General features: G+C 72.5%; 98 protein-coding genes and 5 pseudogenes. 59 read left to right on the forward strand and 44 right to left on the reverse strand.

Annotated elements, in window-relative coordinates; translation table 11 throughout:
* The 3 genes from ABZ719_RS18280 to ABZ719_RS18290 form a co-directional block, all read left to right on the forward strand.
* A partial coding sequence (locus ABZ719_RS18280; RefSeq protein WP_366726197.1) for a YceI family protein occupies positions 1 to 307 on the forward strand: 307 nt, incomplete at its 5' end.
* 123 nt (positions 308 to 430) lie between these two features.
* Positions 431 to 607 carry a hypothetical protein gene (locus tag ABZ719_RS18285; RefSeq protein ID WP_366726198.1) on the forward strand — a complete coding sequence of 59 codons (177 nt, stop codon included), beginning with the start codon at positions 431 to 433 and terminating at the stop codon, positions 605 to 607.
* Positions 608 to 664: 57 nt separating this feature from the next.
* Entirely contained in the window at positions 665 to 1,105 is a 441-nt protein-coding gene (locus ABZ719_RS18290) for an ASCH domain-containing protein (RefSeq protein ID WP_366726199.1), read from the forward strand.
* Positions 1,106 to 1,140: 35 nt separating this feature from the next.
* Here ABZ719_RS18290 and ABZ719_RS18295 read toward each other — a convergent pair whose 3' ends face one another.
* The 3 genes from ABZ719_RS18295 to ABZ719_RS18305 form a co-directional block, all read right to left on the reverse strand.
* Complete coding sequence (locus ABZ719_RS18295) at positions 1,141 to 2,850, reverse strand: M48 family metalloprotease (protein WP_366726200.1); 1,710 nt, start codon at positions 2,848 to 2,850, stop codon at positions 1,141 to 1,143.
* A 35-nt stretch (positions 2,851 to 2,885) separates the two neighbouring features.
* The gene (locus ABZ719_RS18300) at positions 2,886 to 3,512 is read right to left on the reverse strand and encodes a hypothetical protein (protein ID WP_366726201.1); all 627 of its coding nucleotides are present in this window, start codon (positions 3,510 to 3,512) and stop codon (positions 2,886 to 2,888) included.
* A gap of 431 nt (positions 3,513 to 3,943) precedes the next feature.
* On the reverse strand, positions 3,944 to 4,342 hold the full coding sequence (locus ABZ719_RS18305; protein ID WP_366726202.1) for a VOC family protein: 399 nt from the start codon (positions 4,340 to 4,342) through the stop codon (positions 3,944 to 3,946).
* Positions 4,343 to 4,515: 173 nt separating this feature from the next.
* On the opposite strand from ABZ719_RS18305, the gene ABZ719_RS18310 reads away from it, so the two are divergent.
* The 4 genes from ABZ719_RS18310 (at position 4,516) to ABZ719_RS18325 (ending at position 8,550) form a co-directional block, all read left to right on the forward strand.
* A complete protein-coding gene (locus ABZ719_RS18310; protein ID WP_366726203.1) occupies positions 4,516 to 5,187 on the forward strand; it encodes a TetR/AcrR family transcriptional regulator in 672 nt (223 codons plus the stop codon).
* Between the two features lie 506 nt (positions 5,188 to 5,693).
* Entirely contained in the window at positions 5,694 to 7,070 is a 1,377-nt protein-coding gene (locus ABZ719_RS18315; RefSeq protein ID WP_366726204.1) for an MBL fold metallo-hydrolase, read from the forward strand.
* Positions 7,071 to 7,231: 161 nt separating this feature from the next.
* Positions 7,232 to 7,594 (forward strand): rhodanese-like domain-containing protein, encoded by a 363-nt coding sequence (locus ABZ719_RS18320; RefSeq protein WP_366726205.1) that lies wholly within the window; start codon positions 7,232 to 7,234, stop codon positions 7,592 to 7,594.
* Positions 7,591 to 8,550 carry a TSUP family transporter gene (locus ABZ719_RS18325; protein ID WP_366726206.1) on the forward strand — a complete coding sequence of 320 codons (960 nt, stop codon included), beginning with the start codon at positions 7,591 to 7,593 and terminating at the stop codon, positions 8,548 to 8,550. Before ABZ719_RS18320 ends, ABZ719_RS18325 begins: the two co-directional genes overlap by 4 nt.
* Positions 8,551 to 8,583: 33 nt before the next feature.
* Here the strand turns inward: ABZ719_RS18325 and ABZ719_RS18330 are convergent, their stop codons facing one another.
* Positions 8,584 to 8,865 (reverse strand): metal-sensitive transcriptional regulator, encoded by a 282-nt coding sequence (locus ABZ719_RS18330; protein WP_366726307.1) that lies wholly within the window; start codon positions 8,863 to 8,865, stop codon positions 8,584 to 8,586.
* Positions 8,866 to 8,945: 80 nt separating this feature from the next.
* Here ABZ719_RS18330 and ABZ719_RS18335 point away from each other — a divergent pair, with 80 nt between their 5' ends.
* Positions 8,946 to 9,521, forward strand: coding sequence for a rhodanese-like domain-containing protein (locus tag ABZ719_RS18335; protein WP_366726207.1), 576 nt, complete (start codon positions 8,946 to 8,948; stop codon positions 9,519 to 9,521).
* 226 nt (positions 9,522 to 9,747) lie between these two features.
* Positions 9,748 to 10,740 carry a polyprenyl diphosphate synthase gene (gene uppS / locus ABZ719_RS18340; protein ID WP_366726208.1) on the forward strand — a complete coding sequence of 331 codons (993 nt, stop codon included), beginning with the start codon at positions 9,748 to 9,750 and terminating at the stop codon, positions 10,738 to 10,740.
* A 439-nt stretch (positions 10,741 to 11,179) separates the two neighbouring features.
* On the opposite strand, the gene ABZ719_RS18345 is transcribed toward uppS (ABZ719_RS18340), so the two are convergent.
* On the reverse strand, positions 11,180 to 12,178 hold the full coding sequence (locus ABZ719_RS18345; protein ID WP_366726209.1) for a squalene/phytoene synthase family protein: 999 nt from the start codon (positions 12,176 to 12,178) through the stop codon (positions 11,180 to 11,182).
* Positions 12,179 to 12,307: 129 nt separating this feature from the next.
* On the opposite strand from ABZ719_RS18345, the gene uppS (ABZ719_RS18350) reads away from it, so the two are divergent.
* On the forward strand, positions 12,308 to 13,249 hold the full coding sequence (uppS, locus tag ABZ719_RS18350) for a polyprenyl diphosphate synthase (protein ID WP_366726210.1): 942 nt from the start codon (positions 12,308 to 12,310) through the stop codon (positions 13,247 to 13,249).
* 40 nt (positions 13,250 to 13,289) lie between these two features.
* Here the strand turns inward: uppS (ABZ719_RS18350) and ABZ719_RS18355 are convergent, their stop codons facing one another.
* Positions 13,290 to 14,453, reverse strand: coding sequence for a zinc-binding dehydrogenase (locus tag ABZ719_RS18355; RefSeq protein ID WP_366726211.1), 1,164 nt, complete (start codon positions 14,451 to 14,453; stop codon positions 13,290 to 13,292).
* A 188-nt stretch (positions 14,454 to 14,641) separates the two neighbouring features.
* Here ABZ719_RS18355 and ABZ719_RS18360 point away from each other — a divergent pair, with 188 nt between their 5' ends.
* Complete coding sequence (locus ABZ719_RS18360; protein WP_366726212.1) at positions 14,642 to 15,280, forward strand: helix-turn-helix domain-containing protein; 639 nt, start codon at positions 14,642 to 14,644, stop codon at positions 15,278 to 15,280.
* A gap of 176 nt (positions 15,281 to 15,456) precedes the next feature.
* Here ABZ719_RS18360 and ABZ719_RS18365 read toward each other — a convergent pair whose 3' ends face one another.
* Positions 15,457 to 16,494, reverse strand: coding sequence for a Gfo/Idh/MocA family oxidoreductase (locus tag ABZ719_RS18365; protein WP_366726213.1), 1,038 nt, complete (start codon positions 16,492 to 16,494; stop codon positions 15,457 to 15,459).
* Positions 16,495 to 16,661: 167 nt separating this feature from the next.
* Between ABZ719_RS18365 and ABZ719_RS18370 the strand changes: the two genes are divergently transcribed.
* On the forward strand, positions 16,662 to 17,405 hold the full coding sequence (locus ABZ719_RS18370) for a GntR family transcriptional regulator (protein ID WP_366726214.1): 744 nt from the start codon (positions 16,662 to 16,664) through the stop codon (positions 17,403 to 17,405).
* Between the two features lie 38 nt (positions 17,406 to 17,443).
* Here ABZ719_RS18370 and ABZ719_RS18375 read toward each other — a convergent pair whose 3' ends face one another.
* The 3 genes from ABZ719_RS18375 to ABZ719_RS18385 form a co-directional block, all read right to left on the reverse strand.
* On the reverse strand, positions 17,444 to 18,088 hold the full coding sequence (locus ABZ719_RS18375) for a DUF47 family protein (protein ID WP_366726215.1): 645 nt from the start codon (positions 18,086 to 18,088) through the stop codon (positions 17,444 to 17,446).
* Positions 18,082 to 19,053, reverse strand: a complete 972-nt coding sequence (locus ABZ719_RS18380) for an inorganic phosphate transporter (RefSeq protein WP_366726216.1) — start codon at positions 19,051 to 19,053, stop codon at positions 18,082 to 18,084. Before ABZ719_RS18380 ends, ABZ719_RS18375 begins: the two co-directional genes overlap by 7 nt.
* Before the next feature lie 258 nt (positions 19,054 to 19,311).
* Entirely contained in the window at positions 19,312 to 20,619 is a 1,308-nt protein-coding gene (locus ABZ719_RS18385) for a phytase (protein ID WP_366726217.1), read from the reverse strand.
* Positions 20,620 to 20,919: 300 nt separating this feature from the next.
* On the opposite strand from ABZ719_RS18385, the gene ABZ719_RS18390 reads away from it, so the two are divergent.
* The 17 genes from ABZ719_RS18390 to ABZ719_RS18470 all read left to right on the forward strand — a co-directional run bounded on the left by ABZ719_RS18390 (position 20,920) and on the right by ABZ719_RS18470 (position 38,869).
* Positions 20,920 to 22,131 carry an ABC transporter substrate-binding protein gene (locus tag ABZ719_RS18390; RefSeq protein ID WP_366726218.1) on the forward strand — a complete coding sequence of 404 codons (1,212 nt, stop codon included), beginning with the start codon at positions 20,920 to 20,922 and terminating at the stop codon, positions 22,129 to 22,131.
* A 70-nt stretch (positions 22,132 to 22,201) separates the two neighbouring features.
* The gene (locus ABZ719_RS18395; RefSeq protein ID WP_366726219.1) at positions 22,202 to 24,058 is read left to right on the forward strand and encodes an iron ABC transporter permease; all 1,857 of its coding nucleotides are present in this window, start codon (positions 22,202 to 22,204) and stop codon (positions 24,056 to 24,058) included.
* A gap of 7 nt (positions 24,059 to 24,065) precedes the next feature.
* Positions 24,066 to 25,220: an ABC transporter ATP-binding protein gene (locus ABZ719_RS18400; RefSeq protein ID WP_366726220.1), complete on the forward strand. Its 1,155-nt coding sequence runs from the start codon at positions 24,066 to 24,068 to the stop codon at positions 25,218 to 25,220.
* Entirely contained in the window at positions 25,208 to 25,993 is a 786-nt protein-coding gene (locus ABZ719_RS18405; RefSeq protein ID WP_366726221.1) for an HAD-IA family hydrolase, read from the forward strand. Before ABZ719_RS18400 ends, ABZ719_RS18405 begins: the two co-directional genes overlap by 13 nt.
* A gap of 255 nt (positions 25,994 to 26,248) precedes the next feature.
* Entirely contained in the window at positions 26,249 to 27,052 is an 804-nt protein-coding gene (locus ABZ719_RS18410; RefSeq protein ID WP_366726222.1) for an HAD family hydrolase, read from the forward strand.
* Positions 27,049 to 27,876 (forward strand): inositol monophosphatase family protein, encoded by an 828-nt coding sequence (locus tag ABZ719_RS18415; RefSeq protein WP_366726223.1) that lies wholly within the window; start codon positions 27,049 to 27,051, stop codon positions 27,874 to 27,876. The genes ABZ719_RS18410 and ABZ719_RS18415 overlap by 4 nt, the downstream gene beginning before the upstream one ends.
* A complete protein-coding gene (locus ABZ719_RS18420; RefSeq protein WP_366726224.1) occupies positions 27,876 to 28,691 on the forward strand; it encodes an HAD family hydrolase in 816 nt (271 codons plus the stop codon). Before ABZ719_RS18415 ends, ABZ719_RS18420 begins: the two co-directional genes overlap by 1 nt.
* Positions 28,692 to 28,974: 283 nt before the next feature.
* Complete coding sequence (locus tag ABZ719_RS18425) at positions 28,975 to 29,151, forward strand: hypothetical protein (RefSeq protein ID WP_366726226.1); 177 nt, start codon at positions 28,975 to 28,977, stop codon at positions 29,149 to 29,151.
* Complete coding sequence (locus ABZ719_RS18430) at positions 29,148 to 29,375, forward strand: hypothetical protein (RefSeq protein ID WP_366726227.1); 228 nt, start codon at positions 29,148 to 29,150, stop codon at positions 29,373 to 29,375. The genes ABZ719_RS18425 and ABZ719_RS18430 overlap by 4 nt, the downstream gene beginning before the upstream one ends.
* Positions 29,372 to 30,067 carry an MgtC/SapB family protein gene (locus tag ABZ719_RS18435; protein ID WP_366726228.1) on the forward strand — a complete coding sequence of 232 codons (696 nt, stop codon included), beginning with the start codon at positions 29,372 to 29,374 and terminating at the stop codon, positions 30,065 to 30,067. The genes ABZ719_RS18430 and ABZ719_RS18435 overlap by 4 nt, the downstream gene beginning before the upstream one ends.
* A 277-nt stretch (positions 30,068 to 30,344) precedes the next feature.
* Positions 30,345 to 31,256, forward strand: a complete 912-nt coding sequence (locus ABZ719_RS18440) for a sugar phosphate isomerase/epimerase (protein WP_366726229.1) — start codon at positions 30,345 to 30,347, stop codon at positions 31,254 to 31,256.
* 3 nt (positions 31,257 to 31,259) lie between these two features.
* Positions 31,260 to 32,234, forward strand: coding sequence for a 5-dehydro-2-deoxygluconokinase (gene iolC, locus ABZ719_RS18445; protein ID WP_366726230.1), 975 nt, complete (start codon positions 31,260 to 31,262; stop codon positions 32,232 to 32,234).
* Positions 32,234 to 33,112, forward strand: coding sequence for a deoxyribose-phosphate aldolase (locus tag ABZ719_RS18450; RefSeq protein WP_366726308.1), 879 nt, complete (start codon positions 32,234 to 32,236; stop codon positions 33,110 to 33,112). The genes iolC and ABZ719_RS18450 overlap by 1 nt, the downstream gene beginning before the upstream one ends.
* Positions 33,113 to 33,302: 190 nt before the next feature.
* Positions 33,303 to 34,802, forward strand: coding sequence for a CoA-acylating methylmalonate-semialdehyde dehydrogenase (locus ABZ719_RS18455; protein WP_366726231.1), 1,500 nt, complete (start codon positions 33,303 to 33,305; stop codon positions 34,800 to 34,802).
* A 437-nt stretch (positions 34,803 to 35,239) separates the two neighbouring features.
* Positions 35,240 to 35,854: a DUF6817 domain-containing protein gene (locus tag ABZ719_RS18460; protein ID WP_366726232.1), complete on the forward strand. Its 615-nt coding sequence runs from the start codon at positions 35,240 to 35,242 to the stop codon at positions 35,852 to 35,854.
* A 97-nt stretch (positions 35,855 to 35,951) separates the two neighbouring features.
* Positions 35,952 to 36,479 carry an SRPBCC family protein gene (locus ABZ719_RS18465; protein WP_366726233.1) on the forward strand — a complete coding sequence of 176 codons (528 nt, stop codon included), beginning with the start codon at positions 35,952 to 35,954 and terminating at the stop codon, positions 36,477 to 36,479.
* Positions 36,480 to 37,540: 1,061 nt separating this feature from the next.
* Positions 37,541 to 38,869: a hypothetical protein gene (locus ABZ719_RS18470; protein WP_366726234.1), complete on the forward strand. Its 1,329-nt coding sequence runs from the start codon at positions 37,541 to 37,543 to the stop codon at positions 38,867 to 38,869.
* Between the two features lies 1 nt (position 38,870).
* On the opposite strand, the gene ABZ719_RS18475 is transcribed toward ABZ719_RS18470, so the two are convergent.
* From ABZ719_RS18475 to ABZ719_RS18485, 3 genes are all read right to left on the reverse strand, one after another.
* Positions 38,871 to 39,860 (reverse strand): CorA family divalent cation transporter, encoded by a 990-nt coding sequence (locus ABZ719_RS18475; RefSeq protein ID WP_366726235.1) that lies wholly within the window; start codon positions 39,858 to 39,860, stop codon positions 38,871 to 38,873.
* A 183-nt stretch (positions 39,861 to 40,043) separates the two neighbouring features.
* Complete coding sequence (locus tag ABZ719_RS18480) at positions 40,044 to 40,865, reverse strand: YhjD/YihY/BrkB family envelope integrity protein (protein WP_366726236.1); 822 nt, start codon at positions 40,863 to 40,865, stop codon at positions 40,044 to 40,046.
* A gap of 282 nt (positions 40,866 to 41,147) precedes the next feature.
* Positions 41,148 to 42,101, reverse strand: a complete 954-nt coding sequence (locus tag ABZ719_RS18485; protein WP_366726237.1) for an aldo/keto reductase — start codon at positions 42,099 to 42,101, stop codon at positions 41,148 to 41,150.
* A gap of 147 nt (positions 42,102 to 42,248) precedes the next feature.
* Between ABZ719_RS18485 and ABZ719_RS18490 the strand changes: the two genes are divergently transcribed.
* A complete protein-coding gene (locus ABZ719_RS18490; protein WP_366726238.1) occupies positions 42,249 to 43,169 on the forward strand; it encodes a helix-turn-helix transcriptional regulator in 921 nt (306 codons plus the stop codon).
* A 304-nt stretch (positions 43,170 to 43,473) separates the two neighbouring features.
* Here the strand turns inward: ABZ719_RS18490 and ABZ719_RS18495 are convergent, their stop codons facing one another.
* Entirely contained in the window at positions 43,474 to 44,118 is a 645-nt protein-coding gene (locus tag ABZ719_RS18495; protein WP_366726239.1) for a DUF1963 domain-containing protein, read from the reverse strand.
* A 612-nt stretch (positions 44,119 to 44,730) separates the two neighbouring features.
* Between ABZ719_RS18495 and ABZ719_RS18500 the strand changes: the two genes are divergently transcribed.
* Entirely contained in the window at positions 44,731 to 45,873 is a 1,143-nt protein-coding gene (locus tag ABZ719_RS18500) for a hypothetical protein (protein ID WP_366726240.1), read from the forward strand.
* 398 nt (positions 45,874 to 46,271) lie between these two features.
* On the opposite strand, the pseudogene ABZ719_RS18505 reads toward ABZ719_RS18500, so the two are convergent.
* Positions 46,272 to 46,697 (reverse strand): annotated as a pseudogene (locus ABZ719_RS18505) (transcriptional regulator); the annotation flags it as partial.
* Between the two features lie 7 nt (positions 46,698 to 46,704).
* Between ABZ719_RS18505 and ABZ719_RS18510 the strand changes: the two are divergent.
* Positions 46,705 to 47,103 (forward strand): annotated as a pseudogene (locus ABZ719_RS18510) (SDR family oxidoreductase); the annotation flags it as partial.
* A 352-nt stretch (positions 47,104 to 47,455) separates the two neighbouring features.
* Here the strand turns inward: ABZ719_RS18510 and ABZ719_RS18515 are convergent.
* Both ABZ719_RS18515 and ABZ719_RS18520 read right to left on the reverse strand, forming a co-directional pair.
* Positions 47,456 to 48,076: pseudogene (locus tag ABZ719_RS18515) on the reverse strand (MFS transporter); the annotation flags it as partial.
* Between the two features lie 270 nt (positions 48,077 to 48,346).
* Positions 48,347 to 49,072: a dienelactone hydrolase family protein gene (locus ABZ719_RS18520; protein WP_366726241.1), complete on the reverse strand. Its 726-nt coding sequence runs from the start codon at positions 49,070 to 49,072 to the stop codon at positions 48,347 to 48,349.
* A 557-nt stretch (positions 49,073 to 49,629) separates the two neighbouring features.
* On the opposite strand from ABZ719_RS18520, the gene ABZ719_RS18525 reads away from it, so the two are divergent.
* From ABZ719_RS18525 to ABZ719_RS18535, 3 genes and pseudogenes are all read left to right on the forward strand, one after another.
* Positions 49,630 to 50,727 carry a serine hydrolase domain-containing protein gene (locus ABZ719_RS18525; protein WP_366726242.1) on the forward strand — a complete coding sequence of 366 codons (1,098 nt, stop codon included), beginning with the start codon at positions 49,630 to 49,632 and terminating at the stop codon, positions 50,725 to 50,727.
* The gene (locus ABZ719_RS18530; RefSeq protein ID WP_366726243.1) at positions 50,724 to 51,503 is read left to right on the forward strand and encodes a MerR family DNA-binding transcriptional regulator; all 780 of its coding nucleotides are present in this window, start codon (positions 50,724 to 50,726) and stop codon (positions 51,501 to 51,503) included. The genes ABZ719_RS18525 and ABZ719_RS18530 overlap by 4 nt, the downstream gene beginning before the upstream one ends.
* 52 nt (positions 51,504 to 51,555) lie before the next feature.
* A pseudogene (locus ABZ719_RS18535) lies at positions 51,556 to 51,798 on the forward strand (transcriptional regulator); the annotation flags it as partial.
* Between the two features lie 82 nt (positions 51,799 to 51,880).
* Here the strand turns inward: ABZ719_RS18535 and ABZ719_RS18540 are convergent.
* Positions 51,881 to 52,645, reverse strand: a complete 765-nt coding sequence (locus ABZ719_RS18540; RefSeq protein ID WP_366726244.1) for a hypothetical protein — start codon at positions 52,643 to 52,645, stop codon at positions 51,881 to 51,883.
* Between the two features lie 70 nt (positions 52,646 to 52,715).
* Here ABZ719_RS18540 and ABZ719_RS18545 point away from each other — a divergent pair, with 70 nt between their 5' ends.
* Positions 52,716 to 52,892 (forward strand): hypothetical protein, encoded by a 177-nt coding sequence (locus ABZ719_RS18545; RefSeq protein WP_366726245.1) that lies wholly within the window; start codon positions 52,716 to 52,718, stop codon positions 52,890 to 52,892.
* Positions 52,893 to 52,996: 104 nt separating this feature from the next.
* Here ABZ719_RS18545 and ABZ719_RS18550 read toward each other — a convergent pair whose 3' ends face one another.
* The 4 genes and pseudogenes from ABZ719_RS18550 to ABZ719_RS18565 all read right to left on the reverse strand — a co-directional run bounded on the left by ABZ719_RS18550 (position 52,997) and on the right by ABZ719_RS18565 (position 57,814).
* Positions 52,997 to 54,730: a ricin-type beta-trefoil lectin domain protein gene (locus ABZ719_RS18550; RefSeq protein WP_366726246.1), complete on the reverse strand. Its 1,734-nt coding sequence runs from the start codon at positions 54,728 to 54,730 to the stop codon at positions 52,997 to 52,999.
* A gap of 372 nt (positions 54,731 to 55,102) precedes the next feature.
* Positions 55,103 to 55,279: pseudogene (locus tag ABZ719_RS18555) on the reverse strand (aldehyde dehydrogenase family protein); the annotation flags it as partial.
* Positions 55,280 to 55,340: 61 nt separating this feature from the next.
* Entirely contained in the window at positions 55,341 to 56,039 is a 699-nt protein-coding gene (locus ABZ719_RS18560) for a type 1 glutamine amidotransferase domain-containing protein (protein WP_366726247.1), read from the reverse strand.
* 761 nt (positions 56,040 to 56,800) lie between these two features.
* Positions 56,801 to 57,814, reverse strand: coding sequence for an NADPH:quinone reductase (locus tag ABZ719_RS18565; RefSeq protein WP_366726248.1), 1,014 nt, complete (start codon positions 57,812 to 57,814; stop codon positions 56,801 to 56,803).
* A 299-nt stretch (positions 57,815 to 58,113) separates the two neighbouring features.
* Here ABZ719_RS18565 and ABZ719_RS18570 point away from each other — a divergent pair, with 299 nt between their 5' ends.
* Positions 58,114 to 58,440, forward strand: coding sequence for a helix-turn-helix domain-containing protein (locus tag ABZ719_RS18570; RefSeq protein WP_366726249.1), 327 nt, complete (start codon positions 58,114 to 58,116; stop codon positions 58,438 to 58,440).
* 30 nt (positions 58,441 to 58,470) lie between these two features.
* Here the strand turns inward: ABZ719_RS18570 and ABZ719_RS18575 are convergent, their stop codons facing one another.
* Positions 58,471 to 58,794 (reverse strand): hypothetical protein, encoded by a 324-nt coding sequence (locus ABZ719_RS18575; RefSeq protein ID WP_366726250.1) that lies wholly within the window; start codon positions 58,792 to 58,794, stop codon positions 58,471 to 58,473.
* 301 nt (positions 58,795 to 59,095) lie between these two features.
* Between ABZ719_RS18575 and ABZ719_RS18580 the strand changes: the two genes are divergently transcribed.
* Positions 59,096 to 59,233 (forward strand): hypothetical protein, encoded by a 138-nt coding sequence (locus ABZ719_RS18580; protein ID WP_366726251.1) that lies wholly within the window; start codon positions 59,096 to 59,098, stop codon positions 59,231 to 59,233.
* Between the two features lie 198 nt (positions 59,234 to 59,431).
* Here ABZ719_RS18580 and ABZ719_RS18585 read toward each other — a convergent pair whose 3' ends face one another.
* From ABZ719_RS18585 to ABZ719_RS18595, 3 genes are all read right to left on the reverse strand, one after another.
* Positions 59,432 to 60,019: a histidine phosphatase family protein gene (locus ABZ719_RS18585; RefSeq protein WP_366726252.1), complete on the reverse strand. Its 588-nt coding sequence runs from the start codon at positions 60,017 to 60,019 to the stop codon at positions 59,432 to 59,434.
* 297 nt (positions 60,020 to 60,316) lie between these two features.
* The gene (locus ABZ719_RS18590) at positions 60,317 to 61,486 is read right to left on the reverse strand and encodes a hypothetical protein (RefSeq protein WP_366726253.1); all 1,170 of its coding nucleotides are present in this window, start codon (positions 61,484 to 61,486) and stop codon (positions 60,317 to 60,319) included.
* A 66-nt stretch (positions 61,487 to 61,552) separates the two neighbouring features.
* Positions 61,553 to 61,747 (reverse strand): hypothetical protein, encoded by a 195-nt coding sequence (locus ABZ719_RS18595; RefSeq protein WP_366726254.1) that lies wholly within the window; start codon positions 61,745 to 61,747, stop codon positions 61,553 to 61,555.
* 1,297 nt (positions 61,748 to 63,044) lie between these two features.
* Between ABZ719_RS18595 and ABZ719_RS18600 the strand changes: the two genes are divergently transcribed.
* Entirely contained in the window at positions 63,045 to 63,464 is a 420-nt protein-coding gene (locus tag ABZ719_RS18600; RefSeq protein ID WP_366726255.1) for a hypothetical protein, read from the forward strand.
* A gap of 91 nt (positions 63,465 to 63,555) precedes the next feature.
* Here ABZ719_RS18600 and ABZ719_RS18605 read toward each other — a convergent pair whose 3' ends face one another.
* The 8 genes from ABZ719_RS18605 to ABZ719_RS18640 all read right to left on the reverse strand — a co-directional run bounded on the left by ABZ719_RS18605 (position 63,556) and on the right by ABZ719_RS18640 (position 78,030).
* The gene (locus ABZ719_RS18605; RefSeq protein ID WP_366726256.1) at positions 63,556 to 67,347 is read right to left on the reverse strand and encodes an SDR family NAD(P)-dependent oxidoreductase; all 3,792 of its coding nucleotides are present in this window, start codon (positions 67,345 to 67,347) and stop codon (positions 63,556 to 63,558) included.
* Positions 67,344 to 68,165: a thioesterase domain-containing protein gene (locus tag ABZ719_RS18610; RefSeq protein WP_366726257.1), complete on the reverse strand. Its 822-nt coding sequence runs from the start codon at positions 68,163 to 68,165 to the stop codon at positions 67,344 to 67,346. The genes ABZ719_RS18605 and ABZ719_RS18610 overlap by 4 nt, the downstream gene beginning before the upstream one ends.
* Positions 68,162 to 71,473: an amino acid adenylation domain-containing protein gene (locus ABZ719_RS18615; RefSeq protein ID WP_366726258.1), complete on the reverse strand. Its 3,312-nt coding sequence runs from the start codon at positions 71,471 to 71,473 to the stop codon at positions 68,162 to 68,164. Before ABZ719_RS18615 ends, ABZ719_RS18610 begins: the two co-directional genes overlap by 4 nt.
* Before the next feature lie 117 nt (positions 71,474 to 71,590).
* The gene (locus ABZ719_RS18620) at positions 71,591 to 72,343 is read right to left on the reverse strand and encodes a thioesterase domain-containing protein (RefSeq protein WP_366726309.1); all 753 of its coding nucleotides are present in this window, start codon (positions 72,341 to 72,343) and stop codon (positions 71,591 to 71,593) included.
* Positions 72,343 to 73,380, reverse strand: coding sequence for a methyltransferase (locus ABZ719_RS18625; RefSeq protein WP_366726259.1), 1,038 nt, complete (start codon positions 73,378 to 73,380; stop codon positions 72,343 to 72,345). The genes ABZ719_RS18620 and ABZ719_RS18625 overlap by 1 nt, the downstream gene beginning before the upstream one ends.
* A gap of 1 nt (position 73,381) precedes the next feature.
* Complete coding sequence (locus ABZ719_RS18630) at positions 73,382 to 74,587, reverse strand: cytochrome P450 (protein WP_366726260.1); 1,206 nt, start codon at positions 74,585 to 74,587, stop codon at positions 73,382 to 73,384.
* A gap of 76 nt (positions 74,588 to 74,663) precedes the next feature.
* Positions 74,664 to 76,547, reverse strand: a complete 1,884-nt coding sequence (locus tag ABZ719_RS18635; RefSeq protein WP_366726261.1) for a non-ribosomal peptide synthetase — start codon at positions 76,545 to 76,547, stop codon at positions 74,664 to 74,666.
* A gap of 79 nt (positions 76,548 to 76,626) precedes the next feature.
* A complete protein-coding gene (locus ABZ719_RS18640; protein ID WP_366726262.1) occupies positions 76,627 to 78,030 on the reverse strand; it encodes an MFS transporter in 1,404 nt (467 codons plus the stop codon).
* Positions 78,031 to 78,310: 280 nt separating this feature from the next.
* Between ABZ719_RS18640 and ABZ719_RS18645 the strand changes: the two genes are divergently transcribed.
* Positions 78,311 to 81,712: a condensation domain-containing protein gene (locus ABZ719_RS18645; protein WP_366726263.1), complete on the forward strand. Its 3,402-nt coding sequence runs from the start codon at positions 78,311 to 78,313 to the stop codon at positions 81,710 to 81,712.
* Here ABZ719_RS18645 and ABZ719_RS18650 read toward each other — a convergent pair.
* From ABZ719_RS18650 to cysC, 3 genes are read right to left on the reverse strand one after another with little or no spacing between them, the layout of a single operon-like run.
* Complete coding sequence (locus ABZ719_RS18650; RefSeq protein WP_366726264.1) at positions 81,702 to 83,009, reverse strand: GTP-binding protein; 1,308 nt, start codon at positions 83,007 to 83,009, stop codon at positions 81,702 to 81,704. The two genes, ABZ719_RS18645 and ABZ719_RS18650, sit on opposite strands and share 11 nt — an antisense overlap.
* Complete coding sequence (cysD, locus tag ABZ719_RS18655; RefSeq protein WP_366726265.1) at positions 83,009 to 83,929, reverse strand: sulfate adenylyltransferase subunit CysD; 921 nt, start codon at positions 83,927 to 83,929, stop codon at positions 83,009 to 83,011. Before cysD ends, ABZ719_RS18650 begins: the two co-directional genes overlap by 1 nt.
* Positions 83,926 to 84,486: an adenylyl-sulfate kinase gene (cysC, locus tag ABZ719_RS18660; protein WP_366726266.1), complete on the reverse strand. Its 561-nt coding sequence runs from the start codon at positions 84,484 to 84,486 to the stop codon at positions 83,926 to 83,928. The genes cysD and cysC overlap by 4 nt, the downstream gene beginning before the upstream one ends.
* A 64-nt stretch (positions 84,487 to 84,550) precedes the next feature.
* On the opposite strand from cysC, the gene ABZ719_RS18665 reads away from it, so the two are divergent.
* Complete coding sequence (locus ABZ719_RS18665; RefSeq protein WP_366726267.1) at positions 84,551 to 84,952, forward strand: PaaI family thioesterase; 402 nt, start codon at positions 84,551 to 84,553, stop codon at positions 84,950 to 84,952.
* Between the two features lie 188 nt (positions 84,953 to 85,140).
* Here ABZ719_RS18665 and ABZ719_RS18670 read toward each other — a convergent pair whose 3' ends face one another.
* From ABZ719_RS18670 to ABZ719_RS18695, 6 genes are all read right to left on the reverse strand, one after another.
* Positions 85,141 to 85,353, reverse strand: coding sequence for an acyl-CoA carboxylase epsilon subunit (locus ABZ719_RS18670; protein ID WP_366726310.1), 213 nt, complete (start codon positions 85,351 to 85,353; stop codon positions 85,141 to 85,143).
* A 3-nt stretch (positions 85,354 to 85,356) separates the two neighbouring features.
* Positions 85,357 to 86,568, reverse strand: coding sequence for an acyltransferase (locus ABZ719_RS18675; protein WP_366726268.1), 1,212 nt, complete (start codon positions 86,566 to 86,568; stop codon positions 85,357 to 85,359).
* On the reverse strand, positions 86,565 to 86,834 hold the full coding sequence (locus tag ABZ719_RS18680) for an acyl carrier protein (protein ID WP_366726269.1): 270 nt from the start codon (positions 86,832 to 86,834) through the stop codon (positions 86,565 to 86,567). The genes ABZ719_RS18675 and ABZ719_RS18680 overlap by 4 nt, the downstream gene beginning before the upstream one ends.
* Positions 86,831 to 87,853, reverse strand: coding sequence for a transketolase C-terminal domain-containing protein (locus ABZ719_RS18685; protein ID WP_366726270.1), 1,023 nt, complete (start codon positions 87,851 to 87,853; stop codon positions 86,831 to 86,833). Before ABZ719_RS18685 ends, ABZ719_RS18680 begins: the two co-directional genes overlap by 4 nt.
* Entirely contained in the window at positions 87,850 to 88,695 is an 846-nt protein-coding gene (locus ABZ719_RS18690; RefSeq protein WP_366726271.1) for a transketolase, read from the reverse strand. Before ABZ719_RS18690 ends, ABZ719_RS18685 begins: the two co-directional genes overlap by 4 nt.
* An 86-nt stretch (positions 88,696 to 88,781) precedes the next feature.
* Positions 88,782 to 90,104: a DegT/DnrJ/EryC1/StrS family aminotransferase gene (locus ABZ719_RS18695; protein WP_366726272.1), complete on the reverse strand. Its 1,323-nt coding sequence runs from the start codon at positions 90,102 to 90,104 to the stop codon at positions 88,782 to 88,784.
* A 201-nt stretch (positions 90,105 to 90,305) separates the two neighbouring features.
* Between ABZ719_RS18695 and ABZ719_RS18700 the strand changes: the two genes are divergently transcribed.
* From ABZ719_RS18700 to ABZ719_RS18785, 18 genes are all read left to right on the forward strand, one after another.
* The gene (locus tag ABZ719_RS18700) at positions 90,306 to 90,485 is read left to right on the forward strand and encodes a hypothetical protein (RefSeq protein ID WP_037853601.1); all 180 of its coding nucleotides are present in this window, start codon (positions 90,306 to 90,308) and stop codon (positions 90,483 to 90,485) included.
* Positions 90,486 to 90,487: 2 nt separating this feature from the next.
* Complete coding sequence (gene argC / locus ABZ719_RS18705; protein ID WP_366726273.1) at positions 90,488 to 91,468, forward strand: N-acetyl-gamma-glutamyl-phosphate reductase; 981 nt, start codon at positions 90,488 to 90,490, stop codon at positions 91,466 to 91,468.
* A gap of 78 nt (positions 91,469 to 91,546) precedes the next feature.
* Positions 91,547 to 92,425: an acetylglutamate kinase gene (gene argB, locus ABZ719_RS18710; RefSeq protein ID WP_366726274.1), complete on the forward strand. Its 879-nt coding sequence runs from the start codon at positions 91,547 to 91,549 to the stop codon at positions 92,423 to 92,425.
* The gene (locus ABZ719_RS18715) at positions 92,418 to 93,548 is read left to right on the forward strand and encodes a M20/M25/M40 family metallo-hydrolase (RefSeq protein ID WP_366726275.1); all 1,131 of its coding nucleotides are present in this window, start codon (positions 92,418 to 92,420) and stop codon (positions 93,546 to 93,548) included. The genes argB and ABZ719_RS18715 overlap by 8 nt, the downstream gene beginning before the upstream one ends.
* The gene (locus ABZ719_RS18720; protein ID WP_366726276.1) at positions 93,545 to 94,369 is read left to right on the forward strand and encodes an SDR family oxidoreductase; all 825 of its coding nucleotides are present in this window, start codon (positions 93,545 to 93,547) and stop codon (positions 94,367 to 94,369) included. The genes ABZ719_RS18715 and ABZ719_RS18720 overlap by 4 nt, the downstream gene beginning before the upstream one ends.
* A gap of 72 nt (positions 94,370 to 94,441) precedes the next feature.
* On the forward strand, positions 94,442 to 99,067 hold the full coding sequence (locus tag ABZ719_RS18725) for an amino acid adenylation domain-containing protein (RefSeq protein WP_366726277.1): 4,626 nt from the start codon (positions 94,442 to 94,444) through the stop codon (positions 99,065 to 99,067).
* A gap of 30 nt (positions 99,068 to 99,097) precedes the next feature.
* The gene (locus ABZ719_RS18730; RefSeq protein ID WP_366726278.1) at positions 99,098 to 99,328 is read left to right on the forward strand and encodes an MbtH family NRPS accessory protein; all 231 of its coding nucleotides are present in this window, start codon (positions 99,098 to 99,100) and stop codon (positions 99,326 to 99,328) included.
* Positions 99,321 to 104,660 carry a type I polyketide synthase gene (locus ABZ719_RS18735; RefSeq protein ID WP_366726279.1) on the forward strand — a complete coding sequence of 1,780 codons (5,340 nt, stop codon included), beginning with the start codon at positions 99,321 to 99,323 and terminating at the stop codon, positions 104,658 to 104,660. Before ABZ719_RS18730 ends, ABZ719_RS18735 begins: the two co-directional genes overlap by 8 nt.
* Before the next feature lie 202 nt (positions 104,661 to 104,862).
* Positions 104,863 to 105,636 carry a 2OG-Fe dioxygenase family protein gene (locus tag ABZ719_RS18740; protein WP_366726280.1) on the forward strand — a complete coding sequence of 258 codons (774 nt, stop codon included), beginning with the start codon at positions 104,863 to 104,865 and terminating at the stop codon, positions 105,634 to 105,636.
* A 19-nt stretch (positions 105,637 to 105,655) separates the two neighbouring features.
* Positions 105,656 to 106,312: a hypothetical protein gene (locus tag ABZ719_RS18745; protein ID WP_366726281.1), complete on the forward strand. Its 657-nt coding sequence runs from the start codon at positions 105,656 to 105,658 to the stop codon at positions 106,310 to 106,312.
* The gene (locus ABZ719_RS18750; protein ID WP_366726282.1) at positions 106,309 to 107,322 is read left to right on the forward strand and encodes a BtrH N-terminal domain-containing protein; all 1,014 of its coding nucleotides are present in this window, start codon (positions 106,309 to 106,311) and stop codon (positions 107,320 to 107,322) included. Before ABZ719_RS18745 ends, ABZ719_RS18750 begins: the two co-directional genes overlap by 4 nt.
* A gap of 79 nt (positions 107,323 to 107,401) precedes the next feature.
* Positions 107,402 to 108,265, forward strand: coding sequence for a lysine biosynthesis protein LysX (lysX, locus tag ABZ719_RS18755; RefSeq protein ID WP_366726283.1), 864 nt, complete (start codon positions 107,402 to 107,404; stop codon positions 108,263 to 108,265).
* Complete coding sequence (locus ABZ719_RS18760) at positions 108,262 to 108,993, forward strand: sulfotransferase family protein (RefSeq protein WP_366726284.1); 732 nt, start codon at positions 108,262 to 108,264, stop codon at positions 108,991 to 108,993. Before lysX ends, ABZ719_RS18760 begins: the two co-directional genes overlap by 4 nt.
* Before the next feature lie 69 nt (positions 108,994 to 109,062).
* Entirely contained in the window at positions 109,063 to 110,322 is a 1,260-nt protein-coding gene (locus ABZ719_RS18765) for a cytochrome P450 (RefSeq protein WP_366726285.1), read from the forward strand.
* Positions 110,319 to 111,083 carry an alpha/beta fold hydrolase gene (locus tag ABZ719_RS18770; RefSeq protein ID WP_366726286.1) on the forward strand — a complete coding sequence of 255 codons (765 nt, stop codon included), beginning with the start codon at positions 110,319 to 110,321 and terminating at the stop codon, positions 111,081 to 111,083. Before ABZ719_RS18765 ends, ABZ719_RS18770 begins: the two co-directional genes overlap by 4 nt.
* Before the next feature lie 21 nt (positions 111,084 to 111,104).
* Positions 111,105 to 112,265: an acyl-CoA dehydrogenase family protein gene (locus tag ABZ719_RS18775; protein WP_366726287.1), complete on the forward strand. Its 1,161-nt coding sequence runs from the start codon at positions 111,105 to 111,107 to the stop codon at positions 112,263 to 112,265.
* A gap of 5 nt (positions 112,266 to 112,270) precedes the next feature.
* Positions 112,271 to 113,272, forward strand: coding sequence for an acyl-CoA dehydrogenase family protein (locus tag ABZ719_RS18780; protein ID WP_366726288.1), 1,002 nt, complete (start codon positions 112,271 to 112,273; stop codon positions 113,270 to 113,272).
* A gap of 143 nt (positions 113,273 to 113,415) precedes the next feature.
* On the forward strand, positions 113,416 to 114,495 hold the full coding sequence (locus ABZ719_RS18785) for a winged helix DNA-binding domain-containing protein (protein WP_366726289.1): 1,080 nt from the start codon (positions 113,416 to 113,418) through the stop codon (positions 114,493 to 114,495).
* A 37-nt stretch (positions 114,496 to 114,532) separates the two neighbouring features.
* Here ABZ719_RS18785 and ABZ719_RS18790 read toward each other — a convergent pair whose 3' ends face one another.
* Positions 114,533 to 115,060, reverse strand: a complete 528-nt coding sequence (locus ABZ719_RS18790) for a DinB family protein (protein WP_366726290.1) — start codon at positions 115,058 to 115,060, stop codon at positions 114,533 to 114,535.
* Positions 115,061 to 115,343: the final 283 nt, after the last annotated feature.

Here is a 115,343-nt window from a genome sequence, read left to right on the forward strand (position 1 = left end):
CCCCGAGATCACCTACCGCTCCACCGCGGTGACCGTCGCCGGACCCGACCGCTGGACGGTCAGCGGCGAGCTGACCATGCACGGCGTCGTCCGCCCGGTCGACCTCGACCTCGCCTACCTCGGCACCGGCGCCGACCCCTGGGGCGGCACCCGCGCCGCCTTCCGCGCCACCACCGAACTGCGCCGCGAGGACTTCGCGATGAACTACAACCAGGTCCTCCAGGCGGGCATCGCCGCCATCGGCACCACCCTGAAGGTCGAACTCGACATCCAGGCCGTCCAGGGCGCCGCCCTCCCGGCCGGCTGACCTCCCCGCGCGCCCGGCTGACCTCCCCGCGCCCGGCTGGCCCTCCCGCGCCCGGCCGGCCGAGGCCGTCCGCACGCCGGCCCGCTCGGCACGGTCCAGGGGCGCGGTGCGAGGGCCAGGTCCGTGGCGGGCGCGGAAGCCGCCGCCGATGTCGTGGAGGAGGAGGCGGTGCGGCTGGTGTACCGCCCGCAGCCCGCCGACACACTGGTCGGCCTGCGGGTCCGGGCGCGGATCAAGCGCGCCCGCTCGTCAGCGGTGACCGCAGGCCGGCGCCGGGGCGTGCCCCTTTTCCTCACCTGAGCCGGTCCGAGACCCCGACGGGTTGATCGACGGGTGTGCGCTGCGTACGCTCGCCGGATGACGCATGACGACCTTCCGGCACTCGAACTCGCCTTCCCCGGGCCGGAACGTGACCGCGGTGTGGCGGCGATCGTGAGCGGTCGCAAGACCGCGCTCACGGGCCTCCTGGAGATCTACGAGCACGCCCGGGAGCCGGTGCCGGCGCCCGGTCAGCGGTTCTCGGTGCTCGATTCCGAAGGCCGTCCCGCCGTCACGATCGAACTCGTCGACGTGCGCGTCGTCCCCATGAAGGAGATCGACGACGACTTCGCGCTGGCCGAGGGCCGCGGTTACTCCGGCGTGGCCGAATGGCGGGCGGCCCACGAGGAGTTCTTCCGGAGCGAGGGCGTGAGCGAGTACCTGGGACGCACCCCGGTCGTCGACGACGACACGCTCGTCGTCGCGGAACGCTTCCGCGTGGTCGAACCCGGCGAACCGGCCGGTGACCCGCGGCCGTAGCGCCGCCGTGACCACCGTCCCGCGAGCGTTCCCCCTCAGCCGGCCCCGCCGCCTCCCCGGCCGCGAAGACGGACCACCGCGGCGCAGGCGAGACCGGCGAGCGGGAAGGCGGCCAGCAGCGCCAGCAGCGTGACCGTCACGGTGCGGCCGGGGAAGAGGGACAGCAGGGGTGCGGCGCCGTGCAGCGACCGCCGCAGGAACGCGCGCGGCGGAAGGCCCAGCGTGTCGACCTCGACCCGCAGGCTGAACGCCCACGACAGCACCAGCCCGAACACCGCCGCGCCCAGCGACGAACCGAGCAGCGACACGATCCGTGCCGACCGGGAGCCCCGCAGCGCCGGCCGCCACGCCAGGGCCGCCAGGGCCGTCCAGAGCACGCACGCACAGCTCAGCAGGGTCAGCAGCCCCCACCACGCGACGCGCGTCGGCAGCGGCAGCCGGAAGATGTACGGCCCCAGGAAGGCGTCCTGGTCGGTGAGGAGACCCGCGGCCGTCATGCCCGCGCCCACGGCGACACCGAACGACTGGGACCTGGCCAGCGGGCGCGGGCCCTGCCGCGCGAGCAGCGTCCGCCACACACCCAGGGTCACCACGGCACCGGCGGGGACGACCGCCGCGGGCAGGGCCGTCATGGCCTCCAGGGGGAACGACCGCATGGCCGGGGGCACTCCGAGGTGCGCCAGGCCAAGCGAGACCTTCTTGAGCACCGGTGCCCAGGTGAGGCCGATGGTGAGACCCACGCCGAAGCACTGCCACACGCTCGGGGCCAGCGCCACCGCGGGATCGGCGATGGCCCGGCGGCGTGCCGCGGGCACTGGATGGAAGGCGAGCAGACGGCGCAACCGCGGCCACCCCCATGGCGTGTGGCGGTCGCTCGCCCCGCGCTCGCCGCCGCCCTGGGCCGTCTCGGCGGCCGTGAGCACCGCGAGCAGCGGTTTCCCGCTGCCGTTCCAGTGCGCCGCGCGGACGTCGGCGAACAACTCCCGTTCGCGCAGGACGGCGTTGTGGTTGAGGAGCACCACGGCCGCCAGGGCGATCAACTGCCCCCAGAATCCGGCCCCGCCCAGCGGTGACCGGTCGACGCCGTCGACCTTGTCGTGGAAGAGGAGCAGGAGGGGGAGGAGCAGAACCCCCACGAACACCCGCCAGAGAATCACCGTCAGATAGCTGACGTCGAGGTCGCCGCCGCGGACGTGGGCGAGTTCGTGGAGCACGATGGCCCGGAACGCGGGCCGGTCGGTCCGGGCGAGCGCCAGCAGTCCCCGGTTGAGCACGACGCGGCGGGCGCCCACGTGTCCGAAGGCGAGGCCGCCGATCCCGGGGTTGAGCGGGTCGGCGAGAAACCGCACCCGGACGCCGGCGGTCCGCGCCAGGCGGGAGAGTTCCCGGCTCAGCTCCGGCATCCGGTCGATCCGGACGAGGCCGCGGCGCAGGATGATCACGTAGGGCGTGAGGGCGTACAGGAGCAGGCATCCGGCCCCGGTCACGACGAGGACGGCCAGTTCCGGCGGGACCGGCAGCGGGTTGGGCGGAATCACGCACTCGTCGTGGTACGCCAGGAACGTGGCCAGTTTGCTGTTCGCGTCCGGTCCCCGTACGGCGGCGAACAGCATCGCCCTGCAGCGGCTCGACGTCATGAGCGGGCTCGGCGGCACGGACTCGGCCAGCAGGGCGGCGAGGTCGGCGGCGGCCGCCACGACACAGACGGCCATCAGCACGAACCGCGGCCACAGCGCACCAGGCACCGCGAAAGGATCGGCGGCCGCGACGGGCCGCCGGTTCACTCCCGCACCTGCCGGCCCATCGCGAGCCGGCCCACGATGGCCGCCGCCATCAGCTCCGCCTGCGTGTGCTGCACGCCCAGCCTCTTCGCCTCGCGGTAGGCGACATCGCAGATCTCGCGCAACACGGCCTGGTCCAGCGCCACTTCGTCGGTCGGAAGACGGCCGGCGGCCCCGCCCCCGGCCGCATCCGCCCCGGCTGTCCCGTCACCACCACCCGCCTCGGCACCTCCCGGGGTATCTCCCGCCGCGCCGTCGCCCGTCTCGCCGTCGGCGGCCCCGGTGCCCTGACCGCGCTGACCCGGGCGCAGCTTGTCAAACAGACGCTTGATCCACTCGCCCAGCACTCCCGACGATTCCTCGCGGGCCGCCTGCACCGTCTGCGCCGCCAGGAAGGTCACGACCGCCTGGGTCGTTCCCAGGGCGGTCATGGTCAGCGCCGACACCGACTCACCCAGGCCGAAGCCCAGCATGTCGTCGGTCCTCCGGTTCCGCCGGCCCCGCCGCGGCCGCCGGAAGTACACCGCGGCCGTCGTCTCCAGCAGCCAGAGTTCCTCGGGAGCCACCGCCTCGACCGCGTACCGCGCCAGCAGGACGACGTCCTCCCGCCCCCACGTCCGTCCCATCGCACCCCCGGATCCTCGGTCACGGATTGCCGGCGGGACCGCCCCGCCCGGTGAGGTCCGACGGATACCGACGGTTCCGAGGGAGCCCGACGGTCCGACGGAACCCGACGGTCCCGACGGAACCCGACGGTTCGACGGAGCTCGACGGTTCCGAAGGCGCCCGACCGGTCCCCACGATCCCGACCGATCCCCACGGATCTCAACCGGTCACCATGGAGCCCACCGGAGCAGAACGGATCATCCGACCGCAGTCATAGTGCGGTACGCCGCCGGGACGGCGCAGCCGTTTCACCGAAGACCGGCCTGATCCAGCTCAAGACCGGCAAGGCGCGCCCGCACGCGCACGAATAGGTGACGGGCTGCCGGATTCTCGGCGGTGGTGCGGGGGCCAGGTGTGGTGCGGGGGCCAGGTGTGGTGATGCGGTGGGCGGTCAGGTGTTCTCGGCGGCGGCCGGGGCGGCCCATTCGACGAACTGGACGATCACGCCGTTGGGGTCGGCGACCTGGAAGAGGCGTTCGCCCCAGGGCTCCTCACGCAGCGGCATGACGATCTCGACGCCCTCCGCGCGCAGCCGCTTCTCCTCCTGTTCGAGACCGGTGGTGGTGAAGGCGAGGATCAGGCCGGAGGCGCGCTGGTCGCGCTGGTCGGCCGGCAGCACCTCGGTGCCTCGGGCGAGCAGGACGATGTCCACCGCGGCGTCGTCGCGCGACAGCGAGGCGAATCCCTCGGCGGCGGCCTGCTCGACGTAGCCGAGGTGGGTGGTGAAGAACCGCTGGGACGCGGCGACGTCGTCGACGGTGAGCGAAACGGTGGACGCGGTGATGTGCAAAGTGCTTCTCCTCATGGGGTCCGCGGGCGAGGGGACGGGTTTCCGGGACGGACGAACGGACGGTTCGCAGGGCCCACCCGCTCTTCACTCGGAAGAACTTACGACGGGCGTAAAATTAGCCCGGTACACCTCGGGGTGTCAATATAAAAATGCTACGAGGGTAGGATTGCGCCATGCCTACTGACGCACACCCCTCCGAAGCCGCCGTGCCTCCCCCTCCTCCCGTCGGCCTGCGGGAATCCAAGAAGCAGGAGACCCGGCAGCTCATCTCCGACGTGGCCACCGGCTTGTTCCTCGCCCAGGGGTTCGACCGGACGACTATCGCCGAGATCGCCGCCGCCGCGCGGGTGGCCAAGAAGACGGTGACCAACTACTTCCCGCGCAAGGAGGACCTCGCCCTGGACCACCAGGACGTCTTCGTCGCCTCCCTGGCCGCGACGGTGAACGGCCGTCAGCCCGGTGAGCCGGCCCTGTCGGCCCTGCGCCGTGCCTTCGCCGACGCGGTCGCGGACGCCGACCCGGTCGCCGGGTTCTCCGGCCCCGCCTTCGCCCGCATGGTCGCCGACAGCCCGACCCTCTCCGCCCGTCTGCGTGACCTGCACGACCTGCGGGAGGCGGCTCTGGCCGACGCGTTGGCGGACGCCACCGGCGCACCTCGCGGCGACGTCACCCCCCGCACCGCCGCCGCCCTGCTCGGCGCCGTGCACCGCACCCTGTTCCAGCGCATCCAGGAACTCACCCTCACCGGACAGGACAACGCCCGGATCTCGGCCACCGTCACCGCGGAGGCGGACAGCGCCTTCGGCCTGCTGGAGCCTTCGCTCGCCACCTACGCCGCAGCCTGAGCCGGGCGCCGGCGCCGTCTGCCGGCGCCGCCCGCCGGCTCCGCACCGCCCTCGCCGCCCCGGCTCCGGGGCCTGAGAACGCTCACCGTCCTCACGGCCGGCTGGGTGCGGCTCGCCCCGGTGGCTCGCGGGCCGCCTTCACGCGCTGACCTGCCTTCCGGCGTCGGTCGGCCCTCAACTCGCCCGGAAATGAAGCGACTTGAGGAACTGAACGCCCCTGCGCGCCGGTTTCTTCGCGGCGCCGGCCTTTTCCGGCGGGCTGCTCAGCCCCCTCTTCTGCGGCTGAGGCATCGCGCGCGCCCGCCTCCCCTTCCCGCTCCCTCTCCGCGGCTCGCGCCACCAGTGCGGTGCCGGCCCGCTCCTGTCCTCGGTGGACACCTGTTCCCGCGCGCCTTCCCGGCCGAGGCCGCGCCTGCCTCTCGTATACCCCCGGGGGTACCTCCGTCCCTCTGTTATGGTGGTTCGCAGATACCCCCGGGGGTAATGGAAGGAAAGGAGTCGCAGCCGTGTTCTTCGTCGACACCCTGGAGATCGAGGGCCTGGGAAACCGCAGCTACCTGGCCGGCGGTGCCGGAACCGCGCTGGTGGTGGACCCGCCGCGCGACATCGATCAGGTCATCACCGCGGCCGCCCGGCGCGGGGTGCGCATCGTCCTCGTGGCCGAGACCCACGTGCACAACGACTACGTCAGCGGCGGTCTGGAGCTGGCCCGCGTGACCGGGGCCCGCTATCTGGTGCCGGCCGGCGCGTCCGTGGCCTTCACCCGGACACCGGTCACCGACGGTGACACGTACGCGGTCGACGACGGCCTGACCGTGCGGGCGATCGCCACTCCCGGCCACACCCCGCACCACACGTCGTACGTCCTCGCCGAGGGCGGCCGAGAGGTCGCGGCGTTCACCGGCGGGTCCTTGCTGATCGGCACCGTGGGCCGCCCCGACCTGGTCGACCCCCGGCTGACCGGAGAACTCGCCCGTGCCCAGCACTCCTCCGCGCACCGCCTCGCCGACGAGCTGGACGACGAGGTCGCGGTGCTGCCCACCCACGGCTTCGGCAGCTTCTGCTCCGCCGCCCCGGCCGAGGGCGCGGCGACCACGATCGGCCAGGAGCGCACCGGCAACGCCGTGCTGACCCAGGACGTGGACACCTTCGTCGCCGGGCTCCTGAGCGGACTGGACGACGTTCCGGCCTACTACGCGCACATGAGCCCGGCCAACGCCGCCGGTCCGGCGCCGGTCGACCTCACCGCGCCGAAGCCCGCGGACGCCGAGGAGATAGCCTCCCGGCTGGCGGCGGGGGAGTGGGTGGTGGACCTGCGCAACCGCGTCGCCTTCGCGCAGGGGCACGTCGCCGGATCCGTCAACTTCGAGGGCGACGGCAAGCTCGCCACCTACCTGGCCTGGCTGATGCCCTGGGGTAAACCGGTCACCCTTCTGGCCGAGACGTCCGAGCAGGTCGCCGAGGCGCAGCGCGAGCTGGTCCGGGTCGGCATCGACCGCCCGGCGGCCGCCGCCACCGGCGAGCCGGCCCACTGGATCCGCCCGGGCGAGCGGCTCGCCTCCTTCCCGCGTGCCCGCTTCGCCGACCTCGCCGCTGCGCGCGAGCGCGGCGAGCCGGTGGTGGTGCTGGACGTGCGGCGCGATGCCGAGCGTGCGCGCGGATCCGTCGCCGGATCCGTCCACATCCCGGTCCACGCACTGCCCCAGCGCATCGGTGAGGTGCCGGACGGGGTGGTGTGGGTGCACTGCGCAGGCGGTACGCGCGCGGCGACCGCCGCGTCCCTGCTCGACGCGGCGGGCCGTGCCGTGGTCGCGATCGACGACGCCTTCGACGCCGCCGCCGAGGCGGGACTGACCGCACCCGCGCCGGAGAGCACCGGCTGAGCGACGTACGCGCACCGGACACCACGAGCACAACCGCACGACAGGCCACAGAGCGCCCACCCCAGGCACCCCAGGCACAAACGCACCACAGGCAACCCGAGGCGCAGGCGCACGTGCGCCGCGCCGCAGCACCCGCACCACCCGCACGGAGTGATCAACCGATGTTCCCGTTTCCCCGCCGCGGCCCCGGCCGCCTCACCCCGGAACAGGCCCACGAGCGAACCAGTGACGGACGGGCGGTACTGCTGGATGTCCGCGAGACGCCGGAGTGGGACGCCGGTCACGCGCCGGACGCCCTGCACCTGCCGCTGAGCCGGCTGGCCGCGGTGACCGGTCTCCCGTCAGCGGTACGCGGCAGGCCGGTCGTCGCCGTCTGCCGCTCCGGCCGCCGCTCCCGGCGGGCCGCCGAGATACTCGCGGCCAGGGGTGTGGACGCCACGGACGTCACCGGTGGCATGACCGCCTGGGCCCGAGCGGGCCTGCCGGTCGTCGACGGCGGCGGCAAGAGCGGTGTGGTGGCGTGAGCGCGCTGGTCCTGGCCCTGATCGCCGGCGCGGTGGTCGGGCTCACGCTCGGCGCGCTCGGCGGGGGCGGCAGCGTCCTGGCGGTGCCCGCGCTGATCTACCTGCTCGGCTTCACCCCGGCCGCCGCCACCACCGCGAGCCTGATCATCGTCGCCGTCACCTCGCTCAGCGCCCTGTACGCCCACGCCCGTACCGGCAGTGTGCGGTGGAGGGCCGGCGCCCTGTTCGCGGCGGCCGGGCTCCTGCCCGCCGCCGCGGCCGGCGCCGGCGCCGCACGGCTGCCCCAGCCGGTGCTGACCGCGGCGTTCGCCCTCGTCGCCGCCCTCGCCGCCGTGCGTATGCTCCGCCCCGCCCGGACGACCGCCACCGGCACGACCGCCTCCGCGGCGACCGCCGCAGGGACGGCGGTCGCCCGGCCGGCCCTCGCCCGGCCGACCGCCGGACATACGACCGCCGGCCGCACGACACCGGCACGGACGACCGCCGAGGGCACGCCGGTGGAACGGACGACCACTGCCCGCACGACAGCGGAACGGACGGCCGCCGAGCGTACGACGGCGGAACGGAGGAGCGCCGAGCGTGCGCAGGCGGTGCGGCCGGCGAGGGTCGCGGGTGCCGGGGCGGGGCTGGGCGCGCTGACCGGACTGCTCGGGGTCGGCGGCGGCTTCCTCGCCGTGCCCACCCTGGTCACGGTGCTGGCGTTCGAGATGCCGTCCGCCGTCGGCACCAGTCTGCTGGTCACCTCCGCCAACTCCGTGGCCTCGCTCGCCACCCGCGGCGCCACCACGGCCGGCGTCGACTGGGCGGTGATCGCACCGTTCACCGGGGCCGCGATCCTCGGCGCCTGGGACGGCAGACGCCTGGCCGCCAAGGTCACCGGCGCCCTGCTGCGGCGGACCTTCGCCGTCCTGCTCCTCGCCGTGGCCGCGTTCATGCTCCTCGACGCCCTCACCTGACGGCCGCTGCCGCAGCGGCGCGGCACCGCTTCGTCAGGCCAGCGACAGGAACAGCTTCTCCAGCCGGGCACGCATCTGCTCCCGGTCCTCCGGCGCGGCCATGTCCGCATCGGTCAGGCAGCGCTGCAGTCCGGTGGCGATGATGGCGAAGCCCGCCCTGTCCAGCGCACGGGAGGCGGCGGCCAGTTGCGTGACCACGTCCTCGCAGTCCCGCCCCTCCTCGATCATCCTGATCACCCCGGCGATCTGGCCCTGCGCCCGGCGCAGCCGGTTGACCACCGTCTTCAGTTCCTCGGCCGCCATCGCCAGTTCCACCACGAGCCACACCCTTTCTTCATACCCCTGCGGGTATTCTATCGAAGGGGTGGACCCCAGAAGAGCAAAGGAAAGCCCCCATGGCATCCCCCACTGCCCCCACCGCCCTCAGCGCCGCCCAGGCGCACGCCCGCCTGCGGGAGTTGACGGTCGTCGACGTCCGTACGCCCGGCGAGTACGCCGCCGGTCACCTGCCCGGCGCGCACAACGTCCCCCTCGACCGCCTGGAGCAGGCCCTGCCCGCGCTGAAGGCGGCCGCCGAGCGCCGAGACCTCCTCGTCGTCTGCGCTTCCGGCGCCCGGTCCGCGACCGCCGCCCAGCGGCTCTCCGCGCAGGGCGTGCCCGCCGCCACCCTCACCGGCGGCACCGGCGCCTGGCAGCGGCTCGGCCACGACCTCCACCGTCCCGCCGGCGCCCGCACCCCCTGGGCCATGGACCGCCAGGTCCGCCTCGCCGCCGGTTCCCTCATCCTGACCGATCTGCTGGCCGCGCGGGGCCGGCGCAGGGCCCGCCTGCTCTCCGCGGGCGTGGCCGCCGGCCTGGTCCTCTCCGCCGTGACCGACACCTGCGGCATGGCGAAGATCCTCGCCAGGCTCCCGTACAACCAGCCCCGGGCCGCCGACCTCGACGCCACGCTCGCCGCCCTCACCGGCTGACACCCGCGGTCCCCCCGGCCGCCCCGGCGCACGCCGGAGCGCACCGCTCCCCCACCACGGGACCGGCGCGCCGCCCGCCGGAGCCGGGGTGGCAGGGGGAGCGGGGGGTGTTCAGGCGGTGCGCGGCCGCGTCCGGGTGCGCCCGGTGGCAGGGATACGGCAGCCCGCGCCTGGGCATGCACTCTGCGAACTCGCTTGATCGCACTACGTGTTCAGTGGAGGGTGAATGGCACCCGGGGCTTCCGTCAGGCACCTCGCCTGCATCATGGACGGCAACGGCCGCTGGGCCCAGAACCGCGGGCTGGACCGTACCCACGGCCATATGGCCGCCCGCTCCGCCTTCGACGCGATCGTGGACGGAGCCCTGGGCGAAGGCGTGGAGTGGCTGACGCTCTTCGCCTTCTCCACCGAGAACTGGGCACGCCCGGAAGAAGAGGTCTCCTTCCTGGTGCACTTCCTCGCCGAACGCGTGATCAAGCGGAGCATGTCGCGCCTGCACCAACGCGGTGTACGCCTTCGTCTGCTGGGCTGGGAGGACCCCCGCATCCCCGTCGACGTGATGGACCGGCTGCGCGAAGCCGAGGAACTCACCCGGCGGAACACCACACTGCACCTCACCCTGGCGTTCAACTACGGGGGACGCCGGGACCTGTGCGAGACCGTGCGTTCCCTGGTCTCCCAGGGCGTCACGCCGGAGAGGATCAGCCCCGACACCTTCGCCCGGCACATGGCCCTGCCCGAACTGCCCGACGTCGATCTGCTCCTGCGCACCGGCGGCGAGCACCGGATCTCGAACTTCCTGCTGTGGCACTGCGCCTACGCCGAACTCGTCTTCCTCGACGTGCTGTGGCCCGACTTCCGCGCCCCGCACTTCCAGCACGCCCTGGAGCTGTACCGGCAGCGCCAGCGCCGCTTCGGCACCCTGGGACCCGCCACCACCCCCGGCCCGGACCGTCCGGCGGACGACGGGGCCGCCTGGTCCGGCGCCGACGGCCGCCCCGCCCTTCCCGCCGCCCCCGCCCTTCCGGCCGTCCCCGCTCTTCCCGCCGTCCCGGACCGGCCCGGCCGAACCGGCCCGGCCGGCCTGCTCGGTCTGCCCACGACGATCGCCTCGCACCTGGGCAACAGCCTGCTGAACGGCCTGAAGGAGACCGCCCGCTTCGCGCTGCTGCACATCTCCGACGACCACGGGCAGAGCCACGGACCGGAGCCATGGTGAGCAGGCCGCTGCCCGGCCTGCTCACCCAGCCCGGGACCGGTCCGCCGCGGGTCCACGCCACCCGTGCCGGCCCGGAAGCCGGGCGGACACCCCGCGGGTGCGGGCCCTGCCGGCCCACACCCGCGGCAAGGGCCGTGCGGTCCCGGCCGCCGTGCAGGAGGCCGTCGACTACGCGGATCCGGCGGTCCGTACGGTCCGCCGCCGCACGCTGACGGTCCTCTTCCGGACCAGGGGCGTTCGCGAACACCAGGGCGCCGGCCTGCTCCGCGGCCTGCTCCGCCCCGGTCTCCCGCGGCACCCGCGGCCCACCACCGCCCCCATGGGCCAGGGCGCCGTGCGGACCGGCCAGCACCGCCCCCCTGGGCCAGGGCGTCGTGCGGACCGGCCAGCACCGATTCGATCGGGCCTGACCCTGACCCCTGCTCCGCGCCCGGCTCCCTCATGCTCCCGGCCGTCCCGGCTCACCCGTGGAGACGGCCATGCGCAGCCGCCCGTGCAGGACGCGCAGCAGGCCGTCGAGGAGCGGGCCCGCACAGAGACGCAGCGGGAGGGAGACGGGGTGGCGGGTCAGCAACGCGCCGCGGTGTTCCACGGTGTTCATCACCTGGTGCTGGAAGACCAGCCCGGGCCGGTAGAGCAGTTGGTACTCCGGACCCTGCCGGGCGAAGGCCTCCTCCGCCGCGGTCAGGGCGGTGCGGGCCTCACGGCAGGCGTGGGCCAGCAGTTCCCGCACACCGGGCGTGTCACGCCCGGCTTCCAGGTCGGTCCGGGTGACACCGAAGCGGACCAGATCCGCCAGCGGCAGGGTGAGCTTCCCGCCGCGCAGGTCCTTGGCGAGGTCGGCGAGGTCGTCCGTGCGCTGGACGGCCTCGGCGTGCGCGCGGGCCGCGGGGACGGGCGGCTGGGGGGCCTCGGGCAGCACCGCCGCATGGAGCAGGCGGGTGAGCGGCATGTTGATGCGCTCGATGTACTGCCGGTAGTCCTCCTGGGTCGGGTACTCGGTGTAGGTGATCTGCTGGGCCTGGCCCGCCAGCAGGGTGTGCACGTCCGCGTGGCACAGCCCGCGCGCGGCCACGGTGTGCAGGAAGGCCCGCAGGAACGGCTGCCCGGCCCGGCCGGTGACCAGCCCCCGCCGGACCTGATCGTTCCACTCGTACAGCGGTCCGGGGTCACGCTCGGCGACCGGCGCGTCGGCCAGGTGGTCGCCGTGCAGGCCGAAGGCGACGACGGCGAGCAGGTACGGCTGCCAGGCGGCGGGCAGGAAGAGCCGGGTGGGCGCGTACCACAGGGGGAAACGGCGCATCGCCGTACCGGCCGCCGCCGTGTAGTCGTCCCGGAGCCGGGAGCCGCGCAGGCCGGCGGCGTTCAGCACGTGTCCCCAAGGGGTGAGCCCCTGGGAACGGGCGACGCGGGACAACGGCTCCCAAGGCGTCGGCATGACAGGCTCCCTCCCCGCGCCGCGTGCCGCACACGCGCAGGCGCTCTCGGAACGGGTGGCGCGAGCACCACCCGGGTAGGTCACTTCGCAGCATCAAGCACTCACGGAACGTGTTCACTTGGAGGGTGGATGCCCACGAACGCCCCTCGGCATGTGGCCTGCGTCATGGACGGCAACGGCCGCTGGGCCCGGCAGCGGGGACTGGCCGCCGCGCACGGGGACCTCGCCGCCGCCCACGCCGTCGGAGCGCTGTGGGAGACCGCCGAGGAGGAGGGCATCGAATGGCTGACTCTCCTCGTCCCCGCCGACAGGCCCGCGGCGCCCGCGGACCAGGGCGCCGGCTGCCCGCCGCACCTCCTCACGCAGCACGTCCTCGGCACAGCCCTGGAACGTCTGCACGACGAGGGCGTACGCGTACGTCTCCTGGGAGCCGCCGGCCCCGGTCCCGCCGAGGAGATCCGCCTGCGGCTGCGGGAGGCGGAAGAGCTGACCCGGCGCAACACGCGGCGCAACCTGACGATCGCCCTCGACGACGGCGGCCGGAAGGACACCCTGGACGCGGCACGCGAGCTGGTCCGCCGCCGTGTCCCGGCCGACCAGGTGACGGAGGACTCCTTCCGCCGGTACATGCGGTACCCGGAGCTGCCCGACGTCGACCTGTGCATCCGCACCGGAGGCGACCACCGGCTCCCGAGCCTCCTGCTGTGGCACTGCGCCGACGCCGAACTCGTCTTCCTCGACGTGCCCTGGCCGGACTTCCACCCCGACCATCTGCGCTACGCCCTGGCCCTCTACCGGCAACGCCGCCTCGACCGGGCCCCCGCCGGCCGGAGTGCCGCCGCGGCCGCCCGCGGTCCCGGCGAGGCCCCCACCGGCCCCGCCCCGCGCCCCGCCCCGGACCCGCTGGCCGGCCCCGGTCCCCGCCCCGGCGAAGACCTGCTGCCCAAGCTGCTCAGCCTCCCCCGCGCCCTCGCCGGCCGCCTGGGGCTCGTCCTGCTCGACGGCCTGGAGGAGACCAGGCGCCACGCCACCGCCGAGACCACCGGCCGCGCCCCGACGCGTCGCACCTGACACCGCGCGACGGCCGGGGGAGCCGGGGGGCCGCGCGGGGCTACGGCGTCAGCACGATCCTGCCGAAGACCTCACCGGCGTCCGCCTTCCGGTGCGCGAGCGCGGCTTCGTCCAGGGGCAGCAGCTCGTGCACCACCGCTTCGATCTCACCGCGGGCGGCCGAGGCGAACAGCTCGCCGCGCGCGGCCCGCAGGCCGGCCGGGGGGACCGTGGCCGCGCTGAAGGCGGCGAAGGACATCGACTTCTGGAACGCAGTCATGATCCTCGTGCCGAAGTCGGCGGGCGGCGGGCCTCCGACCGCGCCGACGGCCACCATGCGGCCGTTGGGGTTGAGCCTGTCGAAGAACGACGGCATGTCCTTGCCCGCGACCACGTCGATGATGACGTCGTACCCCTCCGAAGCCGCTGCCGCCGCTCCCCGAGCCGCTGCCGCCCCCTGAGCGACTGTCCCCTTCCGAGCCGCCCCGCCGTCCTGATCCGCCGCCCCCTCCAGAGCCACCGCTCCTTCCATAGCCCCTGCTCCCTCCAGAGCGCCCGCCCCCTCCGAGGCCACCGCTCCCTCCAGGGCCCCCGCCTCCTCCGGAGTCGCTCCCCTCTCCCGCACCTCTGTCCCGCTCTCGCCGGAACGGTCCAGCACGAGGGTCGCGCCGAGCCGCCGCAGGCGTTCGCCCCGCTCCGCCGACGAGGTCGTGACCGCCACCGCGGCGGCGCCGGCCCGGGCGGCGAGCTGGACGGTCATGATCCCGATGCTGCCGGCCGCGCCGCGCACGAGGACCCTCTCGCCGGGTGCGAAGTGAGCGTGCCGCAGCCCGAAGTGGGCCACCGCTCCCGCACTGCCGAGGGTCACCGCCGCCGCGGCGGACAGACCGGCGGGCAGGGGCAGAACCTGCTCGACCGGCGCGAGGGCCCGTTCGACGTAGCCTCCGCCGGTACCGGTGAAGCCCCAGACCCGCCTGCCGATCCATGACGCGTCCACGCCGGCACCGACCGCGGTGACGGTGCCCGCCACCTCGCCGCCGGGGATGTGCCCCTCGGTGAAGCCGTAGGAGGCCAGCGCACCGGACCGGATCAAGGTGTCGACTCCGCCCACGCCCACCGCCTCGGTGGCGATCACCACCTGCCCGGCGGCAGGCACGGGCTCGGGCAGCTCGACCACGGCCAGCCCCTCGGGGCCGCCGAACGTCCGGATCTCGATCGCCTTCAAGGTCAACTCCCTGTTCCCGGACCGCCCAGCGCGGTCCGTCTCCAGCGCCCGCCGGCACTCCTCGCCCCGGCTGCGGCGCCGGGAAGCCGCCCGGCGCCGCGGCCCGGCATCCGAGCCGCACGAGCCGCGTCCCACCGACGCCTCGGACCGTAACGGACGCCCCCGTCCGCCTGGCTAAAGTGAGAGCGGTGACCGACGATCTGCCTCACTCGCTGCGCTCGGACGCCCGGGACAACCGCGCGCGCGTTCTCGAAGCGGCCCGGGAGCTGTTCTCCGCCGACGGCCTGGACGTGCCGATGCGGGAGATCGCGCGGCGCGCGGGCGTGGGGCCCGCCACCCTGTACCGCCGCTTCCCCACCAAGCAGGCGCTGGTCGCCGAGGCCTTCGCCGACCAGCTGAACGCGTGCCGCGCCATCGTCGACGAGGCGTGCGCGGAGCCGGATCCGTGGCGGGGTCTGTGCCAGGTGATCGAGCGCGTCTGCGAGCTGCACGCCCGGGACCGCGGCTTCACGGAAGCGTTCCTTTCGAGTTACCCGGACACCGTCGATGTCGCCGCGGGCCGCGAGTACACGGTGGGCGCGGTCGCCGCGCTGGCCCGGCGGGCCAAGGAGACGGGACGTCTGAGGTCCGACTTCGTCCTGGACGACCTGATCCTCGTCCTCATGGCCAACAAGGGGCTCCGTGCCGCCTCGGCCGCCACCCAGGTCGCGGCCTCCCGCCGCTTCGCCGCACTGGCGATCCAGGCGCTGGAGACCCGCCCCCGGCAGGAGCCCCTACCGCCGGCGGCACGACTCGTCTCCGCCGAGCCGCGAGGAACCTCCCGCTGAGGGCCGTCTCCGCCGAGCCGCGAGGAACCTACCGTTGAGCGCCGTCTCCGCCCTGGCCCGGGCCCTCCGCCACCGGGGACGGCGGCACTGCTCCGACGCCTCCTGAACTCGTCGGCCGGCGACCGGCGACCGGCCGGTGGTGTTTCGCCGGCCGGCCTCCCTCCCCGCCCACCCGGTCATCCGCGGTGGCCGCCAGGAACGGGTTTCGGCGCGGGCGCCGGCGCGGACGCGGGGACCGCGACGGGACGGCCTTCGGCCCGCGAGCGGGTGGCGGCGTCGGCGATGGCGAGGGCGGCGCGGGCGTCCTGGCCGGTGCAGGGACTGGGGCGGACACCGGCCACGACCTCGGTGAACGCGGTGAGTTCGGCGCGGTAGGCGTCCAGGAAGCGTTCCATGAAGCCGGGGTGCGGAGTGCCGCCGGGCCAGGCCGCCCCCTCCGCCGAGACCAGCGGGGTCTCTTCGGTGAGACCGGCGACCATCGTGCCCGCGGAGCCGCACACCTCCAGGCGCACGTCGTAGCCGGCGCCGTTGTAGCGGGTGGCGGTGCACGTGGCGAGGGTGCCGTCGTCGAGGGTGAGGACGCTGACGGCGGTGTCGGCGTCACCGGCGTCGGAGAAGAACGTCTCGCCGCGGTTGGCGCCGGTGGCGTACACCTCGGCGACCTCGCGGCCCGTCACCCAGCGGATGATGTCGTAGTCGTGGACGGAGCAGTCGCGGAAGATGCCGCCCGATCCGGGGATGTAGCCGGGGGGAGGAGGCGTCGGGTCGGACGTGCACGCCCGCAGTGTGTGCGTCCAGCCCAGGCGGCCGTCGGTGACGGCCTCACGCACCGCCCGGTACCCGGCGTCGAAACGGCGCTGGAAGCCGATCTGCAACGGGATCTCGCCGCCCTCCAGGGCCGCCAGGACCCGGTCGGTCTCCTCCAGCGTGCCGGCGACCGGCTTCTCGCAGAAGGCGGGCAGCCCCGCGCGGTGGGCCGCCAGGATCAGCTCGGCGTGGATGCCGGTGGGCGCGGCGATGACGACGCCGTCCAGCCCGGCGCCGAGCAGGGCGTCCAGGTCACCCGCGTACTCCGCGCCGACCCGGTCCGCCACCGCGCGGGCGGACCGTTCGTCGCGATCGTGCAGCACGAGGGAGGAGACGGCCGGCAGACCGGCCAGGGTCGTCGCGTGGAACGCGCCGATACGGCCCGTGCCGATGAGTCCGATGCGCATGTGCGAAACCTTTCGTGCGGAGGGGGACGGAGAGCCGGAGCGGCCCGCCTGCTTTCTAATCCCGGAAGCGCCGGAGATCAAGCATTTGTGCTGACATAAAGACGTATGGAGCTTAGAGGCAATGAGGCATACTGGCGGCTGTCGGCAGCAGTCCGCAGGAGGATGACGTGGAGCCGCTAGCACACAGGATCACCATCGACCGGAACAGTCCGGTCCCCCTGTACTTCCAGTTCGCCCAGCAGTTGCAGGACCTCATCGAGGCCGGGGAACTGCCGCCCGGTACGCGGCTGAACAACGAGATCGCCATGGCGGACCAGTTCGGCCTGTCCCGCCCGACCATGCGTCAGGCCATGCAGCACCTCGTCAACAAGGGTCTGCTGGCGCGCAAGCGCGGAGTGGGGACCCAGGTCGTCACCAACCGCATAAGGCGACAGCTCGAGTTCACCAGCCTCCACGAGGACCTGGAGCGCGACGGACGCCGGCCGCGCACACAGGTGCTGTCCGTCGAAACCGTCCCCGCCGAAGGGGAGATCGCCGCCGGGCTCCGGCTGGCCGAGGGGACGCCGGTGCTGGCCCTGGAGCGTCTGCGGTTCGCCGACGACCAGCCGATCGCGCTCCTGCACAACTTCCTGCCGGAAGGCCTGATCGAGCTGACCCTGGAGGAGCTGGCCGAGGCGGGCCTCTACCAGCTGATGCGCCAGTCCGGCGTCGGCCTGAGCAGCGCGGAGCAGACCATCGGCGCCCGGCGGGCCACGGTCGCCGAGGCCGGACTCCTCGGCGAGGTCCGCGGTGCCACGCTGCTGACCATGACCCGTATCGCGTACGACGGTTCGGGCCGGCCGGTCGAATACGGTTCCCATGTGTACCGGGCCTCGCGCTACGCGTTCGAGATGACCGTCTCCGCGCACTGAGCGCTCTGCCGTGCGGTACTTCACCGGCACCACGCCCCTCAGTGCCCCCGCTTGAGGAGCGCGTCGGACAGGTCGGCCGCCGCGTCGTTCAGGCGCAGGCCGATCACGTCGAGGCGGCGCAGCAGTTCGCGGCGGCTCAGGGAGCGGGGGCCCAGCTCCTTGCGGAACAGGGCGGCGACGGCGGTCTGGTACTCGCGTCGCACCCGGCCCGCGGCCTTGCGCGCGGCCAGGGCTCCGTCCTGCACCCGGCGCGGGTCGGCCGGCAGCACGGCGACCGCGTCGCGCAGCGCGAGGAGTCCCTCGCGCACCGCGTCCAGGGCGGTCAGGTCGGCCGGGTCGCCGGGCATGCCGAACAGGTCGGTCTCGCGGACGAGGTCACGCAGATTGTCGAGCACGTCGTCGACGGAGCGGGAGAAGCGGTAGAGGTCCTCCCGGTCGATCGGAGTGGTCAGGGACGCGGACAACTCGGCGACCAGCGCGGCCCGGTGGCGGTCGCCCTCGTGCTCGACCGCGCCCATGGCGGTGCGCGCGTCGGCCGGGCTGAGGTGTCCGGCCGCGAGGTCGGCGGCGAGGTCGACGCCCTTGACCGTCGCGTTCAGCTGATCGGTCAGCAGGGCGACGGTGGTGCGGTGCGAATGCCCGGTGAGGTCACCGAGAATGCGGCGGACGGCGGCGGCTACCAAGAGGTGAGTCCCTTCAGGAGCAGGCCGGCCAGAAAGCCGGCGGCGAAACCGGCCGGCAGGGTCACCAGCCAGGCGGTCAGCAGGGGAACGGTGAACTGCCAGCGCACCCGTCGGCTGCCCTCGCTGGCACCCGTGCCGATCAGGCCGCCGGCCAGGGACTGGGTCATGCTGACCGGCATGCCGAGCCCCACAGTGGACAACACCGCTGCGGACGAGGCGAGTTCGGCCGACATCACCTGCCAGGGCCGGGCGGTGAGCAGCCGGCCGGCCGCGCCGCGCGCGATCCTGCGCGCCCCCACCAGGGCGCCCAGGGCGAAGACGACCGCCACCAGGGCGTCGCCGGTCTCCCAGGGCCGGGGGAGCAGCGCGTCTCCCGCGAAGGTCACGGCGACCACCGCGAACATCTTCTGCCCGTCGTTGGCGGCGTAGGCCAGGCACTGGGTACCGAAAGCGGCCAGTTGCAGAGCGCGCACCAGGCGGGGCATGCCGCGCACCGCGGGGATCCGGCGCACCGTGCGGCCGATGAGCCAGCCGGCCGCCACCCCCACCAGCGGCGCGGCGGCACCGACGGCCAGTACCAGAGCCAGGTGCCCCCAGGAGGGGCGCACCCCCAGGGCGATGCCGGCCCCCGCCAGCGCACCCAGCACCGCCAGGGTCAGTGACGTGGCCACTCCGCGCCAGGTCAGCAGCACGACGAGGGCCACGGAGGCCGCGGCGCCCGCGAGGAAGACGGACTGCGCCGTGGCGGGCGGCTCCTGGCTGAGGCAGCCGGTGAAGGTGCGGGCGACGGCCAGGCCGAAGAGGTGCGGGCCCAGACCGACGGCCAGGGTCAGCAGGGCCAGCGCCAGACCCGCCGAGCGGCTGCGGTGCCGTACGGCCAGCTCCAGCAGCGCGCCGCCGTCGTTGGCACCGCAGACGAAGACGAAGGCGACGGCGGTGACGCACAGGGCGACGGTCAGGGTCACGGAGGCCTCTTTCACGGGCGTGTCGGGCAACGGCGGCGCACGGGCGCCCCCACCGGATCGGCACCGGCCCCGGCACGGGTCCGGGCAACGGATCCGGCACGGGTTCCGGCACCGGTGCCGGTGCGGGCGCGTGGCGTACTCCGCGTACTCCGCGCACTCCGCGCGGTCCGAAGCCCGCGGAGCGGCCGGGGAGGCGTGCAGGGTGCGCCGCCTCTCCGCGGATCGCACGGAGCGCTCCGCGCCGGAGCGGAGCAGGGGTCAGCGCACCCCGGCGGCGCGCAGGACGTCGGCGAGGTCGACGAGCTTGTAGTTGGTGTCGGTGCGACCCCCGTCGTCGCCGCCCGCGGACGGCGCGTTGTAGCCGTCCTGGGCGACGAACAGCCCGTGCGGGAAGGCGGTGCCCAGGGCACGGCCGGTGGCGGCTATGCCGTCCGTCTCCTCCGAGCCGTCGACGGCCGCGCCCGCGGCGACGCGGAACGCGCCGGTCCAGCGGTCGTCGGAGGTGTCGTAGACGGAGTAGGTGTAGTCACCCTGGCTGGAGGCGATCAGGTACTGCCGGCCGGAGGGTGCGCGCAAGAGGGTGAGTCCCTCGGTGTCCGCGACGAGGTGGTGGCCGCCGTACCCCGGGTCGTCGCCGGCCACGCACTCCTCGCTCGCGGGGTCGTACTCGGCCGGTACGCCGAACTGCTCGGTCCGGTCCACCAGTTGCGGTGCGGCGGCGAGGTTGGCGGACACCTTCCAGATCCCGACGTCCTCCTGGCCGATGTAGGCGGTCCCCCGGTCGGCGTCCACGGTGATGCCTTCGGCCTGCGGCCCGCTGCCCGGCTTCTCGCACGGGCTCCAGGAGCCGCCGGGCGTGCGGAAGGTGCTCGGCAGGGTGAGGGTGCGCACCTTGTCGTAGGTGAGGGTGCCGGACGCGGTGACGCGCACCTCGAACAGTCCCACGTCGGCGGTGTGCCGGCGGCTGGCGAGCACGTAGGAGCGGCCGGTGCGCCGATCGCGCCAGGCCGCGGTGCCGTACGCCGTGTACTGGTCGTCGACCTCGGCCTCGGTGGCGGCGAAGGCGCGCGGGACCGCCGCGTCGGTGACGTCGGTCAGTGGCGCCGACGGCCGGGAGCCGTCGATCCGGTAGAAGCGGATGCGGTCGCGCCCGCGGTCGGTGACGACGGCGACGTCCGAGCGCCGGCCGTCGGGGAAGCGCAGGCCGGTGAGCACGTCCACGTTGTTGAAGCGGCCGGGTGCCGATCCGGCGGCGGGCGCCGCGGGGGCGGGGAGGGTCTGGAGCCGCGTGCCGTCGAGGCGGTGGACGTCGAGGCCGCCCTCCTTGGCCGTGCCCAGGACGAGGCTGGATCCGGGGTGGGCGGCGTCGTACCAGATCGCGGGGTCGTCGGCGTTGGAGTTGCCGCCCTCGTCGTCGTCGAAGAGAGCCGGCGTCTCCGCCTTGGCGTACACCGGCGCAACGGTGTGGTTGCCGGGCAGCGGAGCGGTGGCGGCGGTCGCCGTGGCCGCCGTCACTCCGCTGACGAGGACGGTGAGCGCGGCGGTGAGGCGGGTGCGTCTGTGCATGGTGTTCCTCCCTGACGGGGGGTCTGTCACCCCATGATGCTGCGGACCTTACATAAGAATGTGCGGACAAATGAAGGGGGTGGAACGGAGGTTGTGGCAGCCGTTTCAGGTGAACAGCAGATGACCTGCGGGTTACGGAAGAACCAACAGCGCATCAGAAACTGGTGTCATCAGAATGTCTTGACATAGGACGGGGTGCCGTTGAAGCTGTCCGGCATCAGGTCGCCGAGCCGCGCTCGAGGGCCTCGGACCACGCCATTCGAGCCCGGTTTTCCCCGGGACACCGCGGGAGGTCACGCCATGCCCAGTCGCTCTTTCCGGGCCCGTCCCCGACTCACCGGCCGCCACCGGCGCACGGCCGTCGCCCTCGCCCTCGCCGGCGCGCTCGGCGCCGCTGCCGCCTGCGCGCCCTCCGGCACCGCGGGTTCCGGCGCGGGACCGGGCGCCGGTCCCCGTGTGAAGCCGGTGATCGAGACCGGCTTCGACCTGGACCGGCTCGTCGCAGCGGCCAAGAAGGAAGGCGGCGTCACGGTCTACGACAGCACCGGTGACATCACCAAGACCGCCGCCGCCTTCACCGCCGAGTACGGCATCAAGGCCACCGGGGTGAAGAGCAAGGTCGGCGACACCCTGGAGAAGATGACCCGCGAGAACCAGGCGGGCAACGCGACCATCGACGCCACCTTCTACGAGGACGGCCCCTCGCTCGTCGGCCAGTTGCTGGCGCAGAAGGTCGTCTACACGTGGATACCCGGCAGCCTGGCCCAGGACATCCCCGTCCCCCGGCAGAACCCGCTGCAGGTCCTGTCCAAGGGCAACATGTGGGTCTACAACCCCAAGCTGTTCCCGAAGGGGTGCCCGGTACGGAACATCTGGGACCTGGCCGACCCGGCCTGGAAGGGCAAGGTCGCCCTGCAGGACCCCCTGGGCAAGCCCAACATCGTCGAATTCTTCAACCAGTTGAAGTCCGGCGGGGACACCCGGCTGCGACAGGCGTACCGGGCGAAGTACGGCAAGGACCTGCCGGCCGGCGAGTCCGCCGGTGAGGCCTGGGTCAAGGGCCTGGCCGGCAACAGTCCGATCCTCACGTCCTCGGACGACGACGCGGCCGCCGCCGTCGCCTCGCCGAACCAGACCAAGGAACGCGTCGCCCTGGTGTCCAACGCGAAGTTCCGCGACGTGAAGGACAAGAACTACTCCATGCGGGTCTGCGCCGGGATGCAGCCCTGGGCCGGCTACCAGTACCCGAAGTTCGCCGCCGTGGCGACGAAGACCAAGCACCCGAACGCGGCCAGGCTGTTCGTGTACTTCATGCTCACGCAGGCCGGCGTGGACACCCAGATGAACACCGGCGGCGTCCCCGGCAACCCTCGCCTCGAGCCCGGCTCCTTCATGCCGGACGGTCTGACCGACTGGAACGGGCAGCTGCTCGTCTTCGACCCGGACCGGCTCGGCGGCGACTTCGCGAACCTGCAGGCGATGCAGGACTACTGGCGCCTCAACCACCGCTGACCGCCCCGCCGGGCCCGGTCCCTCGCGACCGGGGCCGGCCCGCACCCGGACACGTTACGGAGACCCGCGCATGGCCGCCGTCACCCGCCCACCCGTCACCGCACCTCCCGACCCCGGTCACAGCCCGGCCGGGACCCGGCTCAGCCGACTGCGCTACCGGCTGAGCGTCCTGCGGCACGAGCCGACCCACGTGCTCGGCGTCCTGCTCGTCGCCGCCCTGCTCTACCTGGTCCTCGCACCGCTGATCGCGGTCCTGTCCGACTCCGCACAGGTGCAGCACGGCGACGAGGGCCAGGCCTTCCAGGCGCCCGGCTCCACCACCGGCTACTACTTCTGGCGGGTCTTCCGCTCGCCCGTGGCCAGGCTGCTGTTCTGGCAGCCGCTGCTGCACACCGTCGTGGTCTCGCTCGGCGTCACCCTCGTCGCCGTGCTGCTCGGGGGGTCGACGGCCTGGCTGCTGACCCGCACCGACGTGACCGGCCGCAAGTGGCTGTCCACCGCCCTGGTCGTCCCCTACATGCTGCCCTCCTGGACGTTCGCGCTGGCCTGGCTCGCGCTCTTCAAGAACGACTCCTCCGGCGGCCAGATCGGCATCCTGGAGTCATGGGGAGTGCACACCCCCGACTGGCTGGCCTACGGCCAGGTCCCGATCATCATCTGCCTGGGCCTGCACTACTACCCGTTCGTGCTGCTGCTGTTCGGCAACGCGCTGCGCCGCATCGACAGCCAGCTGGAGGACTCCGCGCGCATCCTGGGCGCCGGCCGCGGCACCATCGCGGCCCGCATCACACTGCCGCTGATGCTGCCGTCGCTGTCGTCGTCGGTGCTGCTGGTCTTCGGCCGCATCCTCGGCACCTTCGGCACCCCCTACATCCTGGGCCTGCCGGTGGGCTACGACCTGCTCTCCACCTCACTGTTCCGGTCGGTCAACAGCCACCAGCGGGGCGTCACCGCCGTGCTGACCGCGGTCATCGTGGTGATCGGCGTGCTGGTGATCCTCGTCGACACCCGGCTGGCCAGGGAACAGAAGCGGTTCATCACGGTCGGCGGCAAGGGAGCCATGGACCGCCTCGCCCGGCTCGGCCGCTGGCGGCTGCCCGCGCTCGGTCTCGCGCTCGCGGTGTTCACCGCGGGCGTCGTCGTCCCCGTCGCCACCCTGGCCCTGTCCACCGTGACCAAGACCCCGGGCGTCTTCCACGCCGACAACTTCACCCTCAAGTACTGGGTCGGCGCCCATCTGGCGGGCGCACCCGGCTTCCCGCACGGCGTGCTGCGCGGCAGCGAGCTGTACTCGGCAGCGTGGAACAGCCTGCGCATCGTCGGCCTGGCCGCCCTCGTCTGCGGGGTGGCGGGCCTGCTCATCGGCTACGTCGTCGTCCGCGCCGGCGGCAGCAGGATCGGCTCGCTCCTGCGGCAGATCAGCTTCCTGCCGTACATGGTGCCCGGCATCGCCTTCGCGGCGGCCTTCCTCTCCCTGTTCGCCGTTCGCCGCGGCCCCGTTCCCGCCCTGTACGGCTCGGTCAGCCTGCTGGTGATCGTGCTGGCCGTCACCCACCTGCCGTACTCCTCGCGTTCGGGCATCAGCGCCATGACCCAGCTCGGCCGCGAACCCGAGGAGGCCGCACAGGTCTCCGGGGCCGGCTGGTTCACCCGGCTGCGCCAGATCATCCTCCCGATCCAGCGAGGCGCCCTGACCACCGGAGTCATCCTGCCGTTCATCTCCGGACTGAAGGAGCTGAGCATCGTCATCATGCTCACCACCACCGGCACCCAGTTGCTGACCACACTGTCGATCAACCTCGTCGACTACGCCTACGACCAGATGGCCAACGCGGTGGTCCTCGTCATCGCGCTGGTCTCCTTCCTCGCCACCTACCTCACCCAGCGCCTGACCAAGACCAACCTGTCGTCCGGACTCGGAGGCTGAAGACGTCATGCCGGCCATCTCGCTCACGTCGGTGCGCAAGAGCTACGGCTCCGGACCGCCCGCCGTCGACAACCTCGACCTGGAGATCCCCGACGGCTCGTTCACGTGCCTGCTCGGCCCTTCCGGCTGCGGAAAGACCACGACCCTGCGCATGATCTCCGGACTGGAGTCGCTCAACGCGGGAACCATCACCGTCGGCGGCCGGGTCATGGACTCCACGCGCCAGGGAGTCTTCGTGCCGCCGGAGAAGCGCGGCATGGGCCTGGTCTTCCAGAACTACGCCCTCTGGCCGCATCTGACGGTGGCCAAGAACGTCGAGTTCGGTCTCAGGGTGCGCAAGGTCAAACCGGCCCAGCGCGCCGAACGCGCCGCCGCCGCCCTGAAGATGATGCAGATCGACTGGGCCGCCGACCGCTACCCGGCCCAGCTCTCCGGCGGCCAGCAGCAGCGCGTCTCGCTCGCCCGCATGCTCGCCGTCAGCCCCGACGTGCTGCTGCTGGACGAACCGCTGTCCAACCTCGACGCCCAACTGCGGCTGGACATGCGGGCCGAACTCAAACGCATCCACGACGAGACGGGCCACACCATCGTCTTCGTCACCCACGACCAGCTGGAGGCCATGACCATGGCCACCCACGTCGTGGTGATGAACAAGGGGGTCGTCCAGCAGATGGCACCCCCGATGGAGGTCTACGGCCGCCCGGCCGACACCTTCGTGGCCCGGTTCGTCGGCAGCCCGCCGATGAACCTCTTCGAGGCCGGGGACGACGCCGCGCGCGACACGTTCACCGGCGCCGCGCGCGAACGGGTCCTGGCCGCCCGGCCGGACCTGACCGAACGGCTCGCCACCGTCGGCGTCCGGCCCGAGAACCTGCGGCTGCTGCACGACGCCGAGGAGCCGCCCGCCGACGCGTTCGTCTTCGAGGGCACCGTCAAGACGGCGCTGCCCACCGGTTCCAGCTGGACCGTGCTGGTGACCGCCGGGCGCACCGAGCTGTACCTGGTGTCGTACACCGACGTGCGCGCCACCCCCGCCACCACCGTGCGCTGCGCCGTCCGCACGGCCGACCTGCACCTGTTCGACCCCTCGGGCACGAGGCTGCCCGACGAGGCGGTCGGCGCCGTACCGATGAAGGAGGACACCGCGACATGGGCCAGCTGACCCGACCCACGGCACTTCTGCTGGACTTCGGCGGAGTGGTCGTGGCGACCACCAACCGCCCCTCCTGGGCACACGACCTCGCCACCGAACTCCACGCCGCCCTGACCGCCGCGGGCTGCGCCGAGCTGACCGTCGAGCACATCGAGGCGGACCTGTCGGCCGGATCCGCCGCCGACTCGCACTGGAAGAACGCGATGAGCCGGCCGGCCGCCCCCGAGGAGATGACGCACCGGCGCTTCTGGAGCGACTTCGTCGCCGCGGACTGGCCGCAGGCCGCGCTCGCCTGGGTGACCGCCCACGCCGAACCGCTGTGCCACCGGCTCGGCGAGCTCAAACAGGACCGCGTCACCCGCGACGGCATGCCCGCACTCCTCGACACCTGTGACGAGATGGGCATCGCCGTCGGCATCGTCTCCAACGCCCTGGCCGGCTCGGTGCACCGCGACTACATGGCCGAACACGGCCTCGACAAGCGCGTCGCGGTGCAGGTGTACAGCGACGAGGTCGCCGTCCGCAAACCCAACCCGGAGATGATCCGCATCGCCGCGCGCGCCCTGGACACCGACCCGGCCGGCTGCTGGTACGTCGGCGACAACTACGACCGCGACGTGCTGTGCGGCCGGCGCGCCGGAGCCGGCGCGACCGTCCTGATGGAGGCCCGCGGCACCTATGACCGGCCCTACATCGTCCAGGCCGAGCCCGACGCGGTCGTCGCCGATCCGGACGAACTGCGTGAACTGCTGCTCGCCGCCCCGGCCCCCACCGCCCGGTGAGACCCGCCGACGGCCCGCACGCCGCCCCGCCCGTTCACCGGCCCGGCCCCGGCGGACGACGGAGCGGCCCGCGCCCCCGCGGCCGTCCGCACCCCGCTGACCACCTGCGCTCCGCGGATCCCCGGACGTCCCGAACATCCCGGACGACCTCAACATCCCGGACGACCTGAACGACTCGAGAAACCTGAAGAACCCGAACAACCCCAAGAAGCCGAACAACCCGAACAACCCGAACAACCCGATGGGAGAGTCCCCGTGACGACGCTCCGCCCCCCGCGGGCGCTGCTGCCGGACCACGGCGGCGTGCTGATGAGGTCCGTCAGACGCCCCGAGCGCATGGCCGCCTTCGCCGACCGCGTGCTCGCCCTGGTGGGCGCCCGCACGGGCCTCGACCGGGACGCCGTGCTACGCGACGTCAACGCCGGCAAGGCCGCCTACCGCGCGTGGAAGAACGGCGGCGTCCGTACCCCCGAGCCGCGCGAGATCGGGCACCGGGAACTGTGGGAGGACTTCATCGCCGCCGACTGGCCGCCCGCCGCGCGCGCCCTGGCCGGCGCCGAGGCCGTCCCCCTGTGCCGGGAGATGACGCTCGCCGAGAGCGACAAGACCCTCGCTCCCGGCATGCTGGAGACACTCAGGCTGGCACGCGATCACGGGGTGCGCACGGGCATCGTGTCCAACACCCTGCTCGGCTCGCTCAACCGCGACCTCGCCCGGCACGTCGGCACCGACCCCTACCTGGACGTGCAGGTCTACTCCGACGAGATCGGGCTGCGCAAGCCCGCACCCGGGACGATCCGCCTGGCCGCGCGCGCCCTTTCGGTCGACGTCGCCGACTGCTGGTACGTCGGCGACCACTACGACCGGGACGTGGTGTGCGGCCGGCGCGCCGGTGTGGGCGCGACGATCCTGATGAGGCCGGCCGGCCGCCGGGACGCGAGCGCGCGCCCGCAGCCGGACGCCGAGGTCACCGACGGCCTCGAACTGCTCGGCCTGCTGCGCAGTGCGCTGACCGGGAACGGCACCCGGCCGCGCCCCGGGCAGGGGGCGGCCGCATGAGCGAACTGGACGCACTGACGGTCCGGCTGCGCGAGGTTGCCACCGAGGCGGCGCTGGCCGTCGCCCCGGACCTGCTGGCGGCGTTCCGCGGTGCCATGGACGTCGGCTTCAAGCGCGACGAGCACGACCCGGTCACCGTGCACGACCGACGCGCCGAGGAGCGCATCCGCGAGCTGCTGCTCAAGCGGGTGCCGGACAGTACCGTCGTCGGTGAGGAGGGCGGACGCCGGGACGGCACCGGCCGCATAGCGTGGTACGTCGACCCCATCGACGGAACCGCCAACTTCGCCCGCGGACTGGCCTTCTTCTGCACCTCCGTCGGTGCCGCGCTCGACGGCGAACCCGTGGCCGGCGCCATCGTCGACCCCGTCGCCGGGCACGTCTTCACCGCCGACGCCACGGGGGCCTGCCTCGGCGACGAGCCGCTGCGCCCGAGCGGGGTGCGCGAGGAGGCCCGCGCCCTGCTCATCACCGGCTTCCCCACCTCACGCGAACTGGCGCGCGACGACCCGCAGACCCTGCCCCGGTTCGGCGAACTCCTCGCCCGCTACGGCACCGTGCGGCGCACCGGAAGCGCCGCGCTGACCCTCGCCCACGTGGCCGCCGGCTGGTGCGACGCCGCGCTGGGCACCTCCGTCAACGCCTGGGACATCTGCGCCGCCCGGGTGCTGGTGCGGCGCGCGGGCGCCCACTGCACCGCCTTCGCCGGGGACGGCGGCTGGGACCAGCCCGGCTACCTGGCCCACGGCCCGGGCCTGGAGCCGTACGCCGCCCGGGAGTTCGTGGACTGGTATGTGTCCCGCCTGCCAGGAAGGAACACGTGATGGCGCCGCCCGGCCCCGGCCTGCGCTACCTGTGGATCGTCACCGACCTCGACGGCACCCTGGTCGACCGGGGCCTGGAGATCGTGCGGCGCAGCGCGCTGGCCCTGCGGCGCTACCGGGACCTCGGCGGGACGGTGGTGATCGCCACCGGCCGCAACGAGGTGTCGGCGGGCCGCTTCCACCGCGAACTCGGCCTGGACACGCCGGTGATCGTCTACAACGGCGCTCGCGTCGTCGATCCGCTGACCGGGACCCGGCTGCTCGACCTGGACCTGGGCGCCTCCTGGCGGACCCTGTGCGAGGACCTGCTGCCCAGGCTGCCCGAGGGCGTGGGAGCGGTGGCCTTCGCCGGTGAGGACGCCCACGTGCTGCGAGAGGCCCCCTCGCTGGCGGCGTACGCCGCACGCGACCGGATCGAATTGCGCACGGGCCCTGTGCGGCAGGTCCCGGCGAAGGTGATGCTGATCGCCGGCCGGCCGGGCCTCGGCCCGCTGGCGGACCTCGCCGCCCGCTGCTGTCCGGGGGTCCGGCTGCTGCAGTCGGAGGACACGTATCTGGAGATCCTGCCCGCCGACGCCGGCAAGGAAGTGGCGCTGCGCCATCTCGCGGAGCGGGCGGGTGTGCCGATGGAGCGGATAGCGGCCATCGGGGACAACCCGAACGACACCGCCATGGTGCGGGCCGCGGGCCTGGGCGCGGCGGTCGGCGACGGGCACAAGGAGGTCCGTGCCGCTGCCGACGTGGTGGTCGGGCCGTGCGCCCTGGGCGCGGTGGCCGACCTCGTCGAGCGCGTCACCGCGGGCCCGGCCCGGTGATCCTCACCGTCCTCGGCTCCTCCGGTTCGGTGCCGGGCCCCGGCGACCCGTGCCCGGGCTACCTGCTCGAACACGGCGGGCACCGGCTGCTGCTGGACCTGGGGACCGGGGCGTTCGGCGCGCTGCTGACGTACGGGGCCGGGGCCGCAGGCGCAGGGGCGGCCGGCCCCGGCCCCGGCCGCACCTGGCGGGGGCCGCGACCACACGGCCCCCGCCCCGCACCACCTGACCGCGGGGGCAGGCAGGGGAACTGGCCGCTTCGGCCGGTGCCGGCCTGCTGGCGGTGACCCACCTGCGTCCGTGGGACGACCCCGGACGGGCGCTGGCCGCCGCGGCGCTCCGGTTCCCCGGCCCGGTCGTCCTGGCCCGGTCGGGGCTGCGGCTGGTCCCCGGTGGCGCCACCGGCGCGCCGCACCCGGAAGAGAACGGACACCGCACCCGCAGGAGGAGGGACGAGTGAGACGCACGCAGCGGCTGCCGGCCGCGATCCGCGTCGTCCGCGAGGCCGCGACGGTCGCCGGGACGCCCGCCCCGCCGCGACGGGTCCGCCTGAAGACCCCGGTGGCGGACCTCGGGAACAGGACCGGCCGGCAGGGGGAACGGCCGGTCCGCCGCAGGCGGGCCACCGGGTTCCCCGGCGAGGCGAGCGTCGGTGAGGTCCGGGCCGCGGCGGTGGCGCGGTGAACCACGACGGGACCTCGCTGGCCCATCTGGCGGCGGCGTTCGGCCTGTGCGCCCTCATCGGCCTGGAGCGCGAGTACCGGCAGAAGTCGGCCGGCCTGCGCACCCATGTCCTGGTGGGGCTCGGCTCGGCGCTGTTCATGCTGGTGTCCAAGTACGGCTTCGCGGACATGCTGGGGCTGGACGGTGTGGCGCTGGACCCCTCGCGGGTCGCCGCGCAGATCGTGTCCGGCATCGGCTTCATCGGCGGCGGGCTGATCTTCGTACGCAGGGACGCGGTGCGCGGCCTGACGACGGCGGCCAGCGTGTGGCTGGCGGCGTCGATCGGCGCCGCGGCGGGCGCGGGACTGCTGGTGCTGGCCTGTGCCGTGACGGTGGCCTACCTCGTCGTGGCGTTCGCCTTCCCGCCGCTCGCCCGGCGGCTGCCCCGTTCTCCGGCGGAGGCGGTACTGCTGCGCATCAGCTATCTGGACGGTCGCGGCCTGTTGCGCGACATCGTCCGCGAGTGCACCGGCGCGGGTTTCCACGTGGCCGGGCTGCGCAGGGCCGGCCCGCTGCCGACGGATGCCGCGCCCGCCCAGGTGGGCGTCCTGCTGGAGCTGTCCGGCAACGGCGTGCGGGACGAACTGGTGCCCCGGCTCTCGGACCGGGAGGGGATCACGGAAGTGACCCTCCTGGAGGACGAGGCGGACTGAAGGGGCGGTTGACCGGCGGGGGCCTGAGCGTGCCCGCCACCGGCTGCCGGCCGGGCCCCTGGGGAGGCCTCTGCGAGGATCCTCGGCCGCGGGGTGGAACGAGAGTGTCCCATGAGTCAGAATGTAAGGACAATAGGTTGACAGGGTGTGCGGGAGGGGGGCAGGCTCGGTCCACGCGGACGGGCCGCCGGCCCGGCGCTCCAGGACAAGCAGAGAGAGGGCTTGGCATGCCGATCAGGTTGGCCCACGCCGTACACGTCACCGAGGGAGGCAGGCCGTGAGCGCACCCATCGCCGAGCGGATCGCAGGAGCACCGATCTCCTGGGGGGTCTGTGAGGTCCCGGGCTGGGGGCACCAGCTCGCGCCCGACCTGGTCCTGCGTCAGATGCGCGAGGTCGGCCTCACCGCCACCGAGTTCGGGCCCGACGGCTTCCTGCCCGACGCCCCCGCCGACAAGGCCGCGACGCTGGCCTCCCACGGCCTGCGGGCCGTCGGGCAGTTCGTGCCGGTCGTGCTGCACGACCCGGACCACGACCCGCTGCCCGCGGTCCGGGCGGCGATCACCGGCCTGCTGGCCGCCGACGCCCGTACGGTCGTCGTCGCCGCGGCCACCGGGGCCGACGGCTACGACGACCGCCCGGTCCTCGACGCGGCGGGCTGGTCCGCGCTGCTGGCCAACCTCGACCGGATCGCCTCCGCCGCGCACGAGGCAGGCCTGGTCGCCACCCTGCACCCCCACGTCGGGACGATGATCGAGACGGGCGAGGAGACCGAGCGCGTGCTCCACGGTTCGGGCATCGGTCTGTGCCTGGACACCGGTCACCTGATCATCGGCGGCGGGGACCCGGTCGCCCTGGCGGCCCGGCACACCGGCCGCATCGCCCACACGCATCTGAAGGACGTGCGCCTGGACCTCGCCGGCCGCGTGCGGACCGGCCGGATGACGTACACGGAGGCCGTCGCCGCGGGGATGTACGTCCCCCTCGGTACCGGCGACGTGGACGTCGCGGCCATCGTCGGACTGCTGGAGGCCGACGGGTACGCCGGATGGTACGTACTCGAACAGGACACGGTCCTGCGGGCCGCACCCGGTGCGGAGGGCGGCGCCGGCCCCGCCGAGGACGTGCGCGCCTCGGTCGCCCACCTCCTCTCCCTCGCCGGCGCCACCGGACGCGCCCAGGGGAACTGACCGATGGCACACGATCTCGTCGTCCTCGGGCGGACCGGAGTGGACATCTACCCGCTCGACCACGGCGTGGGTCTGGAACAGGTGAGGACCTTCGAGAAGTTCCTCGGCGGCAGCGCGGCGAACGTGGCGGTCGCCGCCGCCCGCCACGGCCGCGGCACCGCCCTGATCAGCCGGGTCGGCCGTGATCCCTTCGGCAGGTACGTCCGGCGCGAGGTGGCGCGGCTCGGTGTGGACACGGCCCACCTCACGGCGCTCACGACGACGGACGGACCCCCCACCCCGGTCACCTTCTGCGAGGTCTTCCCGCCCGACGACTTCCCGCTGTACTTCTACCGGTATGCTGGCGCGCCCGACCTGCTGGTCGAACCCGGCGAACTGCCGCTGGAGGACATCCGGCGGGCCGCCGTCTTCTGGGCCACGGTCACCGGCCTGTCGGCCGAACCGAGCCGGGCCGCCCACTTCGCCGCCTGGCAGGCCCGCGGCCGGCACGGCCCCACCGTCCTCGACCTCGACTACCGGCCGGTGTTCTGGGCCGGGCCCGAAGTGGCCAGGGAGCAGGTGACCCGCGCGCTGGAACACGTCACCGTCGCCGTCGGCAACCTCCAGGAGTGCGAGGTCGCCGTCGGCGAGACGCAGCCGCACCGGGCCGCCGACGCCCTCCTCGACCGCGGCCTCGAACTCGCCGTCGTCAAACAGGGACCCAAGGGCGTGCTGGCGGCCACCCGGCACGAGCGGGTGGAGGTCGCGCCCTTCCCCGTCGAGGTGGTCAACGGCCTCGGTGCGGGCGACGCGTTCGGGGGCGCCCTCGTCCACGGCCTGCTCAGCGGCTGGGACCTGACCCGGGTCATCGAGTTCGCCAACGTCGCGGGAGCCGTCGTCGCCTCCCGCCTCGCCTGCTCCACCGCCATGCCGACCACGTCCGAGGTGGAGGCCTTCCTCGCCTCACGGTCGCTGGTCCGCGCCGAAGGGACCGCATGATGGACGCCGCACAGCTGACCGAGATACGCGTCCGGGAGCCCGAACGCATCGAACAGTCGTGGCGGAAACGGGCCCGCCGTCCGCGGTGCGGGCCGGACGGCCGCCTGCTCCTCGTCGCCGCCGACCACCCGGCCCGCGGCGCCCTCGGGGTCCGGGGCGACGAGGGAGCCATGGCGAGCCGCACCGCCCTCCTCGACCGGCTGGCGACCGCCCTGTCACGGCCGGGCGTCGACGGCGTGCTCGGCGCCCCCGACCTCCTCGACGACCTCCTGCTCATGGGGGCGCTGGAGGACCGGATCGCCATCGGATCGATGAACCGGGGCGGACTCCAGGGATCGGTCTTCGAACTCGACGACCGGTTCACCGCGTACACCCCCGAGGCCATCGCCGCTCAGGGACTCGACGGGGGCAAGACGCTCACCCGGATCTGCCTCCAGGACGCCGGCACCGTGGCCACCCTGGAGGCGGCGGGGAAGGCGGTCACCGGGCTGGCCGAGCACGACCTGATGGCCATGGTCGAGCCGTTCCTCGCGGTGCGGGAGGACGGCCGCGTACGCAATCTGCTCGACCCCGACAGCGTCATCAGGGCGATCCAGATCGCGAGCGGGCTCGGCGCGAGCAGCGCGCACACCTGGCTCAAGCTGCCCGTGGTCGGCGAACTCGAACGTGTCCTGGACGCGACCACGCTGCCGACCCTCCTGCTCGGCGGCGACCCGCAGGGCGACCCCCACGACACCTACGCCGCCTGGGGCGCGGCCCTGGCGCTCCCGGCCGTACGGGGGCTGGTCGTCGGACGCGCCCTGCTCTACCCGCCCGACGGGGACGTGGCCGCCGCCGTCGACATCGCGGCCGAACTGGTTCACGGGAGCCGCGGATGAGCCGCAGCACCCGACGGGCGCGGCCGCCGGGCACCGCGAGCGGCGACGGCCCGGAGGCCGCCGTCACCGCCGCCGGCCCGCACCGGCACCGCACGAGTCCGCGGGTGGAGCCGGCCCGGCCGCCGCACGAGGACACCCGAGCCCGGCACGTGAGGAAGCAGCCTTGACCGCATCACCGAAGGAGCCCGCCGTGAGCGCGCCGACGCGCATCACCCACTTCGTCGACGGCCGCCCGTGGGACGGACCGGCCGGACGCACCGCTCCGGTGTACAACCCGGCCACCGGAGAGCGGACCGCGGCCGTGGACCTCGCCCCGGCCGAACTGGTCGGCGCCGCCGTCGCGTCGGCGAAGGCCGCGTGGGCAGAGTGGCGCGACCTCTCGCTCGCGAAACGCGTGCGGGTGCTCTTCGCCTTCCGCGAACTGCTCGACGCGAGGAAGGAGGAGATCGCGGCCCTGATCACCGCCGAACACGGCAAGGTCGCGTCGGACGCCCTCGGCGAGGTGACCCGCGGACTGGAGGTCGCCGAGTTCGCGTGCGGCATACCGCACCTGCTGAAGGGCGGCTACTCCGAGAACGCCTCGACCCGGCTGGACGTCCACTCGGTCCGGCAGAGCCTCGGTGTCGTCGCCGTCATCTCGCCGTTCAACTTCCCGGCGATGGTGCCGATGTGGTTCGTCCCCCTCGCCCTGGCCTGCGGCAACGCCGTGGTGCTCAAGCCGAGCGAGAAGGACCCGAGCGCCCCGCTGGCCCTGGCGGCTCTGTGGAAGGAGGCCGGCCTGCCCGACGGCGTACTCCAGGTCGTCAACGGCGACAAGGAGGCCGTCGACGTGCTCCTGCGCCACGAGGACGTCAAGGCCGTCTCCTTCGTGGGTTCCACACCGATCGCGCGGTACGTCTACGAGACGGGCGCCGCGCACGGCAAACGCGTCCAGGCCCTGGGCGGCGCCAAGAACCACATGCTGGTGCTCCCCGACGCCGACCTGGACCTGGCCGCCGACGCCGCCGTCAACGCCGGTTTCGGATCGGCCGGAGAGCGCTGCATGGCGATCTCCGTGCTCGTCGTGGTGGAACCGGTCGCCGACGAACTCGTCGCCCGGATCACCGAGCGGATGCGCGCACTGCGCACCGGCGACGGCACCCGCGGCTGCGACATGGGCCCCCTCGTCACCCGCGCGCACCGCGACAAGGTGGCCTCCTACCTCGACGCCGGCGTCAAGGCCGGTGCGGTGCTCCTGGCCGACGGCCGTGAGGGCGGCTTCGACGCCGACGGCGACGGCTTCTTCCTGGCCCCGACACTCTTCGACCACGTCGATCCGGGGATGCCGGTCTACACCGACGAGATCTTCGGCCCGGTGCTGTCCGTCGTCCGTGTGGCGTCCTACGAGGAAGGGCTGGCGCTCATCAACGCCAACCCCTACGGCAACGGCACGGCGATCTTCACCCACGACGGAGGCGCGGCCCGCCGCTTCGAGAACGAGGTCGAGGCCGGCATGGTCGGCATCAACGTGCCCGTCCCCGTGCCCGTCTCGTACTTCTCCTTCGGCGGCTGGAAGAACAGCCTCTTCGGAGACAGCCACGCCCACGGCGTCGAGGGCGTCCACTTCTTCACCCGCGGCAAGGTCGTCACCTCCCGCTGGCCGGACCCCGGCCACGGCGGCCTCGACCTCGGCTTCCCCAGGAACGACTGAGCCCGGCCCCCCGGCCCGGCACCGGGCCCCGCCGCCCGCGGCACCGCGTTGCTGGACCTCGCCGGGCCGCGCGGCCCGGCCTCCGGTTCTTGGGAGAACCGCACCTGCTGTGTGACGGCGCAGGGGCGGGGACGGTCTCGTTCCAGGGTCTGCTCGGCCGCGAACGGGCGCGACCGTCCGGCACCCGTGGCCGGCCCGTCGCAGCACGCGGTACCGGAGCGGGATGAGGCGCGCGGGGGAGGCCTTCGCCGCGGCCGGACCCCAGCTGTACCTGGGATGAGTGGAGTGATCCCCAGGATTGACCGGGGGACTGAGGTGCCGGAGGATCATGGCAGGGCGCCCAGGCGGCAACCCGGCCCGTGCCTCGGCACGGGCCTCGACCGGCGAAGGCGCTCGGCGGGTGCCGGCCGACTCATCACCGAAGGGACACGGACACCGTGCCTGCTCTCCCTGCCACAACCGACCGGGCTGTCGCCCTGCTGCGTGACTTCGGTGCCGAGAGCATCGCCCACCCCGGCGGCACTCTCCTCACCCATCTCCAGCGTGTACAGGCGCGGCTGGCCACGTGGAAGGCCCGTCCGGCCCTCCGACTCGCCGGTCTGTGCCACGCGTTCTACGGCACGGACGGCTTTCCCGCCGCACTGCTGCCACTGGACCGCCGCGACGACCTCGCGGCGGTGATCGGCGCCGAGGCGGAGGCCATCGTGTACCTGTACGCCTCCTGCGACAGGAAGGCGACGTACCCGGGCCTCCACCAGGCCGACGCCGCCTTCCACGACAGGTTCACCGGCCGCTCCCACGTGCCGGGTCCGCAGGCGCGCCGGGACTTCACCGAACTGTCGGCGGCCAATGAACTCGATCTCGCCGTCATCGATCCCGCCTTCCGCGCCGAATGGGGCCCCGCGCTGCTCACCCTGTTCACCAGGGTGCGGGACCTGCTCAGTGCCGACGCCTGGCTGGAGTGCCGCACGGCTCTTGCCGCACCTGCCTCCGAGCCGCCGGACCGAAACGCCGCTTCCGCCTTGCCGGCGGGGAAGACCGGCCGGCGCTGAGACGGCCGGCCACCGGCCGCTGGCCCGGCCCTGGAGAGCTGTTGCGTACGTGGATCAAGACCGTGGACCGAGTCCGGAAGCTGACATGGGGGACGACATGCGATTTGCCGATGGCCCGAGCGTGCACTGCGATGTTCATGTCCAGGCGGACGTGGCGCGGGTCTGGGAGCTGGTGACCGACATCCGTCTGCCCGCCCGGCTCAGCCCGGAGCTGCAGCGCGTCGCCTGGCTCGACGGCGCGGAACGGCCTGTGGTGGGTGCCTGCTTCGAGGGCTACAACCGGCACGGGCACCTCGGCGAGTGGCGAACCGTCTCCCACGTGGTCGAGCTGGACGCACCGCGGAGGTTCGCCTGGGCCGTCACGGACGCGGACGGCCGATACGGAGAACCGACGTCGGATCCGGCCACGTCCATGGCGTCCTGGTGCTACGAACTCGAGGCCGAGGGCGGGGGGACCCGGCTGCGGCAGTCGGTTCTCATCGGGCCGGGCCGCAGCGGAGTCACGCTGGCCCTCGATCGCCGGCCGGACCGGGAGGAGGAGATCATCGCCTTCCGGATGAAGGAACTGCGCGCCGGGATGGAGGCCACCCTGCGCGGGATCAAGGCACTGGCCGAGGGGGACTGAGAGCTGCGGACAATAGGGGAGTCCGGTCAGCTCGCTGCGTCCGGTGCGTGCGACCGCAAGGCGCCGGAAGGTCCTTGTGGGGGAGCTGTCAGGGCCTTTCGGCAACGCCGCGAGCGTGCGTGCCGGGCGTCGCGAGCCGGGCGCCGCTCTTGTTCGCAGCTCTGAGACGTCATGCCCCGGCCTCGCCCGCAGCGCAGCCGGCTCCTCCGCCGCCCGCGACGGCTCGCGCGCAGGATCTCCCGGAGGCGGTGCGTCCGACCGGACCGCGCGGCACCGGCCTGCCCGATCACCGGCGCACCCGGGTAGCCCCGCCGGCCGGTCCCCAGCCGGCGGCTTTCTGACGCGCCTGCACTTCCCCCGTGCACACGGCTCAGGGACCAGGGCGTATGCGGACCGGCCGGCTGTCCGGCACTTCCGGCCGCGTCACCGCCGAGACCGTGCCGGATCCCTCTGGGGCATTCCCGGCGGTGCGCGCGCCCGTCGTGCCCCACTCCTCCGACCGGGCGAACCTGCGCAGTCGGGCGGCGCAACCGGGCGTGCTGCCGCATGTCGGCGTCCTTCCCCGGTGGTTCTGTGTGACACGTGAGCGCGAGTCGCGGCCGGGCGATCCGGGTGGCGCGGCGGGAGGAGCGAGTCATGGCACATCACCCCCGATCCAGGGCGCACTCCGCCGCTCACCGGCGGATCCGCCGGTGAGCGGGTCGCGGCCAGAGGTGCCGGGCGATCCCGCACCGCAGGGGCGGTCACCGCGGCCGCCCGGCGGCCGTGCCCCCGGCCGGGAGAACCGCCGGACCGGGGGCCGGCCCTCGACGGCACGCGCGCGCAGGCGATCGCCCCCCATGCCGCCGGCCCCTTGAACGAAGCGCTGCCCGACGTGCTCCCGCTCCCCACGCCATGAACCGCGTCACCTGACACCCCTTGGGGCCGGTCCGGCGATCTCGGCGGCGTCGCCCACCCGCCCGTCGAAGTCGCCCCCGGCCGCAGCCGGGCCGAGGCCGTCCGGTCCGGGCGGCCGGTGTCATGACCGCGACACGCCGATCACATGCCCGGAGGAGCACGCGATGGCCCCCGCTGCAGACCGACCGCCGGGCCCTCCGCCGCCCGACAGGGATGCCGAACTGGAACAACTGCGCTCCCGGGTGGCCGCGTTGGAGTCCGTCAGGAGCACCCGGACCGCGCGCCACCGCTGGAAGTCCTTCCTGGCGGCACTGCTCGTGGTCGTCGGCTGCGTCCTGGTCCCCCTCGCCGCCGTGGCCGCCTGGGCCGCGTCCGAGGTCGACGACACCGAACGGTACGTCGCCACGGTGGCTCCCCTCGCGTCCGATCCGGCGGTGCGGGCGGCCGCGGCGAACCGGGTCACCGACGCCGTGATGCGGCACATCCACCTGCCGGACCTGCTCGAAGGCGCCGCGCCGGCCGACCGGCCGCGACTGGAGAAGGCACTCGGCGCGCTGGCGAACCCCCTGGAGAAGGCTGTCCGCGGCTTCGTCCACAGCAAGGCGGAGGAGGTCGTCTCCTCCGCCTTCTTCCAACGCGTCTGGACCGACGCCAACCGCCGGATCCACGGTGCGATCGACAAGGCGCTGACAGGGGGCGGCGGCGCCGTGCGGATCAACAACCAGTCCGTGACCGTCGACCTGGCTCCGGTCGTGGACCAGGTCAAGCAGCGCCTCGTCGGCGAAGGCATGACGGTCGCCGCGAGGATCCCGCAGGTCCACACCGACATCACCGTCCTGCGCTCCGACAAACTCGGTGAACTCAAGAGCGGTCTCGGACTGCTGCGGATCGCCGGCCTCTGGCTGCCGGTGCTGGCGGCGCTGCTCATCGTCGGGGGTGTCCTTCTCTGCGCCCACCCCCGACGCGTCCTCGTCGCGGCGGTGCTCGGCGCCGCGCTCGCCATGCTCGTCCTCGGCCTCGCCCTCACGGTCTTGCGCGAGGTGTACCTGAACGCCCTGCCCGACTCCGTCTCCGCGCCGGCGGCCGGAGCCGTCTACGACGCGCTCGTCCGGTTCCTGCGCACGTCGGTGCGCAGGATCGTGGCGCTCGCCGTGGTCATCGCGCTGGCCGCCTGGCTGACCGGCCCGGGGCGGCGCGCGGCGTTCGTACGGGAGGCGTGGCGCTCGGGTATCCGCGCGGTCCGTGCCACGGCGGCCCGGACGGGCTTCAGCACCGGCCCCGTCGGCCCCTTCGTCCACCGCCACCGGATCTGGATCACCTGGGTGCTCGTGGCGGCAGCCGTGGTGACGTACGTGCTGTGGAGCTACCCCACCGGATGGGTGGTCCTCGTCATCGCGCTGGTGCTGGTGGCCGCCATGGCGGTGGTGGAATTCCTGGACGACCCGGCGGCCCCGCGCCGACAGGGGCGGTACCCGGCCGTGCCACCAGGATGACTCACCCGCCGTCCAGATCGTCGCCGCCGCGCAGCCTGCGCCAGATACGGGTGCGGTGCAGCACGTAGAGCGCCATGAACAGGACGCCGGCCTGCAGACCCACGGCGAGCAGCCAGAAGACGGCCCGGCTTTCCATCTCGTCCGTGAGGTAACTGAAGTTCATGCCGAAGTAGCCGGTCAGGAAGGTCAGCGGCAGGAAGATCGTCGACACGATCGTCAACCTGTTGATCACGCCGTTCTGCTCGCCCGACGCGAGGGAGGAGTAGCTGGCGAAGGCCCGTCGGGCCGCTTCCTGGAGAGCCTCGACGTCCGTGAGCACCAGTCTGCCGGTGTGCTGGAACTCCCGGGCCAGACGCTGCCGCTCTTCGGGGAAGCCGCGGTTCAGCATCCTCCTCGTGAAGGTCTCGTCCGTCACCTGCAGAAAGGGGAGCAGGGCGTGATGCAGCAGCGCGGCGTGCCGTCGCAACCGGGCCAGCCGGTAGACCTGCTCCGGACGTCGCTTCTCGAACATCTCGTCCTCGAGGTCCTCCACGGCCAGGAGGGCCGCCACGGCGGTTCTGCGGAAGGTCTCCAGAGCCTCCTGAAGCAGCAGGAAGAGCACGGCGACGGGGTCGGGAGGCGCCTCGTGCCGCAGCCGTCCGGCGAGGCTGCGCAGGGGAGCGGCCGCCTCTCGGTGGAGTGTGACCAGGTGCCGCTCGGTCACCAGGACGTGAAGGTGCACGATCCGGTCGTCCTCGTACACGGGGACGGCGAACGCCGCTCTGTCCCCGAGGAAATCGGCCCGCACGTCCGCACCGGGCATGCCGAACCAGCGCGGTGTCCCGGCTTCGAGACCGAGCTGCTCCACGACGGACGGTTCGCCGGACGTCGGTTCGCCGGACAGGAGGACGTCGACGAGCAGGAAGCCGGACACGGCGAGCCGTCGGCGGGCCTCCGGCAGGCCGAGGCGAGCAACGGTGCCTTCCGGCATCGACACCACCGATACGATCATCTTCCCTCATCGCCGTGACGGTCCGTGCTTCCCACCGTGCGCGCGATCCGGCGCCCCCGCACACGCACGCGCGCACACGCCTCACCCGCCGCCCCCTTCGGGTGACGGTGTCCGCGCGTCCGTCCCCGCGGCTCGGCGGCGCCCGGACGGGCCGGTACGCGGCCCGGTCCCCTCACCGCCCCCTCACCGAGGGTGGCGGCGCGGCGCCGGCCGCTCGGCCAGCAGCGCGCCCACGGTCACCGCGAAGGTGATCGCGACGCACACCGTGATCAGCCAGGACAGCATGGCGAGGACCATGCCGAGCGAGCCGTACTCGGCCACGGCACGGTTGAGGGCCGCGGGTACGTAGAGCCGGGCGGTGAGACTGAGCGCGGTCGTGGCCGCCGCGGTGAGGAGCGCGCCGGGCAGCAGCCGGGTCCAGGGCACGCGGGCGGCGAGAAGCAGGTGCTGCGTCCACAGCCACAGCCCCGTGGACACCAGGAAGAACAGCGGTGTGCCGAGCCACAGGCCGACGCCGAAGCCGTCCCGGATCGGCCCCTGCAGGAGGACGGCCCCGACCAGAGCGAGCAGCCAGACCACCCAGCGCCAGGCCGCGACACGGGTGCGGGATCTGGGCAGGCGCCAGGCGCGCTCACACACGCGTGCCATGGCGCGGCTGAAGCTGGTCGCGGACAGCAGAGCGATCAGCAGGCCCACGACCCCGGTGGTCTGGCGCAGGCTCTTGCCGTCCGGATCCGCCAGGACCTTCTGGAGTTCCTCGTCGGACTGCCCGGTGAGCCCGAACATGGCCCGCAGCGACCTCAGAAGCTCGTCGCGCACACTCTGCGGGGCGAACGCGGCGAAGGCGAAGAGGAGAGGCACCGAGGCCAGGAACGCCTGGGCGGCCAGCCTGGTGCCGGCGTCCAGCGCGTTCACGGACAGCAACCGGGCCGCCAGTTCGTCCACGAAGGGGGAGCGGCGTTCGACGAGGGCCCGCAGACGCGTCCACCGCCCCATCCATGTCATGGCCGCCCCTCCTCGGTCGTGTGCCATGTCGCCGAGGGCCAGTCAACGGTCCCGCCCCAGCAGGAGCGAGTACAGCTGGCCCGATCGGACGCACGGCCGGCAGAGAGGGGCTCCTGCCATGCCGCACGCGAGCCGGCTGCCGGCCTGGGCCGCGACGGAACGCACGCTGGTGCCGCACAGCCCCGCCCGCCGCTGCGACCCCGCCGCCCGACCGGACGACCGGAGCCGGCATCGCGGGCCGGCCCAGAAGGGAAGCGGCCCCCACTCCGGTTCCGGCCACCGCTACATCTCGTGTTCCCACCAGCCGCGCGTGTCGACGTCCGCGGCATCCGCCAGCGCCTCCAGCTCCGCGATCTCCTCGCCGGTGAGCTCGATGCCGCGAGCCCGGACCACCCCGTCGACGTGACCCGCCTTCGTGACCCCGACGATCGGGGTGGTCCCCTTGGCGACGGCCCAGGCGGTGGCGACCTCGGCGGCGGACGCTCCTCGCTCCTCGCCGATCGCACCCATCCGGTCCGTCAGCGTCCGCAGCCGGGGCAGGATGCCGTTGTACACGGCCGCCCGGCCGCTCCCCTCCGGCAGCGGATTCGCCGGGCCGTACCTGCCGGTCAGCGCTCCTTGCTCGAGGACCATGTAGGAGAAGAACCGCACGTCGTGCTCGCGGCAGTGGTCGAGGATGCCCGCGCGCTGAGAGCTCCGGTGCAGGAGGCTGTAGTGGTTCTGGACCGCCTCCACGCGGAAGCCGGCCTCGCCGAGGATCTGATCGGCGAGAGCGATCTCCTCCAGGTTGTGGTTCGAGACGCCGACATGCCTGATCCTGCCGCTCTCGAGCAGCGGGATCAGCGGCGGCGTCCAGCGCGCCACGTCGGCAGGATTGTGGATCCAGAACAGGTCCACGTAGTCCGTACCCAGTCGGTCCAGGCTCTGCTCCAGCATGTCCGCGACCGGATCGTCGCCGTCGCCCGCGAGCTGCGGGGTGAACTTCGTCGACAGCTGGTACTCGCTGCGGTGACAGCCCGCCAGCGCCTTGGCGAGGGCTGTCTCCGAGCGGCCCATGCCGTACGCCACGGCGGTGTCCCACAAGGTGAGCCCGTTCGACTGCGCCTTCTCGACGACCTCGCGCAGGCCGGACTCGCTCAGCGGGCTGCCGAAGTAGCCGTCGCCCGCCTCGCCGCTGTCTCCCCAGGCCCATGTGCCCAACGCCACCGCCGGCACAGCCGGCGCCTTGCTCGTCACGTCTTGCCTCCGTTGTCCGTTCTCGGGATCGTGTCGGAACGTTCGGACCCCAGGAGACCGTGATCGCCGCCACCGGAGAAGGCCGCGTCCATGGGGGGTACAAGCTGAACCTCCCTCGCGCCGTGACCCGCGGCTACGATGAACGACATGGACCAACAGCCCGGAATCCGCGGCGAGATCCGGGACTTCCTCGCCGGCCGGCGGGCCAGGATCACCCCGGCGCAGGCCGGACTGCCGACCAGCACCCGTCGCCGGGTCGCCGGGCTGCGGCGCGAGGAGGTCGCCGTCCTCGCCGGCGTGAGCACGGAGTGGTACACGCGGCTGGAGAAGGGACACATCGGCGGCGTCTCCGAAGAGGTCCTCGACGCGGTCGCTCGGGCCCTGCGGCTGGACGACGACGAACGCACCTACCTGTTCGACCTGGCCCGGTCATCGCGGCACGCGCGTCGCACGCCCTCGCGTCGCAGGGACGTCGAGGTCCCGCCCCGGGTCCAGTGGCTGCTCGACTCCATGACGATGTCCTCGGCGTTCGTACGCAACGGCCGCACCGACATCGTCGCCGCCAACCCCCTGGCCCGAGCCCTGTTCGCGCCGATGTTCGACAGCGCCACCACCGACGAGCGCGGCCGCCCCAACATCGCCCGCTACGTCTTCCTCGACCCCGGTGCACACGACTTCTTCGTCGACCGGGACGCCGCAGGCGTCGCCACCGCGGCCCTGCTGCGCGCCGAGGCCGGGCGCGAGCCCCGCGACCGGGCACTGCGCGAACTCGTCGGCGAGCTGTCCACCCTCAGCCCGCAGTTCCGCAGTCAGTGGGCCGCGCACGACGTCCTCATGCGGCACGACGGCGTCAAACGGCTCCGGCACCCCGACGTCGGTCACCTGGAGCTGGCCTTCCAGTCCCTCGACCTGCCCTTGCCGGGCCGAGCCGTGCACGACCTGATCATCTACACCGCCGAACCCGGCACCGCATCCGAGGACCGGCTCGGACTCCTCGCCGTCCGCGCAGCAACGCGCCCTCGCGAGGCCCGGCCCACCCGCCGTTCTCCGCAGCCCGGGCCGCTCTGATCCGTCGCCGTTCGCCCGGGCCGCAGGCCGGGGGGCGGACTCGACCGGCCACGCGGACCGCGTCGCCCATGCTCGCCGGGGTGCCGTCAGAACGAGATGAGGGGCGCTCCCCACGGAGCCGCCCCTCATCGCTCGCCGAGGATCAGCAGGCGTCGACGTGGCGGATGCCCGCCCAGTTGCCGTGGGGGGCGCCGTAGAGCTAGAACGCGACAGCCGACGCTGCCCTCACGGCATGCACTGCCGACGGCCCTGCCTCACCCCGTACAGGGCCTGGTCCACCAGCGCCCAGAGCGCCGAGTCGCACTCAGCACTGCCACAGGAACAACGCTCGGTCACAGGGCCGGCAGGCGAACGCGTAGGCACTGCCCGCCCCGCCGAAATTCATGGCGGTGCTGTGATCCGGGCCTTCCTCAAGCTGGACGATGAACGCCATCGTGCGGGCGCACGAGGGACAACGGGGAGTCTCGTCCGCCTGAATCCAGGCGGGACGGCCTCCAAGCTGACCAAGCACGGACGCCTCGGAACGTTCACCTCTCGCCGCCCAGGCTTTCCGGGCAAGATCGTAGTCATTCACGGACTCGCGTTCCAGGGCGATGGTCCGCACCGCGCCGAGCACGAGCGATGCCTCCTCGGCACCCTCGGGCTGGGCCAGCGGTGCAAGGCCATCCAGTGGGAAGAGCAAGGCCCGGTTTCCTCCGGAGTTCGGATCCCAGTCGTCGCACATGCCCGGGTCGTTCTGGCAGGCGAACAAGGCAATGATTCCTCGTCTGCCGTCACCGTCCCCTCCTCCGACGCCGTCCAGGACGACTTGGGCAAGGAACTGCAGGGGACCTTCGCATGATGTGCAACATGGCCATTCGGCGCCCACCGGAGCCAGAGGCACTCCGCCGGTCCGGGTCACCAGCGCATCTGGCGCAGAAGGACCAGCTTCGATCATGAGAGTCGTCATGGCCGGGACTCTAGGTCACGCCGATGACATCCATTTCGAGCGAGCACGTGACCGACGTGGCCTGCCGCCCGTCTGTTCCGAGTGCGCACACGCCGATGCCTGGCACCTCGTTCTCCAGGGCATCCGGAATCCGCCGCTGCCCGTTCCTGTCGCAGGGCGACTCGGCGTGCGGAAGCCGTTAGCGGGCCTGCTCCAGCAGGTGTTCCAGGGCGAAGGCAACGGCTCCGCGCAAGAGCGCCATGGGGTGCGTCACTGCGGATCTTCTGCCAACTCCGTGGCCCAGCACGCGGATCGGGGACTGCGGCGGACCTTCCTGATCGGCATGGAATGGCTGGAAATCGCGGGACCGCGGTCCGGCGCCGTGCCGGCTGCGGGAACGTCGGGGATACTCCTGCTCCCGTAGGGCATGTCACGGCGCGTGTCGAACGGGGAACCTCCATGCAACGGCTCAGGTACGTCCTCGCGGGAATCGTCACAGCGGGTCTGCTCAGCTCCTGCGCCGGCGGCTCGGGGCACGGTGACGGAACGGGAGACACCCACCAGCCCTCACCCGGCGCAGGGAAGACCGGATCCGCGTCGCACGGCGGGTCCGCGCCCCATGACCGTCTCTCCGTGCCCAGCGTGTACGACACCTCCCACGGCTGGGAATCGGACATGATGGGGACCCACCTCTTCCTCCCGCACTCCGCTGCCGTCGCCGTCTTCCAGCCGGCCGCGAACAACGGCGAGTTCACCGTCATGGACGCGGCCACCGGCACGACGACGTGGACGAAAAAGGTCGAAGGCGTCGGCATGATGTCGGCCCTGGTGACGACCGAGCAGGGCCAGGACTATCTCGTGGCCACGTCGTCCGGCACGAAGGGCGAGGACGCGGTCAGAAAAGGCCGGGACGTCACGACCCTCGACATCTTCAATGCCAAGGACGCGGCCTCCGGAGCTGTCACGCCGGCGCACCATCTCGAACTGCCGGGAGAAGGCACCGTCACCGACGGGGGCGGCGGCCTGCTGGTGCGGTTCGGCGAGGACACCGTCGCGACGGTGGATCCGGCCACCGGGGCGACGAAGTCCTTCGACCTGAAGAAGATGAAGCCCCCCGCCGACGAGTGCCATCTGTGCTTCGCCTCGACCAAGGCCGTCGCGGTGACCTCGCGGGGACCGCTGCTCGCCACGGACGAGCAGCCCAAGGCCCACTACTGGGTTCCCGGCAGCTGGTCGGGCGGCGCCCTGACCACCGATTCCGAGAACAAGCTCTTCATGACCCCGGTCCGCACCGCCCTGTTCGCCCTGTGGCACGACGACGGGGCCAGGCAGGACACCCTCGCCGTCCTGGACCCCGCGACCGGCAAGGTGCGGGCGAAGGTGAACTGCACGGCGCAGGGGTTCCAACGGAACGAGGACGCCGCCAAGAGCGCGTCGCTGTCCGCGAACGGGCGCTACCTCGTCCAGGACGACGCCGCCTTCGACCTGGAGAAGGGCACCGGCCGCTGCTTCGGGGACACCGCGCGGACCAAGGCCGTCGATCTCGACGCCGTGACCGACGACGGCACCGCCTTCGGCAGCACCCTCCCGGCGGACGACTCGCAGGAACGGTCCCCGGTCGTCGTGGACATCGCCACCGGAACCGTCAGGGCCGACCGGTACGAGGTGACGCCGTTCGGTGACTTCGCCGGCCACGGCCTCTTCCTCTACAACGCCGACCGATCGGACACGGACCTGGAGCACTCCAGGGTGGTCGCCTACCGGCACGCCCGGTGAGCCGACCGAAGCGAGCCAGGTGCAGCCGGTCTCCCCGCACCCCCCGGTGGCGGTCCGGTCGCTGCACCTCGGCAACGCCTTCGCCCGCTCGAGGTGGCGCTCATCAGGGAGCTGGGGGGCCTCTCGTCGTACGCGGCGGGGAACTGACGGGTGAAGCGTGAGGGCGCAATCAGGGCGGCCCGCCCCGTCGCGCTCAGGGGCCTCATCCGCTCCGATTTCAGCCGTGGGGAAGGCGCGTCGTCCCGAGGGCGGACATCGGCCGACGCCTCACTCGCGGCGTGGTCGTGGGGCGGTCGTAGGGTGGGGAACATCTGAACCGGGACCGGTGCCGAGGATCCGCCTGCCCTGGTGGGTGGCCGTCGGGGGTCGGTGCCCGGAGGGCTTCGGTCAGCCGGGCAGTCCATGCGCTGCGTGCCGATCACCGACAACAGCTGCAGTGCTTCTTCCGCCGGAGAGCGGGGCTCGGCCGTGTAGATCACCACCCGCTGGTCCCGGTCGGTGATGTCGAGGACGTCACAGTTGACGGTGACGGGGCCGACCAGCCGGTGGTTGACGGTCTTGCGCAGGGCGGGCTCGGCGCGTACGTCGTGGGCGGCCCACAGCCGGGCGAACTCCTCACTGCCGGCGAGCAGGTCGTCCACCAGCGTTCTCACCTCGGGATCGTCGGGGTAGCGGGCGGCGGTGGTCCGCAGGTGCCGGGCAGCGGCGCGGCCGAACGCCTCCTCGTCGGACAGGCTGTAGGGCAGCCGCTGCCGTGCCTGTGGGGCGAGGAACGCGCGGCGCACCAAGTTGCGCTCGGCCGGGGGCAGAGCGGAGAAGTCTTCCCGGGCGGCCATGGCCGCCGAGGTCACCGCCATCCGGGCCACCGCCGGCACGGGCGCCATCGTCAACACCTCCTCCGTCGGCAGCCTGCGGGGCAACCCCGCCCTGCCCGTGTACGGCGCGATGAACCGGGCGGTCAACAGCCTCACCGAGTCGGCCGCGGTCACCTACGGCCCCGAAGGCATCCGCGTCAACGCCATCACCCCCGGCACCACGCTGACCGACATGATGCACGCCTGGAACGAACGCTCACCCGGCATCATCGACCACCTCAACGCGCACACCCCGCTGCGCCGCGCGGCCGACCCCGAGGAGATCGCCCAGGCCGCCGCCTGGCTCCTCAGCGACCGCGCCTCCTACGTCACCGGGACGGTCCTCCCGGTCGACGGCGGCATGCAGGCGGCATGAGCCAGGGCTTGCGCACAGGCCTTCGCGTCGATGTTCCTCGGTCCCCGGGGCCGCCTCCCGTTCTCGTGGACCTCGGCCACGCCGCTTCGCGGACCCTCCGGCAGCCGCGAACGACCGCTGCCGTCACTCGTGAACGAAGCCAGGACGGCCAGGCCACAGGGCGCCCGGGGCAGTTACGGACTTCGGCTCACCTCCGCCCGAGCGGAGGTGAGCCGAACGTGAGGGACGGCGTCCGGCTGGTGCCGGTGTCCTCTCCGGGACAGGCTGACTCGGCCTCATGCCCAGGAGGCCACCACGAGTGCGAGGCCGAACATTTCGTCGCCTTCACTGACATTGCCGCAGCCGTCGTCCGCTATCGCTTCCTCGCCGGCTGATCAGCGGCTGCCCACTCCTTCCCTTCGTCAGGCAGGGCGGGCAAGGGGGCGGGGCCGGCAGCGAGGGCGGTGCGGCGGGCGAGATCGGGCAGGACGGTGGCGAGGCCGGCCAGTGCGAAGACGGCCCCGAGCCAGAGCGGAGCGCGCAGTCCCCAGGTGTCGATCACGACGGCGCCGACGGAGGAGCCGAGGATGATGAAGGAGGAGTGCACGGTGTTGACCAGGGGACCGGCGTTGCCGGCGCGCTGGACGCGGGTGACCATGGCCGGGTTCATGGTGACGCCGACCAGGCCGATGCCCATCATGCAGATGACGGCCGGGGCGGGTACGTCGGCGAGGAGGGCGAAGCCGGTCAGGAACAGCGTGTTGAGGACGAGGCCGACGGCAAGGACCGGGACGGTGTGGCCGTCGGCGAAACGGCCGACGACGTTGTTGCCCATGACGGTGGCGGCGCCGTAGGCGACGAGAAGCAGGGGGACGGTGCCGGAGGAGAAGCCGGTGACGTCGGTGAGGATGGGATTGAAGTAGCTGAAGGCGGAGAAGGTGGCGCCGATGATCAGTGTGCTGCTGGACAGCACCAGCCACACCCGCTCCCTCCTGCGACCTTCAAGCCCATCCACCAGCGCATCCCGAGAGCAGTCCACTCGTGCACGGCGCTTCAGCGGGGGGACCTGACGGGCGCCGTCCGGCGGGGGACTCTGGGCGTACGGCAAGACGGGCGGTGCGCCCGTGTGCCCCGTGCGGTGCTGAGCGAGCCTGGGAACAGACCTCCATCGGCGCGGCGGCGTCCGGCACGCCCGCTCGCGGGGTGCCGAGAAGCCCGGTCGGCCGGCCCGGTTCGCGGTCCGGGAGCGTGGTTGCCGACCAGATCACTCCGTTACGGGCAGGCACTCGGCGAGCAGGCCGACGACGTCCCGCCAAGCTCGCTGCGCGTGCTGCGGGTGGTGGCCGACGCCGGGGAGCACGATGTGGTCGACCGGTGGGTGATGGAAGGCGTGCAAGGCGCCGCCGTAGACCACGAGGCGCCAGTCGACGCCCGCGGCCTGCATCTCGGCGGTGAACGCCTCCCTTTGTTCGGGCGGCATGATCGGGTCTTCCGACCCGACCCCGGCCCACACCGGGCAGTGAATGCGCGCCGCCTCGCCCGGCCGGCCCGTGGTCAGTGCGTTGACTGTCGCGATCGCGCGCAGGTCGACGCCGTCGCGCCCGAGTTCCAGCGCGATGGCGCCTCCGGTGCCGTAGCCGACGGCGGCGATCCGGTCCGGGTCGGTCCGCGGCTCGGCGCGCAGCACGTCGAGCGCCGCACGGCCGATGCCCCGCATCCGGCCGGGATCAGCGAGCAGCGGCATGCAACGGGCCAGCATCTCCTCGGGATCACCCAAATAACGGCCGCCATGAAGGTCGAAGGCCAGTGCCACATATCCCAGTTCGGCGAGAGCATCGGCCCGGCGGCGCTCGACGTCGCTGAGCCCCATCCCCTCGGGCCCGACCAGGACCGCGGGCCGGCGGTCGGTACCGGCCGGGAGCGCGAGGTGCCCGATCATCGTCGAACCGTCGGCGGCGTACTCGACCGTACGCGTCGTAATCGTCGTCATGAGCCTGGACTGTAGTGATGGTCGAGCCCGGTCGGGCCGCTGTTCTGCCGCTGGCAGAAGGCAGGTCTCCGGCGTATTCCGGAACCACCCCACCGGCGGTCCAGCCCGGCTTGTCTCTCAACCGCGGTGCGGGACGAGACGGGTGCAAGCGACTCTGTGGGCCGGCGGAGCCATTCGAGAAGAGCAGGGGTGACCACGACCCACTGGATGCTGGTCCGGCCCTGCTTCCTGTCCACGCGGCCGCGCGCCGCGATGCCCGCGCCCTGTCCCGGGTGCGGCACTGGTGGCACTCCAACGCCTGGCTGTGGTGACGATGCCGGACATCGTCCACCGAACGGAGCGAGGAGGTCGTAAAGGCCGGCGCGGCCAGGTGTGCTGCTTCGGCAGCCACCGGCACCCTCGTACGTGCCTGTGGTCACCGACTGAACAGGGAAGCCGGTCCAGAGTGCGCCAATTGACTTGACCCACACCACAGTTGAGGTTGCCCCGAGGCCAGGGTGCAGGCTCTCCGCAGCGGCCCGGCACCGAGCGGGGCGCACACGACGCGGAGGCGCATCATGTCCAGCAATCCCACCCCCCGGGGCCCGGTCCGGCCGGAACTGCAGGAGGCGATCGAGGAGATCGCGGCGTCCGGGATCCTCGGGGTGCAACTGCGGGTCGACGACGAGCGCGGCACCTGGGCGGGCAGCGCCGGATGCCGTGAACTGGGCGGCACACAGCGCCCGTTGACGGACGCGCACTTCCGGATCGGCAGCACCACCAAGAACTTCGTCGCGACGGCAGTGCTGATGCTGGTGGCCGAGGGCCGGACCGCCCTGGCCACCCCGGTCGCCGACCAGCTGCCGCGGCTCGGCCTCGACCGCCGCATCACCGTACGGATGCTGCTCCAGCACACCAGCGGGATCTTCAACCACACCGGGGAGTACTACGAGGACGGGAGGGTCGCCGCCGGCATCCCCTGGCAGGGCAAGGAGTGGGTGGACCTGCGCTTCCACACCTACGAGCCCGCGGAACTGGTCCGGTTCTCGCTCGCCAGGCCGGCCCGGTTCGAGCCGGGGGCGGGCTGGAGCTACGCCAACACCAACTACGTGATCGCCCGGCTGCTCGTCGAGGAGCTCACCGGCCGCCCGTTCGCCGAGGAACTGCGGCGACGGATCCTCGAACCGCTGCACCTGACCGGCACGCTGGCGCCGGGCGCCTCTCCCGAGATCCCAGACCCCCACAACCACAGCTACTACCGCTACGACGACGCAGGGGCGGAGCGCACGATCGACATCACCCGGCAGACCCCGTCCTGGGTCGGCGCCGGCGGCGACATGATCTCCACCACCGCTGACCTGCACACGTACTTCCGCGCACTCATGGGCGGCAGGCTGCTGCCCAAGGCACTGCTGGCCGAGATGCGCACCCCGGAGCAGACCATCGGCTACGGCCTGGGGATCTTCGCCCAGGACCTGGGCGAGGGCCGCACCGTCTACCACCACAACGGCGGCCAGGGCGGCTCGGCGGCCCTCATGTACGCCTCGGCCGACGGCTCCACGACACTGACCGCCGGGCTCAACTACGTCGACGACCCCGGCCTGTCGCTCGCCGCGCCCTTCCAGAAGGCCCAACAGCGTCTCGTCGAGGAGGTGTTCGGCGCACTGGGCGCATGAGCGACGGAGTCACGATCGGGCAGGCCGCGGCCTTCGTCGGCGTCACCGTGAAGACGGTGCGGCACTACCACAAGCTGGGGCTCGTGGCAGAGCCGGAGCGCGACAGCTCCGGCTACCGGCGCTACGGCTCGGCCGACCTGCTGCGCCTGGTGCAGGTACGCACCCTCGCCACCGCCGGAGTGCCGCTCGCCGACATCGCGCCCCTGCTGGCCGCGGACGGCGCGCGGTTCACCGCCGCGCTCGCCGACGTGGAGCGCCGACTCGTCGATCACATAGCGGAGTTGACCCATCGACGCGAGACACTGCGCCGTCTCGCTGACGGCGACCGGGCCCTGCTGCCCGACCGGGCCTGTGCCCTCCTGGACTGCCTGCGCGCCCTCGGCTTCGCCGCCGAGTACGTCGCCACGCAGCGCGAGGCGCTGGTCCTCGCCAAGGCGCTGATCCCGGCCGGCTTCGACGGCTTCCTGGCCGTCCTGGAGAGCCGCCTGACCGACCCCGCCTACGTCGAGCTGACCCAGCGCGGCTGGGAGGCCGAGAGCTGGGACCCCGACGACCCGCGCATCGAGGAACTCGCGGCAGCCCTGGCCGACCACTACCTCGCCCACCCCGAACTCCTCGATGCCAGCGGCCCGATGCAGGCCTGGGCCACCGCCGCCGCCCGTTACCGGCTGATCAACAACCACGGTGAGGAACAGGCTCCCATCTCGGCCCGCCTGACCGCACTGACCGAGCAGAAGCTCCGCGCGGCCGGCTTCCGGGTGCCCCGAGTACCGTGACCCGCCGGCACGTTCACCCCGCAGCCTCGCCGGTCAGCGCGGGCAGCTTGCACATCTCTACGTCGTCCCCGTGGAGGAGTCCGTCCCGCACCACCGCACAGCCGGCCCCGAGGCGATGCGCGGGCAGCCGCGCCACCCCCTGACCGTGATGCCGCTCGCCTCCCTCTCGCCGGGGAACGTCCCGTGCATCGCGCAGCGCACCGTGTGGCCGCCGGAGGCGTTCTACGTCCACGACGACACCACGGCCGTGGCGGAGACGCTGACGGCGGATGTCAAGGTGACGCAGCCGCGCGAGCGACCAGGCGCTCACCGAGGCCCGGGCGGTCTCGTGCCCGGCACTGCTGCCGACCGGCGGCATGCCGACCCCGAGCCGAGGGTCAGCGGCGGGGGACGTGAGAGCGGACGGTGTAGCTTCCCGGGGCGCGGCTGGTGACGGTGTAGTCGGAGACGTTCACGCAGGTGTAGATGTCCTTGCCGGGGACGCCGGTGGCCTTGTGCCGGTAGGACCGGAACGTCAGGGGCTTTCTGTCGGCTTTGACGTCCGTGTAGGAGACTGTCACCGCGGGAATGTCGGCGCAGGTGCGGATGCCGGCGAACTTCTCGATGAAGGCGTTGGCGGTGTTCCGGAAGCCGGGGAAACGAGAGGGGAGCCGCCAGGCTCCGATCGTGCGCTCCTTCCCCGTCGAGACGTCCTTGACCGTGCCGGTGTACACCGCCCCGGAGGCGCTGAGCGCCTTCTTGGCGGTGATCGTGTACTTCCGGCCCGGAACGTACTTGAGGTCGTCGAGGCCGCAGGTGACGCCGTCCTCGTCGTCGGCTCCCCTGTGGCAGCTGGAGCGCAGTGGGGTGGCACCGGCACCGAAGAAGGGCCCCGGCCGCCGATGTCGGGATCCCTCACAGGAACATCCGGGACACCATCCAGTCACCCGAAGAGGTGCATTCCCGCCGGCGTATGACAGCGACCTGCCGACCTTGGGCACAGGATGCTCCGACATCCCAAGCGGTCCCCCAGGAACAGGAGGAAGAGCCATGCCGAAGCTCCGGCCCTTACGTTCCCTCACTTCCGCCGTCGCCCTCACAGCCCTCGGGACGGCGTCCGGGCCGGCGGCGGCAGCCGCACCGGTCCGCTGCAACACCGGCACGATCACCCTCCCCGGCGGCAGGCAAGGAGCATGGGCCGGTCGCTGCATCGGCACCGGGAACGACGACTCCGTGCGCGCCGTGGTGAACTGCAAGCCGGACGAAGGCAGCGCCTACACGGAATACGGCCCGTGGGAGCCCAGCCGGAGCGACCGCAAGTCGTACGCGTACTGCCGCGACAAGTACGACAGGCTGACCAGCAACGGCTACGAGATCGGCCGCCCCTCGGACAGCGCTCCCGGACGCTGACACGGACTGGCCGACATCCGGCCCTCCCGCTGACGCCCCGCCGTGATCCGACCACACGGGCCCCGCCCTTCGAGGCGGGGCCCTTCCACGGACCCTCTTTCCCTTCAGGCAAGGGCGAACTTCTGGGCGCCGGAGCCGTTGCAGTCCCAGATCTGCAGGCGGGTGCCGTTCGCGGTGGCACCCGAGGGGGAGTCGATGCACCGGCCGGTGGTCGGGTTGGACATCGAGCCATCGGCGTCGGTGACCCAGTTCTGGTACCCGCCGCCGTTGCAGGTGGCCAACTGGAGTTTCGTGCCCGCCGCGTCGACACCGCCCGCGATGTCCAGGCACTTGCCCAGCGTGCGCAGGGTCTGGCCGTTCCAGGTCCACTTCTGGTCGAGCGAGGTCCCCTGCTGGCAGTCCCACAGCTGCACCGCGGTGCCGTCACCGCCGGTGTCGTCGCCGGCCACGTCCACGCACTTGCCCCCCGGACCGTAGATCGGGGTGCCGATGGCGAACTTCTGGGCGCCGGAGCCGTTGCAGTCCCAGATCTGCAGGCGGGTGCCGTTCGCGGTGGCACCCGACGGCGAGTCGATGCACCGGCCGCTGGTCGGGTTCCGCAGCGAGCCGTCGCTCTGCCGCACCCATGACTGGTAGCCGCCGCTGTTGCAGGTGGCGAGCTGCAGCTTCGTACCGGCGGCGCTGTTGCCGCCGGCGATGTCCAGGCACTTGCCGAGGGTCTGCAGGGTCTGGCCGCTCCAGGTCCAGTGCTGGTCCCTGGCCGCCGGCTGGCAGTCCCACAACTGCACCGCGGTGCCGTCGCCGCCGGTGTCGTCACCCGCCACATCCACGCACTTGCCGCCCGGTCCGGTGATCGTCTGGCCGCTCACCGAACCGCTGCCACCACCGCCGCCGGATCCGGGCGCCTTGTTGTAGACGGACACCGAGTCGATGACCAGCTTGCCGCCGGAGACCGTGGACCCGTTCGGGCCCCCGCCGAAGGCGTCCGGGAAGCCGCCGCCGATCGCCAGGTCGTAGATGATGAAGAAGGGGTGGTCGACCGCGTCGGACCAGGTCGTGGCGTCCACCTGGTTGGCGTTGACGGTGAAGAAGTTGTTGCCGTCCAGGTAGAACCTGATCTGTTCCGGCGACACCGAGCGGTCGATCTCGGCCGCGTAGTCGTGGAAGCCGCTCTGGCAGCCCGGACAGGCGCGTTCGCCCGAACCGATGCCGGTCGACTCGTTGCACGGCCCGCCCGGGTTCACGCCGCAGTGCAGGGTGCTGAAGACGGAGCTGCGGCCGTTGATGTCCTCCATGATGTCGATCTCGCCGGACTTCGGCCAGGTCACACCGGAGCGCAGGGGCGCGCCGAGCATCCAGAACGCCGGCCAGTAACCCGCCCCGTCGGCGGTGGTGACGTCGGGCTGCCGGAGGACGGACTCGATGCGCACGACACCGCCGGCCGGGGCGCCGAAGGACGCCGACTGGGTCTCCACGCGCCCGGAGGTCCATCCGCCCCGCGGGTCGGAACCGGAGTGCAGGGCCTGGAGCACGAGATGACCCTGGCCGTCGTAGTAGACGTTCGAGGTGCTGTTGGTCATCGTCTCGATCTCACCGGTGCCGAAGTTGCTGCCCGGCCCGGTGTCGTACTTCCACAGGCTCTGGTCGATGCCGGTGCCGGACGCGCCGTTGAAGTCGTCGCTCCAGGTGAGTGTGAAGCCCGCGGGTGCCGGGGGCACGGCGGCCGCGGCGTCCAGCGTCGTGGTGAGGGTGACCGCCACCGTCACCGCGACGACGGGAACCAGGGCGAGCGCTCTCTTCCACCCGCTGCGCCGTGGCCCTGCGAAACTCAAGCGCATATGCGTGACCTCCGGAAAAGAGCGTGAACGTGGGTGCCCGCCAGGCCGCCCCTGGCGGAATGCAGAGTGGGTGGTCGCTGGAGTACGTCAGTCCGCGGCGCTGAACAGTCGTCGCGAAAATGACATGTCCATAGCATGTCGGCGAGGTCGACGTTCGACAAGAAAGCGGAAGGTAAACCCTTTCCCAGGGCGCACGCAAACGCGCCTTTTCAGGTCAATATCAGGAAACAGTGGAAACGCATACTGTGCTGTCGTCGGAAACTGCCGGTCACGGCGATGGCGGTGCATGTCGAGCCCGTCTCTCCACACTGGCCGAAGTCGCTGATGCCCGCCAACGCCCCGCCCGGCAGCCGAGCGGGTGGGCGCCTCCCTGCGTGCGGGCAGTCTGCGGGAGAACTCCTCGGTGACACCGGCGTGGACGTGGAAACGGTTGCCGGCGATGCACGCCTGTCCGACGGTGCGCAGCGTGGCGGTCATCGCGCCGTCGACCGCGGCATCGAGGTCGGCGTCCTCGCACACGAGGAACGGTGCTGGTCCACCGGTGGCGGACGAAGGACGGACCCGCGTACGGGAGGACGGGCGGGTCCGCCCTTCGCGCGCCGTTCGTGGGTCAGCGCAGCGCGGCGATCATGTCTTCGGCCAGCCTGGCGCTGGAGGCGGGGTTCTGGCCGGTGAAGAGGTTGCCGTCGATGACGTTGTGCTGCTGGTACGCCGCCCCTCCGATGTGCACGCCACCCCGTTCCCGCAGGCGGGAGGCGAGCAGCCACGGAGCGCCCTCGGCCGTGCCGAACAACTGCTCCTCCTCGTCGGTGAACGCCGTCATCCTGCGGCCGGCGAAGAGCCAGTTGCCGTCCTCGTCCTCGGCGCTCAGCAGTGCGGCCGGACCGTGGCAGACCGCGCCGATCGGCTTTCCGTCCTTGTCCGCCGCTGCCAGCAGACGGCCCAGGTCGGCGTCCTGGAAGAGGTCGACGACCGGGCCGTGACCGCCGGGCAGCACCACCGCGACGTAGTCGTCGATGTCGATCCCGTCGAGCTTCAGCAGTGGACCGAACTCCGCCAGCGCCTTCTGGGCGTGTGCCACGTGGTGACCGCAGTCCTCACCCGCGACCGCCGGGTCGGCGCTGTGCTCGTCCAGCGGCTGCAACACCCCGCCCGGAGAAGCGAAGTCGACCGTGTAACCGGCCTCCGTGAACTTCTCGTGCGGTGCGGCCACCTCCTCCGCCCAGTAACCCGTCGGGTACGTCGATCCGTCGGTGCGCTCCCAGACGTCGGCAGCCGACATGACGATGAGAACCTTGCCCTTACTCATGAACGAGTTCCTTTTCCGTGCGGGGACATGGGAGCAAGTGAGGACTTGCCCCGGAAAACCATCGGCCGGGCGTTGCGCGATTGCGGCAGGCGAGGGAAGTGCGTCCGTCGCCACTCGCCCGAGACGCGTATTCAGCATGGCCCGCCGCGGTCCCCGCGCGGGCGTCCATGGCAGGCCCTGCGCGACAGCGGACCCGGCAGACTAGGACCGAGAGAGCCACCCTGGAATCGGCCACGTCCGCGCTACTGCTTGGCATGGGTCGACTGAGAGGTCCAAGCATGGGCGGCGGTGGAAAGCCTGCGTGTGGAAGTGGGACGGCACCCGGACGACCAGGTGACGAACGACCTAGTCGCGGAACTGCGCGGAAAGAGCGCCGCTACGACGCCACCCCCGGCCTCACCGCACTCGTCTCCCACCTCAACCAGTACGAAGGCAGCGCCGCCCCCGGGCCCCACGCCGCCTGACACCCCCGCAACTTCTGGCCTCACTGAGGTGTCACTCGGTGCGCGGCTCGGGTGTCTGTCCCGGGGCTGAGGGCAGAGCGGCTCGGTCCGGTCGCGTTCGGTGCACAAGTCGCGGGCAGCGGCCGGCCCGTGGTCCGCTGCGAAGGCGGCGGCGGAGCAGTCACCCGCGTGCGTCACAAGCCGCCTTCTGCAGTCCCGTCACGGTCTCGCGCGGGATTCGCCGGACCAGTGTTCCGCCAGTGGCAGCCCGATGTGGCCCGATGGGCGTCACTGCGGTGCCGGAAGGCAGTGCCACGGTCACGGGATGTCGAGCAGGACCTTTCCGACCACGCCCTGTTCCAGTGCGGCGTGGGCGTCTGCGATCTGCTCCAGTGCGAAGCGGTGCAGCGGCATCCCGGCCTCCTCGCCCACGCGCAGCGCGCCCGCGTCGACGGCCGCGGCGACGTCGGTGAGTGCGTGCCGTTTCGCGGCAGGCGGCACGGTGTAGACGAAGACGCTCTGCCACCGCAGGTTCGCCGCCAGCGAGGAGAGCACCGGGACGGACAGGTGCTCGTCCTCGCTGCCGGAGTAGTAGGCCACCACGGCGCCCGGGGCGGCTACCGCGATGTCGAGGGCGGCGTTGGCTTCCGGCGCGACCTCCGCGACGATGTCGACACCCTCGGGTGCGAAGGCCCGGATGTCTGTCGTCGCGTCCTGCGTGCGGTAGTTCACCACGTGGTGGGCGCCGGCCGCACGCGCCAGCACGGCCTTCGCGGGACTGCTGACCGTGGCGACCACACGCGCTCCGGCCCAACGGGCGAGCTGGATGGCCGCGTTGCCGACCGCACCGGCGCCGCCTGCCACCATGACGGTCGAACCCCGCAGAGTGCCGGGCGCGATGCGCGCCGGCCCGCCTTCGTGAACGGTCAGCGCGCGGTGGGCGGTCAGGGCCGGTACGCCCAGGGCGGCGCCGAGTTCGAACGGGGCGTGGTCGGGCAGGCCGACAGCATGCCGGTCGGGCACGAGCGTGTACTGCTGCGCCGTTCCCCAGGGCCGTTTCCACGCGGCCTCCCAGATCCACACCCGCTGCCCGACCCGCACCGGGTCGACCCGCGAGCCGACAGCATCGATCACGCCGCCACCGTCCTGGTGGGGCACCTGTTCGGTCATGCCCGGTGGCAGAGGGCGCCTGCGGCTGCGCCAGTCGGTGGGATTGACCCCCGAGACGTGCACACGTACCCGTACCTCGTCCGGCCCCGGTTCGGGCACCGGGCGTTCGACGAGTCGCAGGACCTCGGGCCCGCCGGCTGCTGTCCGGACAACGGCCTTCATCTCTCACTCCTCTTTCGCTCGTCTTTCACCCGCTCTCACCCGGCATGGCAGCCCCGCGCCGTTCGGCGGGGACGTGCGCGGTCAGGTCACGCAGGGAGCTGCCGAAGGCAGCAGGACGGCGCCGAGGAGCACCGGCCGGCGGCCGTACCGGACGGACAGGGCGCCGGACAGGAGGGGACGGGGGCGGCGGCTCCGGGAGAGTTCCCGCACGAGGACTCCAGGAAAGAGAAGTATGGTGTACGTCGTACTTCTGGAATGCTAGAGGGAAGTATGATGCTCGTCAAACTTGGAGGTGCGTGATGCCGCCTTGGGAGGTCCCGTCCGACCAGTTGCCGCCCGTCGCCGCGGTCCAGAAACTGCTGCGTGCCCTCGCCGATCCCGTACGCCTGGAAATGGTCCGCCGCCTGGCGGCAGACCCCGCCGGCGAAGCGTCCTGTTCGAGCCTGTACGAGGGCCTGAACAAGTCCACCGCGACCCACCACTTCAAGATCCTCGTGGAGGCGGGCATTCTCCATCCGGTCATGGTCGGCTCCTTGCGGGGGCACCGCCTGCGACGTGACGCCCTGCAGCAGACAGCACCCGGCCTGCTGGACGCACTGATGGGGGCGCTGGCCCGCCAGCCCTGACGCGGAGCCACCGGCACGCCGGCGGCACCCTCACGCCGGCGGCACCGTAACGCCGGCGACGCCGGCAGGAGGCGGTGAAGAGCGCACCGGACGCGTCCAGGTCTCGACGTCCAGGTCTCGGCTCGGGACCACTGGTGCCAGCGGGCACGGGCTCACGTTGGGCAGCGTGGTGGAGCGGGGCTTGCTGACCGCACCGAGGACGGTCTTCACGACGACGACCACGACCACGACCACGACGACAGCGACGGCCACGACCACGACCACGACGACAGCGACGGCCGCGACCACGACCACGACGACAGCGACGGCCGTGACCACGACCACGATCACGACGACAGCGACGGCCGTGTCCACGACCACGGCACGCTTGCCCGGACGGGGTGCGGCACGGCGACGCGGGACATCAGAGCTATGAGGACGCAGGACATCAGGGCGATGAGGCTGTCATCGTCCGCCGGATGCGGAGCGGGCCCGGATTCCGTCCAGAAGGTACTTGGTGCGGCGGTCGTAGTACCCTCACCGCGCGTCGACCGCCGTCACCTTCGACGGCTTCGCCGAGATCGCCTCTGACCTCACCGGCCGCACTGCCGAGCGCATCGTCCTGGACGACGAACAGTGGATCGCCGACCAGATCAGCATCGGTGTGCCGGAGCAGATGGCCCGACTCATGCTCACCTGGTACCAGGCAGCCCGCGGGGGCTACTTCGCCCAAGTCGGCCCTCAGTTGGCCGAACTCCTCGACAGCGAGCCCCGCACCGCCGCTGACCGGCTCGCGGCCCACATCGCGGCCTGAAGCCGGGCTTCTCACCGTTCGCCCGCTTGTTGATCGGGGCAGATCGCTGACGGATGACCAGTGGCGCGGATGAGCCACCGCTCCCGGTCCGGACATCGCGGCGTGGCGGCCGGCGGCGACATCGGCAGCAGGTGATGGATGCGGCGCTGATCCGCTTCCGGCGCCTCGCGCGCCTGACATGACGCGGCGGGGTTCCGGCTACGGGACGTTCCAGGCGGAGATGACGGGTTGCCCGTCCTCGGTGGCGAGGAAGCTGAGCGTGCCGGGGTGCGGGTGGCCGAGCAGCCGGCTCGCGGACGCATCGAGGCCGAGCCAGCGGACGGTGAGGACGCGCGCCAGGTGGCCGTGCGCGACGACGGCGACGTCGCCGTCGCCCAGCAGCGGACGGATGCGGTCCAGCACCGCGTCCGTGCGCGCGGCGACCTGCGCGAGCTGCTCGCCCGGGTGGTCGGCGTCGCCCGGAACGACGCCGTCGCGCCACAGGTCCCAGCCGGGCCTCGACGCGCGGATCTGCTCGGCGGTCAGACCTTCGTAGCCGCCGTAGTCCCACTCCGACAGGTCGGGATCGGGCTCGGCACTGGTCAGGCCCGCGAGCTCGGCCGTCCGCACGGCGCGGCTCAGCGGGCTGCTGAAGACGGCGATCAGAGGGCGGCGGGCCAGTCTCGGAGCGAGAGCACGGGCCGCGGCCTCGCCCGCCGCGGTCAGCGCGACGTCGGTCCGTCCAGCGTGCCGGCCCGACAGGCTCCACTCGGTCTCGCCGTGCCTGATCACTATCAGCTCACCCATGGCCGCGCACGCTATCCGTTCTGTGGTGCTCCGAGGCGGCTTCACCGGCGTCGGCCCCCTCACCGACCCCTCGTCACCCTGGACCGGCCCACCGCATGAGCTGTCCTCCAGGCGGAACCCGAAGGGCAATGCGATCGAGCAGTCCGGCCGCCCGGCCCGCACGCGGTCGAGGACTTCCACGCGCACGGCGACGGAGCCGACAGTGAGAGCACCACCAGCGCGCACGGGACTTCGCGTACAAGGAGAAGACCGGCACCTGGGTGAACGCAGGCGCCGGTGCCTCCCCGAGGACTCGCGTCACAGCAACGCAGCGATGCCCTCCCGGTTCTCCGGCAGCCCGACCGCGCGGAACCACAACCAGTTGCAGCGGATGCTGCCCGTCGCCTCGTCGGTGTCCACGAACGCCTGCACCAGGGCGCGTTGGGCGGAGGTCAACGAGTGGGCCGGGTCGTAGCGACCACAGAAGGCTCTGAACAGGATCGGCCCGCGTTCGTTGTCGACGATGGACGTGTGACCGGAGGCCACCATGGCGATGGCCACCGGTGCCACCTCCTCGAACGATGCGGTCAGGTCGAGCGCGGAACGCAGCACGGTGAACCGGAACCACCCGTCGACTCCGCACAGCGGGTCGGGGAACCATCCGTCTGTCGTGCGGGGGTCGCGCAGCGCGTCGAGGAGCACGGCGAGTGCGCGGGGCCGATCGACTCGGACGGGACCGAGTGCGGCACAGACCCGCACGGCCGGGTCGGAATCGGCGAGCAGGTCAGAAGTGTCCAACCCCCAAAGACTCAACGCCCGCGCCACGGCGGCTCGCTCCCGCCGCCCCGTCATGGTGCCCAGCCGGGCGCGCAGCAGCGCAGCGGCGCGCGGTACGCGGTCGGCGAGGGCCGAGGTGGAAAGGAGCGGCACGGCGGCGCCGAGTGCGGCCTCACAGATGCAGGGGTCGGAGGAGGAGAGGAACGGCTCGACGGCGTCGTACAGGGCGGGCCGTATGTCCCGGCACGCTTGCAGCGCGGCGAGCTCGTCAGGGGCGCGCTCGCTTCGCATGTCCTCGTACCAGGGCTGCCATTCCCAGTTGGCTCGGTCCCGTGCCGGATCCTCCCCGTAGGCAGCTGACTCAGCCACCTGACCCAGCCAGCCGAGCAGGGCGGCCCGCAAGCTGCGCGGCGGCCCGTCGTCCCACGGGAAGTGTCCCTCCTGCTCGGCGAGGCTCATGGGATGGTCGAGGATCGCGGCGACGAACAGCGCCACGGGCGCGGTGACCGTGTACAGCGAGCCCTGATGCAGCACGCTCATGTCCAATACGGCCACCGCCTCGGACCGCACCCGGGCATCCTGGTCCACGAGGGAGCACAGGGAGACGGGTATGTCCTCGCCGGAGCCGTAGGCATGCCGGTGAGAGGCCCAGTCCGTCTCCAGCAGCAGTTTTCGAGCCTCTGCCGGCAACCCGCTCAGGATCTGCGTCATGCGGGCACTCCCGTTGTCCGTCATGCACGCATCCTGCCAGCACCCACCGACAAGGCCCCCTTCTGCTCACTGATCCTCGTCGATGCCGGCAGCGTCGCCCAGCGGATCAGCCTCGACCACGCCCGCGAAGTCCACCTGGTCGCCGAGTAGGTCATGGACCGCATCCGCGACAAGTCCGGCCCCGGCATTGGCGGCCCCCGTGCGGCCGGTGACGACGGGCGGCCCGTGAGCAGACCGGCGTATCCGGCGCGCCACCGGCACGGATCACCCTCCGGGTGCCTGGCGTTGACAGGACGTCACGGCACGGCGGGCGGCCTCGCGCTCCTATGCGGCCTGGCCGAGGGCTGCCCCGTGACTCCCGTACGGATCCCGGCGGATCGACGCGCTCGGCGTGATCCGGGACGAGCACGAGGCCGCCTGGCAGGGACACATGGCCATCGTCGAGGCCTGCTTGGCCCGACACGGCCACCTCGCCGTCCCCGCCGACCAGCGAACCGCGCCGCAAGGGCTGGCTCGGCCCGCGGGCGTAGCCGGGCTCCGGTACCGCGGCCGCCTGCGGCTGCGGGGTGGCCACCTGGCTCCGCCTGCCAGACCGGACCGAGGGTGGACGCCGATGTCGGCGGCGATCTCTCCCAGCGTGACGCCGGACTAGCGCTCGCGCGCCTCCCGCACGGCGTCCTCGCGGAGCTCCTTCGGAGACGGCCTGGGAATGCAGCATCCTCCCAGGCCGTTTCCCGGCAGGCCGGGGCAGGTGTCATCCGGTGTCACCCGGTCGTGCAGCAGTCCCGGACCACAAGCTCAGCGGTGGTTCGGTGGCCCAGCGGCATCCTGCCGTACTTCGAGAGGGCGATGCGACAATGGTTCCGTGTACGGGGCAGGCAGTTCAGGTCAAGTCTTCGGCGTGTTGCCTGGCCCGTGTCGACTGTGCACCGAACGATGTCGGCCAGAGACAAGTCCTCACCGGAAACACGAGTGGAACCGAGGAGCGCCAAGAGCCCAGGCGACAGCCGGGATCGCGGCTCTGCCTCGGGGTCCGCTCGAGCATGTCGCGCGGCGAAACGGGAATCCGTGGCTCGATCGCGGGGGTGTCCGGTCGAAGACCCGCGATGGTGTCCGCAGAGTGCGGGGCAGGGAAGGTGACAGTGTGTGCAGTCTGTCGAGGTGTCAGCAAACTTCGAGAATGTCGGCCACCGCAGGTCACGGCTCTGTTGTCCTGAGACGGTTGCGGACCGGCAACTCGTCGCGTCGGGCACGGACCCGCGTGTCTCTGAGGGGAGGGCGTATGCTAGTGGACCCATGGACCCTTTGTGAGTCGTTTACTAAATCAACGTAGCTTTCGAGCGAAAAGATGACTACATTTGGATCATGCGACTCACTCTCGCATGACGGGGGGGATGAGTACTCGTGTGTGATCCCGTCAAGGGCGCTCGCGTCCTCGGCTGCTACGTCTCACACGGGTAACAGCCGCATAGCAGACGATAGCAGGTATGTCATGAAATGGACTATTACGGTCGAAACGCACGGAGGCGCTGACGAGGGACCGGCGACGATCACTGCAGTGATGCAGAGCGTTCCCGGCGGACCACCACGCATAGTCGAACTGGTGGTCAAGGCCTCGGAACAGGGCGCGATCCCCCCCAGAGGAGCACTCGACATCGACTTCGAGATGCTGGCTCAGGCGGTGAGCGGTGCTGCTCTGCCCTCTTCCCTCTCCGAGAGCGGATCGGAGCGTCACCGGCCTGCGAGCGTGTCCCCCCCTCCGGCCGAAGCGCAGAATCAGCGCCCTTACCGCAAGATGCCCGACCCGGACGAGGTCAGAGAAGTCTTCCTCCGGCTCAGGAGCGTGGGGAAGGTGGCGCAGCACTACGACGTGCCTCGTTACACCGCACAGGCATGGGTGGACAGGCTGCGCCGTATGGGACATCTCGAAGAAGTGAAGTCGAGCAGCCCCAGACTGCGCGGCAAAGGGCGCCGGTAGGGAGCGTCATCGGTGCGCGGGACGTCGCCCGGACGTGTGCGCTGAACGTGCCTTCCGGGCCGTGCCACGGCCCGGAAGGCACGCCGTTCTCTCAGCCGGCGATCCTGGCCGCCAGGGAGCGGACCGTCGGGGACTCGTAGAGCGAGCCCACGGAGACCGGACTGTCCAACTGCCCGCTCAGTGCCTCCGCGAGCTGCACGGCCCTGATCGAATCGCACCCCAGGCTGAAGAACGAGTCGTCCCTGCCCACTCGTCCGACCCCGAGCACCTCGGCCGCGGCCTCGGCCAACAGTGCTTCGAGCTGTCCGTCGGGGGGCAGATAGGAGGCGCCGCCCGCGCCGACGGCCGCGAGTACAGCGGCCGGGTCGGGGGTGCCACTGCGGTCCCGCTCGATCCGTGAGGTCACCACCACCCGGGCGAAGACCCCCCGGTCGGCCAGTCGGGCCGACACCGCGGCCCGCACCTGCTGAGGGTCCGTGTCCGACGCGGGGACGACCGCCACGGCGACGGTGCCGCCGCCCAGTTGGTCCGCCGCCAGGAGCGGCTTGATCTGCTCGTTCGCCGGGTCCGCGCCGATGAGCAGGTGTACCGGCCCGGCGTGCAGTGCTCCCAGCAGGGCCAGCGTGCCCCGGGTCGGGTCGATCAGGGTCAGCCCCCGGTGCCTGCCCGCCGCGACCAGCGGACTGCCCTGGTTCATCCCCGGGCCGTCCCACATGCTCCAGGCCAGGCTCTGGGCCCGTCGCCCCGCCGCGGCCCAGCGCTGGGCCCAGCCGTCCAGTACCGCGTTGGCCGCCGCGTACGCACCGAAACCGGTCCCGCCGAACAGACCGTTCACGGACGAGTACAGCACCACGGCCGTGTCCGGCCGGGTGGCCAGCAGCCCGTCGAGGGCCTCACACCCACCGGCCTTCGGGCGCAGCATCCTCGCCAGCCACTGCGCGGACTCGGCCCGCAGTTCGTGGTCGGTCAGGGACTCCCACTGCGGGGCGACCGCGGCACCGGCGAGATGCAGAACCAGGTCGAGACCGCACCCCCAGGACGCCTCCGCCTCAGCCACCGCCCCGGCCAGGGCGTCCGGGTCCGCGGCATCGACCGCGCGGTAGCGGACCTCGCCCATGGCGTGCAGGACCTCCAGCGCCTCCCGGGCCCCGGTGTCCAGGCGCGCCTGCGGGGTCCGTCCGACGATCAGCAGCCGTGCCCCGTGCGTGACCACCAGATGCTCCGCCACGGCGCGTCCCAGGCCGCCGAGACCACCGGTGATCAGGCAGGTCCCGCCCCGGGGCAGCACATCGGCGGGTATGTCGAAGACCTCCGGCAACGGCACGGTGCGCAGCCGCTGTTGCAGCGGCCTGCCGTCACGCACGGCGATCACGTCGCCGCTGTGCCGCACGGTGGCCAGGGCCGCGAGTCCGGTCGCGTCGGCGTCCGCCGGGGCGTCGATGAGCGCGGTGCGGGCGAGAAGCCGTTCCGAGCGCGCGGTACGCACCAGCGCGGTCAGCCCGGTGCGGCCCGGAACCACCGGATCGCCCGGGGCGGCCGGTACGGCACCCCGGGTCAGCACGGTGAGCTCGGCATCGGGCCGGATCCGCGACACGGCCGACGCCACGGCGAGGAACTCCGACAGCACCCCGGCGTCGCCGTCGGCCGGTGCCGTCGCGGGGTCCGAGGCGGCGACGAACAGCACCTGCGGTACGGCCCCGTCGTCCGCGGACCCCTCGCCGGCCGTCGCGAAGGCTCGCTCCAGGGCCGAGGCCAGCTCCACGGCATCCGAGCCGACCACGATCTGCGCCGTGGTCAGCGGGGGCAGCCAGTCGGGGACGACACCGCTGACACAGGCCACGAGCGGACCGTCCGGCCGCTGGCTCAGCCGTGCGTCGGCCGGTTCCCACACGACCGCCAGCGCGGGGACGCCGGTCTCCGGGTCCGGCGCCTCGTCCGGTGCGCCGCCGTCCGCCTCACCGCCGTAACAGCGGTCGTCGAACCGGCCTTCGCGCCAGCCTTCGAGCAGCCGCTCGCGCTGCACCTTCCCGCCGTTGTGCCGCGGGAACTCCCGGGACGTCACCGGCACCACGTAGGTCGGACGCAGGGCCAGGTCGCGGGCGAGAGCCGAGCGGATGGCGTCCACCAGGGCGGGCACGTCGTCGGTGCCGGGCACGAAGAAGACCACCAGAGCGTCGGTTCCGGTTTCCTCGTCGGGCACCCCGGCCACCGCGGAGCAGGCGGGCACGACCCCGGGTACCTGCTCCACCACCGCCTCGATCTCGTGCGCGGGGAAGTTCGCCCCGTTGACGATCACCATGTTCTTCCGGCGGCCGGTGAGGAAGAGCCGGCCGTCACGCAGGAACCCGAGGTCACCCGTGTCGAACCAGCCGTCCGCGGTGAAGCTCTCCCGGTTGGCCCGCTCGTTGTGCGCGTACCCGTTCAGGACTGTGTCGCCGGACACGTGCAGCCGCCCGACCCGGCCCTCCGGCAGCACCTCTCCTTCCTGGTCCACGATGCGCAGTGCGACGCCGGGCACCGGGGCACCGACCTCCGTCACCACGACCGCGCCGGGAGTGCCCGCCGGCAGCTCGCGCAGTTCGCCGTCCAGTGAGGCGGGCACCAGGGAGACGGTGCCGACCGCCGCGTCGTCACGGTGCATGCGGGTGTACGTGACCCCCGAGGAGGTCTCCGACATCCCCCAGCAGGGCACCATGGCGTCGGCGGGCAGCGCGTGCGGGGCGAGCAGTTCCACGAAGCGGAGCGCGGTACGGGCGACGACGGCCTCACCGGCGTTGCAGATGTTGGTCAGGCGGCTGAGGTCCCAGGAACCGGCGGCGATCTCCTCCGCGTGCCGGCACACGAGCGAGAACGCGAAGTTGGGCGCCCAGGTGTTGGTGGCACCGAACCGGTCCAGACAGTCCAGCCACAGCAAGGGCCTGCGGATCACCGATTCCGTGCGTACGTTGACGTGCTCACACGTCAGGAAGACGTCCCGGAGGTTGTACATGATCATGCCGCCCACGTGGTCCAGCGGCATCCAGTTGAGCGAGACGTCGTGCTCCGTGAAGCCGTTCGCGGCGATCGCCGCGTAGCTCCTGGCGACGATCGTGCGATGGCGGTGCTGCACGCACTTGGGCGTGCCGGTGCTGCCGGAGGTGAGCAGGTTGACGATCAGCGCGTCCGGATCCGGTACGGTCCAGTCGGCCGGCTGCGGATCGGGCAGGGCGTCGGCCGCCAGTACCCGCAGCGCCTCACCGCCCGGCAGCCGGCCGGCCAGCGAACGCACCCCTTCGCACAGTCCGGGATCGGCGATCACCGCGGGCCGGCCGAGCAGTTCCCAGGCGGCGGCGAGTTTGCGTACCGCGGCGTTGTCCGTGGCGTACTCCGGCGCCGGAGCCAGCGGAGTGGGCAGGAAGCCGCCCAGCACACAGGCCCACCAGGCGGTGACGAACGTACGGCTGTCGGCGCACTGCAGCAGCACGGGGTCGCCCGGAGCCAGACCGTGGCGGCGCAGTCCGCCCAGCATGCGGCGGGCGTCCTCGTACAGCTCGGCGTACGTCTGCCGGTCGGTGCTGCCGTCCGGCAGCAGGTAGGTGGTGCCGCGGTCCGGAGCCACCCGCGCCGCCCGGGCCAGCGCTTGCGGCAGCGTCGGTACGGCGTCCGGCGGCAGCACCGGCTCGGGGCCGCGCACCAGGGCCGGACGGTCGGCGGGGACGGCGGTGCCGCGCCCCGTTCCGCCTTCGCCGGACGCGGGACCGGATGCCGCGCGGCGCGTGGCGGTGACGCGCAGCCGGCGGTCGCGGACGGCGGCGGCGTCACGGACCCCCGCGGTGGCGGCCGCGATCTCGGCGACGGTCTCCAGGGAGAGCTGTGGGGCCGCGGCGCTGGTGACGGTGTTCACGAAGAGGTCCTTCCGGCCGGAGCGGGCGGTTCGACGGACAGCTGTCCACCGATCTCTCGGGCTGCCTCGGGGCTCAGTCCGACGACGAAGTAGTGCCCGCCCTCCACGCTCAGACCGGTCCGGCCCACGGCCGTCTGCGCAGCCCAGCCGGCCAGGTCCGACTCGTCCACCGAGCCGCTCAGCCCCCGGACCGTGGTGATCGGAACCGGCAGCGGGGGACGAGGCCGGTACCGGTAGTTCTCCCAGAGCGCGAAGTCACTGCGCAGCAGCGGGAGGAGCATCTCCAGCAACGGCGCGTTGCGCGCCACCGCGTCGGGCAGCCCGCCGCGCTCGCGCACCGTCGCCAGCAGCTCCTCGTCCGGGAGCAGGTGCAACGGCTCCGCGGGCGGCGGCGCCTGCGGAGCGGGCTGCTCGCCGACGATCAGCCGCCGCGGCCAGGTGCCGAACCGGCGGCCCATCTCGTGCGCGATCTCGTACGCCAGCAACCCGCCCGCACAGTGCCCGTACAGCACGTACGGCATGGTGGTGTACGGACGCAGGGCGATCGAGCAGGCGGTGACCAGCGCGTCGATCCGGGCCGGCGGCACCTCCCGGGAGCGGTCCTCGCGGCCGGGCAGCTGCACCGTCAACGTCTCCACCCAGGAGGGCATGAGTGCCGCCGTCCGCTGGTACACGGACGCGCCGCCACCGGCGAACGGCAGGCAGATCAGCCGTACCCGGGCCTGTGCGCGCGGGACGCGGCGCACCCAAGGGGAGTCCATGGTGAAGCTCACCGGTGCGCTGCGCGGGGGCACCTCGGCGTGAGTGTCCGTGCTCAACGCGTCCCCTCCCCGTCCAGCGAGGCGGCCAGCTCGGCGAGCTCGTCGTCGCTGCTGCCCTCCACCAGGTCCAGGGCCTCCGCCAGCGCGTCCCGCTGCGCCTCCTGGCCCGAACGGGCGGCGTCGACGAGTCCCGCCAGACCGGCCACGGTGGGGGTGGCGAAGAAGTCCGCGATCGGCAGCGCCACCCCGAACACGGCGTTCACCCGGGAGGACAGCTGGATCGCCTGCAGACTGGTGCCGCCCGCCGCGAAGAAGTTCACGTGATTGCCGATCCGGGCGCCCAGCAGCGGGGTGAACACCTCCTTGCGCATCGTGCGCTCGGTGGGCGTGCTGTTCTCCTCGTCGGCCTCGGAGAGTTCGTCCACCACGGCGAACTCCACGGCGGGCAGCCGCCGTCGGTCGATCTTGCCGCTCGGGGTCAGCGGGACCGCGTCGAGCGGCACCAGAACGGAGGGGACCATCGCGGCCGGCAGCCGGCGCGCCACCGCGGAGCGGATCGTGTCCAGCTGCAGCTCGCCGGGACGCTCCGGCACCACGTACGCCACCAGCAGCGCGCCGGTGCGCGGGTCGGCCGCCACCTCCGCCACCGCCTGGGCGACCCCGTCCACGGCCTGCAGCGCGGCCTCCACCTCGCCCAGCTCGATCCGCACGCCGCGGACCTTCACCTGCCGGTCGGCCCTGCCGACGAAGCACAGGTCCCCCGCCTCGTCCCAGACGGCCAGGTCACCGGTGAGGTAGCGGCGGGAACCGGGAGGCCCGTCGGGGTCGGGCCGGAACCGGTCGGCGGTGAGGGCGGGCTGGCCCAGGTAGCCGCGCGCCACGCCCAGCCCGGCAATGGCGAGTTCACCGACCGCGCCGGCCGGCAGCAACGACGCTCCGGCGCCGTCCACCACGTAGGCACGGTGGTTGGCCATCGCCCGGCCGATCGGCGGTGAGGCCGTCCACTCGCCCTCGCACCGCTTGGCCACCACGGTCACCGTGGTCTCCGTCGGGCCGTACCCGTTCCAGAAGCTCCGGCCACGGGCCCACCGGGTGGTCAGCTCGCCGGTGAACGCCTCACCCCCGACGAACGCCACCCGCAGGTCGGGATAGTTCTCGGGAGAGAGCAGGTCCATGATCGCCGGGGGCAGGTCGATGACGGTGATCCGCTGCTTCTGCAGGACCGCGTCCAGGGCGTCCACGGAGCGTCGCTGGTCCTCGTCCAGTACGTAGAGGACGGCGCCGCTGAGCAGGGTTCCGAAGATCTCGAACACCGAGACGTCGAAGCCGGGGGAGGCGAAATGCAGGACCCGGTCCTCGGGCGTGAGGTCGAACATCTCCCGCACGGTGCGGGTGAAGTTGGCCGCGTTGCGGTGCTCGACCACCACCCCCTTGGGACGGCCGGTGGACCCCGAGGTGTAGATGACGTACGCCGCGGAGGCCGCCGGCACGACGACCGGGAGCGGCTCCTCACCCGCCCGCGGTCCGTCCAGCGGATCGGGACCGACGACCAGCCGCAGCGGACCGGGGACCCGGTCCGCCGTGCCGGGGGAGACCACCACGGTCCTCGCCCCGGTGTCCTCCAGGATCATCGCCAGCCGCTCGTCGGGCTGGCCGGCGTCCACCGGTACGTAGGCGCCCCCGGCCCGCAGGACACCGAGGACGGCGGCGAGCAGGGCCGGGCCCCGCTGCATCACCACCGGCACGAGGTCGCCGAGCCCCACCCCGGCGGCCGTCAGCCGCCGCGCGATCCGCCGGGACCAGGCGTCCAGTTCGCCGTAGGTCAGGGAGCCGCCCTGCCACAGCAGCGCGGTGTTGTCCGGAGCCGCCGCGACGACCTCGGCGAACAGTTCGTGCAGCGGGGTGTCGAGAGGCGCGCCGATCGGCTCGTTCCAGCGCTCCCGTACGTCCGCGTGCTCCTGCGGCGTGCCCAGCGGGGCGTCCCCCAGGGGGCGCTGCGGCTGTCGGCAGAGCGCCTCCAGGGTCTGCAGGAAACGGTCCAGGACGCGGGTGGCCGTGGCCCGCCGGTACAGAGAGGTGGCGAACCGCACCGCCACGGTGGGCTGTTCCCCGTCCGTGACCTCCAGCGCGAGTTCGAACGCGCCGGCCCCGGCGTCGATCTGCTCGCAGCCGAAGCGCACCCCGTCGGCCTCGGCCGGCCCGCTGCGGGCGGCCGGGGTCGTGAAGCCGATCTGCACCAGGGGCAGCCGGCCGGCGTCGGGCTCCACCCCGAGCGCGTCCAGGATCAGCTTGAACGGCAGACTCGCGTGGCGCAGCCCGTCCCGCCGGGCGTCGCGCACCCGGGCCACCACGGCGGCGAAGCTGTCCGCCTCGTCCAGTTCGACCCGCAGCGGCAGCAGGTTGCCGATGTCGCCGACGAGCCGGCTCTCGTCGTACGGGCCCGCGATGTCCTGGGGAAGCCCGACGGTGAGGTCGCCCCGGGAGGTGTGGCGGGCGATCACGACCAGGAAGGCGGCCAGCAGGACGTCCCGCCGTTCGGCGCCGCCCCCGCTCGCCAAGTCGTCGGCGGCGGCCGCCAGTCCGGCCGGCAGCGGCAGCCGGACCACGTCGCTGCTGAGGTCGATCAGCCGCGGACGGGGGTGGTCGGTGGGCAGCTCGGTGCTCTCCCAGCCCGCGAGGGCGTCGCGCCAGAACGCGGCCGCCTCGCGGGCGGCGTCCTGCTCGCACCAGGCCCGCTGCCAGGCCGCGTAGGTACCGAAGTCCACCGGGTCCTGCGCCCACGCGGGCGCCGCGCCCGCCGCCCGGGCGCGGTAGGCGTGCGCCAGATCGCCCTGGAGCACCCGTGCGGAGCGCGGGTCGAGGACGATGGAGTGGCTGGTCAGTACCAGCAGGTGGAGGTCGGGGGCGGACCGCAGCAGCCGGAAGCGGACCATCGGACCGGAGTTGAGGTCGAATCCCCGGCGCAGCTCGCCCTGCACCACCTCCTCGGCGCGCGGGCGCAGCCGCTCCGCGGGAACGTCCTCGGTCTCCAGACGGATACGGGGCACCGGCTTCAGCCGCTGGGTGCCCCGGGTGTCCTCGTCGGAGAACGTCGAGCGCAGCACGGTGTGGCGCTGCAGCAGATCGGCCAGCGCCGCGCCCAGCGCCTCCGCGTCGAGCCGGCCCTCGATCGGGAGGGCGAAGCCGAGCCCGTAGGCCAGGCTGCTGGGGGCGAACCGGTCGAACAGCCACAGCTGTTCCTGCCGGTAGGACAGGGGGGCGGACCGGGCTCCGGCGGACACATCGTCCAGCTGAGCCAGCAGCGCGTCCCGGCGCTCCCCCGGGAGCCGGCGCAGTCGGCGAAGCAGCTCGCTCTGTTGACTCATGCCACTGTCCTCCAAGTCGGCATGTACACCACGACACACACTTCAAAGACTCATCCAACAGGCAACATCGGAGTCAACGCAATACTTCAAATGCCATGTGCTGGTCCCGGCGGCGGGTCACGACGCGAGGGGACCGGAGCCGGGGGTGAGGCGGTCCGCCAGTACCCGGACCAGCGCGGACGGCGCGTCCAGGAAGGTGTAGTGGGTCCCCGGCAGGACCACCTTGTCCGTGGGCGCCCAGGCCTGCCAGCCGCCCATCAGACGGTGCGGCACCTCGACATCGTCGTCCCAGCCCAGCGCGGTGATGGGGCAGGGCACCGTACCGGCCGGCCGGAAGTACTTCCGGTTGGCCTCCAGATCGGCGTGCATCACGTCGATGAACAGGTCGACGAGTTCGCCGGCGGAGGCCGCGGCGCCCATCGCGGTCAGCAGCCCGGCGATCTCGTCCCGCAGCCCCTGGTCGTCCAACGCGAGGAAACGCCCCCAGGGACCGTCCTGCGGAGCCACCTGACTCGACGCGAAATACCGCACCGGCGCGGGCAGCCCACGCTCCGCGATCGCGATCACCGTCTCGAACGCCGGCAGGGCGCCCCCGCAGTGCCCGAACAGCGCGTAGGGACGGGAGGTCAGCAGCTCCCCGACATCGTCCAGCAGCGCGGCGGCCAGCTCCTCGTAGGTGCCGAAGTGCGGCTCGCGCATCCGGTTCTCCCGCCACGGCAGTTGCAGCGGGACCACCTCCGCCGCACCGATGGTGGCGGGCCAGGCCCGGTACATGGAGGCGCCGCACCCGGAGTACGGCATGCACAGCAGCAGCATCCGGGCGTCCGGCGACGGCTCGCGCAGGAACCAGCGCCGCTGACGGGGCTCCATCACGCCTTCACCCCCGCCACCACACCGTTCGCCCCCGGTGAGGCGAACCGGACCGTGCGCACCTCGCAGCAGCCCGCGTCACGCAGCCAGTCGGTGTACTCGGCACCGGTGTAGTTCCGTCCCCAGGTGCCCACCAGCATGTTCATGCTCATCAGCGCCGCGTCCACCGGACCGGATTTGTCGTCGTCCACCAGCAGTTCACTGATCAGGACGGTGCCGCCGGAGGGCAGCGCGTCCAGGCAGGAGGCGAGGATCTTCCGGTTCTGGCTCTCGTCCCAGTCGTGCAGGATCATCGACAGCAGGACGGCGTCGTGCCCGGAGGGCAGCGGATCGGCGAAGAAGTCGGCCGCGGCCGTGCCGATGCGTCCGGTCATGCCGGCCGCGGCGATGCGTTCGCCGGCGAGTGCGCACACGTGCGGCAGGTCGACGACGGTGCCGCTCAGGTGCGGGTGCTGCCGGCACAGTTCGATCAGGGTGGCGCCCGCGCCGCCGCCCACGTCCATGATCCGGCGGACACCGGAGAGGTCGACCGCCCCCGCCAGCTGACGGGCGGTCAGGGTGGAGAAGGTGAAGAGCCCCTCCCAGAAGGACTCCGGCCGGTTGCCCTCCTCGAACATGTTCCGGTCCGGGTCGGGCACCGGCTTGGTGGGGGCGTCGGTGCGTACCGCCTCGGTCGCGCGAAGCCACCCCGGCGCGGTGTAGCGGGCCACCATCTGCACGTAACCGCCGAAGTAGTCGGGCAGACCGGGCACCAGGTAGTGCGCCGCGACGGCGGTGTTCCGGTAGCGCCCGTCCCGCTGTTCCAGCAGCCCGAGCGCGGTGCACGCGGTCAGCAGGATCTCGGCCGGCCGCTTGCCGATGCCGAGCCGGCGGGCCGTCTCGGGAGCGTCGGCTTCGCCGGCGGCCAGGGCCTCGAAGACGCCCGTCTCGATCGCCGCGGTCAGGGTCTGGGTCTTCCACAGCCCCGTCGCCAGGTCGGTCAGCAGGGTCGGGGGCGGGGTGCCGGGACCTGTCCCGGAGCCGGAAGGGGTGGCCATGTCAGTGCTCCTCTCCGGTGCGGAACCGCACCGACACCCGGTCGAACATGATGTGCCGGCCGTTCTCGAAATGCAGCTCGCTCGGCTCCGCCAGATCGAACAGCGGCAGCCGGGCCAGCTCGTCGAGCACGGCGGCGAACTCGGCACGGGCCAGGTGCACCCCCATGCAGTGATGGATGCCGTGCCCGAAGCCGAGGTGCTGATGGGAGTTGCCGCGGTCGGGATCGAAGGTGTCGGGATCCGGGAACTTCTCCGGGTCCCGGTTGGCCGCGTCGAACAGGAGCACCACCCGGGCACCCGCCGGAATGACGGTGCCCGCGACGGTGACCTCACGGGTGGTGACCCGCGTGAACCGGTCGGTGGGACACCAGCGGCGCAGGGCTTCCTCCGCGACGGCCGGGCGCAGCCCCGGCTCGCGGCGCAGCCGCAGCTGCAGCGCGGGATCCTGGGCCAGCGTGTGCACCAGGCGGGTGATCGAGTTCATCGTGTTGTCGTGCCCGGCGACGCAGAAGCTGACGATGATCGAGTACAGCTCCTCGTCCGGCAACGGCGCACCGCCCCGCCGCATGGCCGCGAGCCGGGCGAGATAGCTGCCGTCCGGCTCGTCGCGCACCCGGTCGACCTCCTCGGCCAGCAGGGCGTGGAAGGCGGGCCAGAACTTGCTGGCGTCCCGGTCGGCCGAGATGTAGGTCCACATCGTCCGCGTCGCCTCGCGGATCCGGGCGCGGCAGCTCTCGGAGAGCCCGAAGGCCACTCCGAGCACCTCGATGGCGAACGGCTCCGCGAACTCGGCCATCAGATCCCCGTGTCCGCGCGCGGCCGGCGTGGCGAGCAGCCGCGCGACCATGCGGCGCAGCTCCGGCACCATCGCGCAGACGGCGTCGCCCGTCACCGGAGCGGCCATCCGCTCACGTATCGCGCGCTGCACCGGGGGGTCGTAGTCGATCGGTGAGAACATCGGCATCCCCTCGGCGCGCGGGAAGTGCACGCCGCGGGCCGAGCTGTAGGTGCGCCAGTCCGTCAGGGCGGCGCGCACGTCCGCGTACCGGGACAGGATCCAGATCCCGCCGTACGCCGGTGACCACGTCACCCCCCGCTCACGGATCTCACTGTTGATCCGCTCAGCGGTCTGCGGGGTGTATCCGGGGTCGTGGTGGTCGAAAGCGGTCACCAGCCGGTCGGTGGCGTCCGCGGCTTCGGTGGTCATACAGGCCTCCCTGCCGATGTCGTCGGTCGGACGAGGTGTGTCGTGCAAAGTGCCGGGCGCCGCCGACGGACGGTGCTCAGCGGCGCCGGGGCACGATGGGCGGCAGCGCGGTCGTGCCGGTGCGTCCGGCGGCGGCCCCCGGGACGCGCCCGGCCAGTTCGACGACGGTCGGGTCGGCCATCAGGTCCGGCAGTTCGATCCGGACGCCGAAGCGCTGCTCGATCCGGCTCTGCAACCGGGCCAGCAGCAGGGAGTCGCCGCCGAGTTCCATGAAGTGGTCGTCGGCTCCGACCCGGTCCACCTGCAGCAGCTCCGCGAACAGGCGGGCCATCTCGGTCTGCGCTCCGGGCGCGGGTGCCCGCCAGGCGCGCGACGGACGTCCCCGGGACCAGTCGGCCGGGGGCAGCCTGCGGCGGTCGATCTTGTGGGACGTGTTCAGCGGGAACTCGTCCAGTTGCACGTACGCCACCGGGACCATCCAGTCCGGCAGCCGTTCCACCGCGTGGTCGCGCAGCTCCAGCGGCGCGATCTCACGGGCCGCGACGAAGCAGGCGACGAGGCGGCGCTGGTCGCCGTCCCAGGTCGCCACCACGGCGACCTGGTCGACGTCCGGGTGCTGTCCCAGCGCCCACTCGACATCCCCGAGCTCCACCCGGTGGCCGCGTATCTTCACGATGTTGTCGATCCGGCCGTGGTGCTCCAGGATCCCGTCGGGCCGGAACCTGCCCGCGTCGCCCGAGCGGTAGATGCGGCTGCCCGCGGCGCCGAACGGGTTGGGCCGGAACCGGTCCGCGGTCTGTGCGGGATCGCCCAGGTACCCGAGGCTGAGGCAGTCCGAGTCGATCCACACCTCACCGATCCCGTCGGCGACCGGGGTCAGACCGTCGTCCTCCAGCAGGTGGACGGTGACCCCGGCGATCGGCCGGCCGACGGGCGGGGCACTGGCGCGGTCGGCGTCGGTGGCCGTGGCGGGAGTGCACCTGTGGGACCAGGGATGGCACGAGTTGGCTATCTGGAAGGCTTCCAGGCTGCCGTAGGAGACGGCGACCTCGAACGGCAGGTCCGCGGGCCCCCACCGGTTCAGCCGGTCACCGCCCAGGGTGAGCAGCCGCAGCGCGCACTCGCGCGGCCAGGGCAGATTCTGCAGGACCTCGCCGACCGGGGTGATCACGAAACTCTGGGTGATCCGCTCGGCGAGCAGCCAGTCCCGCAGGGCGGGCGGCGACGCGATCACCTCGTGGTCGCCGATCACGAGCTGGGCACCCTGCCAGAGCAGACCGCCGACCTCGTGCAGCGCGATCCCGGCGCCGGCCGCGCCGAGCCAGGAACCCCGGTCGGCGGCGGTGGTGGCGTTCACCGCGGCGCTGCGGGCGGCGCTGAGCGCCAGCCAGGAGTGCTGGGCCAGCACGATCTTGGCCTCACCGGAGGAACCGGAGGTGAACATCGCGTACGCGAGGTCCTCGCGCCGCGGTTGTGCACGTGGGGGGAGCCCGCCGGCGGGTGGCTCCTCGGGGAGCGGAGCGCTCGCGTCGAGGGTGACCACGGGAAGCCCGGCGGGAAGCGGGGGCAGGGGGTTGCCCGTACCACGGCCGGGAACCGCGGTCACGACGGCCGCGGGGCGCGCGGCGGCGACCGCCCGGTCGAACCGTTCGGCGGGTACGGCCGGGTCCAGCGGCATGCACACACCGCCCGTCTTCAGACAGCCGAGCATCCCGACCACCCACTCGACGGAGCGGCCCAGGTACATGGCGACCATGTCGCCGTGTCCGACTCCCAGCCCGGCCAGCTCGAAGGCCAGTCGGTCGGCACGCCGGTTCAGGTCCCGGTAGGTCAGTTCTCGTTCGCCGTGCCGGACCGCGGGGGCGTCGGGGGTGTCGCGGGCGAACCGCTCGATACGGGAGACCACGGTGGTGGCCGGCCCGGTCCCGGGTACGGCCGGAGCGTCCTGCTGGCTGATCATGGGGTCCTCTCCGAAGGGGGATGAGCCGTGCAGGGCGGTCCGGCCGTACGGGGCGGTCGTCCGGTCGCCGGACCGTCGGTCAGCCGACGACCAGTCGCATGTCCTCCGGTACGTCGTCGGTCAGCCGGGTCACCGAACCGGCCAGGATCCAGAGCACGGCACACAGTGCGAGCGCGGAGGCCAGGTAGAAGGCCGCGCTGTTGCCGGCCGTCACGGCGACGGCACTGCCCAGCAGCGGGCCGACGGCGTTGGCGCCCCAGACGAGCGGCAGGGAGACGCCGCCGACCCGGCCCATCGCCTGCGGCGGCGTGGCCTTCTGGATGAGGGTCATGACCCCGACGTTCCCCACGGGTGTGGTGAACGACGAGATGCCCTGGGAGACGATCAGCACGGCCACCGCGAAGCCGGTCCCGCCGGCCTGGGACACGGGCAGCAGCGCGAACGCCACCACCAGCATCGAGTGGGTCATCAGCAGGGTGCGGCCGATGCCCAGCCGTTCGTTGATCCGACGGGACAGGATCGCGCCGACCACGACCGGGGCGCCACCGACACCGAGGGTCAGCCCGACCTGCGCGGCACTCAGTCCCAGGTCGTCGTACCCGAACACGATGATCATGGCGAGGACCATGGAGACGGCGGTGTTGCCGAAGGTGGCCATCAGCGTCAGATACCGCAGCAGTCTGTTGCCGAAGGTCATGGTGATTCCACCCCGCAGGTCGGCCAGCGTGGCGCTCAGACCGCGCGCGGCGGTCTGCTGCTTCTCGGGCTCACGGAACCGTACGAAGCCCAGCGCGACGGCCGCCAGCAGGTAGGAGACGGCGTCGACGGTGATCGCCCGCGCGGCGCCGAGTGCGCTGACCAGCGCGCCGCCACCGCTGCGTCCGAAGATCAGGGCGACCGAACGGCTCAGCTGCGTCTTGGCGTTGCCGTCCACCAGGTCCTCGCGCGCCAGGAGTTGCGGAAGGTAGGCCTGGTAGGCGAGTTGGAAGACGACGTCGAAGACGCCCTTGACGAGCGCGGCCACGTACAGGTGGGCCAGTGTCAGGTGGCCCAGCGCCCAGGCCAGCGGCAGTGAACCGAGGACGACGAAGCGGACCGCGTTGGACAGCTGCATCAGCATCCGCCGGTTCAGGCGGTCGGTGAACACCCCCATCAGCGGGGCGAGTACGACGAACGGGACCCATTGCGCGGCGATCAGCATGCCGACCCCGAACGCGCCCTCGCCGAAGGTGATGACGGCGAGCAGCGGCAGCGCGACCACGCTGATCTCGCTGCCGAGCAGGCTGATCGACTCACCGCCCCAGACCAGAGCGAAGTCGCGGTTGCGGAACAGGACGGAGCGCGGCTTCGTGCTCGTGCCACCCGCGGGGGGAGACGTGTCGCCGGACGGTTCCGGCGGCGATGTGGGCGAGACCTCTCCCCCGGCACTTTCTGACGCTGCCGGAGTGGTCCCCGTCCCGGATGACGAGTTGGTCGAGGTCATGCCCTGTGGCTCCTCATTGCAGGAATTCGGTGCGAGACGCCGTGTCCGGTCGGGTGCTGGCAGATGAACTCCCTCAACGCACACCACAATCGACGACGGCGTCACATGCGGCCAGGCTGAACCGTACATTCAGTCTGCATCGGGCATCCAGTCCTTCCGCAGAGTCGGCACGTACGAGGAGATCACCCGGCCGGATCGGATGGGGAAGTGGCTTGAAGGCAACCCTCCGCCCCGCGCGGGCCACTGGGCAAGTGTCTGTGCGTCACGATATCGTATGTCCATGAGAGACTACGAAGACTACATGCCCCTAGCGGTCATCCAGGAGCACTTCTGGTCCTCGGACGGATCGGCGGCGGAACAGGCCCCGCTGACCGAGTGCGTGGCGCTGGCGGTGCGGGGCCCACTGGACGCGGCCGCCCTCAGCACGGCGGTCGGCGCCCTGCTGTCCCGGCACGAGATCCTGCGCAGCGCGGTACGGCTGCACGACGGGCAGCCGAGCCAAGTGGTCCTCCCCGTGCCCGAGCGGCTGCCGTTGACGATCCTCACCCTCCCCTCCCCGGACCGGGACACCGACGCCCGTCAGGTCCGGGACCGGGAACTGTCCCGGTTCGCCGCGACAGGCATCGACCCCGCCGCCGGGTGCGGGATCGCGTTCCTGCTGCTGCGCGACAGCGACCCGACGGGCGAGGACACCCTGGCCCTGGCCGTGCACCACATCTTCGCGGACGCCACCGCGGTCCGGCTCCTGCTGTCGGAGCTGGCCGCCGACTACGACGCCGCCCTCGCCGGGGCGCCCTCACCCGTACCCGAACCCGAACTCCAGTACGGCGACTTCACCCAGTGGGAACACACCTCGCTGCTCCCGGCCGTCCAGGAACCCGACACCGCGTGGTGGCGGGAGAACCTGCGTGACGCGCCCACCGCCCTGGACGTCCGACCGGACCGGCCGCGCCGCCGTGTCCGCCGAGGGACCGGGCGGCGCGTCGGCCTCGTCCTGCGAGGAGTCGAGGGACCCACCGTGCGGAACACCGCACGGACCCTGCACGCCTCGCCCTACGCCCTGTGCCTGGCGGGCTGGGCGGCCCTGATCACCCGCTCCACCGGGGACACGGACCTGATCCTCGGCGTACTCGCGGCCAACCGGACCGTTCCCCAGCTGGAGCCGCTGGTCGGGCAGTTCGCCAACACCGTCCCGCTGCGCCTGGACCTCGGCGGCGCACCGGACCTCGCCGGCACGGTGGCCCGCTGCTCGGCCGCGGTGGCCGCGGCCGTCGAGCACGGCAGGCTGCCGTTCAACCGGATCGTGCGGGCCGCGGCCGCCCCGCGCCCGACCGACCGGCCCCCGCTGATCCAGCACATGTTCATGCCGCGCGTGGACGCCGTCGGCGAACTGAGCCTGGCAGGACAGCCGGTACGGACCCTGGAGGTCGAACGCGACCGCGGCCGGTTCGACACCGTCGCCGAGATCGACGTCACCGACGACCAGGTCCGGCTGTGGCTCGAGTACGACAGCGACCTCTACACCCCGGACGGGATACAGGCTCTGGTGGACGACTACGCGGGGGTGCTGCGGCAGTGGCTGGCCCGGCCCGCGCTGCGCCTTCCGGAACTGGAACTGAGCGCACCGGAGCCGGCCGGCCTCGCCTGCGACGACCAGGAGCCGGCGCAGGGGAACCCGACGGAGGAACTCCGGGTGGACGTGCCCGGCGGCAGATCCGTCACGTTCCTGCTCGACCGCTCACGCGGCCCCGGGCACCGGCCCGTCCTGACCGGGCTGCGCGGGGCCCGGGAGGAGGACCTGGAGCTGCGGCCCGGGGGATCCGTGCACCACCCCACGGACCTGCTGCTCGCCGGGGTCCCCACCGGCCTCACGGCCCGGCGCGATCCACGGGGCCGGCTGGAGATCGTGGTGGAGACACCCGCCCCGCAGACGGACGCCCGTCCCGGCACGGGAACGGGCACGGGCCCGGACCGGCTCCTCGCCCTCGTCACGGAGATCTGGGCGCAGGCACTCGAGGTGCCCGGACTCGGCCCGGACGACGACTTCTTCACCTGCGGCGGGCACTCACTGCTGGCCACCGCGCTGGTGAGCGATATGCAGGAGACACTCGGCGTCAAGGTACGGGTCCGCGCGCTGTTCGAGAATCCGACCCCGGCAGAGCTGACCGCCCACCTGCGGGAGAGCGAACCCGAACTGGACGGCATGCTCGAACTCCTCGCCGCGCTGCCGGAGACCACGCCGGCGAAGAGCACCGACGCGCCCGAGCAGCACGACACCCACCTCGCCGGCGCGCGGACGGCGGGAGAGACCGCGCGGACGGCGGGAGAAACCGCGCAGAGCGTGGACATACCGCTGCTGTCCGGCCAGCGACAGCTGTGGCTCGCCCAGCAGGCCGACCCGGACGCCCTCACCCACACCATCCCGCTGATCCTGGACCTGACCGGGCCGCTGCACCCCGAGGCGTTCGCCGCGGCGCTGAACGACGTGGTCGCGCACCAGCCGGGCCTGCGCGCCACGTTCGTCGAGGTCGACGGCCTGCCGGTGCAGCGGATCAGGCCCCACACCCCGATCGACGTCCCCGTGATCGACCTGACCGGCCACGACGACGCCGCCCGGGAAACCGAACTGCGGCGCCTGGAACAGGAGATCGCCTACACCGGATTCGACCTCACCCGCGGCCCGCTGCTGCGGGCCCGGATCATCCGGCTGGGGCCGGACCGCGGCCAGGTCCAGCTCCTGTTCCACCACCTCGTCACCGACGAGGTGTCCCAGACCCTGCTGATGCAGGAGCTGAGCACCGCCTACCGGGCCCGGACCGCCGGACGCGCTCCGGTCCTGCCGCCGCACGAGACCGACCTCGCCACCCTGGCCAAGGACGAGCGGGACTCCCTCGCCGGCGCGGAGGGCGAACGCCTGCGCCGGTTCTGGGTCCGTGAGCTGACCGGAGCGGCCCCGCTGCGCCTGCCCACCGACCGCCCGCGCGGTGACCGGACCGGCTTCCGCGGCGAGTTCCTCGAACGGCCGGCCTCCGCCGACGCGGCCACGACGGTGCGCGAGCTGGCCGGCGTCTGCCGCACGACCCCGTTCACCGTGTTCTGCGCCGCCGTCGCGATCGTCCTGAGACGGCTGAGCGGCCAGAGCGACATCGTCATCGGAATCCCCACCGCGAACCGCACCCAGCGAGGAGCCGACCGGCTGATCGGCTGCTTCCTCAACGTCGTCCCGGTCCGGCTCGACCTGTCGGGCAACCCCCGGTTCGACGAACTGGTCCAGCGGGTGAGCGAGGCCGTCCTGCGCTCCTACGAACACCAGCAGCTGCCCTTCGCCGAGATCGTCCAGGCGGTCCAGCCCCGGCGAGAGCCCGGTACCCACCCCGTCTACCAGGTCACCTGCGAACTGCAGCTGGAGTCCTGGATGCCCGCCCGGTTGGCGGACCTGGACTGCGACTACCGCTTCGTCTCCCACGGCACGGCCCGCTACGACATGGCCTTCCACGGGCTGCTGCGCCCCTGCGGACTGTCGGCGATGGTGGAGCTCAACACCGATCTGTGGGACCGGGCGACCGGATACCGGCGGATCGACCAGGTGCTGGAGCTGCTCGCCGTGGCGGCGCGCGGCCCGCGGACCCCGATCGACGACCTGGCCGTGACGGAGCGGGAGCCGCGGGCTCTCAGCCGGTGACGGCCGCGCCGAACGCGGGACCCGCCATGCCCGCGGCGAGCGTGGTCCCGTCGGCCGGGTCGATCAGCAGGAAGGAACCGGTGCGCCGCGAGTCGGCGTAGGCGTCCACGGCGAGCGGCTCGGCGGTACGGATCCGGACCCGGCCGATGTCGTTGGCGACCAGCCGCCCGGGCTCCGGGTGCGCGGTGATCCCGTCCAGGACCAGCCGGGACGGGATCTCCGCGACGACGGCCCTGACGGTACGGGTGGTGTGTTTGAGCAGCACCCGTTGCCCGACCGCGAGCGGCGCGTCCGCGACGTGGCAGACCGTCGCCTCGACGTCCCGGCGGGCGGCCGGGCCGTACCCCGACGGCACCAGGAGGTCACCGCGCGCGACGTCGATGTCGTCCTCCAGCAGGAGCGTCACCGACTGCGGCGCCCGCGCCTCGCCGACCGGTTCGCCCAGCACGTCGATACCGCTGATGCGCGAGGTGGCGCCGGACGGCAGGACCGTGACCTCCTCGCCGACGCGGAACGAACCCGCGGCGATCTGGCCGGCGTAGCCGCGGTAGTCCGGGTGCTCGGCGGTCTGCGGCCTGATCACGTACTGGACGGGGAGGCGGGCGTGGCAGCCGGCGAGGTCGTGGCTGACCGGGACCGTCTCCAGGTGCTCCAGGACGGTGGGACCGCCGTACCAGTCCATGTTCGCCGACGGCTCCACGACGTTGTCGCCGACGAGCGCGGAGACGGGGATCGCGGTGACCTCCGGGACGCCCAGCCGCGTCGCGTACGCGGTGAACTCCTCGGCGATCCGGGCGAACACCCGCGCCTCGTAGCCCGCCAGGTCCATCTTGTTGACGGCGAGGACGAGGTGCGGCACGCGCAGCAGGGCGGCGATGGCGGCGTGCCTGCGGGTCTGCTCGACGACGCCGTTGCGGGCGTCGACCAGGATCACCGTCAGCTCGGCGGTGGAGGCGCCGGTGACCATGTTCCGCGTGTACTGCACATGGCCGGGCGTGTCGGCCAGGATGAACCGGCGGCGCGCGGTGGCGAAGTAGCGGTAGGCGACGTCGATGGTGATGCCCTGCTCGCGCTCGGCGCGCAGGCCGTCGGTGAGCAGCGCCAGGTCGGGGCCGTCCTGGCCGCGGCGGTGGGAGGCGCGCTCGACGGCCTCCCACTGGTCGGCGAGGACCGACTTCGAGTCGTACAGAAGACGGCCGACGAGGGTGGACTTGCCGTCGTCGACCGACCCGGCCGTCGCGAGACGCAGCAGGGCGGTGGCCGACGGACCGGCCGGCCGGCCGGTGGATCCACTCATCAGAAGTACCCCTCACGCTTGCGGTCCTCCATCGCGGCCTCGGACAGCCGGTCGTCGGCCCGGGTGGCGCCCCGCTCGGTGAGCCGGGACGTGGCGATCTCGGCGACCACCTGGTCCAGCGTCACCGCGTCGGAGTCGACGGCGCCGGTGCAGGACATGTCGCCGACCGTGCGGTAGCGGATCAGCCGCGTCTCGACGCGCTCGCCGTCCTTGGGGCCGCCCCACTCGCCGGCGGTCAGCCACATGCCGTTGCGGTGGAACACCGGGCGCTCGTGGGCGTAGTAGATCTCGGGGAGTTCGATGTTCTCGCGGGCGATGTACTGCCACACGTCCAGCTCGGTCCAGTTGGACAGCGGGAAGACGCGGACGTGCTCGCCGGGCGCGTGCCGGCCGTTGTACAGGTTCCACAGTTCCGGGCGCTGGCGGCGCGGGTCCCACTGGGAGAACTCGTCGCGGAGGCTGAACACCCGCTCCTTGGCGCGGGCCTTCTCCTCGTCGCGGCGCCCGCCGCCGAGGACCGCGTCGAACCGCTCGCTCTGGATCTTCTCGGTGAGCGGCAGCGTCTGCAGCGGGTTGCGGGTGCCGTCCGGGCGCTCCCTGAGCACCCCGCGGTCGATGTAGTCCTGCACGGACACGACGTGCAGCCGCAGCCCGTGGCGGGCCACCGCGCGGTCGCGGTAGGCGAGGACCTCGGGGAAGTTGTGCCCGGTGTCGACGTGCAGCAGCGCGAAGGGGATGGGCGCGGGCGCGAACGCCTTCAGCGCCAGGTGCAGCATGACGATCGAGTCCTTGCCCCCGGAGAAGAGGATCACCGGCTTCTCGAACTCGCCCGCCACCTCCCGGAAGATGTGCACCGCCTCGGACTCCAGCGCGTCCAGATGGCTGATCCCGTGGCGCGAGAGCGGTGTCGTCGCCGTCATGCCACGAACCGCTTCCGCACGAGCAGATCCATGAGCAGGGAGGCCGACGCGTCGGGCGACTGCCGGTCCGCCGGGATGACGAGATCGGGCTTCTCGGGCGCCTGGTAGGGGTCGTCGACCCCGGTGAGGCCGGTGAGTTCGCCGGCCCGCTGCCGGGCGTACAGGCCCTTGACGTCCCGTTGCGCGCAGACCTCCACGGGCGTGGCCACATGGACTTCGAGGAAGGCGGTTCCGCTCGCGGTGTGCCGCTGCCGGACGGCGTCGCGGCTGTCGGTGTACGGCGCGACCACCGGCACGAGGACGATCACGCCGTTGCGGGCGAGGACCTCGGCCATCAGACCGATGCGCTGCAGATTCTCGTGCCGGTCCGCCCGGCCGAATCCGAGCCCTGCCGACAGGGTCTTCCGCATGACGTCACCGTCCAGGACCTCCACGCGGTGTCCCGCGTCGCGTAGTCGCCCGGCGAGCAGGGACGCGACCGTCGTCTTGCCCGCACTCGGCAGACCCGTCAGCAGGACGGTCACGCCGCAGTCACATGATTCAGGCCCGATCACCATGGTCGATCCGAACCGCCTTCCAGATGCAGTGGGAACTTACGACAAAAGCTGAAATACTCGATACATGACGACAACTGACAAGCTGCACAGCAGCCTTGGGCCCTACGTCGAGCACCTGGGCCTGCGGTTCGAGCGGATCGACCCGGACCAGGCGGTGGCGTACTGGTCGGTGCGCGCCGACCTGCTGCAGCCTCACGGGATACTGCACGGCGGGGTGCACTGCGCTGTGGTCGAGTCCGTGGCCAGCGCGGCCGCGGACCGCTGGCTGGGCGACCGGGGGACCGTGGTCGGGGTCAGCAACAGCACGGACTTCTTCGCTCCCGCGACCGTGGCCGACGGCCGTCTCACCTCGACGGCCCTGCCGGTCCACCGCGGCGCCACCCAACAGGTCTGGTCGGTGGAGACGGTGGACGCGGCGGGCCGGCTCGTCGCCCGTGGACAGGTCCGGCTGCAGAACCTGCGCTGACTGCGGCATCACGTACGGACCGGAAGGGAGACGGCCTCGACGCCGCCGGCACAAGTGGGCGGCGCACGGGGCGCCCCGCCGCGTCGCCGGACGGTCCTCACAGCTTGGCTGCGAGGACCGTCCGGCGCCCTGCGGTCGCACGCACCGGACGCCGCCCGCTGACCGGAACCCGGTTCCTTTCGCAGCTCTCAGCCCTGCCAGCTGTGCGGCGCCCGGAACCGCGGAACGCGGAGCGGGCGCCGCCGGCCGGCGGGGGAGTGGCCCCGGGAGGGGACCCCCCCGGCCTGCTGCCGGGCCGCCGCGCAGACCAGCAACAGGGCCGCGAGAGCGGCGAGTTCCTCGGGCTCCGCGTGTCCCCTCTCGACCCGGAGCAACCAGACGGGACCGCTTCGCCGGGACAGGGCTCAGCCCTGTTCCGGAGCGGCGGTGAGCACGCCTTCGCCCCGGGCCGCGCGGGGGCGGCTCCACCGCTTCATGACGGGCCGCTCCACCAGCGTGTACAGCAGCCACGCCAGCACCAGGCTGCTGACGATGGTCAGACCGGCCAGACCGAGGATCCCCGGCCATGTCGAGGGCTCCGGCCGAGCCCCCCAGGCGGGGGAGCTGCGGCCGATCCAGCCGTAGGCCACCACCAGCCAGTGCACCAGGTAGAGGGCGAAGGAGATCTCGCCCAGGAACACCAGGGGCCTGCTGCCGAGCCAGGTCCGGCCGCTGCGCGCCTCGATGTCGGCGCCGGCGACGGCCGCGACCAGGAAGGCGAGCGGCAGCGACGTGAGCGCCACGAACCCGAGCTCGTCGGGCATGCTCCCCTCGGCGACGAGCGGAATCAGGGGGAACACGAGGGCCACGGCGAACGGCAGCCGGATCCAGCGCCGGTTGACGACGATCAGCGCCGTCACGATGCCCAGCACGAACTCCAGCATCCGCACCGGCGGGAAGAACGTCATGAACCACATGGAGAGCCAGTTCTGGCCGGTGCCCGGGTGGACGCCCCCGGACGTCGGCATCCAGGAAGCCACCAGCGGCACCGCCCAGATCGCGGCGTAGACCACCGCGAACGCCACCCACAGGCGGGCGGGCGGGATCTTCCGCAGCAGCTTCAGGAGCCACGGGAACGCGAGGTAGAAGAGCACCTCGCAGGCGAGCGACCAGGTCGGAGTGTTCGACCACAGGTTGTACTGGAGCTTCATGTCCGGGATCCAGGAATGCACCAGGAGCAGCGTCGTGCTCGCGTCACGTCCCGACAGGGCGTGACCCGCGCCCGCCGCGAGCACAAGGGCGGCGATCATCGTGACCAGATGGTTCGGATAGATCTTGAAGAAGCGGCGCCTCCAGAACCGCCCCACGGAGTCCTCGTCCCGGGCGACCCAGGTCAGCACGAACCCGCTCAGGATGAAGAAGAACGACACCCCGAAGGCACCGCACTCGTACAGGACCCTGATCGCGAACGTCTGGTCCGGAGCCACCCGCGGCAGCAGGTTGGTCCCGACGTGCGAGATCACCACCAGGAACGCGGCGAAGAACCGCAGCCCGGTGAGGGAGGGAAGCCTGTGGACCCGGTGTCCGGGCGTGGCGACGGACAGCTGTGGTGCCGGCGCCGGTCTCTGGATGGTCATGGGGCCTCCCTGCGGGACGGGTCGAGTTCGAGGGCCAGCTCGCGCACCACGGTGGAGCGGTAGAAGTTCCGCACGGGGATGCGCAGGCCCCGTTCCCGCTCGATCAGGTCGATCACTTCCATGGCGGCCAGCGAGGTTCCGCCGAGCACGAAGAAGTCGTCGTCGGGGGCCGCGTCCTGTTCCAGACGAAGGACGCGCCGGAACACGCTCTGCACGTAACGGATGCGGTCCTCGTCGTGGACCAGCCCTGGGCTCGCCATCGTCATCCCCTCATGGTTGGGCCGGCGGCAGTGTGCTGCGCCGGTGATTCGGCTCGTGCTGCGCGCAGGTGACGGGCCGCGTCCGCCACCGCGCCGGTGCTCACGCCGAGCTGCTCCAGCGCGGCCCGCTGGCCGGCGACGCGCACGCCGGGACGGCCTCGTACGGCCACCCGGCGTACCGGGAGGGCCAGTTCGGCGGCGACCACCTCGGTGACCGCGTCGCCCAGTCCGCCCTGGGGCCGGTGCTCCTCCACCGTCACCACTCCGGCGCGGCCCCGGCATGCGGCCAGCAGGCCCTCGTGGTCCAGCGGGTGCAGGGTGTGCAGGTCCAGGACCTGTGCCTCGGTGCCGTCGGCGGCCAGTTCCGCGGCGGCCTCCAGCGCGAGGAGCAGGGGCAGCGGCCCCGCCGCCACCAGCGTGACGTCGCCGCCCTCGCGCAGGACCCGGGCGCGGCCCAGCCGGAAGGCGGGAGCCGGCCCCGGTGGCACGGGGGTGGCCGAGCGGCCCAGCCGCAGGTACCCGGGCCCGGGCACCTCGTGCAACTGGCGGGTGGCGGCGCCGATCTGGCGTGCGTCACCGGGTACGACGACGGTCAGGTCGGACAGGGCGCGGGTCACCGCGAGGTCCTCCAGCGCGAAGTGGCTGGTGCCGAAGTGGGCGGCGGAGAGACCGCCGTGGGTGGCCACCACCCGTACCGGCAGCCGGTTTCCCACGACGTCCAGCTTGAGGAACTCGCCCGCGCGCATCGTGGCGAAGGCGGCCATCGTGTGCACGTAGGGAAGGAATCCGCGGCGGGCCAGTCCGGCGGCCACCGTCATCAGGTTCGCCTCCGCGATCCCGACATTGACGTACCGGTCCGGGAAGCGCTCGCCGAAGGTGTTCTCCAGGCCGCCGGTGTCGGAGTCGAGGCAGACCACGCGGCTGTCGGCAGCGGCCAGTTCCAGCAACGCCTCGCGGTAGGCGGCCCGGGGGTCCGGGCCGAGGACCGGCTGCGGGGCCTGCTCGGCGGGGTGCGCCGTCGTCACGCCGTACCTCCCTGCGCGGGGTGGCCGAGCGCGGCCAGGGCCCGGCGGACCAGGGCCGGTTTGAGCTTGGCGTAGTGACCGGCCACGCGGGCCTCGAGGAACGGCACCCCGCGGCCCTTCACGGTGCGCGCGAGCACCGCGACCGGACCGCCCGGGGACGGCTGCAGGGCCTCGTGCAGCGCGGCCAGGTCGTGTCCGTCGACGGTGCGGGTCTCCCAGCCGAATGCCGCGAACTTGGCGTCCAGCGGTTCGAGTCCGACGCAGTCCTCGGTACCGCCCGTGATCTGCAGCCCGTTGCGGTCCACCACCGCGACCAGCCCGGGCGGCCTGCGGTGACCGGCGAGCAGGGCGGCCTCCCAGACGCTGCCCTCCTGCAGTTCCCCGTCGCCGAGCAGGGTGTACACGCGTCCGTCGCCGCCGTGCAGCTGCTCGGCGATGGCCAGTCCCACCGACAGGCCGAGTCCGTGTCCCAGGGAACCGGTGGCGAACTCGACCCCGGGCAGGTCGTGCGAGGGGTGACCGAACAGCCGGCTGCCCGGCGCGGTGTAGCTGTCGAGCTCGTCCGCCGGGAGCCTGCCGAGCTGGACCAGCGTGCTGTACAGCGCGGGGGCGGCGTGCCCCTTGCTGAGCACGAACGAGTCGCCCGGGCGAAGGAGTTGGGTGTGCAGGACGGCCAGTACGTCCGCGCACGAGAGGCTGCCGCCGACGTGCGCGCCCTCGGGCCCGCCCGCCATGCGGATCACGTCCTGGCGGATCCGCCGGGCCATGTCCGCCGGGGCGATCGGCTGCGGTGGCGGCGCGGGGGCGGGTGGCTGCGGTGGGCCGGTGAGGGGTACGGCCATCGTGCGGATTCCCTTCGGACGGGCGTGGGTCCGGGGCGTGGACCAGGACGTGGGGCGGAGGAACCGGCGGGGGAGCGGCGGGTGGCTCACCCCTGGCGCAGCGCCTCACGCCAGCCGGGAGCGGCGCGGGAGGCGGCCATCCGGCGGACGAGGTCGAGGTGCTCCCAGACCTTCTCGAACGCGTCGGCGTACGACTGCAGCAGGGGTCCGGCGGCCGGGTCGAGGTGCCGGCGCTGCAGGCACAGCGATCCGTCGACGACGGCGACGGTCACCGGAAGGAGGGCGTCCACCCGGTCGGCGGCGTCCGCCGCGGAGACCCCGGGGGGACGGAAGGCGGGCTGCGCCGCGAGCGGAGCGACCTGGTACCGGGACACGGGCACACCCTCCGCCCGCAGGATCCGGTGCAGGGCGGCGCGCAGGGCGCAGCGGTGCGCGGGCCCGAGGCCGAACGCCTCCGGGTCCGGCATCAGCCGCAGGATGTGCCAGGCGTGGGTGCGTCCGGCCGGGACCTGTGGCACCCGCAGTCCGGGCAGCTGGGCCAGCCGGTCCAGGAATCGGCGGATCCCCGGCTCGCGGCGGCGGGCGTAGTCGTCGAAACGGGCCAGCTGGGAGCGGGTGAACGCGGCTGCCATCGGTGTGATCCGGGCGTTGAGCGCGGCCCGGTGGGCGATGTAGCTGCGGGCCCCGGTGGGCTCCAGTTCGCCGAAGTTGCGCAGCCGTACCAGCTGTTCGTGCAGGCTGTCGTCGTCGGTGGTGATCAGGCCTCCCTCACCGCAGCTCGGCAGGTTCTTGTGGGGATGCAGGCTGAAGCAGCCGGCCTTGCCGAGGGCGCCGGCCCGGCGCCCGTCGAGCTGTGCGCCGTGTGCCTGGGCCGCGTCCTCCACGACGGGGATGCCCCGCCGTCCCGCCAGTTCGTCCAGCGCCCGCATGTCGGCGGGCAGTCCGTGCAGATGCACCGGCAGGAGCGCGGCGGTCCGCGGTCCGCAGACCGCCGCGGCGGACCGCGGGTCGAGTGTGTACGTGTCGGGTTCCACATCGGCGAACACGGGTGTGGCGCCTGCCGCGCACACGGCGTGGGCCGTCGCGTTCATGGTCAGTGCCGGGACGATCACCTCGTCGCCCGGCCCGATCCCGCAGCCGCGCAGGGCCAGATGCAGTGCGGCGGTGCCGGAGGCGACGGCGACGCAGTGCCGGGTCCCGGTGGCCTGCGCCCAGGCCCGTTCCAGGCCGCCGACCTCGCGTTCTCCGGGGGAGGCGGCGTTCAGCGGGCCCTCGCGCAGCACCCGCAGCACGGCCCGTTCGTCGGCAGCGGTGACGAGGGGCCAGGTGCCGCCCGCGCTGTCCCTCGGTACGGCCCGGTCTCCGCCGAGCAGGGCCAGGCGGGACGTGGCGTGGGCGAGCTCGGGCATGGACGGGCACCTCCGGTCGTACGGCTGCGAGTTCCCCACCGTGCAGAGTCTGCGTACTCGGCGCCCCATTCTTGCCGCATCCTGGAGAGACTGTCGACAGTCTGAATCAACTGATCTTTGGGGGTGTGCCCTTGTGGAGTCTGTGTTAGCTTCTGCAGTGTTCTTGGAGACGCTCATCACACAATCTACAGGAGGCAACACATGACTACGGCGCTGAGCGTGCCGTGTCCCGAGTGCGCCGGGACGCTGGAGGTACGCCCTGATGTGCTCGCCGCCGAGATCGTGGTCTGCGGACAGTGTTCGAGCGAGCTCGAGGTCGTGGCGACCGGGCCCGTGGTGCTGGCCCTCGCTCCCGAGGTCGAAGAGGACTGGGGCGAGTAGCCGTGAAGGTGAGCGTCGTCGGCGCGGCCGGATACACCGGAGGTGAACTGCTGCGGCTGGTGCATGCCCACCCCAAGCTGGAACTGGGACAGGCCCTCTCGCGGCGGCATGCGGGCCGGCCGGTGGCGGAGGTGCACCCCAACCTGCATCATCTCGCCCTGACCTTCCGCTCCCCCGAGGAGCTGGAGCCGGTGGACGCGGCGTTCCTGGCCCTGCCCTCCGGCGCCTCCGCCGAGGTGGAGACGGCGGTGGCGGGCCGGGCCGCCACCATCGTGGACCTGAGCCCCGATTTCCGGGGCGGCCGGCCCTCGGCGGACGGCACCCCCTACCGGACCGGCCTGCCCGAGCTGTTCGCCGAGGAACTCGTCGGCGCCACCCGGATCAGCGTGCCCGGCTGCATGGCCACCGCGGCCGTCCTGGCCCTGGCTCCGGTCCAGCGCGGCGGTCTGGTGGCCGGTGACGTGGTGGTGGACGCCCGGGCCGGGTCATCGGGCTCCGGGGCGGAGCCGAGCCCCGCCTCGCACCACGCGGAGCGCGGCAACGCCTTCCGGGTCTACAGGCCCGCGGGCCACCGGCACGAGAAGGAGATCGCCGCACTGGCCGGGGTGCGGGCCCGTATGACGGTGACCGCCGTCCCCACGGTGCGCGGCGCGCAGGTGCTCTGCCATGTCACACCCCCGCGGCCGGTCACCCGCCGCGAGGTGCTGCAAGTGCTGCAACGCGCCTACCGCGACCACCCGTTCGTCCGGATCGTGGCCCGCGGGCGCGGGGTGCACCGGATGCCCGATCCGCAGTTCCTCGGCGGCACCAATTTCGTCGACATCGGTTGTGCCGTGGACGAGGACGGCGGCCGCATCGTCCTGGTCGCCGCGCTGGACAACCTCGTGAAGGGGGCCGCGGGGGGCGGGGTGCAGAGCCTGAACGTGGCGGCCGGGATGCCCCAGGACGCCGGACTGGAATTCCCCGGACTGCACCCCGCCTGACGCCGGCCCGTGAACACGGGCCGTCCGAACGGCGCGAGGGGAACAGCGGCACGAGACGAGGGGAGGTGAGCGGGGAACGTGACGCAGGATCTGAGGGAGCACGAACCGAACCCGCTGATCGGCGAGTTCGCCGGCGCCGGGCCGATCGTGGTCAAGATCGGCGGCGGGAGCGACCCGGAGCCCGTACTGGACGAGGTGGCCGAGCTGGCGCTCGCCGGCCGGCCGACGGTGCTCGTCCACGGCGGCGGAGCGGTCGCCGACCGGCTGTCGGAACAACTCGGCGTGGAGCGCGGGATGATCAGGTCCCCGGACGGCACGCACAGCCGCCGCACGGACGAGGCCATGCTCGACGTCATCACCCTCGCCCTGCTCGGCCGGGTGAAACCGCGTCTGATCAGCGGCTTACGGGCACGCGGCGCACGGTCGGTGGGCCTGAGCGGCGCGGACGGCGCCCTGCTGACCGCCACCCGCAGACCGGCCCTGCGCTCCGTGCAGGACGGCCGGACCGTACTGATCCGGGACGACCGGTCCGGCCGCATCGAGCACGTCGACCCCGTGCCGGTCCGCGCGGTGCTGGACCGGGGGCACGTCCCCGTGGTCTCCCCGCCGGCCAGCGACGCCGCCGGCAACCTGCTCAACGTGGACGCCGACGAGGCCGCGGCCCGGCTGGCGACCGCCCTGGACGCGTCGGCCCTGGTCCTGCTCACCGATGTGGGCGGCGTCCTGGCCGACCTCGGCGACCCCGCCACCCGGATCGCGCGCGTGGGCCCGCACCACCTGGAAGGCGACCTCGTCCGAGGACGGATGCGGCACAAGGTGCGCGCCGGACTGAGGGCCAGCAGGACCGTGCGCCAGGTGGCCATCGGCGCGGCACATCTGCACCGGCCGATCCTCCAGGCCCTGTCCGGTACCGGCAGCAGGCTGTGCGACGAAGGGGAGGGACACGGAGATGGCTGACCATCAGCGCACCGCCGACCGTACCCGCCCCGCGGCGGGCGACGAGGACTACCCGGCCTGGCTCCTGCGGGCCGCGCTCGGCATCCCCTCGGTCTCCGGCCGGGAACTGCCCGTCGCCCGCTTCCTCGCCGACCGGATGGCCGAGCTGGGCCTCGACTCGTACGTCGACGAGGTCGGCAACGTGCACGGCCTGACCGGCCCGCGCACCGGTCCCACCGTCATGCTGCTCGGACACATCGACACCGTCCCCGGACAGATACCGGTGGTCCAGGTCGGCGATCTGCTCTACGGCCGCGGCGCGGTCGACGCCAAGGGCTCCATGGTCACCATGATCTGTGCCGCGGCCCGCACCGAGGGAGTGCGCGTGCACGTGATCGGCGCGGTCGGCGAGGAGGTCGCCGGATCCCGCGGCGCCCACCACGTGCTGGCCACGGTGCCGCCCCCGGCGGCGCTGGTGATCGGTGAACCGAGCGGCTGGGACGGCGTCTGCCTGGGCTACAAGGGACGTATCGGCATCGGCTACGAGATCAGCCGGCCTCCCCTGCACACCAGCAGCCCGGAGCCGACCGCCGTGGAGCGCGCCGCCCGCTTCGCCCACGACATCCAGGAGTACCTGCGGGGACTCACGCCCGGACAGGACGACCCGATCGCCTTCGGCGTCGCCGCCGCCACGCTCGTGCGCCTGCACGGAGATCTGGCCGAGGCCGAGGCCTTCCTGAGCTGCCGGGTGCCGCCGGGGTTCGACTTCGCCGCGCTGGAACGCTTCGCCCGCAGCAGACCGCACAGCCGGATCCTGGTGGACGAACGGGTCCCCGGCGTGACCCGGCCGCGCACCGACCCCGTGGTGAGCCAGCTGCGCGCCGCGATAGCCGCCCAGGGGGCCCGGCCGACGCTCAAACGCAAGGCCGGCACCTCGGACATGAACACCCTCGCCCCCTGGGGCGTCCCCATGGCCGCCTACGGGCCGGGCGACGCCCACCTGGACCACACCACCGACGAACACATCCCGCTCGGCGACCTGTACCGCGCGATCGACGTCCTGGCCCTCGCGCTGCCCCGGCTCGCGAGCCGCCTCGCGGCGCCGCCGCGGACCACCGGCGCGCCCGAGCTGCTGGAGGCATGATGATGCTCGACGGCGACGTCGCCATGATCACCGGTGCCGCTCGCGCGCTGGGCCGGTCGCACGCGCTGGCCTTCGCCCGCGAAGGCGCGGACCTGATCCTCCTCGACCGCTGCGCCCCCGACGACGGTCCCTACCCGATGGCGGGCCGGCGCGACCTGGAGGAGACCGCGGAAGCCTGCCGCAGGCTCGGCAGCCGCGTCCTGACCGGAGTCGCCGACGTACGCCACCAGGCGGAGGTGGACAAGGTGGTGGACGCCGGGCTCGACGCGTTCGGCCGGATCGACGTCCTGCTCAACAACGCGGGCGTCCTCGGTCCCGGCGGCGTGCGGGTGCACGAACTCACCGAAGAACAGTGGCAGCTGGCCTTGGACGTCAACCTGAGCGGTACGTGGCGCACCTGCCGCGCGGTGCTGCCGCACATGGTCGAGCGGGGCGGCGGACGGATCGTCAACACCGCCTCCACCGGCGGGCGCGTCGCCTTCGAGCGGTACGCCAACTACGTCGCCTCCAAGCACGGCGTGATCGGACTGACCAAGTCCATCGCGCTGGAGTACGGACGCCACGGCATACGCGCCAACGCGGTCTGTCCCACCACCGTGGCCGACGACGCGGCCCTCGGCACCCGCAGCACCCGCGCGGTGGCCGCGTCGATGGGCGCCGAACTGCCCGACTACGAGCGCACGTCCGCGGCGCTGCATCCGATCGGCCGGCTGGTCACCGCCGCGGAGGTGTCGGCCGCCTGCCTCTGGCTGGCCGGTGACCGGTCCGGCGGTGTCACCGGCACCGAACTCCTGGTGGACGGCGGCTTCACCGCCCACTGAGCCGCCCGCACCACGTCCACGCGAACGACCGGCCGCACCGCGGACCGCCGACCCGACAAGGAGTCCTCCGCCATGGATCTGCCCACCGAGCAGCCACGCTCCCTGCCGGACACGCCGGTGGCCGCCGCGGTGCCGCCCGATCTCGCCGCACTGCGCTCGCGGCTGGCCGGACTCAGCCCGGACAAGCGCCGGCTGGTGGAGCGACTGCTGGCCCGTCAGGGCGCCGGCCTCGGCATCACGCGCCGCGCCGGCGGTGCGCCGGAGGCCCCCTGCTCCTTCGAGCAGGAGCGGCTGTGGTTCATGTACGAGCTGCTGACCCGGCGCGAGATCTTCCACGTCCCGGTCGCCCTGCGCCTGCGAGGCGAACTGGACCCCGACGCGCTGGAGCGGGCACTGCAGCAGCTCGGCCGGCGGCACGAGGCACTGCGCACCGTGTTCCGGCAGCGCGACGGCCGCCCCTACCAGGTCGTACGGGAACGGCTCGGACTCCCGCTGGAGCGGGTCGACTGCCGCACCGCACCGGATCCCGCCCTCGCCGCCCGGCAGCAGGCCTCCGCACTGGTCGCCGAGGACTTCGACCTCGAAGAAGGACCCCTGGTGCGCTGCACGCTGTACCGGACCGGGGAACACGAACACCTGCTGGCCGTGGTGCAGCACCACATCGTCTCCGACAACTGGTCGCTGGGCATCCTGCTCGACGACCTCGGCAGGCTGTACGCCCGCGAACTCGGGGCACCGGCAAAACTGCCCCCGCTCGACCTGCACTACCCCGACTTCGCCGCCTGGCAGCGGGCCACGGTCGACAGCACCACGATGCGGCGCACCCTCGACCACTGGCGCGACCGCCTGGACGGCGCCCCGGACAGTCTCGACCTGCCCACCGACCGCTCCCGGCCCGCGGTCCGCGGCAGCCAGGGACGGTTCCACCACGTACGGTTCGACGCCGAACTGGTCGCCGGGCTGCGCGAAGCGGCCCGGCGGCACGACACCACCCTCCTGGGCGCGTTCCTCGCCGGGTACATCGCCCTGCTCTCCCGTCTGGTGCGGTCGGACTCGCTGGTGGTCGGTGTACCGGTGGCCGGGCGGCCGCGGGCGGAGATGCAGCGGATGATCGGGTACTTCCTGAACTGGCTGCCGATCCATGTCCAGGTCGGTGACCGGCCGGACCTGAACACCCTGATACGCCGCACCGGCACCGCCCTGAGCGAGGCGATGACCCATCAGGAGGTGCCCTTCGACATGCTGGTGCGCGAGCTCCAGCCCTCGCGGCGCCCCGGGGAGACACCGGTCTTCCAGACCTCCTTCTCGCTGCGGGACGGCGCCCCCACCCCGCCGGCCATGCCGGGCGTCGACGTCACCTTCGCCGAACTCGACGGCGGAGCCACCCACTACGACCTGATGGCCGAACTGTGGTGCGAGGGCGACGAGGTCGTGGGGTACCTGCCCTACGACGACGAACTGCTGGACGCGCAGACGGTGGCCCGCTGGGCCGGCTGGCTGGAGACGCTGCTGCGCGCCGGGCTGGCCGCACCGGACACCCCGGTGGCGGACCTGGAGATGCTCGCGCCCGGCGAGTCCGTGGTGATCCCGGCGCGCACGCCGGTCACTGCGGAGGGCGACGCCGCCTCGCCGGCACCGACCCTGCACGGTGCGTTCGCCGCGCAGGCGGCCCGGCGGCCCGACGCCCCCGCCGTCTCCGACGAGCGGGACCGGCTCACCTACGCGGAACTGTCCGCACGGGCCGACCGGATCGCCACCGCCCTGCAAGAGCGGGGAGAGGGACCCGGCAGCATCGTCGGCCTCGTCCTCGACCGCACCGTGGACCTGCCCGCCGCCGTTCTCGGCGTGCTTCGCGCAGGCGCCGCCTACCTGCCCGTCGACCCGGAGAACCCCGCCGGACGCACCGCCGACCAGTTCACCGAGTGCCGGGTCCGGACCGTGCTGACCACCCCGGCCACCGCGTCGGCACCCGCGCTGGAGGCCCTGGACGGCGGGCCGCACGTCATCGTGGTGGACTGGCAGGACCCCGTGTGGCGGGAGCAGGCCCCCGGCCCGGCTCCCGTGGAGGTACCCGCGGACGCGCCCGCCTACGTCATCTACACCTCGGGATCCACCGGCCGCCCCAAGGGCGTGCTCGTCACGCACCGCAACGTGCTGCGGCTGTTCGCCGCCTGCGGCGGGCACCTGAGTACGGGGCCGGACGACGTGTGGACCCTGTTCCACTCCTACGCCTTCGACTTCTCCGTCTGGGAGATCTGGGGCGCGCTGCTGCACGGGGGCCGGCTGGTGATCGTCCCGCAGTGGGCGACCCGCGCCCCCGACGTCTTCGCCGAGCTCGTACGGGACGAGCGGGTCACCGTGCTGAGCCAGACGCCGTCCGCGTTCGGCCAGGTGAGCGAGACCCTGCTGAAGCACCCCGACCCGGCGGCGCTGCGGTACGTGGTGTTCGGCGGCGAGGCACTCGACCCCACCGCGCTGCGCCCCTGGACGCGTGTGTACGGCGACCGGCGGCCGGAACTGATCAACATGTACGGGATCACCGAGACCACCGTGCACGTCACCGCGCGGCCGGTGCGCGAGAAGGACCTCACCGGGACGGCGTCCCCGATCGGACCTCCGCTCGCCGACCTGTCCCTGTACCTGCTGGACGATTCACTGCGTCCGGTCGGCACCGGCGTCCCCGGGGAGATCTTCGTCGGAGGGGACGGGGTGAGCCTGGGCTACGTCGCCAACCCGGGGCTGACCGCGGCGCGCATGCTCCCCGACCCGTTCGCCGGACGACCCGGAGCCCGCATGTACCGCAGCGGCGACCTGGCGGTCCGCCGCGGCGACGGAGAGCTCGTCTACCTGGGCCGCGCCGACGACCAGGTGAAGATCCGCGGGCACCGGATCGAGCCGGGTGAGGTCCGGGCGGCCCTGGACGCCCTGGACGCCGTCGCCCGTGCCGCCGTCGTGGTGGAACGCGACCGGGTGGGCGCCGCCGCCCTTGCGGCCTACGTCGTACCGGCCGAGGGGAACGCCGGCGTCAGCGGCACCGCGATCCGCCGCACCCTGCTGCGCTCCCTGCCGGAATGGATGGTGCCCGCCTCGGTCACCGTCCTCGACGAGCTGCCCCTGACCCGCAACGGCAAGCTGGACCGCCGGGCCCTGGCCGACCGCAAGGAGCACGCGGAGCCGGCCGGACCGCGCGGCGAGGCGCCACGCAGCGACACCGCGCGGCAACTGGCCGGGATCTGGCAGGAGCTGCTCGGCGTTCCCGCGGTGGGCGGCGAGGACAGCTTCTTCGAACTCGGCGGACACTCCCTGATGGTGATGCACCTCGTCGCCCGGATACGCACGGCCTTCGGCGTCGACATGCCGGTGGAGACCCTCTTCCGCCGCCCTCAACTGCAGCCGCTGGCCGACGAGGTGGACGCGGCACGCGCCGCGGTGCAGAGGGCCGCGGCGCCGGAGCCGGGACAGGACGCGGCGGCCGAACTCGTCGACGTGCGCGCCGACCTGGCTGCCCGGACCGCCGGGATCCCCCGCCCGGGGGCCCGGCCGGACGCGGACCGCGACACCGTCCTGCTCACCGGCGCCACCGGCTTCGTCGGCCGGTTCGTGCTCGCCGAACTCCTCGCCGCGGGCGCCCGGGTGATCTGCCTGCTCCGCGGGGGGAGCGCCCGCCGGGAGCAGCTGGTGGCGGGGATGACGGACCTCGGGCTGTGGCAGGCGGAGCACGCCGCACGGCTGGAACTGGTCGACGGCGACATCGCCGCGCCCGGCCTCGGCCTCGCCGGAGCGGACCGCGACCGCCTGGCCGAGCGGGCGGGCCGCATCATCCACACCGCGGCCTGGGTCAACCATGTCTACCCGTACGAGCAACTGGCCGCGGCGAACACGCACTGCATGGCAGGCCTGCTGGAACTCGCGGCCCGCGGCCGCCGCTCGGCGCTCACCCTGGTGTCCACCAGCTCGGTGGCCGACTCCGCCGCGTACCCGCCCGGCTCGACCGTGCCGCCGGGCCCGCTGAAGGCACTGCCGTCCGCCGCGAACGGATACGTGCGTTCCAAGGCGATGGCCGAGCAGTACCTCCACCTGGCGGCCGAACTGGACGTACCCGCCGCGGTGATCAGGATCCCCAGCGTCTTCGGTGATCAGCGGCGCTACCAGATCAACCCCGCCGACGCCGTGTGGAGCTGGTGCCGGGCGATGATCGAGACCAGCGGCTACCCCGAGAGCTTCGCGCAGCCGGGCAACGAACTGTTCCAGGCGCTGCCCGCCGACGCCGTGGCCCGGGCGGTGCTGCTGGCCGACCGCGATCACACCGGGCCGGGCACCCGCTACCTGGACGCCGTCCCGGCGGCCGCCGGCACGACGCGGGACCTGCTGGCCGCGCTGCGCGCCGCCGGTCATGAACTGAGCCCCTGCCCGGACCACGCGTGGTACACCGCCGTGGGCGACCTGGACCCCGGCCGGGTCTGGGTGGCGGGCATCGCGGGGCAGGCCGCCGCCCGGCTGGCCGCGGATCCGTCCGCCACGGCCCCCCGCACCCTGCGCCGCTTCACCGCCCCCGTGGACCCCGGTGAGCTGGACGAGCTGTTGCGCACCCGGGCCCTGTACTCCTCGGCCCAGCTGGCCGGGTACATCCGGACGCTCGACGCGTCCTTCCCGGCCGCCGGGAACGACCGGGAGGAAGTCCGGCCCCCGCGCGGCTGATCCGCAGGACCGCACATCACCGCATGACCGATGGGAGTGGGAGTGAGTTCGGACGAGCGCACGTACCTCGTGGTGCGCAACCACGAGGAGCAGTACTCGATCTGGCCCGCCGGGCAGGACGTCCCGGCCGGCTGGGCCGCCGAGGGCTTCCAAGGCCCCAAGAGCGACTGCCTGGCACACATAGCCGAGGTATGGACTGATCTGCGGCCGCTGAGCCTGCGCCGCGCCGGTGACGACAAGGGAGCAGAGCGCGTTGGCTGAGAATGTGCAGAACCCGCCCATGGAGCCCCTCGCGGTGATCGGCATGAGCTGCCGGTTCGCCCCCGACCTCGACACCCCCGGCCAGCTCTGGGAGTTCCTGCGCGCCGGCGGCAGCGCGGTGGGCGAGATGCCCGGCCGCCGCTGGGACCCGTACGTGACGGACAGCCGCACCCGCGACATCCTGCGCACGACCACCCGCAAGGGCTCGTTCATGCGGGACATCGAGGGCTTCGACGCCGAGTTCTTCCAGATCACCCCCCGCGAGGCCGAGTACATCGACCCGCAGCAGCGGATCATGCTCGAACTGGCCTGGGAAGCCCTGTGCGACGCCGGAGTGCCGCCGGCCTCGCTGGCCGGCACCGACGCGAGCGTCTACGTGGCGGCGAACTCCAACGACTACGGCCGCCGCCTGCTCGAAGACCTGGACCGCACGGGCGCCTGGGCCGTGAACGGCACCACCTTCTACGGCATCGCCAACCGCATCTCGTACTTCCTGGACACGCACGGCCCCAGCATGGCCGTGGACACCGCCTGCGCCGGATCCCTGACCGCCCTGCACGTCGCCGGTCAGGCCCTGCACCGGGGCGAGACGAGCGTGGCCATCGTCGGCGGCATCAACATCATGGCCTCGCCGGCGCTGGTCGTGGCCCTGGACGCGGCCTCCGCGACCTCCCCCGACGGCCGCAGCAAGTCGTTCGACAAGGCGGCCGACGGCTACGGGCGCGGTGAGGGCGGCGGGGTCGTCGTGCTCAAGCGGCTGTCCGACGCGGTGCGCGACGGTGACCCGGTGCACGGACTCGTCCTGGCCAGCGGTGTCTTCCAGGACGGCCGCTCCGACGGCATGATGGCGCCGAACGGCAGTGCCCAGCAGCGCATGCTGGAAGAGATCTACCGGCGGTCCGGCATCGACCCCGGCACGGTGCAGTACGTCGAGGCGCACGGCACCGGCACCCAGCTCGGTGACGCCGCCGAGGCCCAGGCCATCGGCAGCGTCTTCGGCCCCGGCAGGGACGGCGACAACCCCCTGCTGATCGGGACGCTGAAGCCGAACGTCGGCCACGTCGAGGCGGCCTCCGGCATCGCCGGCGTGATCAAGGTCCTGCTGGCGATGCGCCACGGCGAACTGCCGCCCAGCCCGCACGAGGAGCCCGACCCCGCGCTCGGACTGGAGTCCCGGGGACTGCGCCTGGTCGCCGAGCCGACGCCGTGGCCGCGGGGCGAACACGGCATGCGCGCCGGAGTCTCCAGCTACGGCGTGGGCGGCTCGATCGCACACGCCGTACTGCAGCAGGCCCCACCGCGCCCGGACAGGACCGCGCGCCCGGCTGCCGCCGCCCCGGCCCGCCCCCGGGTCTTCCCGCTGTCCGCCGCCTCCGAGCAGGGCGTACGAGGACTGGCCGGCTCGGTCGCCGCGTGGCTGCGGGCACACCCCGAGACCGCCCTGGACGATCTCGCCCACACCTTCACCGCCCGCCGCTCCCATCTCTCCCGCCGGGCCGCCGTCGTGGCCGGCACCACGGAGGAACTGCTGGGCGGACTGGACGCGCTGGCCGACGGCGAGAACTCGCCCGCCGTGGTCCTGGAGTCCGCGTCCGGGTTCGGTGACGGCGGCGCGGCCGGGCCCGCCTGGGTCTTCTCCGGGCACGGCGCGCAGTGGTCCGGCATGGGCCGGGAACTGCTCACCACCGAGCCCGTGTTCGCCGAGGTCATCGACGAACTCGCCCCGGTCTTCTCCGAGGAGCTCGGATGGACCCCGCGCGAGGCGATCGAGGCGGGCGGCCCGTGGACCGTCGTCCGTACCCAGGCGATGACCTTCGCGATGCAGGTCGCCCTCGCCGAGGTGTGGACGGACCTGGGCCTGCGTCCGGGCGCGATCATCGGGCACTCGGTCGGCGAGATCGCCGCCGCCGCGGTGGCCGGCAGCCTGGACCGCGCGGAGGCGGCACGCTTCGCCTGCCGCCGCGCCCGCGCCCTGGAAAAGGTCGCCGGGCGTGGCGCGATGGCGATGGTGCCCATGGCGTTCGACGACGTCGCACAGCGGGTCGCCGACCGGGACGGCGTGGTCGCGGCGATCGCCGCCAGCCCCCTGTCGACCGTGGTGTCGGGCGACACGGCCGCGGTCGAGGCCCTGCTCACGGACCTGGCGGCCGACGGCATCCAGGCCCGCCGGGTCAACACCGACGTAGCCTTCCACAGCCCGCACGTACAGGAGATCCTCGACGAGGTCAGAGGGGCCGCCGCCGCACTGCGGGCCGGAACACCCCGGGTGACGCTGTACAGCACCGCCCTCGCCGACCCGCGCTCCGACGCTCCCCGCGAGGGCGAGTACTGGGCCACCAACCTGGCCGACCCGGTCCGCTTCCACCAGGCCGTACGCGCCGCGCTCGACGACGGCACCCGGGTCTTCCTGGAGGTCTCCTCGCACCCGGTGGTGGCCCACTCCATCACCGAGACCGCACTGGACGCCGGCGTCACCGACGCCCACGTGGCGATCACCCTGCGCAGGGAACAGCCGGAGCAGCGCACCGTGCTGGCCAACCTGGCCCGGCTCCACAGCCTCGGCACCCCGGTCACCTGGTCCTACGACGGTGACCTCGTGGACGTCCCCGCGGTGCGCTGGCAGCACAGGCCGTACTGGATCTTCCCGGACACCGCACCGGAACGGGGCGCGGGCTTCGGCCACGACCCGCAGACCCACACGCTCATCGGCGCGCGCACCACCGTCGCCAGCGCTCCGGTCCAGCGCGTCTGGCAGACCGAACTGCACATGGACAACCGTCCGTACGCGCAGTCGCACAAGGTCGTCGGCGTGGAGACGGTGCCCGCCTCCGTGGTGCTCAACTCGTTCATCGGCGCCGCCACCAACGAGGGCGAACGGGCCTGCGGACTGCGCGACATCGTCTTCCGCATCCCGCTGGCCGCGCACCCGACACGGGTGGTCCAGGTGGTGCTGGAGCAGGACAAGGTGCGCCTCGCCAGCCGCATCAAGCGGGACCAGGAGAGCGGCGGCGTCCGCGACGACGAGTGGCTGACCCACACCACCGCGACCGTCGTGCACGAGCCGGAGGTCGGGGCGAGTCCCATGGAGGACCCGGACGTCATCCGGGCCCGCTGCCCGGTGTCCTGGACCTGGGCCAAGGTCGACGGGATCTTCCGGACCATGGGCGTGGACGGCTACACCTTCCCCTGGGTCGTGGAGGAGCTCCTGCGCGGCGAGGACGAGCAGTTCTCCACGATCACGGTGGACCACACGCCGAAGCTGCACCCCTCCAGCTGGACCGCGGTCGTCGACGCCGCGCTGACCGCCAGCGGTGTGCTGGTGATGGACGAGAACTCGAACGTCCTGCGCACCTGCTCGCACCTGGAGTCCCTGTCGTTCGTCGGCCCCCCGCCGCCCAGGATCCACGTGCACACCGTGCGCGACCCGCGGACCCCGGACACCATCAGCATGACGGTGGCCGACGAGAGCGGCACCGTGGTCTGCGAGGCCCGGGGGCTGCGCTACGTCAAGGTCCAGGACATCGGCTCCGGCGCGGTCGGCCCGCGCGACCTGGTGCACGAACTCGCCTGGGAACCGGTGGAGATCCCCGCCGACGCGCCGGTCCCCTCGCGGGCTCTGGTGGTGGGCGGCGCCGCCGGCGCCCCCGCCCTGGTCGAGGCGCTCACCGCGCGCGGCGTGCGGGCACGGGCGGCAGCGGACGCGACCGCGATCGGTGACGCCTCGCTCACCTGCGCCGACGTGGTCGTCGTGGCGCCCGAGGCACTGCTGCCCGGGGAGGCGCCCGAGCAGGCGGCGCGCCGGTGCACGCAACTGCTCGTCGACGCCGTGCAACAGGTGGCGGCCGTCCCGGACGAGCAGCGGCGGCCCAGGGTGTGGGCGCTCACCCGCGGGGTACGGGCGGGCGCGACGGAAGCCGCGCTCGCGCACGCCCCGCTGTGGGGCGCCGGACGCATCGTCGCCGGCGAGCGCCCCGACCTGTGGGGCGGCGTGATCGACGCCGCGGAGGGCGTCGAGCCCCAGCAGGCGGCCTCGCTGATCGGCGCTCTGCCGCACACCGAGGACGTACTGTCGCTCGACGCCGAAGGCGTCACCGCCGCCCGGCTGCGCCAGGTCGCGCGGCCCGCGGAGCGCGAACCGGTGGACTGCCGCCCCGACGGCACGTACCTGGTCACCGGCGGTCTGGGCGCGCTCGGCCTGGAGGCCGCGCGCCATCTGGTCGAGCAGGGCGCCAGGCGTCTGGTGCTCATCGGCCGGCGGGGCCTTCCCTCCCGGTCGCGGTGGGCCCAGGTGGACGATCCCGCCGTGGCGGCGCAGATCGCCGCGGTCGTCGCCCTGGAGGCGGCGGGTGCCACGGTGCGTGTCCTCAGCCTGGACATCTCCGACGCCGAGGCGACAACCCGTGCCCTGGACCCGGGCGCTCTGGACATGCCGCCCGTCCGGGGCATCGTGCACTGCGCGGGTGTGGTCTCCGACGCACTGGTGGAGAAGACCGGTGCGGCGAACCTGGACACCACCATGGGTCCCAAGGCCGACGGCGCGATGGTCCTGCACCGGCTCTTCCCGGCCGGCACGCTGGACTTCTTCACGATGTTCTCCTCGTGCGGCCAGCTGGCACGGCTCACCGGCCAGGTCAGCTACGCCTCCGCGAACTCCTTCCTCGACGCGCTCGCCGCCCTGCGGCGTTCGCGGGGGGAGACGGGCACGACGAGCTTCGCGTGGGCGCAGTGGATCGGACGCGGCATGGGCGAGACCACCGGCAGGGCGACGATCCTGGAGGCGGAGTCCCGCGGACTCGGTGGCATCACCGTCTCCGAGGCGCTGCGCAGCTGGGCGTACGCGGACCGGTTCGCGCTGCCCTACGCGGCGGTGATGCGGGTCATGCCGGACCACACGCTGCCGGTGTTCTCCCACCTGTCCGTCACCGACGCGGGGGCGCAGAGCGCCGACGCCGGGGGTGTCGACTGGGCCACCGTGCCGGCCGGCGAACTGCCGGAACTGGTGCTGAAGGAGACCCACGAGCAGGTGGCCGCCGAGCTGAACCTGGCGGTGGACGACATCGCGATCGACCAGCCCCTGCTGGAACTCGGTGTCGACTCCGTGCTCACCGTGGCCCTCCGGGTACGACTGCACCGGTGTTTCGCGGTGGACCTGCCGCCGACGATCCTGTGGAGCAACCCGACGGTCCGCGCCCTCGCGGAGTTCCTCGCCGCCGAGGTCGGCGGTGCCGCCGCGGACGCCGATGAGACCGTCCCGGTCGACGGACTTCCGGCACCGCGAGGCGAGTCGGGAACCTCCGAGCAGCTCGACGCCGTGGCGGCCGCGGCCGGCTGACCGGCCGACCGGCCCGGGGTGACGACGATCTCGCCACCCCGGGCCGTCCGGGCCCGGGACGGCGCGACCCACCTGTCCCGGGCCCGCTCGTTGCGGATTTCCCAGAGGGTCGTCGAAGTATCGGTGCAGTATTTGTAGTATTGTTTCGCTGACGACTGCGGGTTTTTGTGTAGGACGTCGCACCGCAGAGGGGAAGCCCCACATGCCAGGTCAGGACTCAGTGCTGATCGAGGAATCGACACCTGGAAGACTGCGCGCCGATCACTTCGCTCAGCACGGTTGGGCACATGGCCGCCTGAGCGAGCCCACCGAGGGAAGCGACTGGGAACAGTTCAGCTCGGCCTGGGACGAACTCGTCCCGGACCCCTACCTCGGCGAGGAGCGGTGCCGACGCAACCGGCGGTTCGGCAGAGTGCTCGCCCACCGGGACGGTACGCTGGAGCCGCTGCGCGGAACCGACTTCTTCCAGAGCAAGGAGATCAACCGCGCCTTCGGCGGCCGGCTGCGTGTGTTCGAGCCGCTGACCGATGCCGTACTGGCGGGCCCCTGCCTTCCCCGGTTGCTGCGCGAGACCGTCGCCGTCGTCAACGAGGCGGCGGGGAAGCAGGACTGGGAACTCGGCATCCATTTCATCCGGGTCCTCGCGGATTCCGGTGAAAGCTCGGAACCGGCGCCGGAGGGCCGTCATTCGGACGGTCACGCCTACGTGGCCATACACCTGATCGACCGGCACCAGTGTGCCGGCGGACGTAACCAGCTGTTCCGCAACAACGAGTCGCAGGCACAGTTCTCGGTCGCCATGACCGAGCCGCTGGAGACCCTGATCGTGTCCGACACGACGATGGAACACAGCGTCAGCGAGATCCGGCCCGAACCCGGCACCGAGTCCGGCTGGCGGGACACCATGATCGTCGACTTCAACCGTGTGCCCGCCCCGGACGAAGTGACAGGACGCACGTACAGATTTCTCCGGTGATGGGGGATTGATGAGTCACGTGGCAAACACTTCAGTACTCACCGAAGGCGAACCGGACACGCGCGTGCTCAGACTCCCCGGAGCGGCATCGGCGCCGGAGTTCCGCCTGATCGACCTCGACGGCCTGCTCAACAACCGGGCGGTCACCGGCGTCCGCGACCTCGACTCCGGGCGGCTGAACGCCTGGGGGAACTCCTTCCCGGCAGCGGAGCTTCCCGAGCCCGGATCCCTGACCGAGGTGGCCGGCATCCCCTTCCTCTGGGCGAACGCGCACGCGACGGGGGACAACGTCCGGTGCGAGGGACAGGTCGTCGCCATCCCGCCGGGCCGGTACGACTGGATCCATCTCCTCGCCGCCTCCGAACGGCGCAGCGAGGACATCATCTGGGCCCACTACGACGACGGACACGCCGATCCCCTCCGGGTCGGAATCTCGGACTTCCTGGACGGCACCCCCGCGTTCGGAGAGCTCAGTGCCTTCCGCACCTCCCGGATGCACTACCCGCACCATGTCCAGGAGGGGCTGCCCACCACGATGTGGCTGACCCGGGTGGGGATGCCGCGCCACGGTGTCGCCCAGTCCCTGCGGCTGCCGCGTTCGGTCGCCATGCACATCTTCGCGCTCACCCTGCGGACCGCGGCCGACGTACGACTCGCGGAAGGGGCGACGGCATGACCACCACCGCACCGCCGGTCCGGCTCTGGACCCGCGACCTGGGCAGCTGCCTGCACGGCACCCTGGCGACGGCGCTGCTCCGCGACGGCCACGACCCGGTCACCGTCCTCGGCGCGCCCTGGGAGTTCCGCCGCCACCCCGGGGCGTGGAGCTCGGAGGAGTACTTCTTCTTCGCGGAACCCGATTCGCTCGCCGGCCGGCTCGCCCTCTACCACCCCTTCGAGTCGGCCTGGCACCGCAGCGACGGCGACGGCGTGGACGATCTGCGCGAGGCGCTCGCGGCAGGCGTGCTGCCCATCGCCGCCGTCGACAACTTCCATCTGCCCTTCCGGCCCGCCTTCCACGACGTGCACGCCGCACACCTCCTCGTGGTCTACCGGATCACCGACACCGAGGTGTACGTCTCCGACGCCCAGCCCCCCGCGTTCCAGGGCGCGATCCCCGTCGCCGACTTCCTGGCGAGCTGGGGATCGCTCAACCCGCCGGACGACGCGGACGTGTTCTTCAGCGCCAGCCCCAGTGGCCGCCGCTGGCTGAGCACCCGCATGACGGGCCCCGTCCCGGAACCGGACCGGCGCTGGGTCGGGCATGTCATCCGGGAGAACGTCGCCCGGTACCGGCAGGAGTCCCCCGCGGACACCCAGACGGGACTGTCCGGCCTGCGCCAGTACCTCGACCAGCTGTGCGCGCTCACCCCCGGCACGGACGCGGCGTCCGAGGCCCTGAGCGAGCTGTACGTCATCTCGTGGAACATCCAGGCCCAGAGCGGCCTGCACGCCGAGTTCCTGCGCACCCACGCGGTGAGATGGCGGATCCCGGAACTCGCGGAGGCGGCGGCCGGGGTCGACGCGGTGGCCCACGGCTGGACCGGGGTACGCATGACGGGCGCCCACTCACGCGTCTGGCAGCGGCACCGGCCGGAGGAACTGCGCGCGCACGCCACCACACTCGTCCGGCGCCTCGAAGCCGCCCTCGACCTGCTCGAACTCGCCGCGGACGCGGTGTCCTGACCGGGCCGGCACACAGCCGGCCGACGGCGCCTCCACCACCGCACACCGACCGTGAAGGGCAATCGTGGACAGAACTGCCATGCCCATAGCCGTAGTCGCCTCCCGGATACGCCGCGAGGAGCGACTGATCCTCGAAGCGTTCGAGCGGCTCGGGCTGCGCTGCGAGCACGTCGATCCGCGCGGGCTCAGGCTGCTGCTCGCCGACGGCCGCCCGCCCTACCGGGCCGCGCTGATGCGCGAGGTGAGCCACAGCCGTGCCGCCTCCGTCGCGACCACGCTGGAAGCGCTCGGGGTCCCCACCTGCAACAAGCCCGCCGTACTGGACGTCTGCGGCGACAAACTGCGCACCGCACTCGCCTTTCACAGCGCCGGGCTCCGGATGCCGCAGGCCGCGGCGACCTGGGGCACGGCGGCGGCCCTGGAAACGATGCCCAAACTCGGCTACCCCGTCGTGGTCAAACCCGTCACCGGTTCGTGGGGCCACCTGACCACGCGCGTCCGCGACGAGGAGCAGGCCCGGGCCGTCCTCGAACACCGTGCCGCCCTGCCGAACCCGCAGCAGCACGTCTTCTTCCTCCAGGAGCACATCGACAAACCCGGGCGCGACATCAAGGCCTACGTCGCGGGTGACCGGGTGATCTGCGCGATCTACAAGAACGCGGTCGACGACTGGCGGACCAACACCGCCATCGGAGGCGCGGCGACCCCCTGCCCGATCACCCCCGAACTGACGGAGCTGGCCGTCGCGGCGGCACACGCGGTGGGAGGCGGGTTCCTCGGCGTCGACCTGCTGATCGACCAGCAGGAGCGCCTCTACGCCAACGAGGTCAACCACACGCCCGAGTTCCACGGCGCCGTCGACGCGACCGGCATCGACGTCGCGCAAGGCATCGTCGAGTGGGCCGTAGCGGAGATCGAGGCCCGGGAAGGGGCGCAGGCATGAGCGCCACGGCCGGTCACCCCTCGCTGCTCGCGCTGTGGAGCGCGCCCCGCTCCCGCTCCACGGTGTTCTTCCGGATGATGGTGGAACGCCAGGACGTCCTGGCGCTGCACGAGCCGTTCTGCAACATCGCCAACGACGGCAGCACCGTCATCGACGGCCGAACGGTGCACGACACGGACACCTTGACGGACGCGCTCCTCGAACTCGCGGCGCAGCGCACGGTGTTCTTCAAGGACACCACCGACTGCCTCTACGACTCCGTGTTCGCACGCCAGGACTTCCTCAAGAGCGGGCACCACGCCTTCCTGCTGCGCGACCCGAGGGAGATCATCCCGTCGTACGCGGCCATCAAGCCGGACATGGCCTGCCACGAAGTGGGCATCGCCTACCTCCACCGCATCCATCAGGCAGTGCTCGACGCCGGCGGCAACGCGGTGATCCTGGACTCCGACGACTTCGTGGATCACCCGGAGGCGACCGTCCGGCAGTACTGCGCGACGGTGGGCCTGCCCTTTCGCGCCGACGCCCTCCAGTGGCAGCCGGGCCAGCGACCGGAGTGGAGCCAGTCCGCGCGCTGGCACACGGATGTCAGCGCCACCTCGACGATACGGCGCCGCGAGCGGACCTACGACAGGACGACGGACAACGACCCCCTGCTGCGACGCTTCTACGAACACCACCTTCCCTTCTACGAGTACCTGTGGGAGCGGCGGCTCCGGATCTCGTGACGGGACCGGGGACACCGACTCGCCGATGAAAAGGGCGCTCTGGCCGATCGAATCCGAGAGGTACGGCAGATGATCATTTCCAAACCCCCGTTCTGCCCGGTGCACTTCCAGGACTCCGACCTGCTCAACTCCGGATTCCACGCCGCCACGGACATGCACGCGCTCTGGGCCGACCTGCGTGAGAACCAGCCGCTCTACCGGGCCGACCCCGGCGGTGGCCGGGAGCCGTTCTGGGTCGTGACCCGCCACGAGGACGTCAGCCGGGTGCTGCGCAGCCACGGGGAGTTCTCCTCCCGGCGGGGCACCATCCTGTGCGTGCTCGACCTCAACACCGCGGACATCGCGTCCGACAACATGATGGCCGACACCGACCCGCCGCGGCACCGGGAGTTCCGGGAGCCGCTCAACAAGGCCTTCTCGCCCTCCGTGGTCGCCACTCAGGAGCGGCTGCTCAGAGACCTGTCGCGGGACCTGATCCAGTCGGTCCTGGAAGCCGGCGTGTACGACATCGCCCACAAGACGATGATGTTCCCGATGGCCGTCACGGGCACGCTCATGGGCCTGCCCCCCGAGTCCTGGGAAAGGCTCGCGGAGCTGGTCATGATGACGATCGCCTACGACGACCCCGACTACTCCGCCGGCAGCGCGCAGGCCACCGTGCGCCAGGCCCGGCACGAGCTGTTCGAGTACTTCCAGAAGGAGTACGCGCAGCGGAGCCGGGACGACGTCGACCCCGACGTCATCGGCGCGATGGTCGGGATGGATCTTTCGGAAGGACCGATGACGCAGGAGCAGGTCCTCCTCAACGCCTTCGTGCTGCTCATCGGCGCGAACGTCACCACGCCGCACGCGCTGTGCACCCTGATGTCCGTGATGGCCGAACACCCGGAGCAGTACCGGGCCGTACAGGAGAACCCCGAGCTGCGGGCGTCCTGCCTCCAGGAGCTCCTGCGCTGGTCCTCCCCGGTCACCGCGCTGATGCGGTACGCCGTCAAGGACGTGGAGATGCACGGCCGGACCATCCGGGCGGGCGAGCCGGTCACCGCCTGGATCGGCGCGGCCAACCGGGACGAGAGGGTCTTCCCCGACCCCTACACCTTCGACGTCGCACGACGGCCGAACAAGCACCTCGCCTTCGGCCTGGGACCGCACTACTGCATCGGCGCCAACCTGGCCAAGGTCGGCCTCGACATCTTCCTCGACGAACTCCTGGAGCGGGTGGAGAGCATCGAGATCGCCGGCGAGGTGAAGCACGTCGCCTCCCACTTCGTGCCCGGCTACAAGAGCATGCCGGTGCGGTTCACCCCCCGTCAGGCACACGTACGGTGAGCAGCTACCCCCTGCACCGCCCCGACGCCCGGCTGTGGTTCGACCGCCGGTTCCGCTCCGCCGCGGCGACACACAGTCTGTACTGCTTCCCTTTCGCCGGTGGCTCCGCGACCTACTACGCCGACTGGGCACCGCACTGCGCGAGCCCCGTCGAACTGGTGCCGGTGCAGCTGCCCGGCCGTGGTGGCCGCATGACCGAGCCGTCGGCCAAGGACCTGGTGCAGCTCGCCGAGGAGATCGCCGACACCATCGCCGCCGAACCCACGCGGACCCTCCTGTACGGGCACAGCATGGGAGCCATGCTCGCGTTCGAGGTCGCCCGGCGCCTTCAGACGCTGAACCGGCCGGTGCGGCACCTCTTCGTCAGCGGCCGCCCCGCACCGACGATCGTCCGTCCGATCGCCCCCGTCAGCCACCTGCCCCGCGCCGAGTTCATCCAGATGCTGCGCGACTACGGCGCCGCCGACCAGACGGTCTTCGAGCACGACGAACTGCTGGACCTGCTCCTGCCGATGATCCGGGCGGACTTCGCGATGATCGAGAACTACCGGTACCAGGAGGCACCGCGGCTCTCGTGCCCGATCTCCGCCTGGTGCGGAGACGCCGACCCGGAGGTGCCTGCGACCGCGATGCGCGGCTGGGGCGAGCAGACATCGGGAGAGTTCACCCTCTCCGTGCTGCCGGGCGGGCACTTCTTCCTGACCGAGCACCGGGCCGAGATCATGCGGGCCGTACAGGGCGCGATCCGTCGAGTGCGTTGACTACCGACAAGGAGTGAGAGCGTGGACTTCGATGTGCCACCTCAGAGCGTCGACTTCGCGAACGAGGTCGAGGAGATTCTGACGGCCCCGGAGACGGAACGGCTGCTGCGGGAGCTCGCCACCCGGCAGGACGGCATGGACGGCGACCCCCGTGCCCTGTACCGGTATCTGGGCGACGCCGGAATCCTCGCTCCCTCCTGGCCGGTCGAGTACGGCGGCAGGGGCGCCGACTTCACCGCGACCGTGGCGCTGCTGGAGAAGCTCGTCGCCCACCGGATACCGCAGAATCTGTACTGCATCTCGGTGCAGAACGTCGGCTCCCTGATCCTGGCGGCGGGCTCGGAGCAGCAGCGCCGGACGCTGCTGCCCGCCCTGGCGAGCACCGAACTCACGTCGTGCATCCTGTTCACCGAGCCCGGCAACGGATCCGACCTGGCAGGCATCACCACGACCGCGGTGCGCGACGGTGCCGGCTGGGTCCTCAACGGGCGCAAGACCTACAACCTCAAGAGCGCCTACGCCGACATCGCGCTCATCGCGGTACGGACCGATCCGCAGAGCAGCCAGTACGAGGGACTCACCCTCTTCCTCGTCCCGCTGGACGCACCCGGTGTCGTCATCCGCCCCATTCCCAGTCTGGCGAACGAGCAGTTCCACGACATCTGGTTCACCGATGTGCGGGTCGACGAGTCGGCGCTGTTCGGCCAGGTCGGCGAGGGCTGGTCGCTGATCACCCAGATGTTCGCCGCGGAGCGTACCGGCCTGGACTACTACGCGCGGGGACGCCACTGGCTGGATCTCGTCGCGCAACGTGTCGACAGGGACGGAGCCGAGCGGTCCGAGGCCGTACGCACCGGACTGGCCCGTCACGAGGCGCGGATCACCGCGAGCAGACTGCTGAGCTGCCAGGTCATGCAGAACCTCCAGGACGGCAGGCCCGACATCGCCGAATCCTCGTTCGCGAAATGGCACTGCAGCGAATCGGCCCAGCGCATCGCCTGGTGGGCCCTGGACACCCTGGGCCAGGACCTGCTGGAGCCCGGGTCCGACCCCGGTGACCGCACACTGGAGGCGGCCTTCCGAGAGGCACCGGGCATGACCATCTCCGGCGGGGCCTCGGAGGTCATGCTGGACATTTTGAGCAGCGCCCGGGTATTCACCCACGCCCCGAGGGAGGACTGACCGCGATGGACCTGCGACCTGATCCGTTCCAACAGCGTCTGCGCAGCGCCGTGGACACGGTCCTCACCCGCACCGGCGACCTTCCCGCCCAACTGGCGGACATCGGCGTGCCCTCCCTCGGCGCTCCGGAGCGCCTCGGCGGCTTCGCGCTCGGACTCAGCGCCGACATCGTCGTGAACGAACGCCTCGGACACGGACTGGAACCGCTCGACAGCTACCGGGCGACCGCGTTCGCGCTCGACCTGCTCGACTGCGACGGCGCCCCCACGGAACTGCTGGCCGGGATCCTCGCGGACCTGTACAAGGGCACCCGGCACGCGGTGGTCGTGGGGACACGAGGCGGCGACGCCGTACAAGTGCGCGACGGAGACCGGCTGTGGGGCGAGTCGGAATCGCTGCCTCCCGGTGACATCGCGCTGTGCGTCGTGCGAACCACCGGCGCCGACGGCGACGCGTGGCACCTGGTGATTCCGGAACCCGGCACCTGCGTCACGGAGCCCGCAGAGCATCTCGGCACACCCGCCTCGCGGTTGAAGTTCCGCGGTGCGCCTTCCCGGTCCCTGCCGGTGACCGACGCGCACTGGCAGCGAGCCCTCGCGGCGGCGCGGATCCGGCAGGCGGCACTGCTGCTGGGCATCGCCGACTGGATCGTCGATGTGGCCCGCGCCCATGCCAACACCCGTACCCAGTCCGGCAAACCGCTCGTGGAGCGGCAGACGGTCGCGCACCGGCTGGCCGTCCTGATCGGCGAGGGGGAGGGCTGGAAGCTTCTGCTGAACAAGGCGGCCTGGGAGTTCGACCGCGGCGGACACCCCGACGCGGCGGCGATGCTGGCGGTGGCCGGCGAACACGCGCAGCTCGCCAGCCGCATCGCCCTCCAGCTCCACGGCGTACGGGGAATGCTCGCGCACTCGACAGCGGCGTCCGTGTACCGGCTGGTGGCCGTGGAGTCGGTGCGGCTGGGCACCCCCGCCGCGCTGTGGCGGGAAGCCGGATCCGTCGCCTGACTCCGGTCCACCCACATTCGCTGTTCCGCTGGCATCCCGGATTTCTCGGTGTAGGTTGACATGCAGATTCTGATGCAGTGTGTGCACTGTCGGCCGGAAGGAACGGTGTGAAGGTCAGCTGGAGGCAGGTATTTGCGTGGCGGATGCAGCGGCAGTTCCTGGAGCCGCGTACCCAGCCGAGCGCCAGTGACGTCGTCGGCAGGCTGTGCGGCGTGCAGGCGCAGGTCTGGAGTGTCGCCGAGCTGAACGTCGCACTTCGGCAGGCGGCACCCGACCGGGAAAGCGTCAACCGGGAGGTCGCCGGCCTCACGTTGATGAAGACCTGGGCGATGCGCGGAACCCTGCACCTCCTGCGGCCGAGTGAGGCCGGGCCCTACCTGTCGCTCATGGCGAACACGGGAAGCTGGCTCAAGCCGTCCTGGACCCGGGCCTCCGGCGTCACGCCCCGGCAGGTCGACGAGTTGACCGAAGAGGTGGCGGGCATCCTCGACGGAGTGGTGCTCACCCGGGACGAACTCGTCACCCGGCTCGTCGCCGACAAGCGGTTCGTGAGCATGGAGGAGCGACTGCGGTCGGGGTGGGGCTCCGTGCTCAAACCGCTGGCCTGGCGAGGCGTCCTGTGCCACGGCCCGAACCAGGGCAACAAGATCACGTTCACGCTGCCGGCGAGCCAGTTCGGTGCGGACTGGGGCAAGATGCCCGAACCCGACGAGGCGGCGCCCACGGTGATCAAGGCGTACCTGGGCGCGTACGGCCCTGCGACGATCGAGACCTTCGACCGCTGGCTGTCGCTCAACAGCACGAGCAAGCCGAAACTGCGCAAGTGGTTCGGCGACATGGGCGACGAACTCACCGAGGTCGATGTCGAAGGGCGCAAGACCTTCGTCCTGACGGAGCACGCGGAGGAACTCGCCGCCACCGCCCCGTGCACCGGCATCAGGCTGCTCGGCGGCTTCGACCAGTACCTCCTCGGCCCCGGCACCAAGGACGAGGTCGTCCTCGCGCCGGAACACCGCTCCGCGGTGAGCCGCGCCGCCGGCTGGATCTCCCCCGTGGTCGTGAAGGACGGCAGGGTCGTCGGGGTGTGGGAGATCGTCGACCAGGAGCTGGTGGTCACCCCGTTCCCGGACACCGACCGGCTCGCCGTGAAGGAGGTCGAGAAGGAGGCCGCGCACGTCGCCCGCGCCAGTGGAGTGAGCCGGCTGCCGGTGCGCATCCTCTGACGACCTGGCTCGACGCTCTGCCGCGCTCGCCCGGAGCTCACGCGAAGCGGGCGCGGTGGAGATCGCGGAGCAGGGCGATCTCCGCTCCGTGATGCATCACTTCACGATTGACGTGCAGGAGCAGGGTCGCCATCGGCCGCTCTCCCCACTGCCCCTCGACATCTCCTATGGGCCGCCGCAGTTCCGCGTCGTCCAGGGAGAGCACCCCCTTGCGCCATGCGTGGTAGTGCTCGTGCAGCGCCTCGAGCCCGTCCGCGGCCGTGACGGGAAGGGACGCGGTCTCCAAGGTCAGTGATCCGTCACCGAAGTGAGCGCTGGCCCGGATGCCCAGTACGTGAAAGGCGACGTGGCACAGGCGCCAGGCGATCGTCGTCACCGGCGGCGGCTCGGGGGCGGGGCGACGCAGGTCGAGCGAGGCCCTTCCGTCCCCGCCGACGCGGATCGACCAGCAGTCCGCCACCGGCTCCCACAAGTATTCGTCGTCGGTGAGACCGGCCAGCCTGGGCATCAAGTGGTGGTCCCAGTACAGATCGAGCTGATCGAGGACCTCGGTACGCCAGATCATCCAGCACTCCTGCCGATGTCGGTGATGTCGGTGACGAACGCCTCCGAGGGTAACCGATTCGGCACAGTCTGCACTCACACCGCAACCGACAGTAGCCGTACGGGGCATTGGCCGTGGTAAGCACGCCGCGACTCGTGGACTCCGTTGTCGCCACTGTTGTCGTGGTGTAAAAAGACCACATGATGGCGCGGTTCTCCAGGGACGTGGGACGGGGAAGGGCGCACACACCAGCCCAAGTGGCGGCCCTCGGTGGGCACTTGCCCACGACGCGATCTGCGACGTC

It is taken from the genome of Streptomyces sp. NPDC006743 (genome assembly GCF_040703815.1).
GTDB lineage: Bacteria > Actinomycetota > Actinomycetes > Streptomycetales > Streptomycetaceae > Streptomyces.

Bases quoted from the DNA above. Each gene is read 5' to 3' on its own strand.
- ABZ719_RS18290 (WP_366726199.1), top strand. From the start codon at position 665: ATGACGCATGACGACCTTCCGGCACTCGAACTCGCCTTCCCCGGGCCG.
- ABZ719_RS18300 (WP_366726201.1), bottom strand. From the start codon at position 3,512: ATGGGACGGACGTGGGGGCGGGAGGACGTCGTCCTGCTGGCGCGGTAC.
- ABZ719_RS18310 (WP_366726203.1), top strand. From the start codon at position 4,516: ATGCCTACTGACGCACACCCCTCCGAAGCCGCCGTGCCTCCCCCTCCT.
- ABZ719_RS18320 (WP_366726205.1), top strand. From the start codon at position 7,232: ATGTTCCCGTTTCCCCGCCGCGGCCCCGGCCGCCTCACCCCGGAACAG.
- ABZ719_RS18335 (WP_366726207.1), top strand. From the start codon at position 8,946: ATGGCATCCCCCACTGCCCCCACCGCCCTCAGCGCCGCCCAGGCGCAC.
- uppS (WP_366726208.1), top strand. From the start codon at position 9,748: ATGGCACCCGGGGCTTCCGTCAGGCACCTCGCCTGCATCATGGACGGC.
- ABZ719_RS18345 (WP_366726209.1), bottom strand. From the start codon at position 12,178: ATGCCGACGCCTTGGGAGCCGTTGTCCCGCGTCGCCCGTTCCCAGGGG.
- uppS (WP_366726210.1), top strand. From the start codon at position 12,308: ATGCCCACGAACGCCCCTCGGCATGTGGCCTGCGTCATGGACGGCAAC.
- ABZ719_RS18365 (WP_366726213.1), bottom strand. From the start codon at position 16,494: ATGCGCATCGGACTCATCGGCACGGGCCGTATCGGCGCGTTCCACGCG.
- ABZ719_RS18385 (WP_366726217.1), bottom strand. From the start codon at position 20,619: ATGCACAGACGCACCCGCCTCACCGCCGCGCTCACCGTCCTCGTCAGC.
- ABZ719_RS18390 (WP_366726218.1), top strand. From the start codon at position 20,920: ATGCCCAGTCGCTCTTTCCGGGCCCGTCCCCGACTCACCGGCCGCCAC.
- ABZ719_RS18395 (WP_366726219.1), top strand. From the start codon at position 22,202: ATGGCCGCCGTCACCCGCCCACCCGTCACCGCACCTCCCGACCCCGGT.
- ABZ719_RS18400 (WP_366726220.1), top strand. From the start codon at position 24,066: ATGCCGGCCATCTCGCTCACGTCGGTGCGCAAGAGCTACGGCTCCGGA.
- ABZ719_RS18405 (WP_366726221.1), top strand. From the start codon at position 25,208: ATGGGCCAGCTGACCCGACCCACGGCACTTCTGCTGGACTTCGGCGGA.
- ABZ719_RS18415 (WP_366726223.1), top strand. From the start codon at position 27,049: ATGAGCGAACTGGACGCACTGACGGTCCGGCTGCGCGAGGTTGCCACC.
- ABZ719_RS18420 (WP_366726224.1), top strand. From the start codon at position 27,876: ATGGCGCCGCCCGGCCCCGGCCTGCGCTACCTGTGGATCGTCACCGAC.
- iolC (WP_366726230.1), top strand. From the start codon at position 31,260: ATGGCACACGATCTCGTCGTCCTCGGGCGGACCGGAGTGGACATCTAC.
- ABZ719_RS18450 (WP_366726308.1), top strand. From the start codon at position 32,234: ATGGACGCCGCACAGCTGACCGAGATACGCGTCCGGGAGCCCGAACGC.
- ABZ719_RS18465 (WP_366726233.1), top strand. From the start codon at position 35,952: ATGCGATTTGCCGATGGCCCGAGCGTGCACTGCGATGTTCATGTCCAG.
- ABZ719_RS18470 (WP_366726234.1), top strand. From the start codon at position 37,541: ATGGCCCCCGCTGCAGACCGACCGCCGGGCCCTCCGCCGCCCGACAGG.
- ABZ719_RS18475 (WP_366726235.1), bottom strand. From the start codon at position 39,860: ATGATCGTATCGGTGGTGTCGATGCCGGAAGGCACCGTTGCTCGCCTC.
- ABZ719_RS18480 (WP_366726236.1), bottom strand. From the start codon at position 40,865: ATGACATGGATGGGGCGGTGGACGCGTCTGCGGGCCCTCGTCGAACGC.
- ABZ719_RS18490 (WP_366726238.1), top strand. From the start codon at position 42,249: ATGGACCAACAGCCCGGAATCCGCGGCGAGATCCGGGACTTCCTCGCC.
- ABZ719_RS18495 (WP_366726239.1), bottom strand. From the start codon at position 44,118: ATGACGACTCTCATGATCGAAGCTGGTCCTTCTGCGCCAGATGCGCTG.
- ABZ719_RS18520 (WP_366726241.1), bottom strand. From the start codon at position 49,072: ATGACGACGATTACGACGCGTACGGTCGAGTACGCCGCCGACGGTTCG.
- ABZ719_RS18525 (WP_366726242.1), top strand. From the start codon at position 49,630: ATGTCCAGCAATCCCACCCCCCGGGGCCCGGTCCGGCCGGAACTGCAG.
- ABZ719_RS18530 (WP_366726243.1), top strand. From the start codon at position 50,724: ATGAGCGACGGAGTCACGATCGGGCAGGCCGCGGCCTTCGTCGGCGTC.
- ABZ719_RS18550 (WP_366726246.1), bottom strand. From the start codon at position 54,730: ATGCGCTTGAGTTTCGCAGGGCCACGGCGCAGCGGGTGGAAGAGAGCG.
- ABZ719_RS18560 (WP_366726247.1), bottom strand. From the start codon at position 56,039: ATGAGTAAGGGCAAGGTTCTCATCGTCATGTCGGCTGCCGACGTCTGG.
- ABZ719_RS18565 (WP_366726248.1), bottom strand. From the start codon at position 57,814: ATGAAGGCCGTTGTCCGGACAGCAGCCGGCGGGCCCGAGGTCCTGCGA.
- ABZ719_RS18570 (WP_366726249.1), top strand. From the start codon at position 58,114: ATGCCGCCTTGGGAGGTCCCGTCCGACCAGTTGCCGCCCGTCGCCGCG.
- ABZ719_RS18580 (WP_366726251.1), top strand. From the start codon at position 59,096: ATGGCCCGACTCATGCTCACCTGGTACCAGGCAGCCCGCGGGGGCTAC.
- ABZ719_RS18585 (WP_366726252.1), bottom strand. From the start codon at position 60,019: ATGGGTGAGCTGATAGTGATCAGGCACGGCGAGACCGAGTGGAGCCTG.
- ABZ719_RS18590 (WP_366726253.1), bottom strand. From the start codon at position 61,486: ATGACGCAGATCCTGAGCGGGTTGCCGGCAGAGGCTCGAAAACTGCTG.
- ABZ719_RS18615 (WP_366726258.1), bottom strand. From the start codon at position 71,473: ATGAGTCAACAGAGCGAGCTGCTTCGCCGACTGCGCCGGCTCCCGGGG.
- ABZ719_RS18620 (WP_366726309.1), bottom strand. From the start codon at position 72,343: ATGGAGCCCCGTCAGCGGCGCTGGTTCCTGCGCGAGCCGTCGCCGGAC.
- ABZ719_RS18625 (WP_366726259.1), bottom strand. From the start codon at position 73,380: ATGGCCACCCCTTCCGGCTCCGGGACAGGTCCCGGCACCCCGCCCCCG.
- ABZ719_RS18630 (WP_366726260.1), bottom strand. From the start codon at position 74,587: ATGACCACCGAAGCCGCGGACGCCACCGACCGGCTGGTGACCGCTTTC.
- ABZ719_RS18635 (WP_366726261.1), bottom strand. From the start codon at position 76,547: ATGATCAGCCAGCAGGACGCTCCGGCCGTACCCGGGACCGGGCCGGCC.
- ABZ719_RS18640 (WP_366726262.1), bottom strand. From the start codon at position 78,030: ATGACCTCGACCAACTCGTCATCCGGGACGGGGACCACTCCGGCAGCG.
- ABZ719_RS18645 (WP_366726263.1), top strand. From the start codon at position 78,311: ATGAGAGACTACGAAGACTACATGCCCCTAGCGGTCATCCAGGAGCAC.
- ABZ719_RS18650 (WP_366726264.1), bottom strand. From the start codon at position 83,009: ATGAGTGGATCCACCGGCCGGCCGGCCGGTCCGTCGGCCACCGCCCTG.
- cysD (WP_366726265.1), bottom strand. From the start codon at position 83,929: ATGACGGCGACGACACCGCTCTCGCGCCACGGGATCAGCCATCTGGAC.
- cysC (WP_366726266.1), bottom strand. From the start codon at position 84,486: ATGGTGATCGGGCCTGAATCATGTGACTGCGGCGTGACCGTCCTGCTG.
- ABZ719_RS18665 (WP_366726267.1), top strand. From the start codon at position 84,551: ATGACGACAACTGACAAGCTGCACAGCAGCCTTGGGCCCTACGTCGAG.
- ABZ719_RS18675 (WP_366726268.1), bottom strand. From the start codon at position 86,568: ATGACCATCCAGAGACCGGCGCCGGCACCACAGCTGTCCGTCGCCACG.
- ABZ719_RS18680 (WP_366726269.1), bottom strand. From the start codon at position 86,834: ATGACGATGGCGAGCCCAGGGCTGGTCCACGACGAGGACCGCATCCGT.
- ABZ719_RS18690 (WP_366726271.1), bottom strand. From the start codon at position 88,695: ATGGCCGTACCCCTCACCGGCCCACCGCAGCCACCCGCCCCCGCGCCG.
- ABZ719_RS18695 (WP_366726272.1), bottom strand. From the start codon at position 90,104: ATGCCCGAGCTCGCCCACGCCACGTCCCGCCTGGCCCTGCTCGGCGGA.
- ABZ719_RS18700 (WP_037853601.1), top strand. From the start codon at position 90,306: ATGACTACGGCGCTGAGCGTGCCGTGTCCCGAGTGCGCCGGGACGCTG.
- ABZ719_RS18715 (WP_366726275.1), top strand. From the start codon at position 92,418: ATGGCTGACCATCAGCGCACCGCCGACCGTACCCGCCCCGCGGCGGGC.
- ABZ719_RS18720 (WP_366726276.1), top strand. From the start codon at position 93,545: ATGATGATGCTCGACGGCGACGTCGCCATGATCACCGGTGCCGCTCGC.
- ABZ719_RS18725 (WP_366726277.1), top strand. From the start codon at position 94,442: ATGGATCTGCCCACCGAGCAGCCACGCTCCCTGCCGGACACGCCGGTG.
- ABZ719_RS18730 (WP_366726278.1), top strand. From the start codon at position 99,098: ATGGGAGTGGGAGTGAGTTCGGACGAGCGCACGTACCTCGTGGTGCGC.
- ABZ719_RS18740 (WP_366726280.1), top strand. From the start codon at position 104,863: ATGCCAGGTCAGGACTCAGTGCTGATCGAGGAATCGACACCTGGAAGA.
- ABZ719_RS18750 (WP_366726282.1), top strand. From the start codon at position 106,309: ATGACCACCACCGCACCGCCGGTCCGGCTCTGGACCCGCGACCTGGGC.
- lysX (WP_366726283.1), top strand. From the start codon at position 107,402: ATGCCCATAGCCGTAGTCGCCTCCCGGATACGCCGCGAGGAGCGACTG.
- ABZ719_RS18760 (WP_366726284.1), top strand. From the start codon at position 108,262: ATGAGCGCCACGGCCGGTCACCCCTCGCTGCTCGCGCTGTGGAGCGCG.
- ABZ719_RS18765 (WP_366726285.1), top strand. From the start codon at position 109,063: ATGATCATTTCCAAACCCCCGTTCTGCCCGGTGCACTTCCAGGACTCC.
- ABZ719_RS18780 (WP_366726288.1), top strand. From the start codon at position 112,271: ATGGACCTGCGACCTGATCCGTTCCAACAGCGTCTGCGCAGCGCCGTG.
- ABZ719_RS18785 (WP_366726289.1), top strand. From the start codon at position 113,416: ATGCAGCGGCAGTTCCTGGAGCCGCGTACCCAGCCGAGCGCCAGTGAC.
- ABZ719_RS18790 (WP_366726290.1), bottom strand. From the start codon at position 115,060: ATGATCTGGCGTACCGAGGTCCTCGATCAGCTCGATCTGTACTGGGAC.